Below are 110649 nucleotides of genomic sequence, written 5' to 3' on the forward strand. Positions count from 1 at the left end.
TACCAACCACCCATCAACGTCCCCAGCCCCGACCCAGCCGCCCTCGCGGCTTGACTCGGAACATAGGGACACCCCCCTCGTGCTCGTCGAAAGGCCCCCGTGTCCGCCTCGCCCGCCCTCTCCGCCCTGCCGCCCCGCGCCGGGGCGTCGATCGCCCTGCGCCGCTGGGCTCTGTGCGCGCTGTTCTTCCTGCCGGGCATCGCCGTGGCGTCCTGGGTGACGCGCACCCCCGCGATCCGGGACCTGCTGGAGGCCTCGACAGCGCAGATGGGCCTGGTGCTGTTCGGCATCTCGGTGGGCTCGATGCTCGGGATCCTCTCCTCCGGCCCCGCCGTGCTGCGCTTCGGCGCCCGGCGCGTGGTGCTCGTCGGCTCCTCGCTGCTGATCGCGGCGATGCCGGTGATCGCCCTGGGCGCCGCGGCGGGCCTGCCGGTGGTCGTCGCCGTGGGCCTGGGCATGTTCGGCGCCGGCATGGGCGGCGGCGAGGTCGCCATGAACATCGAGGGCGCGGACGTGGAGGAGCTCTCCGGACGCTCGTTCCTGCCCCTGCTGCACGGCTGCTTCAGCCTGGGCACGGTGGTCGGGGCGGTGCTGGGCATCCTCGCCAACGCCGCCGGCACCTCCGTGGTGCTGCACCTGCTGGCCGTCGGGGTGCTCGGCCTCGTCCTGCTGACCTGGGCGATCCGCCAGCTGCCGGCGGCGACCGGCCTCGCCGTCGCGGCGGACCGGTCCGCCGCCGCGAGCACGCCCCGCACCTCGGTGTGGAGGGACCGGCGCCTGCTGCTGATCGGCGGGATCGTGCTGGCGATGGCCCTGGCCGAGGGCACCGCCAGCGACTGGCTGCCGCTGGTGATGGTCGACGGCCACGGCCTCGACGCGGCGCTGGGCAGCGCGGTCTTCGCCGTGTTCGCCGCCTCCATGACTGCCGGCCGCTTCCTGGGCGGCCCGATCATCGACCGGTTCGGGCGCGCGGTCGTCCTCGGCGCGGGAGCCCTGCTCGCCGCGACCGGGATCGCCCTGGTCTCGCTGGTGGACCACCAGGCGGTCGCCGCCGCCGCGGTCGTGCTGTGGGGGCTCGGCGCGTCCCTCGGCTTCCCGGTGGCGCTGTCCGCGGCCGGGGAGTCCGGACCCGATCCCGCCGCCCGCGTCGCCCTCGCCTCGACTCTCGGCTACCTCGCCTTCCTGGTGGGCCCGCCCACCCTCGGGATGGTCGGCGAGCACGTGGGCCTGCGCACCGCACTGCTGCTGCCGATGCTCGTGCTCGTCGTCGCGGTGGTCCTCTCCCCCGCCGCGGGCCGCCGCCGGGACCGGGAGCTCGAGCCCGCGGCCTGACCTCCCGGCGCGAGACCGGTCACGCCCGCCTTCACCCCGGCGCGGAGCACGGCGCAGGATGGAGAGCGATGTCCCCCGCCGACCCGCCCGCATCCCCTCCCCTGGTCTGGTACGTCAGCTACGGCTCGAACATGAACGCCGCGCGGCTGGACTGCTACCTGCGCGGAGGGCGGCCGCCGGGCGCGAAGGTCACCTATCCCGGGGCGCGGGACGCGACCCCGCCGCGGGCCGATGCGGGCGTCCTGCTGCCGGGCCGCCTGCGCTTCGCGGGCACCTCGCGCGTGTGGGGCGGATCGGTCGCCTTCTACGACCACGCCTCCGCGGGGCCCACCGCCGCCCGGGCCTACCTCGTGACCGCGCAGCAGTTCGTCGACGTCGCCGCGCAGGAGATGCATCGGCCGCCGCAGGAGGACGACCCGCTCGAGGCCGTGGTCCGCGCCGGCGTCCCCGGGGGCCCGTACGCCGCCGGGCCCGGCGCCTACGAGACGCTGCTGAACGTCGGCGAGCGCGAGGGCCGGCCGATGCTCACCTTCACGGCGCCCGACGGGGCGGCCGGTCTCCCGCCCGGGGAGCCCGCCCCGGCGTACCTCGCGATGCTCACCGCGGGCCTCGCGCAGGCGCACGGCTGGGACGCCGACCGCGCGCAGGAGTACCTCCTGGCCCGCACCACGCTCGCGCGCGCCGCCTGACCCGTCCCGCCCTGGGGTCCCGCCCAGGAGGCCGGGGCTCCCGGACGCCGACGGCCGCGGCCCGCCGTCGGCGGGTCCGCGGCCGTCGTGCCTCGGCGTGAGGGTCAGAGACCCGCGCCGTCCTCCTCGGGGAAGGTGTCGGAGGCCCGGGGAAGGCCGTCGTCGTCGGTCACCGGGGTGATGCCGTCGTCCTCGAGGGCGTCCACGTCGCGCAGGTCGCCGGAGAGCTCGGCGACCTCCGCGTCGTCCTGGCCCTCGGCGACCATCTCGTCGCCGTCGCGGTTGCCCTGCTCGGCGGCGGAGGTCAGGTCCTCGCCGAGCTCGTCCGGGAAGTCGGGGGCCTCGTCGGAGCGGTCCTGCGCGCTCTCCTCCTCGCGGCGCTCCAGCTCGAAGGCCGCATCGGCCCCTTCGACCCCGGTGCCCTTCGGGCCCTCCGCGCCGGGCTCCACCTCGCCCTCGCCGCCGTCCTGGCCGTACTCGGCGTAGGCGTCGACGTCGCCGGCGTCCACGGCCTGGGCCGCCTCGTTCTCGAAGCCGTTCTCGCTCATGCGTCCTCCTCGGGTCGGTGGATCGTGGGCCCGAGTCTAGGGAGCGCCCCCGGGGCCGTCCACCGCGGCGACCGTCCGGTCCGGAGGCGTCGCCGCGCCCTCCTGCGGCCGGTCGGCGTGGGCGATGGCCCAGGCCCGCAGCCCCAGGTGGAGGTCGAGGAAGCGGGACGGCTCCCGCCAGTCCGGGCCCAGCACGCGGGCGATCCGCTCCAGCCGCTGGCGCACGGTGTTGGGGTGCACGAACAGCCGGCGTGCGGTGCGGGCGACGTTCCCGCCGGACTCCGCGAACACCCAGGCCGTGCGCGTCAGGTCCCCGCCGCGGCCGGCGTCGTCGGCGATCAGCGGGGCGATGCCGTCCAGCGGCGAGCGCGCCCGCGGATCGGCCCGGACGGCCTCGAGCACCAGCCCGACCGCGCCCAGCTGGTCGCCGTGGGCCGTCCGCCCCCAGGCGCCCAGCGCCGCGAGGGACGCCAGGGCGCGCGCCGCGTCCCGGTGCCCGGCGGCGAGCTGCTCCCGATCGGTGCAGCGCCCGGAGACGCCGACGTTCATCGCGGCCCCGCGCTCGCGGCCGGCGGCGATCACCTCGGCGGCGATCTCCGCGGCCGTATCGCGCCCGTCCCGCAGCGCGCCCCGGCCGGGGACCACCGCGCAGGCATGCCCCTGGTGGGGTGCGACGATGCCGCGCGGCGCCTCCCCCTCCCGGGCGCTCTCCAGGCAGGCGCGCAGCACCTCGAGGGCGGTCGAGGGGTCCCCCGTCCCGTCCTCGACGGCGAGCACCTGCGCGCCCCGCCGCGGCAGCTCCAGCGCCTCGACGGCGCCGCGCAGCCCGCCGGGGACCGCCCCGGCGCCGATCAGCGCATCGAGCAGGGCCCGCTGGTGGCGGTGATGGTCGTCGGTCCGCACCCGCACCATGAGCAGGAGCATCGTGAGGAACACGGCGATCCGCTGGACGCGCGGCAGCAGGGGCACGGGCAGGGCGTCGTGGACCAGGAGCGTCCCCAGGTGCTCGTCGCCGCTGAGCGCGCAGGCCACCGTGATGCCCTGGTCCACGACCGGGTGCCCCGTCGCGCGGGCGGTGCGGATCGCGTGCTCGAGCGGGACCCGCGGCAGGGGCGCGGGGTCCTCGTCGGCGCCGCGGCCGGGGGCGCCCTGGGCGAGCGGCTCCGCATCGGCGTCCAGCACGTCGACGCGACAGCCCACGAGATCGGCGACCGCCCGGGCATAGGCCGCGGGCCCGGCGGCGGGCGCGGTGATCGACTCGAGCAGGCGGGCGTCGATCTCCAGGACGTCCTGGAGGTCCAGGATCCGTTCGAGGTGCGTGTCGCGGTCCTCGTGCAGGCGGGCCAGGGCGGCGCCCACCTCCTCGAGGCGGCGGGCCCCGGCCAGGGCGGCGCTCGTGTGGCGGGCGAGGACGCTCACGGTGTCGACGACTTCCTCCGGATAGCGGCGGGGCGAGCGGTCCGCCACCAGCAGCGCGCCGTGGACCACCCCGTGCAGGGTCATCGGCACGCCGAGGATCGCCCGCACCCCCTCGCCGCGCACGATCTCGTCGATGTCGTGCAGGTGCGTGATGGTCCCGTCCAGCAGGTAGTCCTCGGTGACCACGGTGGCCCGGCCGGTCGCCGCCCGCCCGAGCACCCCGTAGCCCAGCGGCATGCGGATGGTGCGGTACTCCGGCGTGCGCACCCCGTGGCTGTAGCGGATGAAGGTCTCCTCCGCGGTGTTGAGCGCGATGTAGGCCATGTCCGAGCCCGTCAGCTCCCGGGTGCGGCGCACGATCGCCTCGAGCGCCTCGCCGAGGTCGCGGCGGGCCGTGGTGCGCGAGGCGATCTCGGTGACGACGTCGAGCAGCTCGGCGCGGCGGCGGAAGTCCGCGGTCGAGGGCGCCTCGTCCGCCCGCGGGGAGTGTGCAGATCTCCATCGATCCATGCGGACGATGGTATCCGCGCACATGGTGCCGCCGCCCACGGCGCGCATAGCCTCGCCGCAGAGGCGTCGAGGGAGACGCCCCCGAGGAAGGACCGATCATGAGCGATCCCGCGATGAAGCTGCACATCCTCTCGACCGGCATCATGGAGTGCGACCACACCTGGCTGCTCCTCCAGGCCGGGAACACCATCACCGACCGCCACCACAGGGACAAGCCCGCCGCCTGGGGCGAATGCCCCACCCATGCCGTGCTCGTGGAGACCCCGGAGGGCCGCATCCTGTGGGACACCGGGGTCCCGCGCGACTGGGAGACCCGCTGGGCGCCCACCGGGTTCCAGGACTTCTTCCCCGTGCAGGAGGATCCCGCCGGCCCCGGCTACCTCGACACCGCGCTCGCGGACCTCGAGCTGACCACCGACGACATCGACATCCTCGTGCTCTCGCACCTGCACTTCGACCATGCCGCCAACGCGCGGATGTTCGACAACGGCCGCACCCGCATCATCGCCCAGGCCGACGAGATCGAGGGCGTGAAGACCATCGAGGGCGAGTTCCAGGGCGCCCACCTGGTGAGCGACTTCTCCGGGCTGCCGCTCGAGGCGGTGCACGGCGACCAGGAGATCGTCCCGGGGGTCAGCGTCATCTCCACCCCCGGCCACACCTGGGGGACGATGAGCCTGCGCGTGGACCTGCCCGAGTCGGGCACGAAGATCTTCACCTCCGATGCCGTCTATCTCGGGGCGAGCTGGGGGCCGCCGGCGATCGGCGCGGGCATCGTCTGGGACTCCGTGGGCTGGCTCGAGTCCGTCGACAAGCTGCGCCGCATCCAGCAGGAGACCGGCGCGGAGATGATCTTCGGCCACGACGCCGAGCAGCGCCGGGGCCTCACCCTGGCGCCCGACGGCCACTACTCCTGAGCGCCGGACGGAGCCTGCGATGATCCTCTACGACCTGCGCTGCACCCAGGGCCACCGCTTCGAGGCGGGCCTGCCCTCGATGTTCTCCGACAACCCCGACTGCGCCTGCGGGGCGAGCACGACCCGGCTGCCCGCCGCGGTCCGCCGCCTCGGCGAGGCCAGCCCGGGACGCTCCCGCGAGGAGATGCCCACGACCTGGCGCGGCATCGCCCAGGGCCATCCGGACGTGGTCCGCGGCTGGCATCGGGAGATGACCCGCCGCGAGAAGCTCGAGGAGCGCCATCCCGAGCTCGCCGGCGACCGGCGCCCGGTCCTCGCGCACGAGGGCGCCTTCGCCGGGCGGCCCCTGCGCTCGGGCGACGCCCTGGTCCCCGAGGTCGCGAAGGCGGCCTTCGGGACCAAGGAGCCCTCCCCCTCCGCCCCGTCGGCCCCGTCGGCCCCCTCGGCCCCGTCGGCGCGCGGGGGTGCGCGATGAGGATCCGCGGCGCCGTCCTGGAGGAGATGGGCCGGCCCCGCCCCTACACCGCATCGCGGCCCATCACGATCAGCGACCTCGAGCTGGACCCGCCCGGCCCCACCGAGATCCTCGTGCGGATGGAGGCCGCCGGGGTCTGCCACTCGGACCTCTCCGTGGTCGACGGCAACCGGCCCCGCCCGCTGCCGATGCTGCTGGGGCACGAATCCGCCGGCCGGGTCGAGGAGATCGGCGCGGAGGTGGAGGGCATCACGGTGGGCGACCGTGTCGTCATGAGCTTCCTGCCCCGCTGCGGCCGGTGCCGGGAATGCGCGACCGACGGGCGCCTGCCCTGCTCGGCGGGATCGGCCGCCAACAACGCCGGCACCCTGCTGGGCGGCGGCCGGAGGATCACCCGCGACGGCGAGCCGGTCCACCACCACCTGGGCGTCTCCGGCTTCGCGACCCGCGCGGTCGTCGATGCGGCGAGCGCCGTCGTCGTGCCCGAGGCGGTGCCGCCGGACATCGCGGCGGTGCTGGGCTGCGCCGTCCTCACCGGCGGCGGCGCCGTCCTCAACGTCGCGCGCCCCGGCCCGGAGGACTCGATCATGATCGTGGGCCTCGGCGGGGTGGGCATGGCGGCCCTGATCACCGCGGCCTCGCAGGACGTCCGGGAGGTGATCGCCGTGGACACGCTGCCGGCGAAGCTGCAGCGGGCCCGGGAGCTGGGGGCGCATCGGACCTTCACCCCGCAGGAGGTGGCCGAGCAGGGCATCACCGCGGACCGGGTGATCGAGGCGGCCGGGCACCCCCGGGCCTTCGAGACCGCTTTCGCCGCCATCGGGTTCGGGGGCACGATGGTGACCGTGGGCCTTCCGGCCCCGGGCGCGACCGTGACGATCCCGCCGCTGCCGATCACGGCGAAGGCGCAGTCGGTGATCGGCTGCTACCTCGGCTCGGCCGTGCCCCGCCGGGACATCCCTGCGTACGCCCAGCTGTACCTGGAGGGGAAGCTTCCCGTGGACGCGCTGATCAGCCGGAGGATCCGTCTCGAGGACGTGTGCTCGGCGATGGACCAGCTCGCCGACGGCGAGGCGATCCGCCAGGTCATCCTGTTCGACTGAGGAGACGAGACCATGACCGAGATCCCCCGGATCACCGAGGAGGGCGTCGCCGCCCTGCTCGACCGCCTGCCCCGCAGCTCCTTCGTCGAGGGGGCGTTCCTCGGCGGCACGCCCGGCCTGGACGTGGTCGACCCGGCCACCGGCCGGGCGCTGACGCAGGTCGTGGACGCCGATGCGCAGAGCGTGGGCCTGCGCGCCCTGGACGCGGCGGTCGCCGCGCAGGACGCCTGGGCGGCGACCCTGCCCCGGGAGCGCGCGGACATCCTGCGTCGGGCCTTCGAGCTGTGCCACGAGCGGGCCGACGACCTGGCCCTGACCATGACCCTCGAGATGGGCAAACCGCTCGCGGAGGCCTACGGCGAGGTGACCTACGGGGCGGAGTTCCTGCGCTGGTTCTCCGAGGAGGCCGTGCGCCTGCCCGGCCGGTTCCGTCCCGCCCCCGCCGCGCCGCAGGCGATCCTCACGACCACCCGGCCGGTCGGCCCGGTCCTGGCGATCACGCCCTGGAACTTCCCGCTGTCCATGGGCACCCGGAAGATCGGCCCCGCGCTCGCGGCCGGCTGCACCGTGGTGCTCAAGCCCGCCGCGAAGACGCCGCTGACCTCCCTGCTGCTGATGCAGATCCTCGCCGATGCGGGCGTGCCCGCGGGGGTCGTCGGCTGCGTGGTCACCTCGGACTCCCGCACGCTGTCCTCGACCCTGATGGCCGATGACCGCCTGCGGAAGGTGTCCTTCACCGGCTCCACCGGGGTGGGGCGCACCCTGCTCGCCCAGGCGTCCGAGCATGTGCTGCGCACCTCGATGGAGCTCGGCGGCAACGCCCCGTTCCTGGTGCTGCCCTCGGCCGATGTCCCCACCGCGCTGGACGCGGCGATGCCCGCGAAGTTCCGCAACAACGGGGAGGCCTGCACCGCGGCCAACCGCTTCTACGTGCATGCCTCGGTGGCCGAGGAGTTCACCCGCGGCCTCGCCGAGCGCACGCAGGCCCTGGTCGCCGGTCCCGGCATCGAGGAGGGGACGACCCTCGGCCCCCTGATCGACGAGGCGGGGCTGGCGAAGGTCGAGGAGCTCGTGGCCGATGCCGTGGAGCGCGGCGCCCGCGTCCTCACCGGCGGGAAGCGCCTGGACCGGGAGGGCTTCTTCTATGCCCCGACGGTGCTGGCCGATGTCCCGCGCGACGCGCGTGTGAACCGGGAGGAGATCTTCGGGCCGGTCGCCCCGGTGATCGTGATGGACGACGTCGAGGAGATGGTCGCCGCGGCGAACGACACCGAGTTCGGGCTCATGAGCTACGTGGTCGGCGAGGATCTGGGCGAGATCACCCGGGTCGCCGGGCGCATCGAGGCGGGCATGGTCGCGGTGAACCTGGGCGTCGCCTCCGATCCGGCGGCCCCGTTCGGCGGGGTCAAGGAGTCGGGCCTGGGCCGCGAGGGCTCCCACGAGGGTCTGGCCGAGTACCTCGAGACGACGTACGTGCGCCTGCCGCTGTGAGACGGCGGGATCTAGACTGCGCGCCATGACGACGACGCCGCAGCTTCGCCTGACCCAGCCGATCGACGCGGATCCGGCCGCGGTCTGGGCGGTGCTCACCGACATCGGCGCCGCCGCGTCGACGCTCTCCGGCGTCGACTCGGTCGAGGTGCTCACCGAGGGGCCCTACGCGGTGGGGACGACGTGGCGGGAGACCCGGTCCGTGCTCGGCATGCGCGCCACCGAGGAGATGGAGGTGATCGAGGCGGACGAGCCGCGCAGCACCGTGGTCGTGGCCCGCAGCGGCGACGTCCTGTACCGCACGCAGTTCCGTCTCGAGCCCACCGAGCGCGGCACCGACCTGACGATGACCTTCGGTGCGGCGATGCCCGAGCGGCACGGGCTGCGCCGGTACCTGGGCGCCGCGCTGAGCTCGCTCGGTCTGCGCGCCGCGCAGAAGGCGATGGAGAAGGACCTCCAGGACATCGCGATCGCCGCGGCGCGGCGCTGACCGCGCTCCGCAGCGTGCACGTCACCGGGGCGCCCGGTGGGGTGGGTGGCCTCGGCGCAGCCCGACGGGACGTGGAAGGACGCGGACGGTCCTGATGGAACGCCCCACGGAGCGCTCCCCGGCCCTGGACGGCGCGCTGAGCAGCGACGATCCCGCCGCGGCCGAGTAGGCTCGGCGGATGCGATCCCGAAGCGTCGTTCCCGCCGTCGCGGTCCTGATCCTCCTGCTCGCCGGATGCTCCGGGGAACCGGAGCCGCCGATGCCGACGCCGTCGTCGCCCCGCGCGACGGCGAGTGCGACCTCCGCGGCGACGGAGGAGCCCGGCACCCTCGAGGAGCTCGCCGATGCCGTGGAGTCCGAGGGGCTCGTCGACACGGCGACCCTCTCTGTGGTGTCCGGGAGCCCGGGCGCGCTCCAGGTCCACCTCGTGTGGGACGAGGTGCCCAGCCCGGACGAGCAGCTCGCCGCGTACCACGAGGTCGACGTCCGCATCGACGAGATCCTCGACGACCGCCCCGAGACGACACAGATCTTTCTCGGCGCCGCCCCGGATTCCGGCCGGTCCCGCGGGGTCGCGACGTCCTACGATCCGGGCCCGGAGCTGCTCCTCTCCCTCCTCGGGGCGACAGGCGACTCCCCCTGCTCAGCGGCAGAGCTGGACCGACGGGACCTGGGCGACGATCCCTCCGCAGAGGTGACCTTCGACTGCACCGTCCAGGCCGACGATCTGATCGGCCTCGTCTCCTCGTACGACGAGATCACCGCCATCGGAGTCGAGGGCGATGATGTCGAGGTCCGATGGGAGGTGACCGTGGAGGGCTGGACGAGCACCGACGCCCAGCTGCACGTGGACGCGGGCCCGGTCGAAGGCCGTCAGGAACTGCTGGTCGAGCTCGCGACGATGGCGACGGAGGGCGGCGCCGATCAGGTCAGCCTCGTCGATTCCGGCGACGGCCTCTCGGTCCATGGCTACGTCGATGCCTCGGGGTCACCGCTGTGCGAGGCGATGCTCGAGCAGATCACCGCGGCCGGTGTCGGGGACGCGACCGTGGGCATGCAGCTGCGCGGTGCGAAGCCGGACGCCTGGTCCTGCTGGATCTGATCCCGGACGCCGCGGTTCAGCGCCGCCGGGCGATGAGCAGACCGTCCCAGCCCTTCACGCCGACGGTCTGCAGGGCCGTCGCCTCGAGCTCGGGATGCTCCGCGATGTCCTGCACGACCTGCCGCACGCCCTGGACCCGCGGGTCCTCGCTGGCGGCGTCGACCACGGCGCCGTCGCGCACCACGTTGTCGATGACGATCACCGCGCCCGGACCGGTCAGGCGCAGCGCCGCCGCGAGGTAGGCGGGGTTGCCGGGCTTGTCCGCGTCGATGAACACGAGGTCGTAGGGCTCCGCGCCCTCCTCGATCAGGTGCTGCGCCGACTCCGCGGCCGGGCCGATGCGCACCTCGACCCGGTCCGCGACCCCGGCCCGCTCCAGGTTCTCCAGCGCGACGTGGGCGTTCTGCGGCTCCAGCTCGAGGGTGGTCACGCGGCCCTGCGCGCCGACGGCCCGCGCGCACCAGATCGTCGAGTACCCGGCGAGCGTCCCGAACTCGAGCACGCGGCGGGCCCCGGCGATGCCGATGAGCAGGCCCAGCAGCGCGCCCTGGTTGGCGGCGACCTCGGCGTTCGGCATGGTCGTGCGGGCACCGGACTCGCGCGCCGCGACCAGGGCCTCGTCCTCCCCCACCAGCTCGTGGGTGAAATAGGCGTCCACGGCGCGCCAGGCGGGCGCCGAGGCGTACCGGTTCACCGGGGTCGAGGCGGCGGCGGGCTCGTGATCGGGGGTGACGTCCACAGGGGTCATCCTGGCACGGCCCGCCGCCGCGCCGCCGGTCAGTCGGCGGCGACCATGGCGCGGCGCCAGGCGCGGGGCCCGCCCTCGGGCCGCGCCCCGATCTCGTGCACCACGACGGCGGGCCGCTCCTGCTCGGGGCAGGTCGCGGCCCATCGGCCGTCGGGACCGATCACGCCGCTCGGCGCGTGCGCCGCGCTCGCCGTCGAGGCGCTCCAGCCGATGCTCAGCCCGTGCTGGCGCGCCATGGCCAGCGCCGAGATCACCAGCCCGTAGGAGGCATCCGCATCGGCCGGGGCCTGGCAGGAGACCAGCACCGCGTCGGCTCCGGCGTCCTCGTAGCCGAGGAACACGTCGCCGAACAGGACCTCGAGGCCGGAGGCGAGGCCCAGACGGATCCCGTCCACGTCGATCGTGACCTGCGCGTGGCCGCGCTCGTACAGGTGCGCCTCCTTGGTGCGGGACAGGCGCCGCTCGTCGTACTGCGCCTCGATCGCGCCGTCGGGGCCGATGACCAGCAGGCTGCTGCGCGGGCGCGGCGCCTCGGCCGCCCGGGTCTGCACGCCGAGGACGGTGCGCAGGGACAGCTCCCGCGCCCCGCTGCGGATCGCGGCCACGGCGCGGTCGAGCTCGTCCCAGGCCAGACGGGACCAGTCGGCGTCGGTGATCTCCTCGCGGGAGCGGGAGAGCAGCCGCTTGTCGGGGAAGCAGAGCGTCGCCTCGGGCAGCTGGAGCAGGTCCGCGCCCCGGGCGCGGGCCTCCCGCATGAGGGCGAGGACCTCGCGGGCGCCGGCGCGGATCGCGGCGGCATCGGCCGGGTCGGTCCGCAGGGTCGTCTGCGCGACCGCGAGGCGGAGGGAGGGGGCAGGGGTGGTGTCGGTGGTGGGCACGTCGTCTCCTTCGGCGGAGCGGAGGTGCCGGAGGGCAGCCGTGTAGGACTCGCCGGTGCGCGCCATGCGGGCGCGCACGCGCTTCTTGCGTGCTCGATCTGCTGTCATCCGGAACTCCCGCGATGCCCCTGGCCCGCTCCCCAGCAGCCGCGGCCCGAGGCACGGGCGATCGATGACGGCGACCGGAGACAGGGTCCCTCTGCCCCGGGTGCACGTGGTGCCGGCCCGTGCTGGGGACGAGCCATCGGGGTTGGGCGTCGGACACGCCATGGCGAGCATAGCGCCGGGCGCGGGCTCCGCGAGGGATCTCAGCGGAGCTCGACGGTGCGTCCCTCGAGGGCGCTGAGGCGGGCGGCGTCGGTGATCTCCACGGTGTGGATCGCCTCGTCGAGGAGGACGGCCAGGGGCGCGCCCTCGGCGACCGAGGCATGCAGACGGCGGTAGAACTCGGCATAGTCGCCCGCAGCGCTGGGCACGGGAAGCGCGCCGTCCGCCGTGTGCAGGACGCCCCAGCGCTCGGGCTGCTCGCGCCCCCAGTCCGCGGCCGTCGCCGGGTGCTCGCCCCGCAGGATCGCATCGGTCTGCACGTCGCGCATGCGCGAGGTGTACGCCCCCTGCGAGCCCCACAGCACCAGCTCCCGCTCGGCCAGGTGGTTGATCTTGCTCGCCGAGACGGTGGAGTGGACGCCGGAGGCGTGGTGCAGGGCCACGACGAAGCCCGCGTCGACCTGGTGCCCCTCGACCTCGACCAGGTCCAGGTGGGCGTCCACCCGCGCGACCGGGCCGAACAGGTGCGTCATCTGGTCGACGAGATGGGATCCGAGGTCGCGCAGCAGCCCGTGCGCGGGGCCGACCTCGAGGGTCCCCGGCTCGTCGAGGTCGAAGCGGTTCACGGCGCGCCAGGGCGTGCCGATCGCCCCGTCCGCGAGCACCTCCGCGGCGGTGCGCAGATCGGTGTCCCAGCGGCGGTTGTGGAAGACGGTGAGCAGGCGCCCGGCCTGCTCGGCTGCCGCAGCCATCTCCCGGGCCACCTGCGCATCGGGCGCGAAGGGCTTGTCCGCGACCACGTGCACGCCGCGGGCCAGGGCCCGCAGCACCAGCTCGCGGCGGGTCTGCGGCGGGGTGGTGATGACGACGACGTCCACGCCGAGGTCGATCAGGGCGTCGAGGTCGTCGACGGCCGGCACGCCCGCCGCCGCGGCGGCGAGCTCGACGCGACGCTGCGGGGACCGGGTGACGACCCCCGCGATCTCCCAGTCGGGAACGGCCTGGATGTACGGCAGGTGGAACTTCTGGCCGCCGAAGCCGAAGCCGACGAGTCCGATGCGCATGGGGCCCCTCCAGGGACGAGTATTTGTCCGGACATACTAGGGGCGTCGGGGGTCGGACGCCAGAGGCGGCCGCGATCCGGCGCGGAGGGCGCGGCCCGTAGGCTCGTGCCATGGTGCGCATCCTCGTCACCGGCATGTCCGGCACCGGCAAGACGACCCTCCTGGCCGAGCTCGCCCGCCGCGGCCGCCGCGTCGTGGACACGGACTACGGCGGCTACGTGCTGCCCGAGGGCACCTGGGACGAGCCGCGCATCGCCGCGCTGCTGGCCGCGCACGAGGAGATCGTGGTCCAGGGGACCGTCGAGAACCAGGGCCGGTTCCGCGACCGCTTCGACCACATCGTCCTGCTCAGCGCGCCGCTCGAGGTCATCCTGAACCGGGTCGCCGCCCGCAGGAACAACCCCTACGGCAGCACCCCTGCCGACCGCGCGGAGATCCGGAGCCAGCACGCCGAGGTCGAGCCGCTGCTGCGCCGCAGCGCGGACCTCGAGCTCGACGCCCTGCGCCCCACCGCCGAGCTCGCCGACGTCCTCGAGCAGCTCCTGGGATCGGGCCCGCGAACCTCCCGCTGACCGCGCGATTCGCCCCGCACGCGGCCGCGAGGATGCGTACCCTGAGACCACCCGACCGACCCGCCCCATCCGGGAGTGACCATGCCAGCCCCTCGCGACACCAGCGTGATCGTGAGGGCCGCGCGCCTGTACTACGAGCAGGGCCGATCGCAGACGGAGGTCGCGCGGGAGCTGAACCTGTCCCGCTCGAACGTCTCGCGCATCCTCACGCAGGCCCGCGACCGCGGGATCGTCGAGATCACGATCCACGACCCGGAGGGCCCGCCCCAGCGCGACCAGGTGCTCGAGCTCGCCCTGCGCTCCGCGTTCTCCCTGCGCGAGGCGCATGTCGTCGCCGCCTCCCGGGTGGTGGGCATCGAGGTCGTGGCCCGGGAGGGCGCGGCCGTGATCATGGACCGCGCCGCCCAGGTGCGCAGCATCGGCGTGTCCTGGGGGCAGACGGTGCAGGACGTCGTCGCCCACCTCGACGCCCTGCACCTGCGGCCGCCGCCGCGGGTGCTGCCGCTGGTGGGCGGGCACAGCGCGCTGGACCAGCTCGAGTCCGGGGAGTCGGTGCTGCGCGTGCTCGCCTCGCGCCTGGGCGCCCGGCCGGAGACGCTGTACGCCCCGGCGGTGCTCGAGTCCGCGACGACGGTGCGCAGCCTGCGGGCCGAGTCCTCGATCGCCTCGGTGCTGGATGCGGCCGGGAAGGTCGAGCTGGCGATCGTCGGCATCGGCTCGACCGGCTTCCACTCCTCCCCTCATCTGGTGCGGCAGATGAAGCTGTCCGAGAGCGAGCGCATCGCCTTCGAGCAGCAGAACCCCGTCGGCGACGTCTGCGCCCGCTTCGTCGACGCGCACGGCGTGCCGCTGGGCCCGCCCGCGCAGGACCGCGTGCTCGCGGTGACCTTCGAGGAGCTCCAGGCGATCCCCGAGGTGGTGGGCGTGGCCGCCGGCATCGAGAAGGCCCCCGGGGTGATCGGCGTGCTGCGCAGCGGCATCATCGACACGATCGTGCTGGACACCGACCTGGCCCGCGAGGTCCTCGCCCGGGTGTGAGCGCCCGGTCAGCCGGCGAGCCAGGCGCGGGCGCGGGCCTCCAGATCGGCGTCGTCGCGCGCGGCGAGCACCTCGCGGACTGCGGCCTCGTCCTGCAGGCGGGCGATGAGGCTCTGCAGCGCGGCGAGCTGGCTGTGGGCGTCGGCGAGCACCAGCATCACCACCAGCTGCACCTGCACCTCGGCCCCGGAGGAGCCCATCTCCCCGAAGGCGACCGGCGCTTGCAGCGTCGCCACCGCAAGCCCGGGGCGCAGCACGTGCTCGGGGTCGGTGTGCGGGATCGCGGCGGGGACGATGGTGGGCAGGCCCGTCGGGTAGGCGGCCTCGCGGGCGAGGACGGCCTCCTCGAAGGAGCCGGTGACCGCGCCGGAGGCCAGGAGCCGGCCCGCGAGCGCGCGCAGCACGCCCTCGGCATCGGCCGCCGCGCAGCCGGCGATGGCCGCCCCGGGCAGGAGCGCGAGCGGGGACGGCACGGGCTCGGGCGCGCCGTCCCCGGCGGAGGCGCTCATGCCGACGGCTCCTGCGACCCGGCGGCGGCCGCGGCGCGATCCCGGCGGGCCATCGCGACGCGGATCGCGAGGACCGCCCCGAGGGAGAGGAGTGCCGCGACGAGCACGCCCGGCACGCCCAGCCGGGCGGCGGCGAAGAAGACGGCGGTGAGCGGGTTGGCGCCGTCCACGATCGAGGAGATCGTCGTCTGCCCCTCCTCGAGGGCGAAGCCGGAGGCGACGGCGACCTGCGTGAACGTCGGAGCGATCCAGGTGGCGACGAACAGGCCGGCGCCGATGAGGATCCCGCCGCCGATCACGCTGCGCACGATGTTCCCGCGGAAGATCGGCACCATCACCGCGACCACGAAGGGGATCGTCGCGAGGTCCACCAGCGGCAGCACGCGGTTGCCGGCCGGGGCGAGCGCCACCGCGATGAGCAGCGTGACCGGCACCAGGATCAGCGAGGTCGCGATCACCGAGGGCTGGCCGACGGCGACCGCGGAGTCCAGGCCGATGTAGAAGGTGCGGCCCGGGAAGCGCTTCTGGACGAAGGTGCGCGCCGCCTCGGAGATCGGCATCAGCCCCTCCATGAGGATCGCCACCATCCGCGGCAGCAGGAACATCGCCGCCGCGAGGGAGATCGCGAGGGTGAGGATCGCCGTCGAATCGGCCGCCGGATCGTCGAAGCCGTAGCCGAAGATGCCGATCAGCAGGCCCAGCACCAGGCCCATCATGAGCGACTCCCCGAACATGCCGAAGCGCTTCTGGATCGCCGCCGGGGTCGCGTCCAGCCGGTTCAGCCCCGGGATCGCGTCGAACAGGCGGTTCAGCGGGATGGCGAGCAGGCCGTACGGGGCCGAGGTGCCGTGCGGGAAGGAGATCTCCGGCAGCTGGAAGTACTTCTGGACGATCGGCGCGGTGAGGTCGGCGAAGGCCAGGACCAGGGCGAGGTGGACGGCGGCGCTCAGCAGCCCCAGCAGGAAGCTCTCGGTCACCGCCGCCACGAGCGCCCCGATCAGGGCGCTGTGCCAGTAGTTCCACAGGTCGATGTCGAAGGTCCGCGTCAGCCCGGTGACCAGCAGGATCACGTTCACCAGCAGGCCCAGCGGGATGATCATCGCCCCGATCGCGGAGCCGAAGGCGATGGCGGCGGAGGAGGGCCAGCCGACGTCGACCACGTCGAGGCTCACGCCCAGGCCCTCCGCCATGGCAGTCGCGGCCGGGCCGACCTGCCCGCCCAGCAGACCGATCACGAGGTTGATGCCGATGAACCCGATGCCGATGGTCACGCCGGCGCGGAAGGACTTCCCCAGCTTCAGCCCGAGGATCAGCCCGAAGATCGTGATGAGGACCGGCAGCACGACGCTCGGTCCCAGTCCGGTGAGGTAGCCCGAGATCGGGCCGAGGATGCTCTCCATGATGGCGCTCCTTGGGGCGGCGCTCGTCCTCGAGCGCAGGGATGAGGGTCCCGCCGGGCAGGCGCCCGCGGGGGCGGGCCGGGCTCGCCCGGTCGGTCAGGACAGCGCGGAGACGATCTCCGCGAGGGCGGCGTCCTCGCCGATGCCGGTCAGCAGCGGCAGGGCCCGCACCACGGGGACGCCGACGGTGGCGGGCACCTCGGTGGTGGCGACGATGAGGTCGACCTCGGGCGCGGGGCCCATGAGGTCCATGACCTTGCCCTGGGAGACGTCCGCCTCGATGCCCTGGGCGGCGAGGTGGTCTCGGACCTTCGCGGCGACGACGGTCGAGGTCGCGACGCCGGTTCCGCAGATGATGAGGACCTTCTTCATGGCTGCTCCTGGGGGTCGTGCGGGTCGGGCGGGTGTGTACGAGGGTAGTGCCGGGGCGGGGCGTGCACCTCGGGCGTCCGGGGAGGCGGACGGGCCGGGCTCGTGCTCCGCGGCGGAGCGACCGGGCGCCGGGGGCGGGCACGACCGGTCGTCCAGGAGCCGCGAGCCAGGCGATCGCCTGGCTCGCGGCCCTCGGACCGCCGTCCGTGCACGTCCTCGGCGTCGCCCGTCGCTACAGCGCGAGCCGCAGCGGGTCGTCCAGGAGGTCCTGGATGGTCTGCAGGGCGCGGGCGGCATCGGCGCCGTCCGCGACGCGATGGTCGATGCTCAGGCCGAGCTCGCAGGTCATGCGGGCGCCGAGGGTGCCGTCCGCCTCGACGACCGGGGCGACGCCCACGGTGCCGACGCTGAGCGCCGTCGCCTGCGGCGGGGTGATCAGGGCGTTGAACCGGTCCACGCCCAGCCCGCCCAGGTTGGACAGGGTGCCGGTGGCCGGCCCGAACAGCGACGGGTCGACCTTCCCCTCCTTGGCGGAGGCGCCGAGGGCGCGGACCTGCGCGTCCAGCTCCCGCACGCCCAGCTGGTCGGGCTCGCGCAGCACGGGCACCAGCAGCCCGCCGGGGGTGTCGACCGCGAGGACGATGTCCACGGTGGGGTTGCGCCTGACCCCGGTGCCGGCCCACGAGCCGTTCAGCTGCTCGTTCCCGCGCAGGAGCATCGCATAGGCGCGCAGCAGGAGCGTGGTCCAGCTGACGCCCTTCAGCACGCCGGTGCGGGCCCGTGCCGCGACGGACAGGTCCATCCGCCGGAACGCGGTGAACTGCGGGATCAGCGGGGTGGCGGCCATGGCCTGCGCGGTGAGCTGGCGGGTGCGGCGCTCGCGCGCGGTGCCCAGCAGCTCCTCCGGTGCGGCCTCGACCACGGGCGCCGCGGGCGCGGCCCCTGCGGCCGATGCCCCCGAGGCGGGAGCGGGCGTGCCGGCGGCAGGCGCGGCGGCCGCCGGGTCCTGCCGCTGCGCCCCGGAGGCGGTGATCGCCTCCTTGACGTCCTTGACGCGCACCGTCCCGTGCGGGCCGGTCGGGGTGATGGTCCGCAGGTCCAGGCCGTGGTCGCGGGCGAGCTTGCGGGCCAGGGGCACGGACGGCGGCATCGGCCCGTCCGGTGCCGCGGCGGGCGGGGCGCCGTCCGCCGCACCGCCGGCGACCTCCTCGGATCCCGAGGGCCCGGGCGGGGAGTCCGGCGCTGCGCTCGCCCCGGGGTCGGCGGCCGTGTCGATCCCGCCGGAGGCGTCGGCCCCCGCGTCCCCGCCGTCGCCGGAGAACAGGTCCCCGAGCAGGTCGTCCTCCTCGCTGGCGACGATGGCGATGTTCCCGCCGACGGGGACGACGTCCCCCTCGGCGCAGAGCAGGGAGGTGACGGTTCCGGCGGCCGGGGACTCGACCTCCATGTCGACCTTGTCGGTCATGACCACGGCGACGACGTCGCCCTTGGCGATCACGTCGCCCTCGGCGACGTGCCATTCGGTGAGGGTGCCCTCCTCCATGGTCATGGACATCTTGGGCATGGTCAGGGGGATGTCGGCCATGGTCACCACTCCCTCACGAGCGCGGTCGCCTCGCGGACGATGTCCCCGACCTGCGGGACGGCGGCCTTCTCGAGGTCGGGGTTGTACGGGATCGGGACGTCGAGGCCGCACAGGCGCCGCACCGGCGCCTGCAGGTGCCCGAAGGCCTCGGACTCGACGATGCTCGCGGAGATCTCCCCCATGAACCCGCCGAAGCGCACGGACTCCTGCACCAGCAGCGCCCGCCCCGTCTTCACGACGGAGGAGACGATCAGCGGCAGGTCCAGCGGCTTGAGGGTGCGGGGGTCGATGACCTCGGCGCTGATGCCGTCGGCGGCGAGCTGCTCGGCCGCCTCGAGGGCGCGCTGCACCTCGACGCCGGTGGCGACGATGGTCAGGTCGCTGCCCTCTCGCTCGATCCGGCCCACGCCCAGGCGGCCCACCGCGAAGGTCTCGGGCACCTCGAAGGTCTGCTTGTACAGCAGCTTGTGCTCGAGGACGATCACGGGGTTGGGGTCCTCGAGCGCGGCCAGCAGCAGCTCGGCGGCATCGGTCGCGTTCGAGGGCATGACGACCTTCAGCCCGGGGATGCACGTGAACCAGGCCTCGAGGGACTGGGAGTGCTGGGCGGCGGCGCCGGTGCCGGAGCCGCCGGGGGCGCGGATCACCAGCGGCACGGTCGCCTGCCCGCCGACCATGAAGTGGAGCTTCGCGGCCTGGTTGGCGATCTGGTCCATGGCCTGGGCGGTGAAGTCGGAGAACTGGATCTCGACGATGGGCCGCATGCCGGTGACCGCCGCGCCGACGCCCATGCCGACGATCCCGAGCTCGGAGATCGTCGTGTCGCGCACGCGCTCGGCCCCGAAGCGGTCGATGAGGTCGTTCTCCACGCCGAAGGCGCCGCCGTACAGGCCGACGTCCTCGCCCATGAGGAACACCCGCTCATCGGCCGTCATGGCCTGGGCCATGGCCTCGCGGATCGCCTCGGAGTAGGTCATCTCGCGCATGCTCATCGGGTGGCCTCCTGGAGCCGGGTGTCGGTGGCGTCCACGCCGGAGGGCGCGTACACCGCGTCGAGCAGTGCGGCAGGATCGGGCTCCTCGCCCTTGGTGCCGAAGACGACGGACTCGCGGATCGCGTCGCGGGCGGCGGACTGCGCGGCGTCCAGCTGCGCCTGGTCGACGAGGCCGGACTCGAGCAGCCGGTGGGCGAAGGCGGCGATCGGGTCGCGGCCCTTCCACTCGGCGATCTCCTCCTTGCTGCGGTAGCGGTTCTTGTCCGACTTCGAGTGGCCGCGCCAGCGGTAGGTGACGGCCTCGATGAAGCTGGGCCCCTCCCCCGCGCGGGCCCGCTCGATGGCGCGGGCGGTGGCCTCGGCGACCGCGACCACGTCGTTGCCGTCGACGGTCTCGCCGGCGATGCCGTAGCCGGCGGCCTTGGCCGAGAGGTCGACCTTGAAGGCGGACTTCGCGGACATGGACATGCCGTACTGGTTGTTCTCGCACACGAACACCACCGGCAGGTCCCACATGGAGGCCAGCGTCAGGGCCTCGTGCCAGGCGCCCTCGCCCACGGCCCCGTCGCCGTGGAAGCACACGGCGACCTTCCCGTTGCCGGTGAGCTGGTTGGTCAGCCCGGCGCCTGCGGCGATGGGCACGCCGCCGGCGACGATGCCGTTGGCGCCGAGGTTTCCGGTGGCGACATCGGCGATGTGCATCGACCCGCCGCGGCCGCGGCAGTAGCCGTTGTCCTTGGCCAGCAGCTCGGCCATCATCCTCCCGAGGTCCGCGCCGCGGGCGATGCAGTGCCCATGGCCGCGGTGGGTGGAGGTGATCTGGTCGCCCTCGACGAGGTTCAGGCAGGTCCCGGTGGGGATCGCCTCCTCGCCGATGGACAGGTGCATGGTGCCGTGCATCATGCCGCGGCCGTAGAGGTCCTCGACGGCCTCCTCGAACAGGCGGATCCGCCACATGGTGCCGAGGGCCTCGAGCGCGGCCCCGGCGTCCTCCAGGAGCGCGGTGCTCATCGGACCACCCCCGAGCCGATCAGGGCGTCCTGCATGCGGCGCATCGCGACCAGCGGCCGCGACTCGTCCAGCTCGACGTCGGCGTAGGTGAGGGCCTGCCCGGCGGGGACGTCCCGCACCAGGGTGGAGGTCGCGGCGAGCGCGATCGGCAGCAGGTCCGCCTCGCGGGCCTGGGCGGCGTCGTAGGCGGTGCCGTGCAGGTGGTGGCCGCCGATGCCCTCGAGCCGGGTGCCGGCGGCGAGGTCGGACTTCGCCGTCGCGATGACGTCGGCGCTCCAGGTGGTGGAGATGAAGGAGGGCCGGCGGTCCAGCACGGCCTCGCCGATCGACAGGGGCGCCTCGACGGAGGCCAGGTGGTAGGGGCGGTAGATCTGGAAGTAGTCGCCCTCCCCGGGCAGGCGCAGGTAGTGCAGCTCCTCGGTGACGACCTCGTTGTCGCTGCGGGCGATGACGAAGACGCCGGGGGCGACGTCGCCGGTCACGTACTCGACCACGGGCCGCTCGCCCTGGATGATCCCGCCCTCGGAGGCCGGGCGGAGCTTCTTCGCGAGGTCGGCGAGGTCCACGGCCTCGCCGTGCATGCCCGGCTCCTCGATGGCGTAGCCGGTCGCGTTGGCCAGCGCCGCCATCTCGATCTGGGTCTTGGTGCCGTCGGTGAAGGAGCACAGCATCTTGGGGTTCATGCCCTTGCGCCGCGCCTCCTCCTCGACGTCCTCGGGCACGTCCGTGGGCCGCATCGGGTTGTTCTTGCCCTTGCCGGCGACGACCACCTCGAGGCCCAGGTCCTCGGCGTACTCGACGAGCTTGACGCACTCGACGGGCTCGTCGCCGCGGCACACGGTGTAGACGGCGTCGCCGGCGGCGGCCATGCGCGAGAGCAGCAGGCCGACGGTCACATCGGCCTCCACGGTCATGAGGGCGACGTCGGTGCCGGCGAGCACGCAGGACAGCGCCACCTGGGCGGCGACGTCGGGGATGCCGGAGACCTCCACGACGATGTCCAGCGGCAGCTCGGCCAGGCGCAGCCCGTCGTCCAGGACGGCGGCCTGCCCGGCCTCGATGACGCGGGCGGCCTCCTCGATCGAGGCGGCGCGGACCACGTCGGTGCGGCCGGCCGCGGCGAGCGCCTGCTCGGCCCGCTCGACGGCGACGTCGGCCACGGCGGCGACCTCCATGCCGCGGGCGCGATGGACCTGGGCGACCAGGCCCGATCCCATCTGCCCGGCGCCGACGACGCCGACGCGGACGGGGCGGCCGAGGGCGGCCTCGCGCTCGGCCAGACGCTGTGAGTAGCTCATGCTGCGGATCCTTTCGGGGTGGTCGCGGCGGGATGCGACCGGCGGGCGGACCGGGCGGTCTCGCGGTACTGGGTGGTGGCCTGCTGGAGGGCCTCCTCCATCCACCGGCTGGTGGCGCGGGAGGGGGCGGCCTTCAGCGGGCCCTCGAGGAACTCGGCGCGGCGGAACCGCGCCAGGACGGTCGAGCCCTGCATGGTGCGGGCCTCGAGGATGCGCCGGGTGGTGGTGTCCACCGCGAGGATGACGACGCATCCGCGCAGGAATCCCTTGCCGCGCCCGGAGACGACGACCACGCCCGTGCGGTCGTGGGCGAGGGCCACCGCGCGCACGGTGCGGGAGTAGGCGCGGTGCTGGAGGTAGCTGAACGCGAACGACAGGAGGATCGCGGCGATCAGCAGGACGACGAATCCGAGCTGGTCCATGGGGTGCTCCTCGGGTCAGCCGCCGGCGCGGACGGTGATCCGCGCGCCGGTCTGCGGGGCGGGAGCGGGGCCGGTGACGTGCACTGCGCCGGGCAGCAGCTTCTGCTCCCCCGCGTCGACGTACAGCACCAGGTGCCCCAGCTCCCGCATGTTGCCGGAGGCCTGCTCGCCGATCTGCTCCACCCGGTACTCCGCGGGGCCGATGGCGATCACGTCGCCGGGCTCGATGTCGCGGGCGAGCTCGCCGGTATGGGCGTGGACGACGCTGACGTCGGCCAGGGCCGGCGGCACCGGCTCGCCGAACAGGATGATCACCCCGGCCTCGAACATGCCGGGGGCATCGGCGCCGATGCCGGTGACGGTCGAGGTGTACAGCTCGGTGGTCATGAGGGGGCCTTTCAGTTGACGAGGAAGCCGGCGAGGTAGGCGATGACGACGGCGATCGGCGAGGTGATCAGGCGGGAGAAGAGCACGGCGGGAACGCCGATGGCGACCGTCTCCGCCTTCGCCTCCCCGAGGGACAGGCCGACGGGGATGAAGTCGCAGCCCACCTGGCCGTTGATCGCGAACAGGGTCGGCAGCGCGTACTGCACGGGCAGGTTCCCGGCGCCGATCTGCGTGCCCATGAGCACGCCGACGACCTGGGCGATCGCGGCGCCCGGCCCGAGGATCGGGGACAGGATCGGGATGGCGGTGATGACGCCCAGCAGCACCAGGCCGATGGGGTTCTGCACCAGCGGGGTGACGCCCTTGGCGATCGCCTCGGAGATCCCGGTGTAGGTGACGATGCCGATGAGCAGCGACACGTACGCCATGAAGGGGATGATCGTCTGCAGGCACAGCTGGATGGCCTGGCGCCCGGAGGACAGCAGGGTGTTGATGAAGTATCCGATCGCGCCGCCGAACTTCACGACGATCCCGGAGAACCCGCCCATGCCGCCGCCGGCCATGGCGGCGCCGGTCGCCTCGATGCGCTCCTGCTTGGTGGGCAGGGCCGTCGGGGCGCCCGCGGCCGTCGCCCCGGCGGCCGATGCCCCCGCGGCGGGGGCCGCCGCGGCGGCGTCCTCTTCGGCCGGCAGCACGTCCTCGACCCCGACGGCGGAGACGAAGATGTCCTCGGTGATGAACTGCGCGAGCGGACCGGAGGGCTCGCCCGGGTAGACGTCGACGGTGGGGATGCGCTTGCGGGGGTAGACGCCGATGCGGGCGGTGCCGCCGCAGTTGATGACCGCGCACATCACGCGCTCGTCGTCGATGTGGTTGGTGAAGCCGTCGACCGCGGTGGCGCCGGTGAGCTCGGCGATCCTCGCGGCGACGGGGTGGATCCCGCCGCTGGTCACGGACAGGACGATGTCCTTGCCCTCGGTCGGGGTGAGGGTGAGGCCGGGGCCCCAGCCGCCGCGTCCGTGGCGGACGCGCACGCTGCCTGCGCTCATCGGGAGCCTCCCTGGATGCGGCCGTCCTGGTAGTCGGCGTCGAACTGGGCGAAGGTCGCGCGGTGCTGCGGGTCGCGGCGGATCATCACGGCGGTGATCCACTGGGTGACCATGCCGCGGATGAGGATCACGATGATGCCGACGAGGAAGTACAGGACGGCGAGCTTCGTGTAGGCCCCCGGGTTCACCGCGAGGACGCCGGCGCTGACGCCGGTCCACACGAAGATCTCCCCGGCGTTGGCGTGCGGGAAGAAGCTCGTCACCGGGTGCACGAAGGAGACGGCGGAGTCGTAGAAGGCGGGCTTGTACCGCTCGGGCAGGAAGCGCCCGAAGGTGTAGGCCATGGGGTTGGTGAGCATGATGACCGCGAGGATCGGCATCAGCGTGTAGCGGGTCAGGGCGTACTTCCCCGACCACTGCACGGCGCGGGTCACGCGGTCCTCGCCGATCCACGTGGTCACCGCGTACATCGCGGTGAGCAGGACGATCAGCAGCGGGAGGACCCCGGTCACGAGGCCCATGAAGCTGTCTGCGGAGGCTTGGAACAGGCCGATGAAGTGCTCGGCGACCCAGGTGACGGCCTTCATCACCGGGTTGTCCGCGCCGACGGCGGGCGCTGCGGGCTCGGCGAGGATCAGGCCGTCGGCCCTCTCCAGGGCGCCGGTCCCGAGCGGGACGGAGCGAGTCATGGTGAATCTCCTTCGATCCACGGGCGGCGCCGGCGGCGGCGCCTCGGACAGGGCGGTGGTGCGGTGGTGCGCGGGCGGGTCGGGCCCGACGCTGGGCACGAACGGTCGTCACATCTGTGACAACCAGAAGCACACCTGTGTACTCGTGCGGTGACATCGTGCCCTCCGGCACAGCGGGCGCGCAAGCCCCTCCCCGGGGGTAATCCGGGAAACGCACAGGTGTGCACATGCGGACGGGCCCGCCTCCTGCGCTGTGCAGGTGGCGGGCCCGGTCGGGAGGCGAGGAGCGGGTCAGCGCTCCAGGGCGGGATGGCCGGCGCGGCCGCTCGCCGCGGCGAGGGCGTCGCGCACGGCGTGGTAGGCCGGCTTGCGGGTGTAGTCCTCCCACATCACCGTCGCCGCCCCCTGGCCTTCGAAGGTGACCGGCACCCACGAGTAGGTGTCCACGAAGCCCCACAGCGTCAGGGACTCGCAGCCCTCGACGGACAGCGCGGCCTCGGTCACGCGCCGGTAGTACTCGGCCTGCTTCTCGAGCTGCTCCGGGGTGGGCTCCGCGCCGTCGGGCAGGTCCATGCGCACGTCGAGCTCGGTGACGGCGGTCCGCAGCCCCAGGTCTGCGAAGCGCTGGAGGTTGTCGGCCAGGTCGCCGGGGAACCCGTAGCGGGTCGAGAGGTGGCCCTGCGTGGAGAAGCCGTCGACCGGCACGCCGTCGGCCAGCAGCTCCTGGATGAGCGCGTAGTAGGCGTCGGACTTGGGGTTGATGCCGTCGACGTTGTAGTCGTTGAAGAAGAGCTGGGCCTGCGGATCGGCGGCGCGCGCCCAGCGGAAGGCATCGGCCACGATCCCGATGCCCAGCTCGCGGATCCAGATGTTCTGCTCCTCGCGCAGCCGGGCGTCGTCGTCGAAGATCTCGTTGGCGACGTCCCACTGGTGGATGCGCCCCGCGTACCGGCCGACGACGGTCTCGATGTGCTCCTTCAGCAGCGCCCGCAGCTCGTCCGCGGAGAAGCCGCCCTGCTCGAGCCACTCCGGGTTCTGGTTGTGCCACAGCAGGGTGTGCCCGCGCACGACCTGGCCGTGCTCGGCGGCGAAGTCCATGATCGCGTCGGCCTCGTCGAAGCGGAAGGTCTCGCGGTCCGGCCGCAGGAAGTCCCACTTCATCTGGTTCTCCGCCGACAGCGAGGTGAACTCGCGCCCCAGGAGCTCGCGGTAGGTCGCATCGTCCGTGAACGGCGGCGGGTAGTCCTGGCTGTCATGGTGCCCGCCGCCGGCGACCGCGGTGCCGATCCGGATCGCCGACCCCGCCGCGAACGCCAGGGTGTCCTTCTTCGCCAGCCCCGGCGCGGTGCCGCGGCCGGGCGCCGCGTCGCCCCCGCCCGGGGCGGCGGCCGCCGAGCCGGCGACCAGCGTCCCTCCGGCGATCGTTCCGGCGGTGACCGCCGCGGCGGTGAGGATCTCGCGTCGCATCATGTCGTCTCCTTCGACTCGGGGCAGGCCCCTTCGGGCCGATGCGCTGCGCGGCGTCGCCGGGCCGGAACGTCCTCCATGACGTCACCTCTCGCCCGCTCCCGCCGCAAAACTTTTCGGGAACTTTTATGTCCGGGAGGAGCCTAGAGTGACCCGGCCCACGCGTCAAGGCGCGCACGACCGCGCGCCGGCGGACGCCTCGCGACCCGTCGCGCGCTCAGGCGCAGAGAGCCCGAGGTGCAGCCCGGGCGATCGGGGACGGCGGCACCCGCGCCCGCTCCAGGGGGGAGACGGATGATCGTGTCCGCGCCCTGGAGGAATTGCAGGCCCCTGTTCCACGGAAAGCGATGTCCTGGAACAGGGGCCTGCAATTCCTCGAGTCTCGCGGTCGCCCTCCCCGACCGCGGCCTCGCCGCGACCGGCACGCCCGCCGCGCGAACGAGGGCGCGCATCGCGCGCGCCGGCGGGTCGGCGCGGCCCGGGCTCAGAGCTCCGGAGGGATCTCGAAGGGGCCGATGCCCAGGGGGCGGGAGCCGGGGTCGGCCAGGAGCCACGCCGCCACGCCCGCGGGGTGCACCTCGTAGGAGGGCAGGTCGCGGATCGGCAGCCAGGCGGTCCCGACCTGGGCGCCGTCGGGCGCGCTGCCGAGCCCGGGCTCCTCCCCGGCCTCGAGCTCCGCCCAGAACGCGACGTTGACCTGCTGGAACGTGAGGTGCGTGCGGTCCGGCGCCCAGGTGCGCACCTCGTACACCAGCGCCGCCCCGTGGACCCGGACCCGGGCGCCGATCTCCTCGAGGCACTCGCGGCGCAGCGCCTCCTCCTGGGTCTCGCCGAACTCGTGGCCACCCCCGGGCAGGTCGAAGATCTCGCGCTCGCGCCCGTCGGCGCCGCGGACGCGGGACCGGTTCATGAGGATCGCCCCGTCGCGGACGATCATCGCCTTCACCGCCGCCCGCGGCGTCCGCCCGGGGCCGCTGGTCACGGGGTCAGCGCCCCTGGTGGCCGCCGAAGACGGACGGGTCCGGGCCCTGGCGGCCGGCCTCGCCCCGGTGGAGGGCGGTGATCGCCGTGACCTCCTCGGAGGTCAGCTCGACCTCGAGGCTCGCGAGGTTCTGGGCGATGCGCTCGGGGGTGACGGACTTGGGGATGACGACGTTGCCCAGCGCCAGGTTCCAGGCGAGGACGACCTGCGCGGTCGTCGCGCCGTGCGCGGCGGCGATGTCCTCGACCACGGGGTCGGTGAGCTCGCCGCCGCCCTGGCCCAGCGGGGACCAGGACTCGGTGACGATGCCCTTGTCGGCGTGGAGGGCGCGCAGCTCGGGCTGGGCGAAGTACGGGTGCAGCTCGATCTGGTTGAGGACGGGCAGCACGCCGGTCTCCGCCTCGAGCAGCGCGAGGTCCTCGGCGCGGAAGTTCGAGACGCCGATGGAGCGGATGCGGCCCTGCTCCTGCAGCTCGACGAGCGTCCTCCAGGTCTCCACGGCCAGGCCCACGCCCGGCGCGGGCCAGTGGATGAGGTACAGGTCCAGCTCCTCGAGGCCGAGGTCGGCCATGGTCGCGTCGAAGGAGGCGAGGGTGGCCTCGCGGCCCTGGTCCTGGTTGGGGACCTTGCTGGTCACGAAGATCTCGTCGCGCGGGATGTCGGTGGCGGCGAGCGCCGCGCCCACGCCCTTCTCGTTGTTGTAGCCGCGGGCGGTGTCGATGTGGCGGTAGCCGGCCTCGAGCGCGTGACCGACGACCTCGGCCGTCTCCTCCGGGCCGACCTGCCAGACGCCGAAGCCGAGCTGCGGGATGGAACGGCCGTCGTGGAAGGTGATCGCGGGCGTGCTGGGCATGATGCTCCTCGGGGACGGGCCGCGGCCGGGCGCCGCGGCGGCACGGACCCGGTCAGGCTATCGCTTTCCCATCGGCCGATGAAGACCTGCGCGGGCGGCCCGCGACCGGGGGCGGGCGCCCCGGCGTATCGTGGACCGACGTGACGAGCACTCCCCCGCAGACCCCGCCCCTCCCCGTCGGCATCCCGGCCCCCGCCCCGCTGCACGCCCCGCGCTGGGCGCTCCCGGCGGCCGTGGTCGGCGGCGTGATGGGGGCGCTGCAGTCCCGCATCAACGCCGATCTCGCGGCGGAGCTCGAGGACGGCTTCACCGCCGCCGCGATCTCCTTCGGCAGCGGGCTGGTGATCATCCTGCTGCTGCTCGTGGTGATGCCGCGCGTGCGCGAGCTCTCGCGCGGGTTCTGGCGCGACCTGCGCTCGGGCGGCTTCCCCTGGCCGCTCGCGCTGGGCGGCCTGGGCGGGGCGACCTTCGTGCTCGGCCAGGGCCTGAGCGTCGGCCTGATCGGCGTGGCGCTGTTCATCGTCTGCGTCGTCGCCGGCCAGACGGTGACGGGCCTGGTGGTGGACCGGGTGGGGCTGGGCCCCGGCGGGGTGCGGCACCTGACGCCCACCCGCGTGGTCGGCGCGATCATGATGGTCGCCTCGGTGGCCCTGGCGATGTCCGGCGGCATCGCCACCGAGGCCCCGTGGTACCTGCTCGCGCTGCCGATGGTCGCGGGCGTGGCGATGGGCCTGCAGCAGGCTGTCAACGGCCGCGTCTCCCAGCACAGCGGCCACTTCATGGTCGCGACCCTGGGCAACTTCATCGTCGGCACCACCGCGCTGGTGCTCGCCGCAGGAATCCATGCCCTCGTGGTCGGCGCCCCGCAGCCGCTGCCGACGAACCCGCTGCTGTACTGCGGCGGCGCGATCGGCGTCGTCTTCATCGCGATGGCCGCGCACCTGGCCGGGCCGCTGGGCGTGCTGACGCTGGCGATGGCCACGATCTCGGGGCAGATCATCGGCTCCGTGGCGCTGGACGCGCTGGGCGGGCAGGGGCACCTGACCCCGGCGACCATCGGCGGCGCGGTGCTGACGCTGCTCGCGGCGCTGGTGACCGCGGGCCTGCGCCGCCGGAGGCCCGTCGCGGCCTGACGCCGGCTCAGCGGCCGCGCAGGTGGTCCAGGAGGCGGGCGGTGAGCTCGGGATCCTGCGGCAGCTCCTGCGCGTCGAGGTGGGTGATCGGTGCGACCAGGCGGGTGCTCGAGAGCAGCCAGGCGCCGTCGGAGGCGGCGACCTCCGCCGGGGTCATCAACCGCTCCCCCGTGCTCGCGCCCTCGGCGGCCAGCAGCGCGAAGGCGGAGGCCACGGAGGTGCCCTGCAGCACGCCCGCGCTGACCGGGGTGGTGGAGAAGGCCTCGCCATGGCGGACCAGCAGGGTGGAGGTCGGCCCCTCGAGGGCGTAGCCGTCGGTGGAGACGAACAGGACGTCGTCCGCGCCGCGCCGCTTCGCCTCGCGCACCGCCGCCATGTTCCCGGCGTAGCTGAGGGTCTTGGCGCCGGCCAGCAGCCAGGGCGCATCGGCGACGACGGTGCTGGGCAGGCCGCGGCTGAGCGCGGCGACGCGGATGCCGGCGCGCTCGCGGGACCAGTCGACGGATTCGCGGGCGTGGATCCACGCGCTGGGCCGCCCGGAGCCCTCGTTCCCGCGGGTCATCACCACGCGCACGGACAGCTCGGGGACGTCCGCGTGCTCGTGGACGGCGAGCGCGAAGGCCTCCTCGAGGATGTCGAGGTCGGGGGCGGGCAGCTCGAGCATCTCGGCGCTGCGGGCCAGGCGCTGCAGGTGGGGCCCGAGGTTCTGGGGAGCGCCGTCGAACACGCCGACGGTCTCGAAGACGCCGTCGCCGCGGGTGACGCCCAGGTCGATCACGGTCAGCTGCGCCGCGGCCTCCTCGGCGACCGCGTAGGGCATGGCGTGCGTGCCGCCGCCGGCGACTCCGGGGACCAGGACGAGGACGGGCTGGGCGGACATGCGATCGGGCCTCCTGTGCTCCGCGCGCTCCGGGACGGGCTCCCGGTGCTCGCGGGCCCCAGGCTACTCGTGCCCGATGGACTCCGAGACCAGCACCCCCGGGGGCAGCGTCACCGGGGCCGGCAGGGCATGGAAGGTGCCGAGGTCCTCGCCGATCCGCCAGCCCGGCTGGACCGGCACCGGGCAGGTGAAGAACCGCGGCGGCCGGATGGGCCCGAGCGGCGTTCCCGGCACGATCGGCTGCGGACCCCCGACCAGGGGCGGGTCGACCCGCAGGAGGGGCGGCTCGGGGGCGACGAGATGCGGCCCTCCGATGATCGGCGGCAGCTCGACCCGCGGCAGCTCGACCGGTCCGAGCGGGAGGCCCGGCAGGGCCGGGACGTGCCGCGGTCCGCCCGCATCGCGGGGCCCGTCCGGGGAGGAGGCGGCGTCCTGCTCATCGGCCGCGGCCGCGAGGGCGAGGCTGCGCCGGCGCAGCAGGTGGGCCGCGTCGGCGATCGCGGGGCGCACGCGGAAGGACCATTCGGTGCGGAAGGCGTCGGCATCCGGGCCGGTCCAGGTGACGCCCTCGATGAGGGCGCGCAGCCGGGCCTCGAGGTCGTGCAGCATCTCGGCGCGGCGGGCGACGAGCGAGGAGCCGTCGCGCAGGGACTCCGTATCGGCCCCGTAGAACGTGGTCATCCCTGCTGCCTCCTGCGCTGCTCGTCTCCCCTGCCCCTGCAGGTCGAGCGTACGGCGGGGACGCGGGCGGGGCCATGGGGAGGAGTCCCCATGGCGCCGCCCGTCGGAGGAGCCCGGGACTCAGCCGCGCTCGCGCGCCCGCTGCACGAGCAGCCGGTGGAAGCGCGTCTCCCCCGAGACCTCCGGATGGAAGGACAGGCCCAGCAGGCTCCCCTGCGCGACGGCGACGGTGCGGCCGTCCTCGAGGCGGGCCAGCGCTCGGGCGGAGGGGCCGATCTCCTCGACCACGGGCGCGCGGATGAAGGTGGCCCGCACCTCCGGCGGGTCGAGCGAGGGCACCTGCAGCCGCGTTTCGAAGGACTCCGCCTGGCTGCCGAAGGCGTTGCGGCGCACGGTCACGTCGAGCCCCCCGAAGGTCTCCTGGCCGGGGGCGCCGTCGAGGATCCGGTCCGCCAGCAGGATCAGCCCCGCGCAGGTCCCCAGCGCCGGCAGGCCGTCGGCGATCGCGGCGCGCAGCGGGTCCCGCAGCCCGAAGGCGCGGGACAGCCGGTCGATGACGGTGGACTCCCCGCCGGGCAGCACCAGGCCGTCGACCTGCGCGAGCTCCTCGGGGCGGCGCACCAGCCGCGCATCGGCCCCGAGGTCGGTGAGCACGCGCAGATGCTCGCGCACGTCGCCCTGCAGGGCGAGCACGCCGACGCGGACGCTCATCGGCCGCCGCCGATCCGAGGGGCCGAGGGGGCGGGGAGGTGCTCATGCATGCGCGCCAGGGTAGCGCGAGGCCCGGCCTCGGGGCGGCCCGGCGCCATCACGGTTCATCCACGGGCACCACCCCTTGTGTACGAACGTCCTCATCGTGGGTAGACTCCCCCGCGACGGCGCGCGCCGTCCCCCACCGAGGAAGGCAGAGCACCGCCCATGTACTCGCTCCTGCTGGCGATCATCTACATCGCCTTCATCAGCCTGGGACTCCCCGACTCCCTGGTCGGGGCCGGCTGGCCCGTCATGCACCAGGACCTCGGCGTCCCGGTGGCCTTCGCCGGCATCATCACGATGATCATCGCCGGCGGCACGATCGCCTCGAGCCTGGCCTCGGAGCGGGCCACCCGCCGGCTCGGCGCCGGGTGGGTCACGGCGATCAGCGTCGGCATGACGGCGGCCGCGCTCGTGGGCTTCTCCACCTCGAGCGCGTTCTGGATGCTGTGCCTGTGGGCCATCCCCTACGGCCTGGGAGCCGGCGCGGTCGACGCGGCCCTGAACAACTACGTCGCCCTGCACTACGCCGCCCGCCACATGAACTGGCTGCACAGCTTCTGGGGCGTGGGCGCGTCCATCAGCCCGTTCATCATGAGCTACGCCCTGACCTCCGACATGGGCTGGACCGGCGCCTACCTGACCATCGGCGTGGCCCAGGCCGGGCTGACCCTGGTGCTGCTGCTGAGCCTGCCGCTGTGGGGCAGGGCGAGGCCCGCCCCCGAGCCCGATCCGGCCGATGTCGCAGGGGAGGTCGGGCAGTCGCGCGCCCACGTCCCGCTGGCGACCGCTCTGCGGATCCCCGGCGTCCCCCTGGTCCTGACCGCCTTCTTCGCCTACTGCGCCCTCGAGAGCACGGCGATCCTGTGGGCCTCGACGTACCTGGTCAGCGAGCGGGCCGTGGTCCCCGCCACGGCGGCGGCCTTCGCCTCCCTGTTCCTGCTCGGCATCACCGCCGGGCGCTTCCTCACCGGCCTGTTCGCCGATCGGGCCGGGGACCGGCAGCTGATCCGCGGGGGCTTCCTCACCGTCGCCGCCGGGATCGTGCTGATCGCGCTGCCGGTGGGCACCGACATGCTCGCCCTGGCGGGACTGGTGATCGCGGGCCTGGGCTGCGCGCCGATCTATCCGGCGATCATCCACTCCACGCCGGTGAACTTCGGCCGCCGCAGCTCGCAGGCGATCATCGGCATCCAGATGGCCGCCGCCTACACCGGGTCGACCCTCGCGCCGCCGCTGTTCGGCGCGCTCTCCAGCGCGACGGGGATGTGGACGTTCCCGGCCATGCTGGGCGTGCTGGTCGCGCTGGGGCTGCTCATGTCCGAGCGCTTCAACCGGCTCGTGGCGCGCCGGGACCGGGACGGCGCCCGGACCGATGCCCCGCTCGACGGGGCCGAGGCGGCGGACGCCGGATCCCGTCCCGCTCCCCGCTGACCGGCGGCGCCGGGGCCCCGACGCTCGCTCAGGCCTTCCCTGCGGCCGAGGTGTCCACGCAGATCACGCCGCGGTTCCCCTCCTGATCGGCGATGACGGTCAGGCCCGGAGCCTCGCTGTCGTCGACGATGCTCCCGCCGGCGGCGAGCACGGCGGCGATCCGCTGCTCACGGACCTCGGCCGCCACGTAGACCTCGAGGTGGAACCGAGGCTGCGGGGCATCGTCCTCCTCCGCGTCCCCGAACCAGAGATTCGGCACCCGCCCCGTCGGATCGCGGATCTCGTCGCTCGGCGAACCGTGCCCCTGGGACTCGGGGGTCCCGGTGAGCAGGGCCGCCCAGACCGGGGCGATCCGCGCGGAGCGCGCTGTGTCCAGTCCCAGCTCGATCTGGCTGACTGCGGCGGGATCGGCCTGCAGCCCCTGCTCGGCCGCGATCCCGGTGATCCGCGCGGCGAGGTCGAGGTCCTGCTGCGTCACCCATTGGACGACGAGCTCCGAGCCGTCACCGGGGCGGAAGATCGCATCGTCGCTGACCAGGACGAGGTCGACATGCCCCGTCCCCATCGCCGCGCGCGGGTGATGCCCGATCTCGTCGCCCGCGGCGGCGACCGCGACGAGGAACTGCGCACCGACGGCGAAGTCCTCGATCCGATACCGGGCGTGGAGCCCCTGGGCCAGCTTGCGCCAGTCCGCGAGCCCGGCCGCGGCGATCGTCTCCCCCGTGAGCATGTCCATGCCCGGGGACCCTACTCCCGCCGGTGCGCCGCGACAACGGCGCGGAGCTCGCGCGAGGCGACCGCGGTCATCCCTGGTTCAGGAACCACCGATGCCCCGACGGGTCGCGCAGGACCGCGAGGCGACCGTGCGGCGTGTCCTCCGGCGCGCGGTCGACCCGGGCGCCTGCGGCCGCGGCCCGCGCGACCACGGCGTCGACGTCCTCCACGTCCAGGTGCAGGCTGACCGCCGCCCCGCGGTGGGGATCCGGCGGTGCGACGCCGGCCTCCTCGAACGCGTCGGACATCATCAGACGCGCGCCGCCGACGCTCAGCTCGACATGCCCGACGCGGCCGTCGTCCATGACGATCGGGTCGACGCTGACCTGCGCGCCGAGCACATCGCAGTACCAGCGGACGGCGGCCCGGCTGTCGGGCACGCAGATGTAGGGGGTGATCTCAGGCATGGCCGGCTCCTTCGTCGTGGTCCGCCTCCATCATGACGGACCGGCCCCCAGGTCGCCGGTGCCGACGACCTCGGTGCACCGCGGCTCAGCGGCACTGCCACTCTGCAGCGCCCACCAGCGGTCTCGGTCAGCGCAGAGGGTTCAGGAGGAGGTAGCCGTCGACGCGGCACAGGGCATCGCCGGCGGGATCTTCGGGCAGCGCGTGGCCGAGGTTCTGGGCGCGGACCTCGGAGATCCATTGGTCGTGCTGGTACTCGTGGTTGATGATCGCGGTCAGCATGTGGCCGGCGATGACGGTGAGCTGGTCGGGTGCTCCGACGCGGCCGGCGGCGATCGCGCCGACCCTGTCATGGACGCGTTCGGCCACGGTGGTGCGGAACCAGCGCAGCCGGTCGATCGTCGGCAGCGCTCCGCGGAACTGCTCGGGGTTGGCTGAGTCCATGATGCCGTCCAGGTCCGGGTCGGGGCTCGGCTCGGCAGCGGTGAGGTTGCGGATCATGAAGTGTGCGACGTGAGCCTGGTGACCCAGGTGCCAGCCGATGGCGGAGGAGTTCTCGTGGGGCCTCCAGACCACCTCGTCGGGGGTGAGGTCGCTCCAGAGGTCCTCGGTATAGGCGCAGGCGCGGTCGTATTCAGCGAGCAGTTCGGTCAGCGGCTTCAGATGGTCGGTCATGGTTCGGGCCTTTCGATGCGGGTCTGCGGGCGGATGCGGCAGGTCTGCGGCTGCGGATGGCCTCGGCGGCGTGGAGTCCGGCGAGGATGGCCCCCTCGAGGTGGCCGGCGTACGCCGGTGCGGTCTCGGTGGCCGCCCAGTGGATCCGGTCGTGGACCGGGCGCTGGAACGCAGGGTGACCGAACGTGCCGGTGCCGACGTCGGCCGTGCGTCGCGGCTGCGTGAACCGCTCGGCGCTCCAGTCGGCCGTGCGGACCTCTCGCGGGCGGGCGGCATCCGTGCCGAACAGCCTGATGAGCTGATCCTGGAAGACGGATGCGATGCCGTCGTCGTCCTGCACCGGCAGTCCGGCGGCCGGAGCGAATCCGAAGATCGCGGCGGGGGTGCCGTCGGGGCCGCTGTGGTCGTGGAACTCCCGGAAGGGGCCGGCGTGGCTGATGGCGGAGCCGGAGAGTCCTCGGAACCGCCAGAACGGCTCGTCGAAGACGGCGACGGCCTTGACCACGCCGCCCATCCACACCGCGGTCCGCTCGGCGATGCGTCGCAGTCCGGTCGGCAGGTCGGGGGAGAACGTGATGGTCTCCGCGGCCAGCGCCGGAGGCACGGCCAGGACCACGTGCTCGGCCTGGAGCTCGCCCGACCTCGCCCCGACCCGCACGCCGTCCGGACCTGCGACGATCGACTCGACGGGATCCTCCAGGCGGAGGGCTCCGGCGGGGAGGCGCCGGGCCTGTGCGTCCAGGAGGCTCTGCGCGCCGCGGGTGAACCGCGACGCGGGGGCGTCGACGGGGTTGCCGTCCAGCCGCTGCACGGCGCGCGCCTCGTAGAGGGCGTCGCCGACGATGTGCTGGGGGAAGGTGCCGATCCCGAGCCGGTCCGTCATCGTCCGGATGCAGGGTTCGTCGGACCAGAACCAGGTGGCTCCGAGATCGATCGCCCCGCCATCGACGGACAGGGAGCGGGCGCGACCTCCGATGCGGTCTCGGGCCTCCAGGACGGTCACGGCCAGCCCGGCCTCGGCGAGAGCGATCGCGGCGCTGAGCCCGGCAGCTCCCCCGCCGACGATGGCGACGTCGACGCGCGTCGGCTGCACGCCCGCGGTCACGGCGTCGGCCCTTCCGGATGGGGGCGGCGGACGATGAGGAGCGCCGTCAGCGGAAGAAGGGCGCCGATCGCCAGGATCGAGAGGACCGAGAACGAGGTCGCCGCGAGCAGCGGTCCCGCGGCGAAGGCCGCGGTCGCGCCGCAGAGGTTCGACAGCGCATCCACCCCTCCCTGGGACGCCGCACGCGTGGCGACCGGCACGACGGAGCTGAACAGCGCGGACCCGGCCACGTTGATGAACGACCACCCCAGGCCGAGCAGGATCAGGGAGCCGATGATCCATCCGGTGCCGTCCGGCCGCGCCGCTCCGAGGACCAGGGAGGCGAGAAGGATGAGCAGGCCGATGAGGATCGTGGCCCGATGGCCGAGACGGTCGGTGAGCTGGCCCACGACCGGCGAGAAGGCGTACATGCCGACGATGTGGAGGCTGATGGTCAGGCCCACGATCTCGACCGAACCGCCCTGGTGGGTGATGTGGACCGGCGTCATCGTCATGATCGCGACCATGACGATCTGGGCGGAGACGATCGCCAGGACCGCGTAGCGCGCTCCGGGGTTGACCCGCAGCTCGCCGAGCATGCGGGCGATCGCCCCTCGTCCGCGCGGTCCGGCGGTCGGGACGACGACCTGACCGTGCGCCGCCAGCAGCGGGTCCGGCCGGAGCAGCGCGAAGGCCACCGCTCCGGCGATCGCCATGCAGACGGCGGCGACGAGGAACGCGCTGGCATAGAGGTCGAGTCCCACGGCGTCGCTGATGAGCCGTCCCGGCACGGCGAGGTTCGGGCCGAGCACGGATCCGATCGTCCCTACCCAGACGATGAGGGCGAGAGAACGCCCCTGGCGCTGCGGCTCGGCGAGGTCCGTGGCGGCGAACCGGGCCTGGAGGCTGACGGCGAGACCCGCTCCCATGAGGAACAGCCCGATGAAGAGGGGGATGACGAGCCGGCCCTGGGCGGCGACGACGAGCAGGGCGCTGCCTGCCGCGGCGGTCCACCACCCGGATGCGAGCGCGAACCGCCGTCCGCGGCGGGCGGCGAGGGTGCCCAGCGGCACGCCCATGAGCGCGGCGCCGAGCGTGCTGGCGGTCCGGGCGAGGCCCGCCCAGGCCTCGTTCTGGGTGATGTCCCCGGCGACGAGGATTCCGATCGAGGGCGCGACCCCGACTCCGACGGTGCCGATGATCTGCATGAGGACGAGGACGACGAGGGTGCGTCGCTGCAGACGGCTGCGGCCCGGCGAGCGGGTGAGCGGCGCGGCGGTCATGCGCTCGCCTCCTCATCGGGCCCGGTCGCGGCGAGGACGAGGCGGAATCGGGCCTCGCCACGGCGGAGAGCCTCCAGCGCGACCTGGGCCTGGTGCAGCGGGAGCACCTGGGAGACGGGCCGGATGCCGTGCTGCACGGCGAAGGCCATGGCCTGCTCGGTGTCGGCCGGGCTGCCGGTGAGGTGGCCGGTGACGGTGAGGGCGTGCATCACCATCGGTGCTACCGGCAGCTCGAGGGAGCCGGCGTCGACGCCGACCAGGATGAGACGTCCCCGAGGGCGCAGGCCCGTCAGGAGCTCGACGAGGGGCTCGGTGGACGAGGCGGTGCTGATGATCGCGTCGGCCCCGCCGAGGGCGTGCAGCGCCTGGCCGGGCGGCGTCGCGGCGCAGTCGAGGTACTCCTCGGCCCCGAGCTCGCGCGCGAGCTGCTCCCGCTCCGGACCGCGGGCGATCGCGATGACCTCATGGCCGCTCCGCGCGGCGACCTGGAGGGCGAGGTGGCCCAGACCGCCGATGCCGAACACGGCGATCCGTCCCCCGGCGGGGACGCCCGAACCGCGGACGGCGTTGAAGGCGGTGACCCCGGCGCAGCCCATCGGTGCGGCGTCGACGAAGGAGAGACCGTCGGGGATGCGGGCGAGAGCGTCGGCAGGGACGAGGAGCCGACGGGACCAGCCGCCCGGATAGCTGATGCCGGGGATCCGGCGCTCGGGGCAGTGCACGACGTCCCCGCTCCGGCATGCGCGGCAATGGCCGCAGCTGCCGCCGAACCAGCCGACGGCGACCCTGTCGCCGATCCGCCAGCGATCCACGCCCTCGCCGAGCTCGACGACCGTCCCGGCCGCCTCGTGGCCCGGCGTGACCGGGAGGTCGACCCCGTCCGCGGCGGCCGTCCCGAGGTCGGCACGGCACAGGCCGCTCGCGACGACCGCGACGGACACCCAGCCCGGAGGCGGCGGCCGGACCTCGACCTGGTCGGCGACCAGAGGGCCGTCTGGTGCGTGGACCCGGATCGTCGTCGCCGTGCTCGCCACTGCGTTCCTCCTCTGTTCCGACTGCGCTGCTCCGGCAGGGTAGGCGCGGGCAGACGGTCCCCGGTAGGTGACGAACGGGAATCGGGGGATAACATCTGTGTATGGCCGAACGGATGAGCACCGAGAGCATGCGCTACGTCCGAGCGGTGGCGGAGACGGGGTCCTTCAGCGCGGCGGCGAAGGCCTACGGAGTCACGCAGCCGGCGCTGTCCAACGGGATCGCCAAGCTCGAGGCCTCACTGGGCGAGAAGCTGTTCGACCGTTCGCCCCGGGGCGTGACGCCCACCCCGTTCGGGGAGACCATGCTGCCGCGGATCGAACGGGTCCTGGCCGCGCTCGATGACGTGCACGCCGAGGCCGTGCGGTGGAACGCGCCGAGACCCGGGTCGATCCGCGTCGGCGTCTCCCCGCTCATCGACCCCAAGCTCGTCGCCAGCGCGTATCGCGCCGTCTGCGACGAGCCCGGCCAGGACGTCCGACGCCAGCTCGTGCTGCGGGAGGCGAACATGAGCGAGCTGCGCGAGGCTCTCGTCGAGGGCGAGCTCGACATCATCGTCGTGCCGTCCGTGGAGCCGATGCCGCGGTACGAGCACCGGGTGATCGACTCCGAGCCCCTGGTCCTCGTCGAGCCCCACCCCGGGGAGGGCCCGGCTCGTCTGGACGACCTCGCCGGCCGACAGCTGATCCTGCTGCCCGACACCTGCGGACTCACGACGTTCACCCACAGCCTGCTCACGGAGCACGAGCTCGCGGTCACCGCCTACCCGGGCGAGGCGGGCAGCTATCGCGTCCTCGAGGAGTGGTCCCACCTCGGCCTGGGGTCCGCCATGCTGCCCAAGTCGAAGCTCGCGGCTCCCGACGCCCCGCACCGCGAGGTCCTCGACGCCGACGGCCGCGTCGTCGAGATCTTCTACGAGACCGTCTGGGACCCGAGCTCGCCGTTCGCCGACGAGCTGCGCGCCCTCGCCGACCGCCTCGTCCAGCCGAAGGACTGACCCGCGCCGCGCCCCTTGGTCATACACGTCGCCTATGACCGCACTCGCGGAACGCGCAGGCTTACCTCGCCACCGACCTGTTCACCCGGGACGTCGTCGGCGGGCACTCGCCGACGCTGAAGGCCGAGCCCGAGATCCGGATCCACGAGAACTCCTCCTCGGCCTGCTCGATGGCCAAGGCCGGTCTGCATTCGCTCACCCAGCACCTGGGCATGGAGCTCGCTCCGCACGGCATCCGGGTGAACGCGATCGCGCCCGCGGTCGTGCGGACCCCGATCTACGAAGGCTTCATCCCCGAGGACGAGGTCGACAGCGCCATCAGCGACTTCGACTCCTTCCATCCCATCGGCCGCGTCGGCACGCCGGAGGAGGTCGCCGAGATCGTCGCCTTCCTCCTCTCGGACGCCACGGACTGGGTCACCGGCGCGATCTGGGACGCCGACGGCGGAGTCATGGCAGGACGGAGCTGAGCAGTCGGCGCGAAGGGCGCCGGATCGGTCGGCGACCGGGTCCAGGACGGAAACGGGCCGACGCTCCCGTCCTGGCACGGGTCACCAGCCCCGTTCGGCCAGCCGGTGCGGAGCCGGGATGTCGGCGACGTTGATGCCGACCATCGCCTCGCCGAGCCCGCGCGAGGCCTGGGCGATCACCGCCGGGTCGTCGTGGAAGGTGGTGGCCTTGACGATCGCGGCGGCGCGGGCGGCGGGGTCGCCGGAGCGGAAGATCCCGGAGCCGACGAACACGCCGTCGGCGCCCAGCTGCATCATCATGGCGGCATCGGCCGGGGTGGCGACGCCGCCGGCGGTGAACAGCACGACCGGCAGCGAGCCGGCCTCGGCGACCTCGCGCACCAGCTCGTAGGGGGCCTGCAGCTCCTTCGCGGCGACGAACAGCTCGTCGGGGTTCGAGGCGAGGGTGGCCTGGAGGTCCGCGATCTGCGCGCGGATGGTGCGGATGTGCTTGGTCGCCTCGGAGACGTCGCCGGTGCCGGCCTCGCCCTTGGAGCGGATCATGGCCGCGCCCTCGGTGATGCGGCGCAGCGCCTCGCCCAGGTTCGTGGCCCCGCACACGAAGGGGACCTTGAAGGAGCGCTTGTCGATGTGGTGGACGTAGTCCGCCGGGGAGAGCACCTCCGACTCGTCGATGTAGTCCACGCCCAGCTCCTGCAGGACCTGCGCCTCGACGAAGTGGCCGATGCGGGCCTTGGCCATGACAGGGATGGAGACGGCCTCGATGATGCCGTCGATGAGGTCGGGGTCGCTCATGCGGGCCACGCCGCCCTGCGCGCGGATGTCCGCGGGCACCCGCTCGAGGGCCATGACGGCCACGGCGCCGGCGTCCTCGGCGATGCGCGCCTGCTCCGCGGTGACGACGTCCATGATGACGCCGCCCTTGAGCATCTCCGCGAGGCCGCGCCCCACCACGCCCGCTCCGGTGATCTCCTGTGCCATGTGCCCGCTCCCGCCGTCCGACTTTGATCTATGCCAAAACAGATCATGACCCATGTCGAAGCCGGGCGCCAGCGGGCGTCCGTCCCGTGGACGGCGCGGGGCACCCCTAGACTCGACCGGGTGAGCGAGCAGACCAGCACCCCGGCGGCCGCGAGGATCGCCGGCAGCACCGCGGCGGAGATCGCCGACAGCGTGCGCGAGCTCATCGACCGCGGCCACTTCTCCCCCGGCGACCCGCTGCCGCCCGTGCGCGCCCTCGCCGAGCGCCTGGGGGTGAACCGCAACACCGCTGTCGCCGCCTACCGGCGCCTGGCCCGCTCCGGCGCGGTCGTCTCCCAGGGCCGTGCCGGCACGCGGGTGAGCCGCCCCGCCCCGCCCGCGCAGGAGGGCTACGCCGCCGCCGGGGCGCTGCGCGACGTCGGCACCGGCAACCCCTGCCCGGCGCTCATCCCCGACCTCGCCCCCGCCCTGCAGTCCGCGGCCGGGCGCCCCGTGCTCTACGGCGAGGCCGTGATCGACCCCGGCTTCGAGGCCTGGGCCCGCTCCTGGATGGCGCCCGATGTCCCCGTCGAGGCCGATGCCCTGCGCCTGACCCTCACCAGCGGCGCGGTCGACGCGGTCGAGCGCCTGCTCAGCCAGGCCCTCATGCGCGACGACGCGATCGCCCTGGAGGACCCCTGCTTCCTCGCGAGCATCCAGACGGTGCGCCTGGGCGGGTACCGCGCGGTCCCCGTCCCGGTGGACGCCGAGGGCATGACCGTCGAGGGGCTGCGCGCCGCGCTGGACCAGGGGGTCCGCGCGGTGGTGTGCACGCCGCGGGCCCAGAACCCCACGGGCGCCTCCCGCAGCGCGGCCCGCGCCGCGGCGCTGCGCGAGGTCCTGGCCGAGCATCCGTACGTGCTGGTCATCGAGGACGACTACTACTCGATGCTGTCGCGCCACCCGTTCCACACGATCATCGGCCCGGAGCACCGGCGCTGGGCGCTGGTGCGCTCGGTCTCGAAGTTCGCGGGACCGGACCTGTGCCTCGCCGTCGCCGCCACGGACCCCCGCACCGCCGAGCGCCTGGCGCTGCGGCTCGGCTCGGGGACGACGTGGGTCAGCCACCTCCTGCAGCGGATCGGCCACGCGGTGCTGCGCGACCCGGCCGCGCTCGCGCTCATCGAGCGCGCCGGGGCGCACTACGCCGCGCGCAACGCGGACTTCGCGGGCCGCCTGGCTCGCCACGGCATCGTCGTGCCGCCCGGGGACGGGCTCAGCCTGTGGGTCCCCGTGCCGGTCCCCGCGCGCCAGGTCGCCGATCGGCTCATGCGCCGCGGCTGGCTGGCCCGCACCGGGGACGAGTTCCAGCTCGACCCCGAGTCCGGGCCCTCGCACCACCTGCGCCTGACCGTCCACGACCTCCCCGAGGCCGATGCCGAGCAGCTCGCCGCCGACGTCGCCGCCGCGGCCGCGGAGGCCGGCTGAGGTCCCATAGCCTTCTCGAACCAGCTCGGGCAGCAGTATCGCGTGGCGAGATCTTCCGCAAGACCCGGCGTCGCGCTGGAATCGGAACCTCACGGCCAACGGGCCCTAGGGGTCACGTCCACGCACGATCAGTCCCCCGCCGCCCCGTCGACTCAGGACCGCGATTCCTCGAGGCCGAGGATGTCGGCGGCAGCCCACAGCCGCGACGGACCCCAGATTATGTAACAAATAGGCAACTGTGGTTGCACCTGCAGTCACGCACGATAGAGTCACGGCAGGCGGTAGAAGCAGCACCGAAACACGCGGGGATCATGTTTCGCAAGTCCACCATTTCGGAGCGTGCATGCGGCCACGGATTCAGTGAATACGAAGCACCCCCGGACCACGGTTGCCATCGGCCCACCTCGGCGCGAATGGAACATCTGGATCACGGGCAGAGCCGGATTCACCGAGCAGCACGCAGCTTCGAGCACGCGAACCGGTGAGGACATCGTGGCCGCCTGCTGATGCAGGATATGGGCCCGACCGGGCCGCCGATGTCACCGAAAGGATTGAATTGCATACAGTAGTAGCCTCGGGATTTCTCACAGGAGCGAGAATTGCAGGCGAACCCGACCCGGAGGGAATTGACAGCGGGGTCGTCCTCAATTTCGAGTCCTCGTCGATGCTCGGCGGAGAAGTCAAGACTTTGTACCACGTCGACTGGTGGTGCAGCCGGAAAGCAGCTATGGCCTGGACCGAACTCTGGAGGAACTCCGAGGCACTCGACGTCGGACCACTGTGCTTCTTCGGTGGTGTCGCACGAATTCTTACAGGCACTGACGGCGTAACCCGCACCCACGTCTCTGCGCAATTCGTTGCCCTCGACATCGAAGTGGCCCGCTGACCGGCTGGGGATCACGTGGCCCGATCTGCTCTCCTAACCGAGAACCCCGGACTCCGCGGCCTGCCGCATCTGCGTCTGCGCGGAGCGGACGACGGCGAACGCCTCCTTGAGGTGGCCCCGGTCGAAGGCGGTCATCGCCTCGGGCGTGAGCTCGTCGGTGAGGATCAGCCCGCGCTCGCGGCGGGCCTGGCGGTGGCGCAGGCGGATCTCGCACAGGAGGGTCAGGGCGTTGTCGAGGTCACGGGCGGTCGCCGGCGGCAGCAGCCCGGCGCGCTGCGCGGCCTCGAGCCGCCGCGGGGACGCCGGGTCGATGCTCCCCGCGGCGAGGCCGTAGACGCGGGCGATGTCGACCACCGGGTCGATCCCGCCGCGGGCGATGTCGAGCACCTTCTGACCCTCCCCGTCGCGGCTGAGCACGAAGGTGCGGAAGAAGCCCAGCGGCGGTGCGACCTGGACGGCGTTCGCGGCGAGGGCCCGTACCAGGGTCCCGGGGCGGCGCAGCCGGGAGCGCAGCTGCGCGAGGAGCTCCTCGGCGAGGTCCTCGTCCCCGTGCAGGGCCCGCAGGTCCAGGAGGGCGGAGACCTCGCGCAGCTCCTCGCGGTCGGCCTCCTCGATCCACCGCTGCAGGTACTCCCGCCAGGGGCCGATGGGCTGGCGCCACCGCGGGTTCACGGCCAGGGGCCCCTCGCGCTGCTCGACGCCGCAGACCTCGAGCCCGCTGGTCACGCGTCGCGCGAGCTCGGAGAAGTACTGCTCGGCATCGGCCAGGGCGAACTCGTCGCCGGGGTCGAGGTCCTCGAGGACCAGGGCGCTGGCCTGCCCGCTGCCGAGGGACCATTCGCCGCGGGCCTGCGCCCCCACCGCCAGCCAGACGTACCCGCACGGCGGGGTGCCCAGGCGGCGCTCGGCGAGCGCCAGCAGGCGCCGCGTGCAGGCGTCGACGATGCTGGTGAGCACGTGGGTGACCTGCAGCGGCGGCAGCTCGGCCCCCAGCAGGGCGCCCTGCAGCTCCGGCAGGCCGCTCATCATGGTCGACAGCTCGATGATCGACTCGGCCTGGGCGACCCGGCCCGCGAGCGAGATCGCGGCCATGCTGTGGTGGTCGCGGAAGAGGTCCGCCGCCGAGACGATCCCGATCACCCGGCCGCCGTCGGTCACCGGCAGGTGGCGGATGTCGTTCTCGAGCATCACGACCATCGCCTCGTAGCCGGAGCGGTCCGCCGCGATGGTGCAGGGCTGCGGCGTCATCACCTGGCTGACGGGGGTGCGCAGGTCCCGGCCCGCGGCGACCACGCGGGTGCGCAGGTCGTGGTCGGTGACCACGCCGAGCAGCTCGCCGCCGGCGCTCACGCAGGCCAGGGAGGTGTCGTGGGCGTTCATGGCCGTCGCGGCCTCGCGCACCGTGGCTCCGGGCTCGACGTGCACCACCGCCCGGGTGACGAGGTCCCGGGTGCGGGCCGCGGTCGGCACGCCCACCGCGTCGACGACGCCGGTGCGGGTCATCGCGTGCTCGAGCCGCTGCGCGCTGCCGGCGAAGGCCGCCCGCACCTCGGGGACATCGGCCGCGAGCTGGGCGAGGATCGCCGCCGGGAAGCGGTAGAGGACGGTGTCCTCGAGCGCCGTGGCCCGGTAGGCGGTGGGCTCGTGCGCGGTCGCGGACCGCCGGCCGAAGAACTCGCCCTCCCCCAGCCGCGAGCGCAGCGCCCCGTCGCTCTCGCGCAGCTCGACGGCGCCGTGGCGCACCAGGTGGACGTCGGTGTTCCTCGCCCCGGCGGCGAAGATCTCCTCCCCGCGCCGGACCCTGCGGACCTCGCCGGCGGCGGCGATCGCCGCGGAGACCTCCGGCGGCATGCGGTCCAGCGGGGGGCACTGCGCCAGGAAGTCCTGCGAGACGCTCACCGATCACCCTCCTGCCAGGAGTCCTGGCGGATCATCCGCCACAGGCCGCGCAGCTGGGCCTCCATGTCGTGGGTGCGGTCCAGCAGCCACTGCTGCTGGGCGCCGTCGGCCGCCCCGATCAGCAGGCCGGCGGCCTGCTCGAGGTCCAGGTGCGGGCCGAGCTCGCCCCGCACCTGGTGGTCGCGCAGCGCGGAGACGAGGACGCGGCGCATCCACGCCAGGCGCTCGGTGAAGAACGCCTGGGCGGGATGGCCGGGGATCGTCGCCTCGGCGGAGAACTCGACGTAGAGCTGCACCAGCCCGGGCACCTGCGCGTTGTGCGAGATGATGGCGATGAACCCGTCGATGCCGGACTCCGGGGTGACGAACTCCGCCGCGTCCCGCTCGTCGCGGGCGCGGAGGATCTCGACGTAGAGGTCCTCCCGCGAGCCGAAGTAGTGCATGAGCCCGGTCTGGCTGAGCCCCACGGTCTCCGCGATCATCTTGTTCGTCGCATTGCGGCAGCCGGTGCGGGCCACCACCTCGAGGGCGACGTCGAGGATCTCCCGCCGTTTGGCGATGCCTTTCGCATAGGGGCCCCGGCTGCTCATGCCCTCAGGGTACAAGTCCGGCTATCGGACCCCCTTGATGAAGAAGATGACGATCGCGCCGGCCAGCGCCGAGCCGCCCGCGACGAACAGCAGCAGCGTGTAGTTCGGGTACGCGCCGACGTAGATCAGGGCGCCGCCGATGACGGGGGCGAGGGTCTGCGGCAGGGCGTTGGCGATGTTGAACACGCCCAGGTCCTTGCCCGCGTCGTCGGGATTGGGCAGCACGTCCGTGACCAGCGCCAGGTCGACGCCCACGTAGATGCCGTAGGCGAAGCCCAGCAGCACCTCGACCAGGAGGAACTGCGTCTCCGTGCTCACGCCGGCCAGCAGCACGGTGCCCAGGGCGAACAGCATCGTCGAGGACCAGACGAAGATCTTGCGCCGGCCGAGCAGGTCGGAGACCTTCCCGGCGATCCAGGCGGTCGCCACCAGGGCCAGGGTGTAGACCAGGACGCTCTGGGTGATCAGGCGGACGGTCTCGCCCTCGTCCAGCCCGAGCTCCCGCTGCAGGAAGAAGAAGCGGAAGGTGGTGAACATGAAGCTGCCCAGGGTGACCAGGAAGCGGGACCACCAGGCGAGCGCGAAGTCGGGGTAGCGGCGCGGGTCCACCCAAAAGGTCTCCGCCCACTCGCGCAGGGTCATCCGCGGCGGGGAGACGGGCAGCACCCTGTCCGGCAGCAGGAACGCGAAGACCACCATCGCGACGATCGCCAGCAGCGAGGGGCCGATGAACATCACCGGGATGTTGTCGATGAACAGCTCGGCGACGTAGGTGCCGCCGAGGATGCCGACGTTCTGCGCGATGCCCAGCAGCGCCGTGATGCTCCCGCGGCGGAACCGCGGCACCTGGTCGGCGATGGTCGCCACGAACGGCGCGAGCGTCATGTTCGCGCCGATCTGCGCGATGCCCCAGCCGAGGGTCGCCAGCAGCAGGCTCGGGGCGAGGCCCATGACGGCCAGGCCGACGGTCATGATGCTGGTGCCGGCGACGATCCAGGGACGGCGGCGCCCCCACCGGGACCGGGTGTGGTCCGAGAGCCGCCCGAAGACGACGTTCGCGACGACGGCGCAGGCCGCGCCGACGCCGGCGAGCACGGCCAGGGCGCCCTCGGCGCCGTCCTCCGCGATGACGCCGGCCCCGACCAGGGAGTTGATCTTCAACCCGACGCCGACGATCGCCGGGCCCAGCAGTGCGACGAAGAAGACGAACTGGGCGAGGATGAGGCCGATGACGTAGCGCCGCGGCGGCGGCTGCGTCGGCTCCTCGAACCAGTGGTGCTCTCCGCGCAGCCGCATCGCCGCTGTGACGCCGGACGGCGTTCCCGCCGCGGATCCGCTCGTGGTCATGACTGCCTCCATCGGCCCGGGGACGCCGTCGGACCTGCGGGCGTCCCGTGTGACGGCGAGTATGCACCCGAATCCCGGAGCATGCACGCTTTTCGCCGGATCCGCTCCGTGCCCGGGATCTCTTGACCGCGAAAACCTGGAGGGATACGGTTTCTCGATCACCCCGGCATCCGACGACGGCCCCAGGAGCACCCATGAGCGAGCACGTCACCTCCCGCGATCTCACCCTGGAGGAAAAGGCGTCCCTGACCAGCGGCCGCGACTTCTGGTCCCTCGAAGGCCTCGAGCGCCTCGGCGTCCCCTCGATCATGGTGACCGACGGCCCGCACGGGCTGCGCAAGCAGCGCACCGGCGGGGACCACGTCGGCCTCACCGACAGCGTGCCGGCCACCTGCTTCCCGCCCGCCGTGGGCCTGAGCGCCGCCTTCGACCCCGATCTCGCCCGCCGCGTGGGCGAGGCGCTCGGCCTCGAGGCCGCGATCGAGGACGTCGCCGTCCTGCTGGGCCCGGGCATCAACATCAAGCGCTCCCCGCTGTGCGGCCGGAACTTCGAGTACATGTCCGAGGACCCGATCGTCTCCGGAGAGATCGGCGCCGGCCTCGTGCAGGGGATCCAGTCCCGCGGCGTCGGCTCCTCGCTCAAGCACTTCGCGGTCAACAACCAGGAGACCGAGCGCCTGCGGGTCTCCGCCGATGTCGACCCGCGCCCGCTGCGGGAGATCTACCTGCGCGGCTTCCAGCGCGTGGTCCGCGACGCGCAGCCGTGGACGGTCATGTGCTCCTACAACCGCATCAACGGGGTGTACGCCTCCGAGGATCCGTGGCTGCTCACCGACGTCCTGCGCGGCGAGTGGGGCTTCGAGGGCGTGGTCGTCTCCGACTGGGGCGCGGTCGACGACCGCGTCGCGGGGCTGCCCGCGGGCCTGGATCTCGAGATGCCCTCCAGCGGCGGTCGCACCGACGCCCAGCTCGTCGCCGCCGTGCGCGAGGGCCGACTGGAGGAATCGGCCCTCGACCTCGCGGCCGATCGCCTCCTGGAGCTGATCCGCCGGGCCCAGGAGCGCCCCGCGCAGCCGGGTCCCCTGGACGTCGACGCCCATCATGCGCTGGCCCGCGAGGTCGCCGGGCGCGCCATCGTCCTGCTGAAGAACGAGGACGCGCTCCTCCCGCTCGCCCCCGAGGCCCGCCTCGCCGTCATCGGCGAGTTCGCCCGCACCCCGCGCTACCAGGGCGCGGGCTCCTCCCAGATCACCCCCACCCGCCTGGACGTCCCCCTCGAGGAGATCCGTGCGCTGTCCCGCGGCGAGGTCGGCTTCGCCCCCGGGTTCACGACCGACGGCTCCGGCGACGTCGCGGCCCTGCGCGCGGAGGCGGTCGAGCTCGCCGGGAAGGCGGAGGTCGCAGTGGTCTTCCTGGGCCTGCCCGACGCCGCCGAGTCCGAGGGCTACGACCGCGAGCACATCGACCTGCCCGCCGATCAGCTCGCACTGCTGGACGCCGTGCTGGAGGCGAACCCGCGCACCGTCGTGGTGCTCTCGAACGGCAGCGTCGTCGCGCTGCCCTTCGCCGACCGCGTGCCGGCGATCCTCGAGGGCTGGCTGCTGGGGCAGGCCGGCGGCGGCGCCCTGGCCGATGTCCTCCTCGGGGCGGTGAACCCCTCGGGCCGGCTCGCCGAGACCATCCCGCTGCGCCTGGAGGACACCCCCGCCTTCGGGAACTTCCCCGGCGAGCACGGGCACGTCCGCTACGGCGAGGGGCTGCTGGTGGGATACCGCTGGTACGACGCGAAGGACCTCGCGGTGCGCTACCCCTTCGGCCACGGCCTGTCGTACACGAGCTTCGCCTACGGCGAGGCGACCGCCGCCCTCACCGCCGCCGGCGACATCGCCGTGACGGTGCCCGTGACCAACACCGGCGACCAGGCCGGCCGCGAGGTCGTGCAGCTCTACACCGCCCTGCCGGGCTCGTCGGTGCAGCGCCCCCCGCGGGAGCTGAAGGCCTTCGCGAGCGTGGAGCTGGCACCCGGCGAGACCCGCCCGGTGGAGCTCCTGGTGCGCCGCGAGGACCTCGCGCACTGGGACGTCCGCGTCGAGCGCTGGATCGTGGAGGGCGGGACGTACACCCTCGAGATCGGCGCCTCCAGCCGCGACCTGCGCGCCGCCGCGAGCATCGAGGTCGAGGGGGATCCGGTGGACCTCCCGATCACCCTGTCCTCGACCTTCGAGGAGCTGCTCGCCCATCCGGTGGCCGGGCCCGCCCTGCAGGCCGCTCTCGACGCCCGCTACGGCGACGCGGACTCCCACCTGCTCACCATGATCGGCAACTTCCCCGTCGACCGGCTCGACGGCTTCCCGCTGCCGCGCGCGGAGCTCGAGGAGATCGTCGCGGCCGCCCGCTGAGCGCTAGGAGCGCGGCACCAGGCACACCACGAGCCCGCCCTCGCGCCAGAGGAGCTGGTGCTCGAGGGGGTCGCCGTCGATCTCGGCGTCGATGACATCGAGCCCCGTGCCCGCCGGCGCCCCGCGGAGGTCGCCGACGGCGACCGTCCCCTCCGGCAGATCGGCACCGGCGGTCGGGGCGGTCATCGCGCGCAGCGGGGCGTCCTCGGCGGCGCCCGTGCCCAGCAGGGCGTCGAAGAGATGCTCGTCCATCAGGGCGTGGGCCCGCTCGGCGCGCTCGCGCTCGTCCTCGGGGCCGTCCGCGTCCAGCGCCGCGAGGGTCGCCTCGAGCGCATCGGCGTAGCGCTGCAGGTAGCCGGCCAGGTCCGGGGCGGCCAGGCGCAGGGCGAGGTCCTCCCCGATGCCGTAGACCGCGCCGGGGGCGCCGTCCTCGTCCAGGGTGAGCACGACGGCGACGTCCGCTCCCTCGTGCAGGGGGTAGTAGCTGGTCGGTGGGCCGAGCAGGGTGTACGGGCCGACGTCCGCGCGCTCGGCGACCAGCAGGGTCAGGCCCGCCTCCCCGTGCACGGTCAGGCCGCCGATCTCCTCGACGACCTGCTCGAGGGCCGGCGGCGGGTCCCCGGCATCGACCTCGATCTCGCCCTCGGCGGCGAGGCCGGGGATGAGGGTGACGTCCCGCTCGTGGGTGCGGGCGAGGGAGCCCAGGCGCTCGATCACGGGGCGCAGCGGGGCCACCGGCAGCACGCCCGCGGTGTCCGGCCAGGACAGGCGGCGGGGGTCGAGGGCGCTCATGCGGTCACCTCCCGGCGGTGCGCGGCGCGTCCCGGGCGGGTGCGCAGCACGCGCGCGGCCCCCCGGTGCTGCGGGAACGCCGCGAGATAGGCGGCCTCCCAGTCCCGGGCGAAGGCATCGGCCTGCGCATCGGGGACCAGCGCCCAGACGCTGCCGCCGAATCCGGCGCCGAAGGCGCTCGCGGCCACCGCGCCGAGGGAGCGGGCGGTGCGCTGCAGGGCGATCGTCTCGGGGACCTGGTTGCCCAGGTGCTGCTCGGCGGCGGCCTGGGACTCGTCGACCAGGCGTCCCAGCTCCTCGAGGTCGCCGTCCTCGAGGGCGACGGCGGCCGCGGGCACCAGGCGCTCGGACTCGGCGAGGAACTGCTCGAGGCGGCCGGGCAGGTAGTCCTCGCCCGCGACGAGCCCGGCGATCGCGGCGGCCGAGGTGGGGGCGGTGGCGACGGCGGCGGCGAGGGTCGGATCCATCCGGGCGCGGTCCAGGTTCCAGCGGCGCAGGATCTCCGCGGCGGCGAGGGAGATGCGGTTGTAGTCCTCCCGGGCGGCGCCGGTCTTGTGCGCCTCCACCCCGCTGACCGCGATGACGAGGCAGTGGCCCTCCGGGAAGGGCACCTCCCGCTCGCGCTGCACCGGGCAGAAGGAGTACTGGACCAGGCCGCCCTCGGGCACGCAGAGCATGGCGGTGTGGTCCTCGCTGCCGCCGAAGGTGCCCACGCCGCGGTCCCCGGCCAGCTCCCCGAAGCTCTGTCCGTTCTCGAGGGTGCCGAGGTACTCGGCCAGGTGCTCGCGGTCCGGCACGGCGCGCACGAAGCGCGGGTCCTGTGCGATGCCCGAGAGGTCGATGAGCACCAGCGCCAGCCCCACGATCAGGGCCGAGGAGCTGGACATGCCGGCCGCGGGCGGCAGGGTGGAGGTGATCTCGACCTCGGCGCCTCGCAGCATGCCCGGGAAGTTCGCGTCCAGCCGCGCGGCGACGGTGCGGACGTAGCCGCTCCAGTGCCCGTCCTCGGCCGGCGCGGCCGCCGCCGGGGCGTCAAGGTCCAGCTCGACCGCGTCCTCGGCCAGGGAGGAGACCACGCGCAGCACGCGGTCCTCGCGGGCCCGGGCCGTGACCGTGTGGCCGAGGTCCACGGCGGCGAGCAGGGAGCGGCCCCCGGCGTAGTCGGTGTGCTTGCCCAGGAGCTCGACGCGGCCGGGCACGAACCAGGCGCTGGTGGTGAGCACGGGCGAGGCGGAGAGGCTGGTCACAGGGCGACCTCCACGGTCGAGAGAGCGTCCTGCACGGCGGAGACGTCCGCGCGCGAGGACATGTCCAGGACGCCGACGGCGGCCGGGACGACGGTCACGGGCTCGCCGTCCGCCACGAGCAGGCGGACGGCGTCGATGATCTCGAGCTCGCCGCGGGGCGAGGGCTCGACGCGGCCGCAGGCCGCGAAGATGGCGGGGGTGAACAGCCAGGCGTTCATGGAGATCGGCGCGTCCTCGCCGAAGGCGGCGAGGGTCTGCGCATCGGGCTTCTCGACGACGTCGGCCAGCAGGCCGTCCGCTCCCCTGCGCACGAGCGCGAAGGCGCGGATCCGCTCGGCGGGGATGTTCGAGCGCTCCAGCAGGGCGGCGCGGTCGAAGCCCAGCAGGGCGCTGCCCGGGGCGCCGGCGAGCGCCCGCAGCGCCTCGGCGGGGTAGTAGTTGTCCGAGTTCAGGACGATCACCCGGTCCTCGCCGGCGAAGTCGCGGGCGGCGGCGACGGCATCGGCGGTGCCGCGCGGCTCCTCCTGCACGGCGGTGCTCACGCGCACCCGCCCGCCGGAGGCCGCGGCGGCGTACTCGCGCAGCACCTCGTGCTCGGGGCCGATGACCAGGCAGACCTCCTGGATCCCGGCATCGGCCAGGGCGGAGATCACGTAGTCGAGGAAGGGCCGCCCGACGTCCATGAGGGCCTTCACGCCGGAGGCCGCGACGGCGGCCTGGGCGGAGCTGAGCTCTGCCGCGGCATCGTCGCGGCGCATGCGGGTGCCGAGCCCTCGGGCGAGGATGACGGCCTTGGTCGGGGCGGGGGGCGGAGTGCTCACCCGAGGATTGTACGGAGGTGCCTGCCCGGCGCGTGGGCCGCACTGCGCGCGTCCGGGGTCGGCGTGCCATCCTGGCCCTTCCTCGTCGCCTCTGTTCGGAGGTCCCCATGGGACGTGAGATCGGCTCCACCAGCTACACCCGCGCCCAGCGCACCGCGTACCGCCTCGAGCTGCGCCGCAACCTCGATCTGTTCGAGTCCTATCTGGACACCGCCGTGTTCGTGGTGGACGGCACGATCGGCATGGAGCTGGAGATGAACCTCGTCGACGAGGCGCTCCAGCCGGCGCTCACCTCGGTGGAGGTGCTCGACGAGCTCGCGGACGAGGACTACGTCCACGAGATCGGGCGCTACAACGTCGAGGTCAACCTCCCGGTGACCCATCCCGGCGGCGGCGGCCTGCAGCGCCTCGAGGAGGACGTCGAGGACCGGATGCGCCGGGCCGATGCCGCCGCCCGCGCCCACGGCAGCCGGATCGTGCCGATCGGGCATCTGCCCACCATCTCCGAGGAGCTGCTCTCCGGCGAGTCGTGGCGCTCCCCCGGCGCGCGCTACGACGCCCTGGACAAGATCGTCCTCGAGGCGCGCGGCGAGGAGATCCATCTCCGCATCGAGGGCGAGGGCCGCGGCCTGGACGCCCTGTTCGACTCGATCTCCCCCGAATCCGCCTGCACCTCGATGCAGCTGCACCTGCAGGTCGCCCCGGAGAAGTTCGCGGCGGCCTGGAACGCCGCGCAGGCGATCGCCGGACCTCAGGTCGCCCTCGGGGCGAACGCCCCCTTCCTGCTGGGGAAGCGGCTGTGGCACGAGACCCGCATCCCGGCGTTCGTGCAGTCCCTGGACACCCGCCCGCCGGAGTACGCCGAGCAGGGCGTGCGCCCGCGCGTGTGGTTCGGCGAGCGCTGGATCACCTCGATGTTCGACCTCTTCGAGGAGAACGTGCGCATGTTCCCGGCGCTGATCCCGGAGACGCGGACGATGGCCGAGGAGCCGCTGCTGACCGAGGGGGCCGCCCCGCGCCTGCACGAGCTGATGCTGCACAACGGCACCGTCTGGCGCTGGAACCGGCCCATCTACGATCCCGGCACCGACACCCCGCACCTGCGGCTGGAGAACCGCCTGCTGCCGGCGGGGCCGACGTCCCTGGACATGGCGGCGAACGCGGCGTTCTTCTACGGGCTGGTCCACTCCCTGCTGGGCGAGCGGCGGCCGCTGTGGTCGCGGATGAGCTTCGAGCAGGCCTCCGACGCCTTCCTGGCATGCTCCCGGTGGGGCCTGGAGGCGCGGATCCGCTGGCCGCGGATCGGCCGGGTGCGGGTCGCGGACCTGCTGGTGGACCACCTGATCCCCCAGGCCATGGACGGCCTGAAGGATCTCGGGGCCGATCCGGCGGTCGCCGCCCGCTACGGCGAGGTGCTGCTGGGCCGCGCCCGCACGGGACGCAACGGCGCCCGCTGGCAGATCGACACCGTGGGCTCCCTCGAGCTGCACGGCGCGAGCCGCCCCGAGGCTCTCGCGGAGATGACCCGGCTGTACATCGAGGGGGTCTGGTCCGGCTCCCCCGTGCACGAGTGGCCGATGCCGGCGCGGCGCCGCTGAGTCAGCCCGCCTGGGCGATCGCCAGCGGCAGCACCGGCCCGGAGCCGGCGCGGCGCAGCAGCCGCGCCGCCACGGTCATCGTCCAGCGGGAGTCGATCACGTCGTCGACCAGGAGGATCGGGGCGCCGTCCAGCCGGGCGAGGGCCTCGGCCAGCTCCGGCCCGACCTCGAACCGGTCCCACAGCGCGGCGACCCGGAAGGCGCTGTTGCCCCCGGCGCGGGGCCGGCCCTCCGTCTCCCGCAGCGACAGCTGCGGCAGCAGCTCCATGCGGCCGATGCCGGCGATCCCCGCCGCGAGGGAGGACACCAGGCGCGGCCGCGAGACCGAGGCGATCGGCACCACGGCCGCGGGCCGCTGCTCCCAGTCCCAGTCCGCGAGGACTCTCACGACGCCCTCGCCGACGTCCCGCGGCACCTCGGTGTCGAGCGGCACGCCCTCGGCGTCGGCGGCGAGCAGCTCGCGCAGCCGCCCCGCCCAGCCGAGGTCGGACATGCGGGCCAGGACCCGGCCCTCCTCGGCGCGCTCTGCGGCGGGGATCTTCCCCGAGACGGGGCCGCCCGAGGGTCCGCGCACCTGGAGGCGGTCCAGACCGCTGGGCCACTGCAGGCGGGGGGCCACGTCCACCCCGATCCGGTCCAGCACGGTGCCGACCCGGGCGCGCTGGGCCTCGGTGACGGCGCCGGGCGCCGGGAACCAGGCCCCGGCGCACACGTCGCAGCGGCCGCAGGGGGTCGCGGCCCGGTCGTCGAGCTGCCGGGCGAGGAAGACCATCCGGCAGGTGCTCGCGGACTCGTAGGCGAGCATCTGGTCCTGCTCGTGGCGGCGGGCCTGGGCGATGCGGGCGTAGCGCTCGGCGTCGTACTCCCAGGGGCGCCCCGTCGCGCGCCAGCCTCCCGGGGCGGGCTCGACGGCGCCGTCGACGGCGAGGACCTTCATGAGCAGCTCGAGGGTGGTGCGGCGCAGGTCCACGCGCGCCTCGAGGGCGGCGGTGGACAGCGGGCGGTCCGAGGCGGCGAGCGCGGCCAGCACGGCCTCGGCACGCTCCTGCTGGGGCATGGAGGCGGTCGCGAAGTACTCCCAGATGCGCGGGTCCTCGGCCCCGGGCAGGAGGAGGACGTCGGCCCGGTCGGTGCCGCGGCCCGCACGGCCCACCTGCTGGTAGTAGGCGATCGGCGAGGAGGGCGCGCCGAGGTGGACGACGAAGGAGAGGTCGGGCTTGTCGAAGCCCATGCCCAGCGCGCTGGTGGCGGCGAGGGCCTTGACCCGGTTGTCCTTGAGATCCGCCTCCAGGGCGACGCGGGCGTCCGGGTCGGTGCGGCCGGTGTAGGCCTTCACCGCGCGGCCCGGGGCGTCCAGCAGGGCGGCGACGTCCTCCGCGGCGGAGACGGTGAGGGTGTAGATGATGCCGCTGCCGGGCAGCTCGTCCAGCACGGCGGCGAGATAGGCGAGGCGGTCGCGGTCCTGCGGCAGGGACAGCACGCCCAGGCGCAGGGAGTCGCGGGTGAGCGGGCCGCGCACCGTGAGCACGTCGGCGTGCGAGCCGTCGCGGCGCCGGCCGATCTGCTCGACGACGTCCTGGACCACGCGCTCGTTGGCGGTCGCCGTGGTCGCGAGCACCGGCACGGAGTCCTCGAGCTCGGCCACCAGGTCGCGGATGCGCCGGTAGTCCGGGCGGAAGTCGTGGCCCCAGTCGGAGATGCAGTGGGCCTCGTCGATCACCAGCAGGCCCAGGCGCTCGATCAGCCGCGGCAGCTGCTGCTCCCGGAAGCGGGGGTTGACCAGGCGCTCCGGGGAGACGAGGAGCACGTCGACGGCATCGGCCGCGAGGTCCTCCTCGATCTGCTGCCACTGCGTGGGGTTCGCCGAGGAGATCGCGACCGCCCGCACTCCCGCGCGCTGCGCCGCGGCGACCTGGTCGCGCATCAGGGCGATCAGCGGGGAGACGATCAGCGCCGGACCGCGCCCGCGGCGGCGCTGCAGCAGGGCGGAGAGGAAGTAGACGGCGGACTTCCCCCAGCCGGTGCGCTGGACGACGAGGGCGCGGCGGCGGTCCGCCACCAGGGCGGAAATCGCCTCGAACTGGCCGTCGTGGAAGCGGGCGTCCTCCCGGCCGGTGAGGTCGCGCAGGGCGGCGAGGGCCTCCTCGTGCAGGGCGTCGGGTGTGCTCATGCCCCGAGTCTGGCAGAGGCCGCCGACGCTCAGCGCAGCAGGGCCCTCCGCCGGGGAGAACCCGGGGCTGGGGAGGAGGAGCGCAGCGCGTCCAGCGTCAGGATGGCGCACAGGACGAGGAACGCCAGCAGCGCGGCGCCGCTGACCCCGTAGAGGAGGTCGGTCAGCACCGTGTGGAACTCCGCGCCGGAGGATCCGTAGGTGTCGGCCAGCGCCATGCCGGGGCCGAAGGAGGCCATCGCCAGGGCCGGGGCGCCCAGCACCAGCAGCCCCAGGTGCGTGAGGGCGACCGACAGCCAGGTCATGCGCCGATGCACGAAGGTCACGCTCATCACGGCGACCGCCGCCAGGCCGCCGACGGTCAGCATCACGATCGCCGGGAGGGTCATCATCGGCGCCTCCCCGGCGGCCGCGAGGTCGCCGTGGATCTGCGCCAGGGAGCGGCCGGGGACGCCCTCGAGCGGGCCGAGCACGAAGATCTCCAGCAGGGAGGTCACCGCATAGGCGAGGATCACCAGCGTCCCCGCGATCGCCGTGATGCGGGCGGCCCGCTGCTGCTCGTCCCGATGACCCTGCGCTGCGCTCATGTCCCGCACTCTTCCGCTCCCGGCCGATGCCGACAAGGGACTTTCGTCCCCCTGCACACCATCGCCACAGGTCGCACCCATCTCCCGTCCAGAATCCGTCTCACCAGCCGAGCACCGCGTCTCACCGGCGTACCCTCGGCGCATGTCCACAGCATCTCCCTCCCCCGAGGACCGCAGCGCGCGGGTGGCCGTGACGGTCTTCCCCCTGCTGGTCCTGGCCGGCGCCGGCCTCGGCTTCGCCCTGCCCGGTCCCGCCGTCTCCGTGCTGCCCTACGTCAACACCCTGCTCGCGGTGATCATGTTCGGCATGGGCCTGACCCTGACCCTCCCGGACTTCGCCCTCGTGGCCCGCCGGCCGCTGCCCGTCCTGCTGGGCGTCATCGCCCAGTACGTGATCATGCCGCTGGTGGGCCTGGGCGTGAGCGTCCTGCTGCAGCTGCCGCCGGAGCTGGCCGCCGGCGTGATCCTCGTCGGCTGCGCCCCCGGCGGCACGGCCTCCAACGTCATCGCCTACCTCGCGAAGGCGGACACCGCGCTCTCGGTCACCATGACCTCGATCTCCACGCTCCTCGCGCCGCTGCTGACCCCGGTGCTGACGCTGTGGCTGGCCGGCCAGTACATGCCGGTCGACGGGGCGGCGATGGCGCTGTCGATCGTGAAGATCGTGCTGGTGCCGGTGATCCTGGGCCTCGTGGTGCGCCTGCTGCTGGGGCGCTTCGTCGACCGGATCCTGCCGGCGCTGCCGTGGATCTCCGTGGCCGCGATCGCCGTGGTCGTCTTCGCGGTGGTGGGCAACAGCGCCGCGCTGATCGCCTCGGCGGGGCTGCTGGTCCTGCTGGCCGTGATCCTGCACAACGGGCTCGGGTTCCTGCTGGGCTACGGGATCGCCCGGGCCCTGAAGCAGCCGATCCGCTCCGCGCGCACCGTCTCCATCGAGGTGGGCATGCAGAACTCCGGGCTCGCGGCGGGGCTGGCCGCCCAGTACTTCTCCCCCGCGGCGGCGCTGCCCGGCGCGGTGTTCTCCATCTGGCACAACCTCTCCGGGGCGCTGCTGGCCGCGATCTACCGCCGCACCGACGCGGGCCGGGCTCCCAGCGCGCTGGCAGACTCCGCCCAGTGAAAATCCCGCCGGATGGGGTTATCTGGTCTCAACGCGTTCCCGAGAGGAACCCGGCCGACTGAGGAGGACGCCGGGAACCGCTGACCGGGACGCGGGGGAAAGGGATGGCCCCGGCTCGTGGGGACGAGCCGGGGCACTTTTCTGTCCGCTCCCTCAGCCGGCGAGGGCCGCCTCCGCGGGCGGGGCGCCGCGCCGGATCACCAGCGCGCTGCCCACCGCGACCAGGACGATCACCCCCGCGAGGGTCACCAGGGCGATGACGGGATCCTCCCGCAGCAGCTGCGGGATCGCGCGGCCCGGCGCGAGCGTCGCGAAGGCGAAGGCGATCGCGGTGCCGAGGTAGGACCCCACCATGAACCCGCGGTGCGTGGGCACGACGCCGCGCCGGATCGCGACGATCGCGATCACGAGGCACACGAGGGTCCAGATCGCCAGCCCGTGCAGCCACGAGAAGCCGTCGGGGGCGATGAGGAAGCTCGTGGTGCAGGTCAGCACCATGGCCGTCGCCCATGCGGTGCCCAGCACGCGGTGCGCGCGGTCGCGGCGACGGCGCAGGATCTGCAGCGGACCCAGCACGATGACGAACAGCGCGCAGGTCGCGTGCACGGCGATGACCGGGATGAAGGCGTCCATGGCCTTTAAGATAGTCGCGCTATCCATGACGCGCCATGAGGATAGTGCGCGGTCCTCGCACTATCCCGGAGAGGACACGATGCTGCTCCAGGAGCTCTCGCGCACCAGCGGCGTCAGCGTCGCGAGCATCAAGTACTACCGCCGGGAGGGGCTGCTCCCTCCCGGGGAGCGCCTGACCGCGACCCGCTTCGACTACGGGCCGCGCCATCGCGACCGCCTGGACCTGATCCAGGTGCTGCGCGAGGCCGCCGGCAGCTCCATCGCCGAGATCCGCGCCCTGTGCGCGGTGCTGGACGACCCCGACCGCCCGATCATCGCCGCGCTCGAGATCGCCCAGGCGCTCGCCCTGCGGGTCCCCGCGCAGTCCCTGCGCGACGAGGTCCCGCAGGACGAGGACCCGCGCATCGCCCCGCTGCTGGCCGAGCTCGGCTGGCCCGACGTCCCGACCGTCCCGCGGACGGCGCTCGATGCGCTGCTGCGCGAGATGCGGTCGATGGAGATCCCCGTCTCCCCCGAGTCCCTGCTGCGCTATGCCCGGCCGATGGCCCGCATCGCGGCGGAGGACCTCGAGGACATCCGCCGCCCGGGCGGCGCACCGCAGGAGGAGGCTCCCTCCCCCGACGTCATCGTGATGCGCGCCGTCGTCGGCTCCCTCGCCTTCGCCCGGCTGCTGGTGGTGCTGCGCGCCCTCGGGCACGCCTCCCTCACCCTCAGCGACGCAGGTCTATCCCGAACACACGACGGATCTGCGCCACCGCGTGACGGGTGAAGCGCACATCGGAGGGCGTGCTGGCCATGGGCACGAACAGCCCCGGATGATCCGGATGGCTGACCCGGCCGTGGGTCGAGCCGGAGGCGATCACGAAGCCCGCCTCCTCCATCCGCGCCAGCAGCTCCCGGCGGGTGGTGGGATGGCGGGTCCCCAGGCCTCGCCGCGCGGAGGGCCCGGAGGTCGGCAGCGCCGTCTCCGGGGTGCGCTCGAACTCCTCCGGCCGCACCGACAGTGCGTACCGGGTGGCGAACACGCCGATCACCGCATTGTCCAGACGGCGCACCTGCACCGTCAGCCCATCGCGCTGGAAGTGGTCGCTGACCCCGCCGTCGGCGGTCCAGGCGTCCTGCGGATCGGCGACCGCGTGGACGATCTCCTCGTGGGTGACATTCTCGGCGCCGACCACCCGCAGGATCTCCTCGCGCACCCTCAGCGGCCGATCGGCGTAGCCGGGCTGCGGCGGCGCCGCCGGGCGGGGCAGCTCGACGGTCCGGGCCCGACGCTTCGGCGCCGGTGCCGGTGCCGGCACGGGCTCCTGCTCCGGCTCCGGCTCCGGCGGCGGGCTCGTGCGGCCCGTCGCGCTCCAGTCCACCGGCCGCACCGCCCGGGCAGGGTCCGTCCGCCCGCGCAGAACGCGCGGGGTGGGGCGGGGCGGGGGCGTCGGGGCGGGCACCCGTCCATGGTGCCGCATCGGCCGCCCCCTCCGGTACGGTGACCCCGTGCACAGCAAGACCGCCCTGGCAGGAACCGCCCTGGCCCTGATCCTCCTCGCCGCCTGCAGCGGCCCGCAGCAGGACCCCGTCCCGACCGCCGCCGAGGCCCCTCCCGCGGTCTCGGACGCCGGGGGCGCATCGGACGCCGGCGGTGCATCTGCATCGGACAGCGGCGGCGCGACCCCCGAATCCGCCGCGCACCGCTACGCGGTCACCCCGCCCGCACAGCCCGTCGAGCTCACGGACGACTGCACGGGAGAGGGCATGCATCGCACGGCTCTGGGCGAGAGCGCAGACCCGGCCCTGCCCGAGCGCTCGGGGACGGGCCTGGACGTCGTCCTGTCGGGCGTGGATGCGCAGGGGCGGGCCGAGCTGACCGCCGCCGTCGACGGCGGGGACCCTGCGCCGATCGAGCCCGCCGCGGTCGGCGACACGATCATGATCGAGGACTGGACGATCTCGGTCACCAGCATCTGCGCGGACGAGGTCGAGTTCGACCTGGTGAACTGACAGCGGGATCCGCCGGCCCGGCTGTCACAGGCGGGCGGGCTGTCTCGTCGGAGGGGGCGAGGGCCGCACCGGGCGGCCCCTTCGCAGGAAGGTCCCTCATGTCCCGCATCGACATGGCCACCGTCGCCCCGGACGGGTTCCGCGCCGTCCTGGGCCTGGAGAAGCACTGCCGCCAGGCGCTCCCCCAGGAGCTGTACGAGATCGTGAAGCTGCGCGCCTCGATCGTCAACGGCTGCTCGTACTGCACCGACATGCACTCCCGCGACGCCATCGCCGCCGGCATCCCGGTGGCGAAGCTGTTCGGCGTCGCCGCCTGGCACGAGTCCCCGCACTTCGACGCGGCGCAGCGGGCGGCGCTGCGCCTGACCGATTCCGTGACCCGGCTCGGCGAGGACGGCGTCCCCGACGAGGTCTGGGACGAGGCGGCCGCGCACTACGATGCGTCCATGCTCGGCGAGCTGGTGCTCGCCATCGCCACCATCAACGTGTGGAACCGCTTCGCGATCTCCACCCGCAAGGAGCCGGAGGCCTGAGACGGTGCACGAGCCGGGAGCCGAGGACTGGCCGGAGATCTGGGCGCGGGAGCAGCGCGGGCTGCTGGCCCTCGCCTACCGGATCCTCGGCTCCTGGGCCGATGCCGAGGACGCCGTCGCGGAGGCCGCCGCCCGGGTCGCCTCCCTCTCCGCGCCGCAGCGCGCCGCGGTGCGCTCCTGGCCCGCCTACTTCACCCAGGTGGTGACCCGCCGGGCGATCGACGTGCTGCGCTCCGCCGCCCACCGCCGCGAGACCTACCCCGGGCCGTGGCTGCCGGAGCCGATCGCCGCGGAGGACCTGCCCGAGGACGCCGCCGCCCGCCGCGACATCGCCTCGATCGGGATGCTGCACCTCATGGAGCAGCTGCGCCCCGAGGACCGCGCCGCCTACGTGCTGCGCCACGCGCTGGACCTGCCGTATCCGCAGATCGCGGAGGTCCTCGGCACCAGTCCCGCGAACGCCCGGCAGATGGTCTCCCGCGCCGGCCGACGGCTGGACGTGGGCCGGCCCCCACGCACGGACCGCGCCCGGGTGGGCGTTGCCCTGACGGCGCTGGTCGACGCGGTCGCGCACGGCGACGTCGAGCGGACGATCTCCCTGCTCAGCGATGACGTCACGCTGTGGGCCGATGGGGGCGGCGTCGTCCAGGCGGCCCGGAACCCGCTGTTCGGGCCCGAGCGCGTGGCGCGGTTCCTGGTGGGCATCGCGGAGGCGAGCCGGGCGGAGGGCCGGGAGATGACGGCGGAGCCGGCGGTGGTCAACGGCGAGAGCGCCGTGATCGTGACCCTGCGCGGGCGCCGCAAGCTGCTGCACGTCGAGGTGGGCGACGGCGGGATCCGCGCGGTGCGGATGATCGCGAACCCGGAGAAGCTGGGGCGGATCCTGCGCCCCGAGCACAGGGCACCGACAATCGACGCGAACGATCCACAATAATCACGACCAGGGCCCGCCGGTCCTCCCCACGACGCACATATCCACATTTTCCGGCCGATGCCCGGAAAGCCTTCCCTCGGGCATGCCGGACGCGTAGAATAGGGGGCATGGGATACGCCGGAGCAGGACCAGGAAACGGGGACGGAGAAACCATCTCCCCGTCATTTCCTGCCGCCGGCATCGACCCCGGGAATATCGCGGTGATCATCCAGGACGACGACCCGCCGTCCCCCGCGGACTACGACCGGATGGACGAGCAGCTCCTGCGCGAGAGCACCTGGACCCCGGACGGCTGGATCGCCCCGGGCGAGGAGGCCGCCCTCGAGGAGGCCGCCCTCGAGCAGGTCGCCCGCATCGACCGGGCCGTCACCGACCTCCTCCACCTCCCCCGCGGCCTGGCCCTCCTCGCCGACCTCGCCGAGGACCTCCGCTCCGCCCTCACCGCCCCCGGCACCACCACTGCCCCGCCCCCGGCCACGGGGCCGGCGCCGGTCGCGCCCGCCCTCGCCGACACCGCACCGGACAGCCCCGAGGAGTCCCTGGCCCTGGTCGCCGCCCTCGCCCGGACCCGCACCCGCCTCCGCGCCCGCGAGGACGAGATCCTCGTCGAGACCAGCGGGCGGATCCGGGAGGACAACGCCGCCCTCGGCAAGCAGGGCCGCCACCTCGAGGACGGGATCATCCCCTCCATCGCCTTCGCCCAGCGCACCAGCACCCACAAGACCTCCCGCACCCTGGCCCGGGCCCGCCGCATCGCCGAATCCATGCCCCACCTCCGCCGCGCCCAGCAGACCGCACGGCTGAGCGAGGAGGTCGTCTCCGCGATCGCCGGGGCGCTGCACGCCGAGACCCCCGCCCGCTGCCGCGACATCGACGAGGCCCTCCACACCCGCTACCAGGACCTCGACGGCCTGGGAACCCGCGCGATCACCGCCCTCGTCCGCGACCTCCTCCAGCAGCGCTCCCCCCGCGAGGAATCCGTGGCCCGCGCGAAGAACGCCGCCGCCCGCCGCCACGTCACCACCCGCGCGACCGCCGACGGGATGGGCGTCCTCCACGCCCACCTGCCCGCCCTGGCCATCGCCCAGATCGAGGCGACGATCCAGGCCACCGCCGAGACCGCCCGCGCCCACGGCAGCCAGCTCGGCATCAGCGCCCTGCGCGCCGACGCCCTCCTCGAAGCCGTCAACCGCCTCCACGACCAGACCGTCCACCAGGACACAGTCCCCTCGCAGGGCGAGACCTTCCCCGAGACCGACACCCCGCTGCCCCTCGCCGAGCTCACGCACACCACCGGCCCGGCCGCCGGCCCGATCGACATCGACGCGATCCGCAACATCGACCGGGCCGTCACCGACGCGGGCGCGTTCGGCCTGCTCGGCACCGCCCGCGGCCCGGACCTCACCGAGCCCCCGACGCTGCAGCGCCCCGCCCGCCGAGCCCACGGTCCCACCCTCCGCGTGAACGTCATCATCACCGACCGGGCCCTGCTGGGACGCGACGACGACACCGAACCCGCCCAGCTCTCCGGATACGGGACCGTGCCCGCCCACGCGATCCGCGCCCACCTGAGCGGCCAGCCCTACGACAACGGCCCCGAGAACAGCCGCATGACCACCCGGCAGCGCGAGGCCGCCGCCGCGCATGCCGTCGCCTGCGCCGAACTGCGCCGTATCTGGGAACACCCCGCCAGCACCGAGATCATGGCCATCGAGAAGACATCCCGCGCATTCCGCGCCACCCTCCGCGATCTGATCATCACCCGCGACCACATCAGCCGCGAACCCTATTCCAACGCCACCACCCGCGAGATCGACCATATCGACCGCCACAGCGACGGCGGAAGAACAGCCCTCGACAACGGACAAGGCCTCGACACCCGCGCCAACCACGCCAAAGAAGAAGGCCGCTGGACCACCATCCGCCACGGCGACCCCACCACCCCCACCGGCACCACCGTGGAATGGACCAACCCCTACCAGGTCCGGGCCCCCTCGCCCACCCCGCCGACCCACCGCAGGCCCTGACGGCGGTTCAGCGCGCGGTCGCGGCCGTCCCCTCGACGCTCAGCCCCAGCTCCGCATGACGGCCCCGGTAGATCGCGGTGCGCAGCTCGATGGCATAGGCATCGGCCGCGGCCATCCCCAGCTCCCGGGCCACCGCGATCTCCGCCTCGACGTCGTACGGCACCCGCACGAAGGACAGGGAGAACGGCGCAGGGTCCGCCCCGCCCAGCTCGCCCTCGAGGATCGCGTAGGCGGCGGTCGGCTCGTCCAGCGGATTGCCGACGCTCCCGGCGTTGAACAGCGTGAGCCCGTCCTCGACCTCGACATACGTGTCGTGGATGTCGCCGTAGCCGACCACGCTCGGCACCGGGCCGTCCCCCGTGAACGGCGTCGCCCGGAACATGTCCCGGAACTGCTCGGGGCTGTGGTGGTAGTGCACGCGGGTGAACTCGTCCGTCGAGGAGGCATGGAACAGACGCACCCGTCGCCCGCTGATCAGCAGGTCGTGGTGCCCGGGCAGCGCCCCCAGCCAGGCACGGTCCTGCGCGGTGAGCTCGTCGTGCCACCAGCGGACATCCTCCGGCAGCTGATCCCGGGGCCCGTCGAGGAAGGCATCCCAGTTGCCGCGCACCGTCACCTGGCAGCGCTGCCGCGTCAGGGCCACGGCCTCGGAGCCGCGCGGCCCCTTGCCCGCCACGTCGCCGAGGTTCAGCACCGTGGAGATGCCCCGGCGCGCGATGTCCTCCAGCACCGCGCGATAGGCGGTGAGGTTGCCGTGGACATCGGACAGGACGGCGACAGAATCCAGCTGCGGGCTCATGACCGGCACTCTACGGTGGGTCCATGACGAGCTTCGTGTCCCACACGACCATCGACTGCCGCAGCGCCTACGAGCTCTCCGAGTTCTGGCGGGGCGTGCTCGGCTACGAAGACATCCCCGAGGACCCGAACCTCCCCGGGCACGAGGAGTGCATGATCCGCGACCCGCAGACGCACCACCAGCTGCTCTTCATCGAGGTGCCCGAGCCCAAGACCATCAAGAACCGCCTCCACCTGGACCTGCGCCCCCGCACGGGCACCCGGGATCAGGAGCTGGCCCGGCTGCTCGAGCTCGGCGCCACCGAGGTCGCGGACCTGCGCGGGAAGCACGGGCCCGGCACCGGCTGGGTCGTGCTGGCCGATCCCGAGGGCAACGAGTTCTGCATCCTCCGCTCGGAGGCCGAGGCGGCCGGGCAGGCCTGAGCACCGCGGGATACCGTGGTCCGATGCTCCGCGCACGCCGACTCGATGCCCGATCCCCGCATGACGAGGACGCGCTCCAGCAGCTGCTCGACTCCTCCCCCGGGTACAGCATCCGCGTGACCGGCGCCGCGCCGACCCCTCGGGCCGCCCACGAGATCCTCACGGCGCGACCGCCCGAGCTCGAGGCCGGCCGCAAGGTCGGGATCGGCCTGGAGGACGGGGCCGACGGCACGCTCCTCGCCGTCGCGGACGTCCTGCACGGCTGGCCGCGCCCGGACGTCGCGCACATCGGCCTGCTCATCGTCCGCGACGAGGCACGGGGCCGCGGCATCGGCCGGCGCATGCACGAGGAGATCCTCGAGCTGGCCCGGAGCTGGGGCGACGTGCGCACCCTGCGGATCGGCATCGTCGCCGCGAACGCTGCCGCGGCCGGACCCTTCTGGGAGCGCCTCGGATACGCGCCCACCGGGGAGACCGCCGCCTACGCCTCGGGCCCGGTCGTGAGCACCACCGCGATCCACCAGCGGCCCCTGGACCGATGAGCGCCCATCGCTTCGACCTCGCCCGGATCGGCGAGGGGCTGCCCGTCGCCGGGGCCGTGCCGGAGCTGACCGACGCCGCAGCGGAGGGGGCCGTCGTCGTCCTCGCCCCGCCCGGCACCGGCAAGACCACCGTGGTGCCGCCGCTGGTCGCGAACCTCGTGGCCGGTCGCACCCTGGTCACCCAGCCCCGCCGCGTCGCCGTGCGCGCGGCGGCGCGCCGCGTCGCCTCCCTGGACGGCAGCGAGCTGGGCGGTCCCGTCGGGTTCACCGTCCGCGGGCAGCGCGCGGTGGGCCGGGAGACCCGCCTGGAGATGCTCACCCCGGGAGTGCTGCTGCGGCGGCTGCTGGCCGATGCCACGCTCGACGGCGTCGACGCGGTGGTCCTCGACGAGATCCACGAGCGCTCCCTGGACTCCGACCTGCTGCTGGGCATGCTCGCCGAGGTCCGCCAGCTGCGCGAGGACCTGCTGGTCGTGGCGATGTCCGCGACGCTCGACGCGGACGCCGTGGCCGGCCTGCTGCAGGCCCGCACGGTCGCCGTCCCCTCCGTGCTGCATCCGCTGGAGGTGGAGCATCGCCCCGGTCCGGCCCGGCTGGACGCCCGCGGGGTGACCCGCGGCTTCCTCGACCACCTGGCCGATGTCACCGCCGAGGCCCATGCGCGCCATGGGGCCGATGCCCTGGTGTTCGTGCCCGGCGCCCGCGAGGTCGACGAGCTGGCCCGCCGGCTGCGCGCACGGACCCCCGGCACGGAGGTCCTCCCCCTGCACGGGCGCCTGCCCGCGGCCCAGCAGGACCGGGCCACCGCGGGCCGCGGCCCCGGCGACGGGCCCCGCATCGTCGTGACCACCGCCCTGGCCGAGAGCTCCCTGACGGTCCCCGGCGTGCGCCTGGTCGTCGACGCCGGCCTGTCCCGGGAGGTGCGCCGCGACCGCGGCCGGGACATGGCGGGCCTGGTGACGGTGAGCGCCTCCCGGGAGAGCATCGTCCAGCGGGCCGGCCGCGCCGCCCGCCAGGGCCCCGGCACGGCGGTGCGCGCCTTCTCCCCGACGGACGAGGCGCGCATGCCCGCCCGCTCCCTGCCGGAGATCGCCACCGCCGACCTCACCGATGCCGCGCTGCTGCTGTCCGCCTGGGGCACCCCGGGCGGCCGGGGCCTCGCCCTCTGGGACGCTCCGCCGCCGGAGGCGATCGCGCAGGCCATGACCGCCCTCCGAGAGATGGCGCTGACCGGCGACGATGACCGGCCGACGGCCCTGGGCCGGCGCGTGGCGACGATGCCGGTGGGCGTGCGGGAGGCGCGGGCCCTGCTCGAGGGCGCCCGCGCGCTCGGCGATCCGCGCGCGGCCGCGGAGGTCGTCGCCGCCGTGAGCGACGACCATCGGGCCGAGGGCGCGGACCTGGAGGGGCTCCTGCGCGACCTGCGCGCCGGCCGCGCCCCCGGCACGCAGCGGTGGCGGCGCGAGACGGACCGCCTGACCCGCATCGCCGGGGAGCGCAGCACCGCCGATGCCGCCGGCGGCGGCGCGGGGACCGTGCTCGCCCTGGCCCGCCCCGAGCGCCTCGCGCGCCGCGTCGCCGAGGGATCGCGCAGCTACCTGCTGGCCTCCGGAACCCGCGCCGCCCTGCCCGAGGGCAGCACGCTGATCGGCCGCCCCTGGATCGCCGTGTGGGAGGTGCAGCGGGCCGAGGGCCGCGCGGCCGACGGCACCGGCGCGGTGATCCGCCTGGCCGCGCCGGTCACCGCGGAGGAGGCCGAGCACCTCGCCGGCGGGCTCCTGCAGCGGCGCCGGAGCGTCCGCATCGACGCGCAGGGGCGGGTGGTCGCGCGGGAGGAGAGCAGCCTCGGCGCCATCGTGCTCGCCTCCACGCCGGTGCCGGCGACGGCCGCCGATCGGGCCCCGGCGATCGCCGCGAAGCTCCGCGAGGACGGACTGGACGTGCTGACCTGGTCCGATGCCGCCCGCTCGCTGCGGGCCCGGCTCGCGCTGCTGCACCGCGAGCTCGGCGACCCGTGGCCCGCCGTCGACGAGGCGACGCTGCTCGCGCGCCTGGACGACTGGCTGGGCCCGGACCTCGCCGCCCGCCCCCGGCTCGAGGCGGTCGACGTCACCACGGCCCTGCGGCGCCTGCTGCCCTGGCCGGAGGCGGCCCGCCTGGACGCCCTGGTCCCCGAGCGCCTCGCCCTGCCCGGAGGGCGCTCGGCCCGCATCGACTACGCCGACGGACGCCCCGTCGTCGCCGTGAAGCTGCAGGACCTGATGGGAGCACACGTGGCCCCGCGGGTGGTCGACGGCCGCGTGCCGGTGCTGTTCCACCTGCTCTCCCCCGCTCGGCGCCCCCTGGCGGTGACCGACGACCTCGCCTCCTTCTGGGCCGGCCCGTACCAGCAGGTCCGCAAGGAGATGCGGGGGCGCTACCCCAAGCACGCCTGGCCCGAGGACCCGCACGCGCCCCGATAGGATCCCGGGGTGCTGCGACTGCTCCGGATGATCGGCCTCGGGTTCCTCCTCGCCGCGGGGGTGACCGCCCTCGTCGGCCCGCCCGGAGCGGGATGGTGGGGCGTGCCCATCGGCCTCATCCTCGTGATCCTCACCAGCGTCCTCCTGTCGATCGCCCGGACGACGGGCGGCCTCGCGGCGGCACCGCCGGAGCTCGTCCAGGCGGCCCTGGCCGCCGGGCGCACCGGCACCGCACGCATCGACGCCCTGCGGCAGACGGGCACCCGGATCAACGACCAGCCGGTGTGCGTGCTCGAGCTGACCGTCCAGCCGCGCCACGGCGCGGCCTTCCGCACCCGGCTGCAGGACATCGTCCCGCTCACCGACATGCCCGCCCACCAGCCCGGGATCCGGCGTCCGGTGGCGCTGCTGCTCGAGGGCGAGCCGGACCTGCAGTTCGTCGACGGCCAGGTGCCCCCGGCGGCGGTCCAGGACGTCCCGCCCGCCTCCGAGGCGATCCCCCTGCGCCTGCCGCAGCCCGGCCCCCTGCGGGCCGACGGCACCCGCATGAGGCCCCTGATCAGCACCTCCCGGCGCGGCCGGCCGCTGCGTGCGCTCGCCTTCACGCTGGTCATGCTCCTCACCGCCGGGCTCCTGCTGCTCCCGCAGCGCGCCGCCGTCGAGCAGACCCTCGCCGCCCTGCCGGAGGGCCGTCTCCACCTGGATCTGCGCAGCCCCGACGGGATCGACGCGGCGCTGCGCGCCGTGCAGGAGGGCGCCGGGCACGACCGCGTGATGGACGTGGTGATCATGGAGGACCTGATCGTCGTCGACGCGCCGGTCGCGGCCGGAGAGGTGAACACGGACGAGTGGACCTACCGCCGCGGGCACCTCGAGCGCACCGGCCCCACCCTCATCCAGCCCGACGTCGCGCAGGAGCAGTTCGCGGCGGGCGACGTCGCCTGGGAGACGCTGTGGCCCGCCGCCCGACAGGCGGCCGCCGAGCAGGGGCTCGAGGATCCCGGCGACGTCAGCTTCTCCGTCTCCCGCGACCTCGCCGAGGACGGCGAGTGGACCGGCCCGGTGCTCGTGCGCTTCTCCGTGGGCGACGAGTACACCGAGACCTTCTACGTCATGGAGGCCGACGGCACCGGCCTGCGCGCCGCCTAGGAGCCGGCGATCACCATCGGCACGATCATCGTGGCGACCAGCGCCGCCTGCATCGCGTCGTAGGAGCGCCGCACCGCGTCCAGGGTGGGGACGCCCTGGCTGATCTCGTCGATCCGGTCGCGCAGCTGGCGCCGGGTCACGCCCGGCAGATGGTCCCGCAGCAGACGATGCGCCACGTCCAGCGCCCGCAGCACGCCGAGCACCGCCGCGTCCCCCGCCGTCGGCTCCACCTCGCCGCCCACCGCGGCCGCCAGGTGCGCGCGCAGCGCCTCCTCCTGGTGCCCGTCGACCGGCACGACGCGCACGCCGAACAGGCCGCGGCGCTCCTCGAGCACCCCCTCGGCCACGAGCTGCTCCGCCAGCAGGTCCGTCGGGTCCAGCCGCCGATGGCCCACGAGCGCGCTCAGCCGCTTCCCCTCCAGCTCGCCGAGCCCGGCCAGCACATGGTCCAGCGCAGGGTCCCCGACCGGCGAGGCATCGACCACGCGCACGCGCGGGTCCTTCCCGTCCTCGAGCTCGACCCGGCGCAGCAGGACGAGGTCCGTGACCGCGCCCGCGGCCAGGGGCTCGCGCCGCCCCACCGAGAGCTCCGATCTGCCGGCATCGGAGGTCAGCAGCAGGAACAGGGCCCGGGCGATGGTGGTCATGGCACCATCGTCCCCATCGGCGCCGCGCCGCCGCGACCGACGATGGTCGAATCCGGCCCGGGACGATCCTCCGTGCCGGTCACGGCGGCTCAGTCCCGGACGACGGCCCACGCGGCGTCCGCCACGAGCTCGACCCCGACCGGGGTCCCGACCTCGAGGGGCTCCTCCCGGGGCCCGAGCGTGCGCCGGACGACGAGGGTCCCCGCGGCGGTCTCGACGTCGTAGTCCATGTGATCCCCGCCGAAGCTCCCGCCGAGGATCCTGCCCGAGGAGGGATCGAGCTCGTCCGCCGGCGCATCGGGCCCGGCGACGACCCGGAGCGCCCGGGCGTGCGCGAGCACGAGCGCCTCCTCCCGGCCGTCGGCGAGGCGCGGATCCGCCGGGACCCACAGCTCCCGTCCGAGAGGGCGCACGAGAATCCTCCCCGGGGCGGTGCCCAGCACGGGGCAGGGCAGCAGGTTGGGCACGCCGATGCGCTGGGCGACCCAGGCGTCGCGGGGTCGCCGGTAGACCTCTCGCGGTGCCCCGATCTGCACGAACCGCCCCTCGCGCAGCACCGCGAGGCGGTCCGCCACGGCGAGCGCCTCCGCCCAGTCATGGGTGACGTACAGGGTCGCCGTGCCCATCCTGCGGTGGGTGCGGAGAATCTCGCGGCGCAGCGACACCCGGGCCGCCGGGTCGACGTGGGCCAGCGGCTCGTCCACGAGCAGCACCTCGGGACGGCTGACCAGGGCCCGGGCGAGGGCCACGCGCTGGCGCTGCCCGGCCGAGAGCTCCTGCGGGCGCCGCCGGGCGAGATGATGCAGGTCCAGGGCGGTCAGCGCCGTCTCCAGCTGATCCCGGGCCAGGGTCCCGCGGGCGGCCGGGAGCGCCAGGGCGACGTTCTCGGCGACGTCGAGCTGGGCGAACAGCGCCGGCACCTCGAACATCATCGTGACCCCGCGGCGGTGCACGGGCACAGCGGTCATGTCCCGCCCGTGCAGGAGCACCCGACCCTGCGGCAGCGGATCGAGCCCGGCGATCTCCCGCAGCAGCGTGGTCTTCCCGGCGCCGGAGGGGCCGATCACGGCGAGCAGCTCCCCGGGGGCGACCCGCAGGTCGCCGCAGGGGGCGCCGAGGATCTCGAGGGCGGGGGTCACCGGAGCCTCCCGGCCGCGGCGGCGCCCCCGGCCAGGGCGGCGATCGTGATCGCGACCAGCAGCGTGAGGACGAAGACGGGCGCGAGCGCGGCACGGTCCAGCAGGTCCAGCGCGAGGGCGGGGACCATCGGCGCATCGGGCGCGGCGACCAGGGCGACCGGGGTCACCGAGACCATCATGCGCACGAGGATCGCGGCGCCGACGACGGCGACCAGGGGCGCCGCCTGGGGCAGGACCAGCCGCAGCAGCCGGCGGCGCCGGCCCACCCCGAGCACCTCGGCCGTCTCGGCCTCGCCGCGCGGGATCTGGGCACGCCCGGCCCGGGCGGCGACGTGCACCAGAGGAGCGGTCGAGGCGGCGAGGACCAGCACGATCGCGATCGAGCCGGAGCCGAGCGAGGCCCCGCCCACCAGCGGGGGCAGGGTCCCCACCGGGGTCGGCGTGCCCAGGCGGTAGGCGAGGGAGACGGCGAGGCCGAGGGTCGTGCCCGGGAGCACGAGCAGCATCAGCTGCAGCCCGTCCAGCAGCGCGGCCCGCCGCGGTGCGCCGCGGGCGGCGAGCCCCGCCGTCACGAGACCGGCCGGGACGGCGACCAGCAGGGCCAGCAGGGCGTGCTGCAGGGTCGATCCGAGCGCTGCGACGGCGCCGTGGCCCAGCAGCTCCCCGGGAGCGAGGGACGAGCGCACCGCCGCGGCCGTCAGGAGCGCCGCGATCACCGCGAGGACGAGGACGGTGACCGCCCGGGCCGTGCGCAGGATCGGCGAGGGCGGGAGCGCCAGCGCCGGGCCCGCCCCGTGACCGCGCCACGGCTCGGCGAGCGGGCTGCCCGTGCGCGCCAGCAGGAGCAGCAGGGGCAGCACCGGCAGGGCGAGCAGGACGGCGACCAGGGCCGCGGTGCCCTCGTCGCCCCAGGCCATCACCTCGAGATAGGCCGTGTGGGCGAGGGTGGGGACGCGGCCGCGCAGGACGGCGGGGACGGAGGGATCCGCGAGCGCGGTCACGAGCATCACCACGGCGACCGCCGCGACGGGCCGCAGCAGCGGCGGCAGCAGCACCAGGCGCAGCACCCGTCCCGTGCCGCCGCCGTGGACCAGCACCGCGTCGACCAGTCGCGGGTCCACGCCGCGCCAGGCGAGGCGCGCCGCGGCATACGGATACGGCAGCAGCGTGGTCGTGAGCGCCAGCAGCATCCCGGGCGCGCCCGGCAGCGGCGGCAGCAGATCATGCAGCAGCCCGCTGCGCCCGCCGACGGCGAGGACCGCGGCCGCCGCCGTGTACGGCGGGATCAGCAGCAGCGACAGCAGTGCCGCATCCAGCAGCCGCCTCGTCCGCGGCGGCAGGCAGCGGGCCGTGAGCGCGCTGCCCAGCCCGCCGAGCAGGGCAAGCAGCGTGGCGCCGCCGGAGAGGGCCAGGGAGATCGCGGCGGTCCGGCCCAGGCCCGGCGGGAGCCCGGCGTGCAGCGCGACCAGCGCCTCGGCGAGGATGCGCAGCAGCGGCCAGCCCACGGCGAGCACGGCGGAGGCGAGCAGGGCGAGGGCGAGGGCGCCGCGGGCCGCCCTCACGCCGGGACCTCGGCCGCGAACCAGTTCAGCAGGGCGTCGCGGCGGCCGGCCCGCTCCTCCAGCGGGGAGGTCAGCACGGGGACGCCCAGCTGCCCGCGCACCTCGTCGAAGGACCCGGGCAGGCCCGGCTGCGTGGGGACCTGGTGGATGCCGGAGGCCGCCCCGGAGCGCTGCCCCTCCTCGGAGACCGCGCGGTCGACATAGCGGCGCGCCGCCGCGGGATGCGGGGCATCGGCGAGCACGGCCACCGCGCCGACCTCGTAGCCGGTCCCGTCCCGCGGGAGGATCGTGGTGACCGGCGCGCCGGCGGCGGCGGCCGCATCGCAGTAGGGCGCGAAGCTGATCCCGACCGCCGCCTCCCCCTCGGCGACGACCTGGACGGGTGCCGTGCCGGACCGGGTGAACTGCGGGATCTGCGGGTACAGCTGCGCGAGGTACCCCAGCCCCTCCTCCTCGCCGAGGCGGTCCCGCTGCACGAGCATCGTCGTGTACGCGGTCCCGGAGGTGCGGGGAGAGGAGGCGCTGACCCACCCGGCGAGCGCCGGGTCCAGCAGGTCGTCCCAGCTGCGGGGCACCTCGGCGCCGACCTCGTCGAGGCGACCGGCGTCCACGCACAGGCCCAGGAAGGACACGTACACGCCGGTCCATCGGCCCCGGGGGTCGCGCACCTGCGCGGGGATCCCCTCGGTCCGCGGGGGCAGGTAGGGGGCGAGCAGCCCTTCCTGCGCCGCGGCGACGTACATCTCGGAGCCGCCGCCGTGCCAGACGTCGTACTCGGGCAGCCCCTCGCCGCGGCGGATCCTCTCGAGGGCCTCCGAGGTGGGCAGACGGTCCATGGTCACGGCGATGCCGGTCTCCTGCGCGAAGTCCTCCGCCCAGGCGCTGCAGATGGCGGCGTCGTTCGAGCACAGCACGGTCACGGACGCCGATGCCGCGGGGGCCGCACAGCCCGCGGTCGCGAGCAGCACGGCCCCCAGCGCCGCGAGGGCGGCGCATCGGCGGAGGATCCTCATGACCCTGCACGATAGCGGCGCGTCAGGAGTGCGCCCGCCGCATGAGCTTCTTCTCCTCGCGGCCGATGACCGCCATGATCGCGACGACGCCGAGGGCGCAGGCGGTCAGCACCGCGAAGGCGACGTCCCAGCCGAGGTAGCGGACCATGAGGCCGACGCCGGAGGATGCGAGGGTCGCGCCCAGCAGGTAGCCGAACAGTCCCGTGAACCCCGCCGCGGTCCCGGCGACCTCGCGCGGGGAGAGGTCGATCGCCTGCAGGCCGATGAGCATGACCGGCCCGTAGATGAGACCGCCGATCACGGCGACCAGCACGATCGAGACCCAGATCGGGGCGCTCAGCGGCAGCAGCCAGTAGGCCATCAGCGCCACGGCGACCAGCGCCATGAACAGCATCCCGGTGCCGGAGCGGTAGCCGCGGAAGATCCGGTCGGAGATCCAGCCGCAGGCGAGGGTGCCGAGGATGCCGGCGAGCTCGAAGGTGACGAAGCCGGTGATCCCGTCGCCGATCTCGGCGCCGCGGACGTCGGCGAGGTACACCGTGACCCAGTTCAGCACGCCGTAGCGCAGGGCGTAGACGAAGACGTTGGCGACCGCGAGCAGCACGATCACGCGGTTGGTCAGGACGTGCGTGCGCACGAAGCGCCACATGGACGGCTTCTCGTCGCCGTCCGCCTGGATCGACACCTTCGCCGGATCGTCGCGGTACTCCTCGATGGGCGGCAGGCCCTCGGACTCGGGGGTGTCGCGCATCAGCCAGAAGGCGACGGCGGCCACGCCCAGGGCGATCACGGACGGGAACCAGAACGCGGCGCGCCAGTCGTCCGCCGTCCAGCTCAGGGCCGCCGCGGCGGCGACGCCGAGGCCGGCGGCGCCGACGTTGTGGGCGGTGTTCCACAGGGAGGTCTTCCAGCCGCGCTCGTTCGTGGAGAACCAGTGCACCAGGGTGCGACCGGACGCCGGCCAGCCCATCCCCTGGAACCAGCCGTTGACGAACATGACCGTCGCGAAGACGGCGATCGAGCCGGAGACCCACGGGACGGTCGCGACGAACAGGTTCACCAGCGCGCTGAGGGCCAGGCCCAGCGGCAGGAAGTAGCGGGCGTTGGAGCGGTCCGAGACCGTGGCCATGAAGAACTTGGAGAGCCCGTAGGCGAACAGGACGGCGTTGGCGATCAGGCCGATGCCGAGCTCGTCGATGCCCGTGTCCTCCATGAGCAGGGGCGCGACCAGGGAGACGTTGTTGCGGATCAGGTAGAACCCGGCGTAGCCGATGAAGATCCCCATGAACACGCCGAAGCGGCGGCGGGGGTAGACCCGGCGGACCTCCTCGTCGCTGAGGCGGGGGGCAGGGGGCGGGGCGGCGAGGAACCCGCGGCGCGTCGTCGCAGCCGGCTTCGTCGGGGCGGACATCGTTCTCCTTCATCGTCGGGGAGGGACGATGCCACCCTGTCAACGGCCCGGTGACCGCGGGGTGTCGGACGGTGACGTTCGGTGACGATGCTCGGCGGACAGGACCCGCAGCCGGTACCCCTGGCCGCGGACCGCCTCGATGAGGTCCTCGGGCGCGCCCTGGGAGCGCATCTGCTGGCGCAGCCGGTACACCATCGACTTGACCATGTCGCGCCCGCCCTCGGCGCTCGCGGTCCCCCACACGTCGCGCAGCAGGGAGCGCAGCGGCACGGGCCGCCCGGCCTCCTGGGCGAGTCGGGCCAGCAGCCGCAGCTCGGTCTCCGGCAGCTGGATCGGGGCCCCGTCCCAGCTGGCGCTCCCCGCGTCCCGGTCCACGCGCAGCGCCCCGCAGCGCAGCGCCCCGCGGCCGCCGGGGACGGCGGCGGTGCGCCGCAGCACGGCCGTGACGCGCAGGGCCAGCTCCCGGGGGCTGAAGGGCTTGGTGAGGTAGTCGTCGGCCCCGGCGCTGAGCCCGGCCACGCGGTCGTCGACCTCGCCGAGCGCCGTCAGCAGGATGACCGGCAGCTCGGAGGCGTCGCGCAGGCTGCGGCACAGCTCGATGCCGCTCTCCCCCGGCATCATCACGTCGAGCACCACGAGGTCGACGTCGCCGCCGGCGAGCACCGCGCGCGCCGCGGCGGCGTCCCGGGCGATCACGGTCCGCAGGCCCTGCGTCTCCAGGGCGAAGGAGATGATCGCGGTCATCTGCTCCTCGTCGTCGACGACGAGGATGCGCGGGCTCGGCTCCGCCATCTCAGCCCTCCTCCCCGCCCGGCGCGGGCCAGGGCAGCACCACCATGATGCGGGTCCCGCGGCGGCTCAGGGTGTCCACGACGATGCGGCCCCCGTGGGCGTCGACGATCCGCGTGATGACGTCCATGCCGATCCCGGTCCCCTCGGGGTGGCCGCTGCCGCCGGGGGCGAACAGGGCGTCGCGGGCCTGCTCGTCCATGCCGGCGCCGTCGTCGGCGACCTCGATGACCGCTCCCTCGACGGTCTCGTCCACGCGCACGGACACGCGCGCCTCCGGGCCGGCATGGCGGATCGCGTTGCCCAAGAGGTTCCACAGGACCTGCCGGATCATCCCCGCATCGACCTCGAGGACGAGCGGCCCGCCGCGGCTGTCGAGCTCCACCGGGCGGCGGCGGATGCGTCGCAGCTCGAGCACGGTCTCGCGCGCGAGGGCACGCACGTCGACCGCCGTGCAGTCCAGGGCCGGGGTGCCGGCGTCCCACCGGGCCTCGAGCAGGAACCCCTCCGCCATCCCGATCACGAGCGTCGTGTTGTCCACGATCGTCGCGACGAAGGAGCGCTGGCGGCGGTTGAGCGGTCCGGGGCTCTCCTCGGCGAGCAGCTCGCCGGCGCCGCGGACGAGGGCCAGCGGGGTGCGGATCTCATGGGAGAGCATCCGCACGACGGCGCGGTCGGCCGCGACGGCCGGAGGCGGCGCGGCCGCCGCCGGACGGCGCGCACGGCCCAGCAGCAGCCCTGCCGCCGCCCCGATGAGGAGTCCCAGCAGCCCAGCCCCGAGCACCGCGTCCATGCCCCGGACCCTACCGTCCCGGCGCCCGTAGACTTCCCCGGTGCGCTGCCACCACTTCGACGCGGGCACCTGCCGCTCCTGCACCCTGCTGGGCATGCCGCGGGCGCGTCAGGTGGCGACCTCGCGCGAGCGCATCGAGGCGCTGCTGGCGCCGTTCCTCGCCCCGGGGACGGTGTGGGACGCGCCGATCCTCAGCGCCGACGCCGGCTTCCGGGCGAAGGCGAAGATGGTCGTCACCGGCACCGCGCAGGACCCGGTCCTCGGCATCGCCACCGGCGTCGACCTGGTGGACTGCCCGCTGTACCCGCCGAGCGTCGAGGAGCTCCTCGAGCAGGTCCGGCGGCTGATCCGCCGGGCCCAGGTCCCGCCGTACGACGTGGCCCGCCGGCGCGGGGAGCTCAAGCACGTGCTGGTGACCGTCTCCCCGGACGGCGAGCTGATGCTGCGCCTGGTGCTGCGCAGCCCCGGCCCGCTCGGACGGATCCGCGAGCACCTGCCGGCCCTGCTCGCGGCCGCCCCGCGGCTGCGGGTGGTCAGCGCGAACATCCACCCCGAGCACAAGGCCGTCCTGGAGGGCGCCGAGGAGGTGCACCTGGCCGGGGACGACGCCCTGGCGATGCCCACCGGCGACGTCACCCTGCGGGTGCGCCCGCAGTCCTTCCTGCAGACCAACACCGAGGTCGCCGGCGCCCTGTACCGCCAGGTCGCGGACTGGGTCGACGAGATCGCCCCGGCGACGCTGTGGGACCTGTACTGCGGGATCGGCGGCTTCGCCCTCCACTGCGCCCGGTCGAGCGAGGTCACCGGGGTGGAGCTGTCGGCCCAGGCCATCGAGGCGGCCCGCGAGGCGGCCGCGGCCGCCGGCCTCGCTGCGACCTTCCATGCGGCCGATGCGACCGCCTGGGCGATCTCCGAGGCGCGGCGCATCGGGCCGCCCGATGCGGTGATCGTGAACCCTCCGCGCCGCGGCATCGGCCCCGACCTCGCCGGGTTCCTCGAGACCTCCGGCGTGCGCGACGTGATCTACTCCAGCTGCAACCCCGCCACCCTGGCCCGCGACCTCGCCGCCATGCCCGCGCTGCGCATCGTCGCCGGGCGCCTGGTGGACATGTTCCCGCACACGGAGCACGAGGAGGTCGTGGTCCGTCTGCGCCGGATACAGTGAACGGATGAGCCCGCTGCGCGTGGCCGTCCTGTCCCTGGGCGGCACCATCTTCATGTCCCAGGACCCGGCCGGATCCGGCGCCGCGCCGGGCACCGACGGGCACGCCGCCGTCACCGGCATCGTCGTCGACGGGGTGGCGGTCGACCACCACGAGGTCGCGAACATCGGCTCCCCGTCGATCCGGCCCGCCCACCTGCGCGAGGCCCTGGATCTCGCCCGGGCGGCGGTCGACGCCGGTGCCACGGGCGTCGTCCTCAGCCACGGCACGGACACCCTGGAGGAGTCGGCCTTCCTGCTGGAGCGCTACTGGGACCGCCCCCAGCCCCTGGTGCTCACCGGGGCGATGCGGGCCGCGAACGCCCCGGGGGCCGACGGCCCCGCCAACCTGCGCGACGCCGTGCGGGCGGCCGTCGCCCCCGCCGCCCGGGCGCTGGGCGTGCTGGTGGTCATGGATGCCCAGGCCCATGGCGCCGACCGCGTCTCCAAGCTGTCCTCCCGCTCCATCGGCGCCTTCGGCTCGGAGCCGTCCGGGCCGCTGGCCGTGGTCGCCGAACGGGACCTCCACCTGCTGCATCGGCCGCTGGGCCGGGCCGCCCTCATCGGCGGGGACCTGCCGCGGGAGCTGCCGGCCGTGCCCGTGCTGGCGCTGGGCATCGGGGACGACGCCGCGCTGCTGGACGCCGTCCCCGCCGGCGCGCTCGCGGGCCTCGTGCTGGTGGGCTCGGGCATGGGCCATGTGCCCGCCTCGGCCATGGACCGGGTGCGGGCGCTGGTCGCCGCCGGCACCGCCGTGGTGGTCGCGACGCGGACCCCGCGCGGCGGCACCTCGGACCGCCACTACTCCTACCCCGGCAGCGAGGTGGACCTCCTCGCCGCGGGCGCGACCATGGCCGGTCTGCTGCCGGCGCACAAGGCGCGGCTGCTGCTGCAGGCGCTGCTGGCCGACGGCGCCGGGGCCGCGCGGATCCGTGCGGCCTTCGCCGACTTCGCCGTGTGAACACCCCGACAGCCACGGCGCCGCGAGCAGTGACACACTGGGAGCATCGGCCTTCGACCCAAGGAGCACCTATGAGCGTCCCCCTCGATCCCGCACCGTCCCTGCAGCAGTACGCGCATCCGGAGAAGCTCGTCACCACCGCCTGGCTGGCCGAGAACCTGGGCACCGAGGGCCTCGTGGTCGTCGAGTCCGACGAGGACGTGCTGCTGTACGAGACGGGCCACATCCCCGGCGCCGTGAAGATCGACTGGCACCTCGACCTCAACGACCCCGTCACCCGCGACTACGTCGACGGGGAGGGCTTCGCCGCGCTCATGGGCCGCAGCGGCATCTCCCGGGACACGACCATCGTCGTCTACGGCGACAAGTCGAACTGGTGGGCCGCCTACGCCCTGTGGGTGTTCGAGCTGTTCGGCCACCCCGACGTGCGCCTGCTCGACGGCGGCCGCGCTGCCTGGCAGGCCGAGGGCCGGCCGATGACGAAGGACGCCCCGGAGCCCGCCGCCGCCGACTACCCGGTGGTCCCCCGCGAGGACGCCCCGATCCGCGCCTACCGCGAGCAGGTCCTCGACTTCCTCGGCGGGCAGCTGGTCGACGTGCGCTCCCCGCAGGAGTACACCGGCGAGCGCACCCACATGCCCGACTACCCGCAGGAGGGCACCGTGCGCGGCGGGCACATCCCCACCGCGCATTCCGTGCCGTGGGCCCGCGCCGCCGCCGAGGACGGCCGCTTCAAGGGCCGCGAGGAGCTCGAGGCGATCTACCTCGCCGAGCAGGGCTTCGACGCCTCCGCCCCGGTGATCGCCTACTGCCGCATCGGCGAGCGCTCGAGCCACACCTGGTTCGTGCTGCGCTACCTGCTGGGGTTCGAGGACGTGCGCAACTACGACGGCTCCTGGACCGAGTGGGGCAACGCCGTGCGCCTGCCGATCGCCGTCGGCGAGGAGCCCGGCGAGGCCCCGGCCCGATGAGCGCTCCCGCCCCGCTGCCCGCGGCCTTCGCGGAGATCGTCGACGACTTCCAGGCGCTCGGCGGCCGCGACCGGCTGCAGCTGCTGCTGGAGTTCTCCGAGGGACTGCCGGCGCTGCCCGAGCGGTACGCCGAGCACCCCGAGCTGCTCGAGCCCGTGCCGGAGTGCCAGTCGCCGATCTTCCTGGTCACCGAGGTGGAGGGCACCGGCCGGGAGGCCACCGCCCACCTGTTCTTCTCCGCCCCGCCGGAGGCGCCGACCACCCGGGGCTTCGCCGGGATCCTCGCCGAGGGCCTCGAGGGCCTCACCGTGGGCGAGGTGCTCGACGTCCCCGCCGACGTCACCGAGCAGCTGGGCCTCGCCGAGGTCGTCAGCCCCCTGCGCCTGCGGGGCATGGCCGGCATGCTGGGCCGCATCAAGCGCCAGCTCGCCGAGCGCGCCGGGGCCTGAGCCCGCCGTCCGACCTCCCCCTCCCCCGGCGGCGAGTGCCGCCTCACGAGCCAGATCGGCCCGGATCCGGTTCGTGAGGCGGCACTCGCCGCGGGGCGGGCGGGAGGTCGCGGCGGGGCACCCCTTGCGTCCCGCGAGTTAGCGATATATCGTGATGCTACGCGATATGAAAGGATACGATCATGCATACCCATCATGACCACCACGAGCGCCCCGACCGCGGGCGCCGGCATCACGACGAGGACTGGGGCAGGGAGCTCCCGGGCGAGGGGCCGCGCGTCGGCCGCGGGCCCCGCGGAGGCCGCGGCGGCCGGGGCTTCGGGCCGGGCTTCGGGCCGGACTTCGGCCCCGGACCGGACGGCGAGCGCGGCCCGCGCCGCGGCGGCGGCCGCGGGCGCGGCGGCGGTCCGCATCGCGCGCCCCGCGGGGACGTGCGCACCGCGGTGCTGCTGCTCCTGCAGGAGGAGCCGATGCACGGCTACCAGCTCATGCAGACCATCGCCGAGCGCACCGGAGGGCGCTGGAGCCCCAGCCCCGGCGCCATCTACCCGACCCTCAGCCTGCTGGAGGACGAGGGCCTGGTCGCCACCGAGAAGGAGGGCGGGCGCAAGCTCGCGAGCCTGACCGACGCGGGCCGCCGCCACGTCGAGGAGAGCTCCTCCTCGTGGTCGAACCCGTTCCCGGGGCAGGACCCGCACTCCGACGAGGAGCGCGTCGATCTGCGCTCGCTGATGTTCGAGCTGCGCGGCGCGGTCCGCGAGGTGGGCCGGGCCGGCAGCGAGGCGCAGATCGCCGAGGCCGCCGAGATCCTCGAGAGCGCGCGGGCCCGGATGTACCGGATCCTCGCGGGCGAGACCCCGCCCGCGACCGGGTCCTGATCAGGCCGGGACCGCCACGACCGCGGCGACCACGAGGGCGCAGACGGCGACCAGCAGGGCGTCGCCGCGCCCCAGGGGCACCGGCCGCCAGACGGTGCGGGGCCCGTCGGTCAGGCCCCGGGACTCCAGGGCGAAGGCCAGCCGCTCCCCGGAGCGCAGCGAGCCGACCAGCAGCGCGAAGGCGCAGCGGCCCAGCTGGCGCGGGGACAGCCTCTCCCGCCCCGACCGCACGAGATGCGCCCGGGTGATGGTCCGCCAGCGCCCCGGCAGCTGCTCGAGCATGCGGTGCCCGGCCATCAGCGCATAGGCGATGCGAGGGCTCAGCCGCGCATGCTGGACCAGGGAGACCATGAGGGCGCGCGGCTCCGCGGCCCGCGCGAGGATCAGCGAGGCGGTGCCGATGGCCAGGGCCCGCAGGCCCAGCGCCACGCCGATGATCAGCCCCTCCGGGGCGGGGCGCGTGAGCGCGTTGACCACCACGATCCCGGCCGCGAACAGCACGAACGGGATCTGGGCGAGCGCCAGGCGTCCCGGAGGGAAGCGGGCGCCGGCGAGGGCGGCCAGCAGCAGCAGCGCGTACAGGACGCCCAGCCGCGGCACGTCGTGCAGGAACAGGGTGACCACGCTGGTGGCCAGCACCAGCCCCAGCAGCACCGTCGGGTTGCGGCGCGCGAGGTAGGCGGGCCTCATCGCAGCACCCCGTCCTCCAGGCGGAGCACCCGGTCCGCCCAGCGATGCGCCGTCCGAGCGTCGTGGCTGGTCAGGAGGACGGCGGCCCCGTCGTCGGCGGCGTCGCGCAGCAGCCGCATGGTCCGCACGGCGGCCGCACGGTCCAGGCCGTACCCGGGCTCGTCGGCCAGCAGGACCTCCCGGCCGTGCAGCAGCATGGCCCCGATCGAGAGCAGCCGCTTCTGCCCGCCGGAGAGCCGGTAGGGGCTGGCCTCGGCGTGCTCGGCCAGTCCGATCCGCGCGAGCATCGCCTCGACGCGATCGGCCGCGCCGACGGGCAGGCCCTCGGCGAGCTCGGCCCGCACGGTGGCGGCGACGAACTGGTCCTCCGGGTTCTGGAGGACGAGGCCGGGCCGCGGGGAGCGGGAGGCGAGGGACTCCAGGAGCGTGGACTTGCCGGCGCCGTTCGCCCCCATGATCGCGACCATCTCCCCGCCGTGGAGGTCCAGCTCCAGGCCGCGCAGCACCGGCCGGCCGCCGCGGGACACATGGAGGTCGCGCACCGTCATCCGCGCGGGCCCCAGGGGCACCTCCCGGGGGAGCCAGCAGCCCTGCGCGGCCAGGCGCGGGCCGTGCCGGGCGAGCACCGCGGCGGTGGGGCCGTCCTCCAGCACGCGGCCCCGCTCGTCCAGGGCGATGGTGCGCGGCGGGAGGCCGGCCAGGCCGCGCTCCCCCGCCCAGTCGTCGAGCCGGTGCTCCACGAGGATCACGGCGACCTCGGCCGGGAGGCCCTGGACGGCGCGGCGCACCGCCGCGACCCCGGCGGCGTCGAGCATGGCGGTCGGCTCGTCGAGCAGGAGCACCGCGGGGCGAGCCGCGAGGGCGGCGGCGAGGGCCACGCGCTGCAGCTCCCCGCCGGAGAGCTCGGCGGTCTCCCGCTCCTGCAGGTGCGCGGCGCCGACCTGCGCGAGCACCTCCGCGACGCGGGGGCCGATGTCCGCGGGCCGCCACCGGCGGTTCTCCAGCGGCAGGGCGACCTCGTCGGCGACCCGCGAGAGGCACACGCCGGCGACCGGGTCCTGCCCCACGAAGCCGACGCGGTCCGAGGTCGCGGCCACGCCCGCGCGGATCGGGTCGATGCCGTCGATGGACAGGGCGCCCTCGACGCGGCCGTGCACGTGCTGCGGGACGGCGCCGGCCAGCGCCCGCAGCAGGGTGGACTTCCCCGCGCCGCTGGGGCCGAGCACGAGCACGTGCTCGCCGGGGCCGATGCTGCCGCTCCAGGGGCCGACGCCCCCGCCGCCGGGCAGGACGATCTCGAGCTCCTCGGCGCGGATCATCGGCGCACGAGCTCGTCCGCGGCGACGGCGGGGCGCAGGTTCGCCAGCACGCCGGTGCGCTCGAGGGCGCGGACGATGCCCCGCGCCAGCAGGCCGCCCAGCAGGGCGCCGCTGAGCAGCTGGAGGGTCAGGCGCAGCGGGAGGATGTCCTGGCCCAGCCAGCCGAAGCGGACGGCGGACCAGAAGAACACGAGGCCCGCCCCGCACAGGCCGGAGGCGAGGAAGACGGCCGCGCCGTAGCGGCGGTAGCGGGTCAGGGCGAAGGGGATCTCCGAGCCGATGCCCTGGATGAGGCCGGTGATCAGCAGCAGGGGCCCGGCGGGGCTGCCGAGGAAGACGACCTCCACGGCGGCGGCGAGCAGCTCCGCGATCACGCCCACGAAGGGCTTGCGGAGGATCGCGAGGGCGATCGGCGCGACCAGCAGCCAGCAGCCGATGAGCAGGTTGCCGGTGAGGTCGCCGAGCGGGCCCATGAGGATCGACAGCGCCGTCCAGGCCTGCACGAAGACCCAGTACAGGAATCCGAAGACGACGCCGAGCACGACGATGACGACGATGTCGCGCAGGGTGAGGCGCGCGGTGGGGCGATGAGCTGCCATGTCAGGGGTTCTTCCCGGGCGATGGCACGGGCGCGGACGGCGGTCGTCCGGCGAAGCTCCCTGCGCCGGCATGATCCGGATCAGGTTCTACGGTCGGAGTTGGAGAACTCCCTCTCAGCCCAGCTCACTGGACTCCCGTGCTCGGCGCGAGTATAGCCGCGCTCAGCTCTCGTCGACGATCTCGGGCTTCTCGTCGGAATCGACGGGGACGTGGTCGTGCCGGCAGATCGCGGCGTTGCCGGGGGCGTGGTGCATGATCGCGTGGGCGGTCGAGCCGAAGCGGCGGCGGCCCTCGCCGTGGTGGCCGACGACGATGATGCGGGCGCTCTCCGCGGCCGCGAGCAGCCCCCGCGGCACGGTGCGGTCCTCGAGGACCTCGCCGGTGACCTCCACCCCGGAGTCCGCGCCGAGCTCCTCGCGCGCCTGGGCGAGCGCGGTCTCGACGATGGCGCGGGCGGCGTCCTCGCTCACGGCGGCGTGGCCGTCGACCACGCGCTGGACGTGGACGATGCGCAGCGGCGCCCTGCGGATCCGCGCCAGGCGCACCCCGGAGGAGACGGCGCCGAGGCCGGCGTCGGATCCGTCGACGCCCACCAGGACGGGGCCGTCGGGCTCCTCCTCGGAGCGCACCACGAGCACGGGGCAGCCGGAGTGGGTGACCAGGCCCAGGCTGACCGAGCCCAGCAGCATGCCGAAGAAGCCGCCGAGCCCGCGGTGGCCGACCACCAGCAGGCGGGCGGTGCGGGAGGCCTCGCCGAGCACGACCCGGGCGTGGCCGGTCACCAGCGAGGTGCCGACCTCGACGCCGGGCGCGGTCTCGCGGGCGAGGTCCGCGGCGTCGGAGAGCAGCCCGAGGGCCTGGTTGCGCAGCCCGCTGCCGGCGACGCCGTCGACGGGGTCGACGTTCTTGCCCAGCAGCGGCCAGATCCAGGCGTGGACGATCCGCAGCTCCCGCCCGGCGTCCCGCGCCAGACGGGCCGCGTAGCGCACGGCGATCCTCGAGGCCTCGGAGTCGTCATGCCCGACGACGATCTTCCCGGTGAAGTCCATGACCCCAACCTACTCCGCGAGCATGACCTGCGTCACCTCGACCCCTTGACAACCTACAACCCTTCGGTTGTAAGTTGGGGGCGTGCACGAGACCGAGGAGGACCGGGCGGACGCCTGGTTCCACGCCCTGTCGGACCGCACGCGCCGGGACATCCTGCGGCGCGTGCTGGCCGGCGAGTCCTCCGTCTCAGCACTCGCCCGGAAGTACGACATGAGCCTCACGGCCGTGCAGAAGCACGTCGCGGTGCTCGAGAGGGCCGGCCTCATCACCCGGCGTCGGGCGGGCCGGGAGTCCCTGGCCCGCGGCGACGTCGAGGCGGTGCGATCGGTCCAGACGCTGCTCACCGAGCTCGAGGCCGTCTGGCGCGGGCGCATCGCCCGCATCGACCAGCTCCTCGAGAGCTCAGCCCAGGAGGATTGACCCATGCCCGTCACCGACGTGACCCACGACCTCGACGCCCTCACCCTCACCCTGACCGCGCGGTTCGCCGCGCCGATCGACCAGGTCTGGGACGTGTACGCCGACCCGCGCAAGCTCGAGAAGGTCTGGGGTCCCGAGACCTACCCCGCGACCGTCGTCGACCACGAGCTCGCCCCCGGCGGCCGCGTCACCTACTTCATGACCGGCCCCGAGGGCGACAAGCACTACGGCTACTGGGAGGTGGACGCGGTCGACGCCCCGCGGTCCTTCACCTTCCGCGACGGCTTCGCCGACGAGACCTTCGCGAAGAACCCCGAGCTGCCCGAGTCGACCAACGAGTTCGTCTTCTCGGAGGTCGACGGCGGCACCGAGGCGGTCTACACCTCGACCTACGCCTCCCGCGAGGGGCTCGAGCAGGTGCTCGCCATGGGCGTGGTCGAGGGCGCGACCAGCGCGATCAACCAGATCGACGCGCTCCTCGCCGGTGGTGCCACGTCCACAGACTGATCGAGACGACCACGAAGACCAGCGAGGCGACGGCCGTGCTGGTCAGGTTCACCATCACGAGCGGAGCGATCGCCCCGGCCAGCAGCGCGTTCAGCACGAGCGAGAAGAACGTCGACAGCGAGGCGGCCGCTCCCCTCTCGTGGGGGAACAGGTCCAGGATCTCCAGCTGGATCGGGGAGAACATGAGCGCCACCGTGAAGGCGATGAGCATCGGCCCGATCACCGCGACCAGCAGCCCCGCCCCGAGCTCGCCGTCGTAGGCGGGGGCGATCAGGGTCAGGACCACGTTGACCAGACAGGTGACCACGGTGGCCGCGAGGGCGAGGGTGATCAGCCGGGTCCGGGGGACGATCTCCGCGACCCGGCCGGTCACCCAGGCGCCGGCCATCATGCCGATGATCAGCGGCACGAACAGCACCCAGAAGTCCTGCTCGCCCAGCCCCAGCAGGCCGGTGACGAAGATCGAGGCGCCGGCGATGTACAGGAACTGCGCCGCGAAGGCGAAGGCCGAGGCGATCGCCAGGCGCAGCATCGTGCCCGAGCTGCCCACCCGCAGCAGCGAGGCGAGGATCGCCCGCACCTTCAGCGGCGTCCTCTCCCCCGGCGGCAGGGTCTCCGGCAGCAGCGCCGTGAGGACGATGACCGCGATCGCGTACAGCGCGATCGCCCAGAACACGAGGCGCCAGCTGCCCAGCAGCAGCACCCAGCCGCCGAGGATCGGCGCGAGCGCCGGGGCGACGGAGAAGATCATCATGATGCTCGCCATGAGGCGCTGCGCCTGCGGCCCGGAGAACAGGTCCCGGACCACGACGCGGCTGACGATGGTCGCCGCGCCCGCGCTCGCGCCCTGCACCAGGCGCAGCGCGATGAGCACCTCGAGGCTGGGGGCGAAGGCGGAGGCGATCATCGCCAGGGTGTAGATCGCCAGGCCCCCGAGCATCACCCGCTTGCGCCCCAGCGCGTCCGAGAGCGGGCCGTGGAAGATGCTCATCACCGCGAAGGAGGCGAGGTAGGCGCTGACCAGCTGCTGGAGGGCCACCTCGTCGCGGCCGAACTCGGCGCCGATCCTCCCGAAGGCCGGGAAGATGGTGTCGATGGTGAACGGCCCGATCATCGCCAGCAGCGCGAGGGTCGCGGTGAGGCGGGCCCCGGCCTTCGCACGGGTGGGGGGCGGGGCGGCGGCGGCAGAGGTCACCGCACGATCCTACGCGTGCGGATGCGTGACGTACCGGCGCAGGTCCTCGGCGGTCTGGCGGAGGTGCGCGGCCATCGCCTCCCGCGCCGCGGCACCGTCCCCGCTCGCGAGCGCCGCGCGGACCCGGCGGTGCTCGACGATCGCGTGGGCCTGGATCTGCGGCACGGCGCTGGTCTCGGCGCGCGCCGCGGCGAGCACCGCGGACAGCGGCTCCATGAGCACGGGCACGAAGGGGTTGCCGCTGGCGGCGAGGACCACGGCGTGGAAGGCGAGGTCGGCGCGCACGAAGGCCTCCACATCGGCCGCGGCCGATGCCTCCTCCATGGCCGTCACCTGGGCGTCCAGCGCGGCGAGGTCCTCGGGGCCGATGCGCTCGGCGGCCAGCTGCGCGGCCCCGCACTCGAGGATCCCCCGCATCTCCAGCAGGTCGCGCGAGATCTGGGCGGGATCGCCCTGGGTGCTGAGGGCCTGGATCACCGCGGGCAGGGAGGTCCAGCTGCGGGTGGGGTTGACGTAGGTGCCGCGGCCGCGCTCGATGCGCACCAGCCCCTGGGCGTGGAGCACCTTGATGGCCTCGCGCACCGTCACGCGGCTGACCTCGTACTGGGAGACGAGCTCGTGCTCGCCGGGCAGGGGGGCGTGCTCGGGGAACTCCCCCGCGACGATGCGCTCGCGCAGCGAGTCCAGGACGTCGTCCACCAGCAGCCGTCGTGCCATCGTGCGCCTCCTCTTGCCAGCGGCGATTCTCGCATGCCACACTCGTTCCTGCCAGATGTCAGACATGTGACAGGTTCGAATCCCCGTGACGAAGGAGTCCGCCATGGCCGCGGCGCAGCGCATCCTCGTCGTCCTCGACGACGACCCCACCGGCACCCAGTCCGTCCACGACCTGCCGGTCCTCACCCGCTGGGAGGTGGCGGACCTCCGGTGGGCCTTCGACCAGGCGCCCGCGGCGGTGTACGTGCTGACCAACTCCCGCAGCCTCGAGCCGGCCGATGCCGCGCGCCGGAACGAGGAGGTCGCCCGCGCGGCGCTCGAGGCCGCCGCGCAGCGGGGCGTGGACATCGGCTTCGTCTCCCGCTCCGACTCGACCCTGCGCGGCCACTTCCCCCTCGAGACCGACGTGCTCGACCGCGTCCAGCGGGAGGTCACCGGCGCCGGGGCCGATGCGGTCGTGCTGGTCCCCGCCTTCCCCGAGGCCGGGCGCGTGACCATCGACGGCACCCACCACCTGCGCGCGGCCGATGGCACGCTGACCCCCGCCGGGGAGTCCGAGTTCGCGCGCGATGCCAGCTTCGGGTACACCGCCAGCCACCTCCCCGGCTGGGTCGAGGAGAAGTCCGCCGGGCGGATCCGGGCCGCGGACGTGCGCGTGCTGGACCTCGCCCTGCTGCGCGGCGGGCCGGAGGGCGTGGCCGCGGCCCTGCGCGAGCCCGGCACCGCGCCCCGCTGCGTGGTGGCCGACGCCGAGCACGAGGACGACCTGCGCGCCCTCGCCGCCGGGCTCGAGCTCGCCGAGGCGCAGGGGCTGCGGGTGATCCACCGCGTCGGCCCGCCGTTCGTGCGCGCCCGCATCGGCCAGGAGCCGCGCAGCCCGCTCACCGCGGACGAGGTCTACGCGGGACAGGATCCCGCCGAGCGCACCCCGGGCGGGCTCATCGTGGTGGGCTCGCACGTGGGCCTGACCACGCGGCAGCTGGAGCGGCTCCACGCCGGCCACGGCGCCGCCCGCACCGTCGAGCTCGACGTGCCGACCCTGCTGGAGGAGGACTCCCGCGCGCAGCACCTGCGCGACCGCGTCGCCGAGATCGTCGCCGCGCTCGCGCACGGGGACGTCGTCGTCCACACCTCCCGCACCCTCGTGCGCACCGAGGACGCCGACGGCTCCCTGCGGATCGCCCGCGCCGTGAGCTCCGCCGTGGTCGAGACGGTGCAGCGGGTGCTCGCGGCCGCGCCGCCGCGGTTCGTCATCGCCAAGGGCGGGATCACCTCCTCCGACGTCGCCGCGCACGGCCTGGAGATCCGCCGCGCCGTGGTGCGCGGGCCGATGCTGCCGGGGATCGTCTCCCTGTGGCAGGCCGTCGACGGCCCCGCCCGCGGCATCCCCTACGTCGTCTTCGCCGGGAACGTCGGCGACGACGACTCCCTGCTGCAGGTCACCCGCACCCTCTCCGCCACCGCCTCCGAAGGAGCCTCCGCATGAGCACCACCGCCGCCCGCACCGTCGCCGTCCTCGGCCTGGGAGCCATGGGCCTGCCCATGGCGACCCGGCTGGCCACGGGGGATCTCGCCGTGCGCGGCTTCGACATCTCCGCCGAGCGCGGCGAGCTCGCCGCCCGCGCCGGGGTCGCCGTGGCCGCGAGCGCCCGCGAGGCCGTCACCGGCGCGGATGCCGTGCTCCTCGCGGTGCGCGACGGCGCCCAGCTCGACGCCGTCCTGTTCGGCGAGGACGGCATCGCCGCGCACCTGCGCCGCGGCGCCGTGGTGCTGCTGACCAGCACCGTCGGCGCCGAGCCGGTGGTCGCGACCGCCGCCCGCCTGGCCGGGGCCGGGATCGGCCTGGTCGACGCGCCGCTGTCCGGCGGTCCCGTGCGCGCCGGGGAGGGGGACCTCCTGATCGTCGTCGGCGCCGCCGCGGCGGACCTCGAGGTCGCCCGGCCCGTGCTCGAGCGCCTCGCCTCCACCCTCACGGTCGTCGGCGAGCGCCCCGGGGACGGCCAGGCGCTGAAGACCGTCAACCAGCTGCTGTGCGGGGTGCACATCGCGGCCGCCGCCGAGGCGCTGGCCCTGGCCGACGCCCTGGGCCTGGACCGGGCCGGCACCCTCGAGGCCCTGCAGTCCGGGGCGGCCGCCTCGTTCATGCTCGGCAACCGCGGCCCGCGCATGCTCGAGGCGTACGAGGAGGGCGGCGCCGAGGTCCTCTCGCGGCTGGACATCTTCGTCAAGGACCTCGGCATCGTCGCCGACGCCGCCCGCCGCGAGGCCGTGCCCACGCCCGTCGCCGCCGCCGCGCAGCAGCTGTTCCTGCTGGGCGCCGCGCAGGGCAAGGGCGCGCAGGACGACTCCGCCGTGATCACGGCGCTCGCGCCGCAGCTGCGCGGATAGGCTGGACGGAACCGCTCCGAGGAGGACACCCGTGCCCGATGCCGCCCCGACCAGCCCCGCCGCTCTCGAGCTGCTCCAGGACGAGGCCGTGCGCTTCACCCAGGAGCTGATCCGGATCGACACCACCACCTACGGCGGGGACGACCCGGCCACCTGGGGGCCCGGCGAGCGGGCGGCGGCGGAGTACGTCGCCGAGAGGCTGCGCGAGGTGGGGCTGGAGCCGCAGCTCGTCGAGGCGTTCCCGACCCGCACGAACGTGCACGTGCGCATCCCCGGGGCGGACCGCGCGCGGGGCGGCCTGGTGCTGCACGGGCACCTGGACGTCGTGCCCGCGCGCGCCGAGGACTGGTCGGTGGATCCCTTCGGCGGGGAGATCATCGACGGGATGATCCACGGCCGCGGCGCCGTGGACATGAAGGACATGCTGGGCATGATGCTCGCCGTGGTCCGCCACATGATGCGCGAGGGCATCACCCCGCCGCGCGACCTGGTGGTCGTCTTCTTCGCCGACGAGGAGAACGCCTCCCAGCACGGCTCGCAGTGGGTCGTCGAGCACCACCCGGAGATCTTCGCCGGCTGCACCGAGGCCATCAGCGAGGTGGGCGGCTACTCGATCACCCTCCCGCAGCGCGAGGGCGGGCAGGACGTGCGCGCCTATCTCGTCCAGACGGCGGAGAAGGGCCTGGCCTGGGGCCGGCTGCGCGCCACCGGGCGGGCCAGCCACGGCTCGGTGCCGACCTCGCAGAACGCGATCGTGCGCCTGGCGGAGGCGATCGCCCGGATCGACGCGCACCCCTTCGCCCACGAGTACATCGCCAGCGTGCGCGAGCTGTTCGACGGGGTCACCGAGATCACCGGCCAGGGCTGGGACGAGGAGGATCCCGAGGCCTTCCTGCCGCTGCTGGGCGGTGCCCGCCAGTTCGTGGCCGGCACCCTGCAGGACACCATGAACGTGACGATGCTGGAGGCGGGCTACAAGGTCAACGTGGTCCCGCAGACGGCGGAGGCCGGCATCGACTGCCGCTTCCTGCCCGGGCACGAGGAGCAGCTGATGTCGCTGCTGACGGAGCTGGCCGGGGAGCACGTCGAGGTGATCATCGACTACCGCTCGATCTCCGTGGAGTCCCCCTCCACCGGGCCGCTGGTCGAGGCGATGACCGCAGCGATCCAGGCGGAGGACCCGGGCGCCCGCGTGCTGCCGTACTGCCTCAGCGGCGGCACGGACAACAAGGCGCTGAGCACCCTGGGGATCCGCGGCTACGGCTTCGTGCCCCTGCAGCTGCCGGCCGATCTGGACTTCGCCCCGCTGTTCCACGGCGTCGACGAGAGGGTGCCGGTCGACGCGGTCCGCTTCGGGGCCCGGGTGCTGCTGGGGATGATCACCCGCTGCTGAGCCGGCAGGTCAGGCCTCGGCGGCGGCGCGCTCGAGCAGATGCTCGACGAGGCTGCGGGCCCGCGCGCGGACCGTCTCGCGCGGGAGCGGCTCCTCGGCGATGAGCCAGGCGGACAGGGTCACGAAGATCCCGCCGCCCAGGAAGACGGCGCGGTCGCGCACGGTGCAGCCCGGAGGATCCACCGGGGAGGCCTCGAGCACCACCTCGAAGCGGTCGGCGAGGGCGCGGACGATCACGCCGTCGACGGCGGCGGAGACCTTCCAGCGGCTCACGACGCGCACCAGGTCGCCGTGGTCGACGAGGGCGTCCAGCACCCGCAGGATGCTGCGGCGCGCCCGGTCGGGGGCGGGGAGGTCGGCGGCGGCATCGGCCGCGTCCTCCTCGGCGAGGGAGTCCAGGACGGGGACGATGAGCATCTTCGCCACGTCCTCGAGATCCGAGAAATGGGTGTAGAAGGCCGCACGCGAGATCCCGGCCTCCTTGGCGAGGGAGAACACGGTGATGTCGTCCCGACCCTCGGCCGCCAGACGCACCATGGCGTCCATCACGGCCTGGCGGGTGCGCGCCGGTCGGGGGTCTGCGGCCCGGGTCTTCTCTGGCTTCGGGTCGGAGGAGGAGGGGGACGGCATGACCTCATGGTAGCCGTTGGTATACCGATCATGCGAACAGGTGCCGCCGCCCGGTCGGATCGCCCTGCCACGGTGACCTGCACGGATGGTCAGGTACGGCGGCTGCAGCGGAGCATCCAGGCGCCGGAGGCCAGGGCCAGGAGGGCCAGGGCGCCGAGCGCGGCGGTCTCCGCGCCGGTCAGGGCGAGCGGCCCGGCGGGGGTCGGGGCGGCCGTCCCCGCGCCCGAGGGGACGGCGCCCGCTCCCGCGGCCGCATCGCCCGGGAGCGCCTGCTCCCCCGCGGCCGTCGCCGCCTCCGCATCGGCCGACGGGGAGGCCGACGGCCCGCCCGTGCCCTCCGCCGGGGCCACCGGGGCGGCGGCGCGCTCGGGGACGAGGAGATCGGGCGCGGCGGACGCCGGCGCCGCGCCGGTCGCGGCGGACGCGGAGGCCCCGCCGCCGGCCGGCGGCGCGGCGGGATCCTCGAGCGCGCAGTCGTTCGGGGCGCCGGGCGTCGCGCTCGCCTGCGCCCGGAAGGCGCCGGCGCACAGGCCGAGGCTCGGCGCGACATGGTCGATCCAGGACACCTCGCCCAGCCGGGACCCGTCGGGCGCGAGCAGCCGCACGGCGTCCTGCGCCCCGAGGTCGAAGCCGAGGTCGTCGCCGGCGATCAGGAGCAGGCCGCCGGCGGCCACGACGGTCCCGTCCGGGATCTCGTGGGCGCGGGAGCCGTCGGCGGCGGTCACGACGTACCCGCCCAGGTCGACGGGCGCCTCCCCGAGGTTCTTCAGCTCCACGAAGTCCTCGCCCTGGGAGCGGGCCTCGTGGAGGACCACGGGGGCGGCGCAGCGGTTGGCCTCGCCCTTGCTGGGGGCATCGCTCACCACGAGGTCGCCCGTGCCGTCGGGGCACCGCTGGAGGGACGGGCGGGCGTGCGCGCCGTCGGCCCAGCCGACCCGGTCGGCGAGGGTGCCCTCGGGGGTGTGCAGGCGCACGCCGCCGCCCGCGCCGAGGTCCATCCCCAGCTCCGGGCCGGCGAGCACCAGGTGCTCGCCGGGGGCGATCACGGTCCCGGCCGGGAGCACCGTGACGGCCGGGGAGTCCTCGTCCCGCAGCGACCAGTCGGTGAGGTCCACCGGCTCGGGGCCGATGTTCGTCAGCTCCACCCAGTCCCCGGGGTCGCCGCCGGCGGAGACGACCTCGTCGATGACGATCCAGTCCGCGCGCGCCGGCGGCTGCGTGGGGGCCGGGGGCTGCGCCTCCACGGGGACGGGCGCGGCGTTCTCGGCACCGGGGGTCGGCTCCGAGGAGACGCGCAGTGCGCCGTCGACCACGATGTAGGTGGTCTCCGCCGGGGTGTCCCAGGAGACGGCGTCGACCTCGGTGACGCCGTCGGGGAGGAACAGCCGCGCGCTGTCCGCGGAGCCCAGGCCGAAGTCGAAGCCGCCGTCCCCCTCGACGTCCTCCCCCGCGAGCAGGACGTGCGCGCCGGGGGCGATCACCGTGCCCGCCGGGACGGTCCAGTCGCGATCGTCCTGGTCGTCGCGCAGGTACCAGCCCGAGACGTCGACCGGGTCGGTGCCGCGGTTGGTGATCTCGACCCAGTCGTGCCCGTCGCCGTCGGACTCCACCTCGCTGATGCGCACGTCCTGGCCCGGATCCGCCGTCGCCGGGGCGAGGCCGAGCGGGAGCACGAGCAGCGCCGCGAGGAGCAGCAGGTGGGAGGGGCGGGGCACAGGAGGCTCCTGGGAGGAGTCGGGGCGGGGAGGGACGTCTGGGCACATCTGATCACCTCCCGGGCCGCGGCGCACCTCCTGCCCACGAGATGGCGCCCCTCAGCCCGCGCTCTCGCCGGGCAGGGCGGCCACCAGGTCGTACAGGGCCCGATGGGCGCTGCGGCGGGCCGCGTGGGCCGCGGCGGCGTCCTCCTGCGGGGCCGTGGCGCCGGCGCCGGGCCGGGCGCCCAGCGGCAGGATCCGGTGCGGGAGGTCCAGGGCGTCGGCCGCGGCGATCGCCGCGCCGACGAGCGCCGCCTCTCCGTCCTCGGCCGTCCGCACGGTGCGACCGGTGACATCGGCGAGGATCCTCCGCCAGGGGGCGGACCGGGCTCCGCCGCCGACGACGACGAGCTCCTGCGTGCCGGCGTCCAGGCCGTGCGCGAGGGCGTGAGCGACCCCTTCGAGGACGGCGGCGTACAGGTCGATCCCGCGGGTGGTGGCATCGGCCCCGACGATCGCGGCGCGCAGGGCCTGGTCGCGCACCGGGAACCGCTCCCCGTGGATCGAGGGCAGGGCGAGCAGGCCCGAGGGCCCGCGACCGCGCTCCTGCGCGCGGCGCTCGAGCAGGGCATCGGCCCGGGCGGGGCCGGCCCCGTCGAGCAGGGCTTCCCGGCCCCAGGCGGCGGCGGAGCCCGCGGCCAGCAGCGCCGCGATCCGCAGCTCGGGCGCCGCGGCGTCCGGCCCGGGCAGGGCGAGGCGGTGCGCGGCGTCGCCGGGGGCGTCGGCCGGCTCCGCGGGAGCGACCCGGGCCAGCCAGCCGCTGGACCCGAGATAGGCGTAGGCGCTGCCGGGGTCGAGGCCGACGGTGCCGAGCGTGGTCGCGGCCGCGTCGCCGGGCGCCGTGACCACCGGGATGCCGGCGGGCAGGCCGAGCACGGCCGCGGCCCGCGGCCCGGTGCGCCCGACGAGCTCCCCGACCCGGGTGCTCCGGCGCGGCAGCAGGGACATCGGCAGCCCGGCGGCGGCGCACGCCTGCGCGTCCCAGTCGCGCCGGTCGAGGTCCAGCAGGCCGGCCGCGGAGGCGGTCGTGTCATCGACGTGGCGGCCCAGGCCCAGCGCCTGGACCAGGTGCCCGGCCGGGCCCAGCACGATGCCGGCGGCGCGCCGGGCGAGACCGGGATCCTCCTCGAGGCGGCGCATCCACTGCGCCGGGATCGCCGTGGCGTCCTGCCGGGTGCCGGTGCGCTGCTCCCACCGCGGGTGGAGGCTGCGCAGCCTCTCGGCCTGCGCCGCGGAGCGCGTGTCGCTGTACAGCAGGGCGGGGCCGATGGCCTCCCCCTGCGCGTCCAGGACCACGAGGTCCTGCATCTGGCCGGTGACGGCGAGCGCGGCGGGGCGCACCGGACCGGCGACCGCGAGCACCTCCTGGATGCTCTCGCGCGCCGCCCGCAGCCAGTCCCGGGGATCCTGCTCGGCGGCCCCGGGGGCGGGGACGGCGGTGGGATACCCGGCCGATGCCCGCGCCGGCCGGCCCCCGCCTCCGCGCACGACCGCTCCGCGCAGGTCCAGCAGGGCGGCCTTCGCCCCCGACGTGCCGAGATCGAGGGCGAGGATCGCGGGATCGGCCACGGCGCGCCCGATCAGACGGCGGAGACGTAGAAGGAGGGCTCCTCGAAGTCGTCCAGGGAGAAGATCTCGAAGCTCCCGGTCCCGACCGCGTCGGCGGGGATCTCGAAGGCCACGTCCCAGACGGTGCTCTGGCCGTCGGTCAGGGTGGCCACGTCGAGGATCGAGTTCTCCGTGACGGCGGGTGCCATGACGTACGACTGGCCGTCCGCGGCGGTGAAGGAGATGCTGGAGTCCCAGGCCGGGTCGGTCTCCCCCGAGCCGTGGTAGGTGTAGTCCACCGTGACCAGGATGTACTGGTTGCCGGCCTCCGCCGGTGTGAGGCTCGGGCTCACCTCCTGCAGCGCTGCGGTCGCGTCCCAGGTGACCTCGCCGAGCGTGACCTCCAGGGTTCCGCCGTCGACGGCGACGGGGAGGGTGGTGCCCATCGGCAGCGGATCCTCGGAGGTGCCGTGCTCGACCGCGCCCTCGCTGGTCCCGACCGCGATGGGCTCCGGATCCTCGTCGGTGCTGCCGAGGCCGCTCAGCGCGATGACGATCACCAGGATGATCACGAGGAGGACGGCGAGCACGCCGCATCCGCCGCAGCCGATCAGCGCCCACATCTTCCCCTTCCCGCCGCCCTGGGAGGCCTGCGGGGCGGGGCCGCCGGGCGGCAGCGGGGCGGCGGTGTACTGCGGGGCCGGGGCGGCGCCGCCGTATCCCGGCGCGGGGGCCTCGTAGGAGGCCTGCGACCAGTCCTGCGGGTCGTAGCCGGAGTTCGCGGAGGAGCTCCCGGAGGGCTGCCCCCAGGGGTCGCTGCCGGGGTTCTGCGGGGGCTGGGTCATCGCGTGTCGCGACGCGCCTTCCGGCGGTCGCGCCTCCTCTCGGGGAGTTCTCGTCCGGGCGGTCCGGAACCCGGCCATCGTAGGGGCAGCGAAGGAGCCCGGCCCATGGGGACAACTCCCCATCGACCGGGCTCCGCAGGACCGGGGATCACATGGTCCAGTACACGTACCAGAGGCCGTCGCCCGCACGGATCATCTGGAAGTCGCTGCCGTACACGTCCAGCGTGATGATGCCGTCGTCGCCGACGGTGGAGGTGATGTCGTCCTCCGTGATGATCGTGGCCAGCAGCTTGATGCTCTCCACGTCCTCCGAGGAGGCGCTCGAGGTCATGCCGTCCGCGCACGCGCTCTGCTCGCCGCTGCTGAACGGCTCCTTGCTGGTCGGGTTGACCATGTAGGAGCAGGCCGTGGTGTAGTCCTCGTCGCCGAGGGCCGTGAGGAACTCGATGAACCGCGTCTTCGCCGCGGACTCGTCCTCGGCGGTGACGTCGCCGGTCGCCGCCGTGGTCTCCGCCGCGGTCGTCTCGGGCTCGGTCGTCTCGGGCTCGGTGGTCTCCGGCTCCGTCGTCTCCGGCTCCGTGGTCTCGGGCTCGGTCGTCTCCGGCTCGGTGGTGACGGTGGTCGGCGTGGGCGTCGGGTCGTCCCCGCCGTCGCGCAGCGCGAAGACGGCGACCAGGATGATCACGACGATCAGGGCGAGGACGCCGCAGCCGACGCAGCCGATGATCGCCCACATCTTCCCCTTGCCGCCCCCGCCGGAGCCGGGGCCGGTGGCCGGGGAGGCGGGCGGGTACGAGCCCGCCGCGCCGGAGGGTGTGCCGTAGGCCGGAGGCGGTCCGGGCGGCTGCTGGCCCCAGGGCTCGCCGCCGGGGTTCTGAGGTGGCTGGGTCATGGTCGCCGCGACGCCCCCCACCGGGCGTCGCGCCTCCTCTCACGGGAAGGGGATGGATCCGGTCTGTCCGGACTGACCCCATCCTACGGGGACCTGCGCGGTTCAGGCGGGCTGGAACCGGGATCCGTGGAACGGGCCGCCGCCGGCCCGCTGCGAGGCCCCGCACTGGTCCAGGTGCACGGTGATGCCGCCGCGGTGCCGTGGGAAGCCGGCGCCCAGGATCAGCGCCAGGTCGATCTGGGACACGTCCTGGACCACGCCCTCCTCGAGCATCCGGCGGATCTCCTCGGCCAGGCCGTCGCGCACGCGGTCCAGCAGGTCCTGGCCGCCGGCCCCGTCGCCCGAGCCGGCGGAGGCCCCGGCGAAGACCTCGGCGACCACGGGCCGCACCGCCGGATGCGGGCTCGCGGGGTCGCGCTCGGTGAAGGGCTCGCCGCGCTCGACCATCGCCGACAGGCCCGGCGAGGCGTGGAACCGCTCCCCCAGCTCCTCCGCGAGGACCCGGCCCACGTGATCGGCGACGGCATGGCCGACGAGGTCCAGCAGGGCCAGCGGACGCATGGGCATGCCCATCGGGTCCAGCGAGGCGTCCACCTGCTGCGGATCGGCTCCGGCGTCGAGGCTCGCGAAGACCTCGCCGAGCACCCGGAACAGGAGCCGGTTGACGATGAAGCCGGGGGCGTCGGCGCTGCGCACCGCGAACTTGCGCAGGCGGCGCACCACCTCGAGGCCCGTCGCCAGGGCGGCCTCGTCGGTGGCGGCGGTGTGGATGACCTCCACCAGCGGCATCTTCGCGACGGGGTTGAAGAAGTGCAGGCCGACGACCCGCTCCGGGTGCTCGAGGTGCTCGGCCATGGCGGCGAGGGACAGCGAGGAGGTGTTGGAGGCGAGGATCGCGGTGGGCGCCAGCTGCGCCTCGAGCTCCGCGAGGACCTGCTGCTTGATGCGCATCACCTCGGGGACCGCCTCGAGGACCAGGTCGCAGCCGGCGAGGTCCTCGACCGCGTCGGTCGCGGAGAGCAGCGGCGCGGCCGCCCCGGCGCCGGCCTTCTCGAGGATCCCGCGGGCGTGCTCGAGGCCCTTCTGCGCGATGTCCGCGTCGAGGTCGCGCAGGATCACGGGCACCTGCAGGCCCGCGGCGAGCTGCGCCGCGATCTGCGAGGCCATCAGGCCCGCGCCGGCCACGCCGACCGAGCGCAGCTCGCGGGCTCCCTCGACGGGGGTGCGCGAGGGCTTCCCGCGGCGCAGGAGCTCGGCCGCGTAGAGCGATCCGGCGGCCCCGCCGGAGCCGATCAGCTCGACCAGCGCCGCGGCCTCGCGGGCCAGGGCGTCCTCGAGCGAGGACCCGGGCAGCCGGGCGAGGAGGTCGGCGGCGCGCTGGACGGCCGGGGCGCCCTGCGCGGCGAGGCGATCGGCCCAGCCGCGGCGGGTCTCGGCGTGGCCGTGCGGCGCCGCGAGCGCCGCCTCGAGGGCGGCGGCCGCCTCGGATCCGGCGGCGGGCAGCGGCGAGGGCCGGGCGATGGACTCCTCGCCGCCGGGCAGCAGCCCCCGCTCCCGCAGGATCGCGGCGAAGGCGTCCAGGGCGGCGGGGAGGTCCTCGGCCAGCGCGTCGACGAGGCCCGCCTCGAGGGCGGCCTCGGCGCTCAGCTGCCGGTCGCGGGCAGGGTCCTCGAGGATCATCCGCGCCGCCGTCTCGGCGCCGACCACGGACTGCAGGAGGGTCGTGCCGCCCCAGCCGGGGAGGATCCCGAGGCTCGTCTCGGGCAGGCCGATGCCGCGGACGCCGGGCGCGGCGGTGCGGACATCGGCCATCAGCGCGACCTCGAGCCCGCCGCCGAGGGCGACGCCGCCGAGGTGGGCGAGGATCGGCACGGCGCTGGTGCGCACCCGCAGCTGGAGGGCGTGGACGGCCGCGGTCATCGGGCCCACGGCCTCGGTCGCGGTGGCGTCGACGAACATGGCGAGGTCCGCGCCGGCGAGGAACACGCGCCCCTGGCCGGTCATCGCGATGGCGCCGATCTCCCCGGCCTCGGCCCGGTCCAGCGCGGCGCCGACGGCCGCGACGACCGCGTCCACCGAGTGCGGTCCGAGCGTCGCCGGGCGCGTGCTGCCCTCTGCGGGCGCGAAGCGGAGGACGGCGACCGCTCCCAGCGCGGGATGGTCGACGTCCTCGACGAGGACCCGGGTGACGTGCTCGGTGTATGCGGACATCTTCGGCCTTTCCACAGCGGGGCGCCCGGTCCGGAGCGCCGCCGGGCACTGCCTGATACCGGGAGTTTCAGATACATGGTGCCGCACGGGCGCGCGGGTGTCCACCGAGGGCATCTCGCGATTTAAGCAACCCTTGCCGTTCCTAATTGCCGTCCCTACCGTGGATGACGTCCGGAACGTCCGGATCACCCCCACCGAGGAGTCGCGGTGCCACCACGTCCGGAGCGCTACCTGCTGATCGGCGACGAGGGAGACGTCCCCGTCCTGGGCGCGATGCTCGAGGAGTTCCCCGAGCGCGCCGCCGGGAACGTCGTGCTCGAGCTGCCCCCGGGGCAGAACCTGCAGCTGCCGCTGCCGCCCGGCATGCGGCTGACGATCCTTCCGCGCGAGCAGGTGGGACGCGGGGTGCGGGCCGTCGCCGCCCTGGACGCCTGGGTCGACGAATGGCTCCTGGGCGAGCACGAGCCCAGCCACATGCACGCCGTGTGGATCGGCATGCCCGGCGACCCGCTCATGGAGCGGCGCTGCGAGGAGCTGCTCATCACGCGGCCCGGATTCCACCTGCACCGGCCCTACGACCCGGAGTGCGCCGGCGGGGTCAGCGAGCACCCCGGCACGACGGCGCCCTGATCAGGGCAGGTCGACGACCTGCACCTCGACCCCGCTGCGGCGGAACAGCTCGAGCTGGCGCGGATCGGCCCCGTCGTCCGTCACCAGCGTCCAGGGCAGCGGCAGCCGCGCCCAGGAATGGAAGGGCCGATGCCCCAGCTTGGTGGAGTCCGCCAGGACCGTGACCTCGGCGGACTGCGCGGCCATGAGCTCCTTCAGGCGCGTCTGCTCGGGACCGGCCTCGCACAGCCCGTGCTCCGCCGTGACCCCGTCGGAGCTGAGGTACGCCCGGTCGAAGGTCATGCGCGACAGCGCCGCCTCGGTGATCGGGCCGATGAAGGACTGGCTCGAGCGGCGCACCGTCCCGCCGGGGCTCACCAGCTCGATGCCCTCGACGTCCTCGAGGCGGTGCAGGGCGTTCAGGCCGAGCGCGGTGACGTGCAGGGCCGCATCGGGCCCGGCGCCGGCGAGCTCCCGGGCGAGCTCGCCGACGGTCGAGCCGCCGTCCAGCAGCACGTGCTCCCCCGGCCGGATCTGCCGCCGCGCCCAGGCTCCCAGGGCCCGCTTGGCCGGGTGGGCCTCGCTCTCGCGCTCGCGCAGGGTGCTCTCCCCGGCGGCGAGGGGGATCGCCCCGCCGTAGGTCCGGGCGAGCGCCCCCTCCTCCGCGAGGCGCGAGAGGTCGCGGCGGATGGTCGAGGGCGTCACCTCGAAGCGGCGCGAGAGCTCCTCGACGGAGGCTGGCCCCGAGGACGCGGCCAGGCGCGCGATCTCCTCCCGGCGGGCCCGGGCGGAGATGGGGGTGGTGCGGCGGGCCATCGGAGCTCCTGGGACGGACGGATGCAGGTCAGCGCGTGGCCATCGCGGCGGCCTGGCGCATGGCCTCGACCATACTGCGCGGATCGGCCAGGTTCCTGCCGGCGATGTCGAAGGCGGTGCCGTGGTCCACGGACGTGCGGATCACCGGCAGGCCGACGGTGATGTTCACGCCCGCCTCGATGCCGAGGGCCTTGATCGGGCCGTGGCCCTGGTCGTGGTACATCGCGACGACGAGGTCGTAGTCCCCGCGGGTGGCCAGGTAGAACAGGGTGTCCGCGGGGAGCGGGCCGGTGGCGTCGATGCCGTCGGCGCGGGCGGCCTCGACCCCGGGGGCGATCTTCTCGGCCTCCTCGCCGTAGCCGAACAGGCCGCCCTCGCCGGCGTGGGGGTTGATGGCGCACACGCCGATGCGGGGCGCGGGGACGCCGGCGCGCACCAGCGCCTCGTGCCCCCGGCGGATGGTCCGCTCCACCAGGCCGGGCTCGATCCGGGCGACGGCGTCCAGGAGGCCGACATGCGTGGTCACGTGGATGACGCGGAGGTTCGGGGTCGCGAGCATCATCGAGACCTCCTCGGCGCCGGTGAGGGCGGCGAGCAGCTCGGTGTGGCCGGGGTAGACGTGGCCCGCCGCGTGTAGGGCCTCCTTGTTCAGCGGGGCGGTGCAGATCGCCTGCACCTGGCCGGCCAGGGCCAGGCGGGCCGCCCGCTCGATGAAGCGGTAGGACCCCTCCCCCGCGACCGCGGAGAGCTCGCCGAAGGGGAGGTCCTCGGGGATGAGGTCGAGGTCGATCACCGACAGGACCCCCGTCCCCCCGACCGCCTGGGCGGGCTCCGCGACGGCGCGCACCTCGACGTCCTCGCGGCCGATGCTCTGCGCGGCGCGGCGCAGGCGGCGCGCATCCCCGATCACGACCGGGGTGCACAGGGCGAGGATCTCGGGGTCGGTGCAGGCGGAGACGATGACCTCCGGGCCGACGCCGGCGGCGTCGCCCATGGTGACGGCGATGACGGGAGCGCTCATGGCGGGGTTCCTTCCAGGGACGGGGATGCGGTCGGGGTCGGGGCGCAGCGCCGCGACGGCGTCGCGGATCCCGCGCAGGCTGTCGCGGTCGCCGAAGCTCCCCGGGCGGGTGGCGACGAGCAGTCCGTCCTCGGCCAGGGCGAGGACGGCGCCGTGGTGGACCTGCGCGATCGGGTGCAGCCGGTCGATGCCGCGGCGGGCGAGCACGGCGCGGGCGGTCTGGCCGCCGGTGAGCACCAGGTGGTGCCCGGCGGCGGCCGCGGCGGCCGCCGCCGTGAAGGCCTCGCCGAGGGCGCCGGCGCGGGCGGGGTCCGGCGGGGCGTCCAGGAGGATCGCCCGGTCGGCGGGCTCGTGCGGGAGGTGGGCCCCGGGATGCCAGGCGTGGACCTCGCAGCCGGCCTCGGCCAGCGCCGCGACCTGCGCGCGGGCGGCCTCGGCGGCGCTGCCCACGATCACGGCCAGGGGGCCGGGCGCGACCGCCGGCAGCGGGTCGCCCGGGGCCCCGGACGGGAGGGCCGCGCCGCGTCCCACCGCGGCGGCCATCCCGCCCGCGCCGGCGATCACGGCGCCGGCGGAGAGGGCGGCGGCGGCCAGCACGTCGCAGTCCGCGTCGGTCTCGGCGTCGGCCACCACCACCCGGTCGCGGCGCAGCCGTGCGGCCAGCTGCGACGCGGCGTCCGGGCCGCGGAGCGCGGCGAGGCCGATGCTCCCGGGCCGCCGCCCCTCCCGCGCGAGGAGGTCGACGAGGCTGCGGGGCGGGGCGCCCGGTTCGAGCGCCCACAGGCCCGTCTCCTCGAGCGGCGTCCCGTCGACGCGGACCTGTGCGTCGACGACGGTGCGGCCCAGGGACGGCACCGCGGGGCACAGCAGCACGGGGGCGTGCTCGGCGGCCGCGGCGACGAGGGAGGCGACCGGTCCGCGCAGGATCGAGTCGATCTTGAGGACGAGGGCGCCCTGTCCGCGGCCCGCGCCGAGCGCGGTGCCCAGGGCGCCGCGCAGCGCATCGGCCGCGGCCGCGGGCTGCCGGTGGCGGAGGTCGAGGTCGACGGCCAGCAGGGCCGGGAGCCGGGCCTCCTCCCGGGCGAGGGCATCGGCCCCGAGCAGCAGCAGTCCCGACGATCGCGGGGAGGCGACGGCCGGCAGGGAGCCGGCGGCGGCGAAGGCCTCCTGGGCGCCGGAGAGGTCGTCCGCGAGGATCGTGATCATTCCCGCCCCTCCCGGTGTGCGTGGTTCGCGCATAGTCTATCGAGGATGCGCATTTCGCGCATCGTGGTGTCGGGCACGCGGCTCATGACCAGAGCTTCGCATCGGGATGCGCCTGATCCGGCGTGCCGTCGATCCACGCCTCCTCGAAGGAGACGTGCTTGATGGCCCTGCGGGAGTCGCAGGCGTAGAGCACATGGATGCGCCCCGCGGCGTCCAGGACCGCGTGCGGGTACTCGTGGCGGCGGTTGCTGCGGCGGTTGCCGGGCCCGGTGAACCCGTCGCCCGGCTCGATGATGCGTCGCACGGGGAAGGTCTCCCCCTCATCGGCCGAGACCGCGATGCTCATCCGCGTGCGCTCGTAGGGCCAGTGGACGACGCCGTCGCCGCGCGGGTCCTGCTCCTCGTTGGAGACGACGGCGAGGCGGCCCGAGGGCAGCGGCAGGGCGCTGATCCCGGCGTTGTTGTTGGGCAGCTCGGTGGGGACGGGGGCGCTCCAGCTCTCCCCGGCGTCCTGCGAGCGGGAGATCCACACGTGGTCGGCGAAGCGGGAGCGGAACAGGAGCACCAGACGACCGGGCGCGACCTCGACGAGGTTGGGGTGGACGCGGCCGGCGCCGTCCGGCACCGCGACCTCGCGCCAGCTCGCGCCGTCGTCGTCGGAGAGCTGGAGGACGGGCTGGTCCGAGCCGTTGCGGGTGTCGTCGTCGAAGCACAGCCACTGGGTGTGCACCAGGCGCCCCGAGGCCAGGCGCTGGATCGGCTGGCGGGCGAAGGTCCCGGGCCGGTCGAAGAGGACGTCGGGCCCGCTCCAGGTGCGGCCGCCGTCGCGCGAGCGCAGGCGCCGGATCTCGGAGGTGAACTGGAGGTTGAAGGTCTCGGGGATGCCGGACTGCCGCGAGGCCTGGGAGGTGTGCAGCAGCCACAGCTCGCCGTCGGGACGCAGGGACAGGCCCGGGTTCTGGTCCGAGCGCAGCGGGTCGTGGGTGACGGCCTCCCCCGCGCTCCAGCGGGCCGCGGCCGGGTCGTAGCGGGCCACCAGGATGTCGACGTCGCCGTTGCCCTCGTCGCTGCCGCCGAACCAGGCGGCGACCATGGCCCCGTCCGGGAGGACGGCGAGGCTCGGCGCATGGTTCGAGCGGCGCGGCGTGGGGATCAGCGCGACCTGGTGGCCGCGGTGCTCGTCGCGATGGACGCGGCCGTCGGCGGGGAGCGCGGGCAGGAGCGGGAGCTCGGGGGTCATCTCGGGATCCTCTCGGACGGGTGGGATCAGCCGCCGAAGGCGGTGGCGAACATGGTCGGGATGTTCATCGCGATCTGCACGCCCACGACGATCGCGATCACGCCGAGCACCGCCAGCAGGATCGTGACCAGGGGCGAGTTCACCGCGTAGTCGTGCATGTGCTTCCTCCGGCCGGTCAGCAGCAGGATGCAGACCACGATGATCGGCAGGCTCAGCACGGTCGAGACCGCGGTCCCGACGATGTTCAGGGCGATGAGGTTGGGGGCGCCGGGCAGGGAGGCCACCAGCGGCAGCACCATGAACACGGCCACCTGCAGGAGGCGGAAGAGCGGGTTGGTCTCGTCCTTGCCCAGGAAGCGGCGCCAGCCCGGCACGGCGTGGTTCAGGCCGTTGACGGCCAGCTGCGCGAAGCCGCGGGACTGCGGCGGGAAGCTCGTCATCGCCGCGAGGAAGATGCACATCCACAGCAGCACCGGCCCGGCCGGCCCGACGGCCACGTGCAGCATCTCGGAGAGATCGTGCTCGTCGCTGATGGAGAACCCCGGGTGCTCGCGCGAGAACTCCGCGGCGACGGTCCAGAACAGCAGGTTGATCAGCAGCAGCGGGGCCATGCCGGCGATGAGGTCCAGCTGCTGGAGGCGGCGGTAGCGGGGACCGACCCAGCCCTTGTCGCGCATGAACCCGGAGTAGAGCAGGTTGGGCATGTTCCCGGCGATGGTGCCGATGGTCGCCGAGGCGATGACGATAGGGGCGAAGGCGCTGGTGGCCTGCTCCTGCGGGATCTCGAAGGCGAGCCCTCGCACGAATCCGGCGACGTCGACGTGGCCGATCCCGATCAGGGCGTACGCGAACGCCCCGATCATCAGCACGGAGGCGATGCGGGCGATGTACTCCAGGACCACGAACTGGCGGCGCAGCAGCACCATGCCCAGCGTCGCGACCACCACGGCCAGGGCGCAGCCGAACACGCCCCAGGCCCCGCCCCAGCCGCCGGTGAGCTGGTTCAGGCCGATGGCGGCGGCCTTGACGAAGGTGGCCTGGGTGATGAAGCCCGCGATCAGCACGACCACCGCCATCACCCCGGGCAGCACCGGGGTGATCCGGGCGAAGCCGTCGAGGATCTGCGTGTCCCCGTGGCGGTTCATCAGGGTGTACTTCGCGATCGAGGAGATGATGAAGGTGCGGGCGACCAGCGAGAGCACGAGGGTCCACAGCAGCGCGTAGCCGTAGGAGGCTCCGGAGACCGAGGAGCTCACCAGGTCGCCGGTGCCCAGGAAGGTCATGGCGAGCACGAGACCCGGGCCGATGGACGTCACCCAGCCCATGCCGTGGGGCAGCGGGACCTGGTCGGGCCGCCGCTGCGGCGGGGCGGGATGGGGGGCGGTGGACGCGGCCATGGGCACTCCTCGGGACGGGTCGTCATCGACACGATCGCTGCAGGCGATCCCTCGGCGGGATTGCGCGGTGCGAGTAGGATTGTGGCCCTAATGCGCGATTCGCGCAACCCCCGGGGATGAGGAGAGCCATGGAGATCGTCCTGATCGGCGTGATCGTCGCGGTCGCGACCTGCGTGCAGGGGTCGGTCGGCTTCGGCCTGGGCATGCTCGCCGCACCCCTGATCGCGCTCATCGCCCCGGAGCTGATCCCCGGCACGGTGCTGCTGCTGGCCACCACCCTCTCCCTGAGCACCCTGCTGCGCGAGCGCTCCCACGTGGACTGGGGCGCGGTGGGCTGGGCGAGCATCGGCCGCATCCCCGGCTCGCTGCTGGGCGCCGGGGCCGTCGCCCTGCTGCCGGACGCCGGGCTCACCGTGGTGCTGGCCGGCACGGTGCTGCTGGGCGTCGCGCTGAGCCTCGCCGGCTGGCGGCCCCACCGCACCCGCGCCACGACCCTGCTGGCAGGGGGCGCCTCCGGCGCCCTGGGCACCGCCACCAGCATCGGCGGACCGCCGATGGCGCTGATCCTGCGCGGCGAGGAGCCCGGCATGGTCCGGGCGACGCTCAGCGGGACCTTCGTGGTGGGCTGCGCGCTGTCGCTGGCCAGCCTCGGCGCCCTCGGACAGCTGCATCTCGAGCAGCTGCGGGCCGCGATCGTGCTGCTGCCCTTCGTCGCCGCGGGCCTGCTGGCCTCGGGTCCGATCGCCCGCCGGATCGACAGCGCACGCCTGTACTCCGGGGCCGTCCTCGTCTCGGTGGTCGGCGCCCTGGCCGCGGCGGCCGGCGGGGCGTCGGCGCTGCTGGGCTGATCGCGGCCCCGATCCGGGATTGCGCGCTCCGCGCTTTCGGTGCAGACTATTGCGCGCACCACGCAGATCCGTGGACCGCCTGACGATCCGAGAGGTCGCTGATGACCCAGACCCCCTCTGCCCCGCCCGCGCCCACCGCCGCGGAGGTCGCCGACCCGTACGCCCTGCGCCCCGAGCTGGCCCGCGCCGCACCGCGGACCCTCGTCCAGCGCCTGCGCTTCCTGGGACCGGGCATGCTCATGTCCGCCGCCGTGGTCGGCTCCGGGGAGCTCATCACCACCACGACCATGGGCGCGAGCGTCGGCTTCGCCCTGCTGTGGCTGATCATCCTGTCCACCGGGGCGAAGGTCTTCATCCAGGCCGAGCTCGCCAAGCACACCATCCTCTCCGGCCGCCCCGCCCTGCAGGCCTTCGCCGACGTCCCGCCGCGGATCGGCCGCGCGAGCTGGATCAACGTGCTGTGGATCGGGATGGACCTGGCCAAGATGCTCCAGCGCGGCGGGATCATCGGCGGCGCCGTCTCCGCCCTGTCGCTGCTGTGGCCGATCCTCGGCGAGCCGCTGTCCACGCCCTCGCTGGTGCTGTGGACCGTGATCGCGCTGGCCGTGGTGATCGGCGTGAACGTCGCCGACCGGTACCTGCTGCTCGAGCGGACCGCCTTCGCGCTCGTGGTCACCTTCACCGTGTTCACCGTGATCCTCGCGCTGTCGCTGCCGGCCACCGCCTTCGGCTACGACCTGGCCGACATCGCCGGCGGGTTCACGCTGGGGATCCCCGCCGGCGCCGCCGGCATCGCCATCGCCGTCTTCGGCCTGACCGGCGTCGGCGCCGACGAGATGACCACCTACACCTACTGGACCATGGAGAAGGGCTACGCCCGCTGGACCGGCCCCGAGGACGGCACCCCCGAGCGCGCCGCCCGCGCCCGCGGCTGGATCCGCGTCATGCAGCTGGACCTCCTGGTCGCCTGGATCGTCACCACCGCCTGCACGCTGTCCTTCTACATCATGGGGGCGGCCGTGCTGCACCCCCAGGACCTGCACCCTGAGGGCACCGAGGTGATCCGCACCCTGTCGCGGATGTACGTCGACACCCTCGGACCCTGGGCGGAGATCCTCTTCCTCATCGGCGCCGTGACCGTGCTCGGCTCGACCTTCCTCGCCTCGACCGCCTCGGTGCCGCGGCTGTGGGCGAACAACCTCGCCGTCCTCGGGGCGTTCGACTGGACGGACGTGGCGCTGCGCCGCAGGCTCATCCGCATCTTCACGGTCGTCATGCCGTGCATCTGGGCGGCCACCTTCCTGGGCCTCAAGGCCCCGCTGATCATGGTGATGATCGGCGGCTTCGGCGGGGCGCTGTTCCTGTTCGCCGTGGTCATCGCCGTCTGGTTCCTGCGCCGCCGCACCGGGGACGCGACCTTCCGCTCGCGGCGCTCGACCGTCCTGCTGTGCATCTCCACGCTCGCCGTGCTGTTCGTCGGCGCGGTCGCGCTGCTCGAGGAGCTCGGCATCGCGGCCTGACCGCCCGTCCCCACCCGAAGGAGCCCCATGTCCGAGGTCGTCGTCCTCTCCCCCAGCTTCGGCCGCTGGTCCCCCGAGCCCGCGCAGGTGCTGGCGGATGCCGGTCTGCGGGTGCGCCGCGCCGCCCTCGGCGCGCCGATGACCCCGCAGCAGGTCATCGGCCAGCTGCCCGGGGCCGCGGCCCTGATCGTCGGCCTCGATGCGGTCGACGCCTCCGTGATCGAGGAGGCGGCGCGCCGCGGAGAGCTGCGCGTGATCGCCAAGCACGGCGTGGGGGTGGACAACATCGACGTCGCCGCGGCGGCCCGCGCCGGCATCCCCGTGGTCCACGTGCCCGCCCTGAACAGCGGCGCCGTCGCCGATCTGGTGCTGGGCCTGATGCTGGCCCTGCTGCGCCGCATCCCGGAGGCGCAGCAGGGCCTGCGCGAGGGCGGCTGGCCGGTCCTGGCCGGCCCCGAGCTGAGCGAGCTCGCCGTGGGCATCGCCGGCTTCGGGCGCATCGGCCGAGGGGTCGCGCGACGCCTGGAGGGCTTCGACGCCTCCGTGGCGGCCTTCGACCCGTTCCTGCCGCCGGACGCCTTCGGGTCCGTGCGGCGCACCGGCACCCTCGAGGAGCTGCTGGAGACCAGCGACCTGGTGACGCTGCACCTGCCCGGGGGCCAGGACGGGCCGCTGCTGGACGAGGCCGCGATCGCCCGCATGCGCCCCGGCGCCTGGCTGGTCAACGCCGCCCGCGGCGAGCTCGTCGACGAGCACGCCGTCGCCCGGGCCCTGCGCTCCGGGCATCTCGCCGGATACGCGGCCGATGCCTTCACGGCCGAGCCGCCCACCGGCTCCCCGCTGCTGGAGGCCCCGAACACCCTGCTCACCCCGCACATGGGGGCCTACACCCGGGCGACGAACGCGCGCATGGGCGTCAGCGCCGCCCGCAGCATCATCGCGGCGCTCACCGGAGCGCCGCTGGACCACGAGGTCCGCCCCGCCGAGGAAGGACGCCGATGAGCACCCCCACCACCACGATCCCCGGGATCCCGCAGCCCGTCTCCCGCGCCGTGCTGGGCACCATGACCTTCGGCGACACCGTCGACCGGGCGACCGCCGAGCGCATGATCCACGCCGCCCTGGACGCCGGGGTGACCCTGGTGGACACCGCCAACGGCTACGCGGGCGGGCAGACCGAGACGATGCTGGGCACCCTGCTCCCGCCGGGGGACGGCGTGGCCCTCGCGACGAAGGCCGGCATCCCGCACCCCGACGCCGGGGAGCACTCGCCGCTGTCCGCGGAGGGCATGCGCCGCAGCCTCGAGGGCAGCCTGCGGCGCCTGCGCCGCGAGCGCGTGGAGCTGTTCCATCTTCACCAGCCCGACCGCTCCGTCCCGCTCGCCGAGACCCTCGAGCAGATCGCGACCTTCCTCGAGCAGGGACGCATCCTCGCCTGGGGCGTCTCGAACTTCTCCGCCTGGCAGATCGCCGACCTCGAGGCCGCGGCCGACCGCGCCGGCCTGCCCCGCCCGGTCGTCGCCCAGCAGCTGTACAACCTCCTCGCCCGCCGCATCGAGACCGAGTACGCCGAGTTCGCGCAGGTCCACGGCCTGCACACGATGGTCTACAACCCGCTGGGCGGCGGCCTGCTCACCGGGCGGCACCGCTTCGAGGAGTCCGGCGGCTCCGGCCGCTTCGGCGATTCCCGCCTGTCCGGCATGTACCGCGACCGATACTGGAACCCGCAGCTCTTCTCCGCGATCGACGAGCTCTCCCGGATCGCGGCCGAGGCGGGGATGGCGCTGACCGAGCTGTCGCTGCGCTGGCTCGTCTCCCAGGAGGTGACGAGCTCGGTCCTGCTGGGCGGCTCGAAGGTCGAGCACCTGGCCGCCAACCTCGCCCACCTGGACCGCGGTCCGCTCCCGGCCGACGTCCTCGAGCGCACCCGCGCCGTCGGCGAGCAGCTGCACGGCCCCATGCCCGCCTACCACCGCTGATCCCGCGACCCGCCCGACCCGAGGAGTCCCCCATGCCCCATCCCGCCGCCGACGTCATCCGCCGCGCCCAGGCCGGCGAGACCCTGATCGGCTACTGGTCGGTCCTGGACAGCCCCGTCTCCACCGAGCGCGTGGCCATGACCGGCTACGACTACGTCGCCATCGACGGCCAGCACGGCCTGCTGGGCTACTCCGGCATCCTGCAGGGGCTGATGGCCATCGACGCCGCCCACGGCCCGGCCGGGCTGGTGCGCGTGGAGGCCAACGACGACGCCGTCATCGGCCAGGCCCTCGACGCCGGGGCCCGCGGCGTGATCGTCCCGCTGGTGAGCACGGCCGATGACGCGCGCCGCGCCGTGCGGGCAGCCCGCTACCCCGGCGCCGGGATCCGGTCCTACGGGCCGATGCGCTCGGGGCTGCGCGTGGGCCCGGTCCCCGGCGACTCCGATGCGGCGATCCTTCTGCTGGTGATGATCGAGACGCCCGAGGGCCTCGAGAACGTCGAGGAGATCTGCGCGGTCGACGGGGTGGACGGCGTGTACATCGGCCCCTCCGACCTCATGCTCGCCGTGGGCGGCGCGTTCCCGGGCGACCCGGACCGGGCCGCCGAGCACACCGCCGCGATCGCGCGCGTGCTCGCGGCGGCGCAGGCCGCCGGGGTCATCCCGGGCATCCACACGCCCGACGGCGCGACCGCCCGGGCTCGCCGCGAGCAGGGCTTCCGGTTCATCACCATCGCCTCGGACCTCACCCACCTGGAGCAGGCGGCGCGCAGCCACCTCGAGCAGGCCCGCGGCTGAGGCCCCGCCTCAGGACCCCTCGACCACGAGGCTCGCCTCCCCGAGCGGCGGCGACCCGAATTCGTCGACGGGGCTCATGACGGCCTGCCCGGGCCGGGGATCTGCTGCCATCCCTCGGGCAGCGGGTGGGGGCCGATGTCCCCGGGCGGGATCCAGGGCTCCCAGCCGCTCCCTGCGGCGCCCTCTCCGCGCGAGAGCAGGCCGTGCAGCCGGGCCCCCGTCCCGCGCACCGCGGCCGCCTGCTCGGGGGTGAGGGCGCCGGTCCCGACGAACCAGTCGAGCTCGTCCTCGTCCTTCATCGCGACCCGCCAGTCCTCGGTGCCCGGGACGCCCTCGGCGACGACGTCGAGCGCCCAGTCGCGGGTGTCGTACCCGAGGGCGGTGCGGCGCCACGGGGTCTCGAGGTTGCCGTACCAGCGACGGGTCCAGTCCGTGCCGTCGTGCCAGCGCCAGACCGACCAGCGCTCGCCGCGCCGATGGACGCGCACGACGGTCTCCCCCTCCCAGGCGGCCACGTCGTACCGGCCGTCCCAGTCGGTCGCGGAGACCAGGCGCCCCTGCGGCCCGATCCCGGC

Annotated in this window: 108 protein-coding genes and 1 riboswitch (1 of these 109 only partly in view); of the genes, 44 read left to right on the forward strand and 64 right to left on the reverse strand. The window is 74.4% G+C overall.

The window, feature by feature from the left end:
- Positions 1-99 precede the first annotated feature (99 nt).
- Complete coding sequence (locus ABD234_RS12885; RefSeq protein ID WP_344356867.1) at positions 100-1332, forward strand: MFS transporter; 1233 nt, start codon at positions 100-102, stop codon at positions 1330-1332.
- A 68-nt stretch (positions 1333-1400) separates the two neighbouring features.
- Positions 1401-2021 carry a histone deacetylase gene (locus tag ABD234_RS12890; RefSeq protein ID WP_344356869.1) on the forward strand — a complete coding sequence of 207 codons (621 nt, stop codon included), beginning with the start codon at positions 1401-1403 and terminating at the stop codon, positions 2019-2021.
- A gap of 104 nt (positions 2022-2125) precedes the next feature.
- Here ABD234_RS12890 and ABD234_RS12895 read toward each other — a convergent pair whose 3' ends face one another.
- Both ABD234_RS12895 and ABD234_RS12900 read right to left on the reverse strand, forming a co-directional pair.
- A complete protein-coding gene (locus ABD234_RS12895; protein ID WP_038374618.1) occupies positions 2126-2569 on the reverse strand; it encodes a hypothetical protein in 444 nt (147 codons plus the stop codon).
- A gap of 36 nt (positions 2570-2605) precedes the next feature.
- Positions 2606-4498: a helix-turn-helix domain-containing protein gene (locus ABD234_RS12900; protein ID WP_344356873.1), complete on the reverse strand. Its 1893-nt coding sequence runs from the start codon at positions 4496-4498 to the stop codon at positions 2606-2608.
- A gap of 98 nt (positions 4499-4596) precedes the next feature.
- Here ABD234_RS12900 and ABD234_RS12905 point away from each other — a divergent pair, with 98 nt between their 5' ends.
- From ABD234_RS12905 to ABD234_RS12930, 6 genes are all read left to right on the forward strand, one after another.
- A complete protein-coding gene (locus ABD234_RS12905; protein ID WP_344356876.1) occupies positions 4597-5415 on the forward strand; it encodes an N-acyl homoserine lactonase family protein in 819 nt (272 codons plus the stop codon).
- Between the two features lie 19 nt (positions 5416-5434).
- The gene (locus ABD234_RS12910; protein ID WP_344356879.1) at positions 5435-5890 is read left to right on the forward strand and encodes a zinc ribbon domain-containing protein; all 456 of its coding nucleotides are present in this window, start codon (positions 5435-5437) and stop codon (positions 5888-5890) included.
- Positions 5887-6993 (forward strand): alcohol dehydrogenase catalytic domain-containing protein, encoded by a 1107-nt coding sequence (locus ABD234_RS12915; protein ID WP_344356882.1) that lies wholly within the window; start codon positions 5887-5889, stop codon positions 6991-6993. The genes ABD234_RS12910 and ABD234_RS12915 overlap by 4 nt, the downstream gene beginning before the upstream one ends.
- Positions 6994-7005: 12 nt before the next feature.
- The gene (locus ABD234_RS12920; protein ID WP_344356885.1) at positions 7006-8484 is read left to right on the forward strand and encodes an NAD-dependent succinate-semialdehyde dehydrogenase; all 1479 of its coding nucleotides are present in this window, start codon (positions 7006-7008) and stop codon (positions 8482-8484) included.
- Between the two features lie 25 nt (positions 8485-8509).
- A complete protein-coding gene (locus ABD234_RS12925; protein WP_344356887.1) occupies positions 8510-8974 on the forward strand; it encodes an SRPBCC family protein in 465 nt (154 codons plus the stop codon).
- 178 nt (positions 8975-9152) lie between these two features.
- A complete protein-coding gene (locus ABD234_RS12930; RefSeq protein WP_344356890.1) occupies positions 9153-10076 on the forward strand; it encodes a hypothetical protein in 924 nt (307 codons plus the stop codon).
- A gap of 16 nt (positions 10077-10092) precedes the next feature.
- Here the strand turns inward: ABD234_RS12930 and ABD234_RS12935 are convergent, their stop codons facing one another.
- The 3 genes from ABD234_RS12935 to ABD234_RS12945 form a co-directional block, all read right to left on the reverse strand.
- Positions 10093-10815 (reverse strand): O-methyltransferase, encoded by a 723-nt coding sequence (locus ABD234_RS12935; RefSeq protein ID WP_425546793.1) that lies wholly within the window; start codon positions 10813-10815, stop codon positions 10093-10095.
- A gap of 38 nt (positions 10816-10853) precedes the next feature.
- On the reverse strand, positions 10854-11702 hold the full coding sequence (locus ABD234_RS12940) for a carbon-nitrogen hydrolase family protein (RefSeq protein WP_344356893.1): 849 nt from the start codon (positions 11700-11702) through the stop codon (positions 10854-10856).
- A 308-nt stretch (positions 11703-12010) separates the two neighbouring features.
- Complete coding sequence (locus tag ABD234_RS12945) at positions 12011-13033, reverse strand: Gfo/Idh/MocA family protein (protein WP_344356895.1); 1023 nt, start codon at positions 13031-13033, stop codon at positions 12011-12013.
- Between the two features lie 110 nt (positions 13034-13143).
- On the opposite strand from ABD234_RS12945, the gene ABD234_RS12950 reads away from it, so the two are divergent.
- Complete coding sequence (locus tag ABD234_RS12950; RefSeq protein WP_344356898.1) at positions 13144-13605, forward strand: AAA family ATPase; 462 nt, start codon at positions 13144-13146, stop codon at positions 13603-13605.
- An 81-nt stretch (positions 13606-13686) separates the two neighbouring features.
- Entirely contained in the window at positions 13687-14643 is a 957-nt protein-coding gene (locus tag ABD234_RS12955) for a sugar-binding transcriptional regulator (RefSeq protein ID WP_038373343.1), read from the forward strand.
- 8 nt (positions 14644-14651) lie between these two features.
- Here ABD234_RS12955 and ABD234_RS12960 read toward each other — a convergent pair whose 3' ends face one another.
- The 14 genes from ABD234_RS12960 to ABD234_RS13025 all read right to left on the reverse strand — a co-directional run bounded on the left by ABD234_RS12960 (position 14652) and on the right by ABD234_RS13025 (position 27661).
- Positions 14652-15152 carry a PTS sugar transporter subunit IIA gene (locus tag ABD234_RS12960; protein ID WP_344356902.1) on the reverse strand — a complete coding sequence of 167 codons (501 nt, stop codon included), beginning with the start codon at positions 15150-15152 and terminating at the stop codon, positions 14652-14654.
- Complete coding sequence (locus tag ABD234_RS12965; RefSeq protein ID WP_344356905.1) at positions 15149-16552, reverse strand: PTS galactitol transporter subunit IIC; 1404 nt, start codon at positions 16550-16552, stop codon at positions 15149-15151. The genes ABD234_RS12960 and ABD234_RS12965 overlap by 4 nt, the downstream gene beginning before the upstream one ends.
- A 96-nt stretch (positions 16553-16648) precedes the next feature.
- Entirely contained in the window at positions 16649-16924 is a 276-nt protein-coding gene (locus ABD234_RS12970) for a PTS sugar transporter subunit IIB (RefSeq protein ID WP_344356908.1), read from the reverse strand.
- Positions 16925-17156: 232 nt separating this feature from the next.
- Complete coding sequence (locus ABD234_RS12975; RefSeq protein WP_344356911.1) at positions 17157-18509, reverse strand: dihydrolipoamide acetyltransferase family protein; 1353 nt, start codon at positions 18507-18509, stop codon at positions 17157-17159.
- A 2-nt stretch (positions 18510-18511) separates the two neighbouring features.
- Complete coding sequence (locus ABD234_RS12980) at positions 18512-19501, reverse strand: alpha-ketoacid dehydrogenase subunit beta (RefSeq protein WP_344356914.1); 990 nt, start codon at positions 19499-19501, stop codon at positions 18512-18514.
- A complete protein-coding gene (locus tag ABD234_RS12985) occupies positions 19498-20514 on the reverse strand; it encodes a thiamine pyrophosphate-dependent dehydrogenase E1 component subunit alpha (RefSeq protein ID WP_344356917.1) in 1017 nt (338 codons plus the stop codon). The genes ABD234_RS12980 and ABD234_RS12985 overlap by 4 nt, the downstream gene beginning before the upstream one ends.
- Entirely contained in the window at positions 20511-21812 is a 1302-nt protein-coding gene (locus ABD234_RS12990; RefSeq protein WP_344356920.1) for an NAD(P)H-dependent oxidoreductase, read from the reverse strand. Before ABD234_RS12990 ends, ABD234_RS12985 begins: the two co-directional genes overlap by 4 nt.
- A complete protein-coding gene (locus ABD234_RS12995) occupies positions 21809-22234 on the reverse strand; it encodes a transcriptional regulator GutM (protein WP_051486962.1) in 426 nt (141 codons plus the stop codon). Before ABD234_RS12995 ends, ABD234_RS12990 begins: the two co-directional genes overlap by 4 nt.
- A 15-nt stretch (positions 22235-22249) precedes the next feature.
- Entirely contained in the window at positions 22250-22621 is a 372-nt protein-coding gene (locus tag ABD234_RS13000) for a PTS glucitol/sorbitol transporter subunit IIA (RefSeq protein WP_038373350.1), read from the reverse strand.
- A gap of 11 nt (positions 22622-22632) precedes the next feature.
- Entirely contained in the window at positions 22633-23670 is a 1038-nt protein-coding gene (srlE, locus tag ABD234_RS13005; RefSeq protein WP_344356925.1) for a PTS glucitol/sorbitol transporter subunit IIB, read from the reverse strand.
- On the reverse strand, positions 23667-24359 hold the full coding sequence (gene srlA, locus ABD234_RS13010; RefSeq protein WP_344356928.1) for a PTS glucitol/sorbitol transporter subunit IIC: 693 nt from the start codon (positions 24357-24359) through the stop codon (positions 23667-23669). Before srlA ends, srlE begins: the two co-directional genes overlap by 4 nt.
- Before the next feature lie 291 nt (positions 24360-24650).
- Positions 24651-25829 carry an endo-1,4-beta-xylanase gene (locus ABD234_RS13015; protein ID WP_344356931.1) on the reverse strand — a complete coding sequence of 393 codons (1179 nt, stop codon included), beginning with the start codon at positions 25827-25829 and terminating at the stop codon, positions 24651-24653.
- A gap of 481 nt (positions 25830-26310) precedes the next feature.
- Positions 26311-26808 (reverse strand): NUDIX domain-containing protein, encoded by a 498-nt coding sequence (locus ABD234_RS13020; protein ID WP_232226428.1) that lies wholly within the window; start codon positions 26806-26808, stop codon positions 26311-26313.
- 4 nt (positions 26809-26812) lie between these two features.
- Positions 26813-27661, reverse strand: coding sequence for an aldo/keto reductase (locus tag ABD234_RS13025; protein ID WP_038373353.1), 849 nt, complete (start codon positions 27659-27661; stop codon positions 26813-26815).
- Positions 27662-27801: 140 nt separating this feature from the next.
- Here ABD234_RS13025 and ABD234_RS13030 point away from each other — a divergent pair, with 140 nt between their 5' ends.
- On the forward strand, positions 27802-28794 hold the full coding sequence (locus tag ABD234_RS13030; RefSeq protein ID WP_344356934.1) for a DMT family transporter: 993 nt from the start codon (positions 27802-27804) through the stop codon (positions 28792-28794).
- 7 nt (positions 28795-28801) lie between these two features.
- On the opposite strand, the gene ABD234_RS13035 is transcribed toward ABD234_RS13030, so the two are convergent.
- From ABD234_RS13035 to pdxT, 3 genes are all read right to left on the reverse strand, one after another.
- On the reverse strand, positions 28802-29674 hold the full coding sequence (locus ABD234_RS13035; protein ID WP_038373355.1) for an aminotransferase class IV: 873 nt from the start codon (positions 29672-29674) through the stop codon (positions 28802-28804).
- A 63-nt stretch (positions 29675-29737) separates the two neighbouring features.
- Positions 29738-30355, reverse strand: a complete 618-nt coding sequence (locus tag ABD234_RS13040; protein WP_038373356.1) for a WXG100 family type VII secretion target — start codon at positions 30353-30355, stop codon at positions 29738-29740.
- 120 nt (positions 30356-30475) lie between these two features.
- Positions 30476-31066 carry a pyridoxal 5'-phosphate synthase glutaminase subunit PdxT gene (gene pdxT / locus ABD234_RS13045; RefSeq protein ID WP_344356937.1) on the reverse strand — a complete coding sequence of 197 codons (591 nt, stop codon included), beginning with the start codon at positions 31064-31066 and terminating at the stop codon, positions 30476-30478.
- A 207-nt stretch (positions 31067-31273) separates the two neighbouring features.
- On the opposite strand from pdxT, the gene ABD234_RS13050 reads away from it, so the two are divergent.
- Entirely contained in the window at positions 31274-32542 is a 1269-nt protein-coding gene (locus ABD234_RS13050) for an MFS transporter (RefSeq protein ID WP_344356940.1), read from the forward strand.
- A gap of 28 nt (positions 32543-32570) precedes the next feature.
- On the opposite strand, the gene ABD234_RS13055 is transcribed toward ABD234_RS13050, so the two are convergent.
- The 6 genes from ABD234_RS13055 to ABD234_RS13080 form a co-directional block, all read right to left on the reverse strand.
- The gene (locus ABD234_RS13055) at positions 32571-33278 is read right to left on the reverse strand and encodes a VOC family protein (protein WP_344356942.1); all 708 of its coding nucleotides are present in this window, start codon (positions 33276-33278) and stop codon (positions 32571-32573) included.
- A 67-nt stretch (positions 33279-33345) separates the two neighbouring features.
- On the reverse strand, positions 33346-33723 hold the full coding sequence (locus tag ABD234_RS13060; RefSeq protein WP_344356945.1) for a VOC family protein: 378 nt from the start codon (positions 33721-33723) through the stop codon (positions 33346-33348).
- 127 nt (positions 33724-33850) lie between these two features.
- Complete coding sequence (locus ABD234_RS13065) at positions 33851-34396, reverse strand: DinB family protein (RefSeq protein ID WP_344356948.1); 546 nt, start codon at positions 34394-34396, stop codon at positions 33851-33853.
- Positions 34356-35501 carry a flavin monoamine oxidase family protein gene (locus ABD234_RS13070; RefSeq protein WP_344356951.1) on the reverse strand — a complete coding sequence of 382 codons (1146 nt, stop codon included), beginning with the start codon at positions 35499-35501 and terminating at the stop codon, positions 34356-34358. Before ABD234_RS13070 ends, ABD234_RS13065 begins: the two co-directional genes overlap by 41 nt.
- Positions 35498-36763, reverse strand: a complete 1266-nt coding sequence (locus ABD234_RS13075) for an MFS transporter (protein ID WP_344356954.1) — start codon at positions 36761-36763, stop codon at positions 35498-35500. The genes ABD234_RS13070 and ABD234_RS13075 overlap by 4 nt, the downstream gene beginning before the upstream one ends.
- Complete coding sequence (locus ABD234_RS13080) at positions 36760-37797, reverse strand: alcohol dehydrogenase catalytic domain-containing protein (RefSeq protein ID WP_344356957.1); 1038 nt, start codon at positions 37795-37797, stop codon at positions 36760-36762. Before ABD234_RS13080 ends, ABD234_RS13075 begins: the two co-directional genes overlap by 4 nt.
- Before the next feature lie 113 nt (positions 37798-37910).
- On the opposite strand from ABD234_RS13080, the gene ABD234_RS13085 reads away from it, so the two are divergent.
- Together ABD234_RS13085 and ABD234_RS13090 are read left to right on the forward strand one after the other, a co-directional pair.
- Positions 37911-38792, forward strand: coding sequence for a LysR family transcriptional regulator (locus ABD234_RS13085; RefSeq protein ID WP_344356959.1), 882 nt, complete (start codon positions 37911-37913; stop codon positions 38790-38792).
- A 140-nt stretch (positions 38793-38932) separates the two neighbouring features.
- Complete coding sequence (locus tag ABD234_RS13090) at positions 38933-39262, forward strand: SDR family NAD(P)-dependent oxidoreductase (RefSeq protein ID WP_344357364.1); 330 nt, start codon at positions 38933-38935, stop codon at positions 39260-39262.
- 81 nt (positions 39263-39343) lie between these two features.
- Here ABD234_RS13090 and pdxS read toward each other — a convergent pair whose 3' ends face one another.
- On the reverse strand, positions 39344-40243 hold the full coding sequence (pdxS, locus tag ABD234_RS13095; RefSeq protein ID WP_344356962.1) for a pyridoxal 5'-phosphate synthase lyase subunit PdxS: 900 nt from the start codon (positions 40241-40243) through the stop codon (positions 39344-39346).
- 120 nt (positions 40244-40363) lie between these two features.
- Here pdxS and ABD234_RS13100 point away from each other — a divergent pair, with 120 nt between their 5' ends.
- Positions 40364-41710: an aminotransferase class I/II-fold pyridoxal phosphate-dependent enzyme gene (locus ABD234_RS13100; RefSeq protein WP_344356965.1), complete on the forward strand. Its 1347-nt coding sequence runs from the start codon at positions 40364-40366 to the stop codon at positions 41708-41710.
- Positions 41711-42191: 481 nt separating this feature from the next.
- Positions 42192-42596, forward strand: a complete 405-nt coding sequence (locus ABD234_RS13105; protein ID WP_344356967.1) for a hypothetical protein — start codon at positions 42192-42194, stop codon at positions 42594-42596.
- 33 nt (positions 42597-42629) lie between these two features.
- Here the strand turns inward: ABD234_RS13105 and ABD234_RS13110 are convergent, their stop codons facing one another.
- Genes ABD234_RS13110 through ABD234_RS13120 form a run of 3 tightly spaced genes read right to left on the reverse strand, consistent with a single transcriptional unit; the run spans position 42630 to position 46432 of the window.
- A complete protein-coding gene (locus ABD234_RS13110) occupies positions 42630-44495 on the reverse strand; it encodes a putative nucleotidyltransferase substrate binding domain-containing protein (protein WP_344356970.1) in 1866 nt (621 codons plus the stop codon).
- On the reverse strand, positions 44492-45085 hold the full coding sequence (locus ABD234_RS13115) for a TetR/AcrR family transcriptional regulator (protein ID WP_344356973.1): 594 nt from the start codon (positions 45083-45085) through the stop codon (positions 44492-44494). Before ABD234_RS13115 ends, ABD234_RS13110 begins: the two co-directional genes overlap by 4 nt.
- A 21-nt stretch (positions 45086-45106) precedes the next feature.
- A complete protein-coding gene (locus ABD234_RS13120) occupies positions 45107-46432 on the reverse strand; it encodes an MFS transporter (RefSeq protein ID WP_344356976.1) in 1326 nt (441 codons plus the stop codon).
- Positions 46433-46626: 194 nt separating this feature from the next.
- Between ABD234_RS13120 and ABD234_RS13125 the strand changes: the two genes are divergently transcribed.
- Positions 46627-48831, forward strand: coding sequence for a glycoside hydrolase family 3 C-terminal domain-containing protein (locus ABD234_RS13125; RefSeq protein WP_344356980.1), 2205 nt, complete (start codon positions 46627-46629; stop codon positions 48829-48831).
- A gap of 3 nt (positions 48832-48834) precedes the next feature.
- On the opposite strand, the gene ABD234_RS13130 is transcribed toward ABD234_RS13125, so the two are convergent.
- Genes ABD234_RS13130 through ABD234_RS13140 form a run of 3 tightly spaced genes read right to left on the reverse strand, consistent with a single transcriptional unit; the run spans position 48835 to position 51691 of the window.
- Entirely contained in the window at positions 48835-49623 is a 789-nt protein-coding gene (locus ABD234_RS13130; protein WP_344356982.1) for a hypothetical protein, read from the reverse strand.
- Positions 49620-50870: a galactokinase family protein gene (locus tag ABD234_RS13135; protein WP_344356985.1), complete on the reverse strand. Its 1251-nt coding sequence runs from the start codon at positions 50868-50870 to the stop codon at positions 49620-49622. Before ABD234_RS13135 ends, ABD234_RS13130 begins: the two co-directional genes overlap by 4 nt.
- Positions 50867-51691 (reverse strand): nucleotidyltransferase family protein, encoded by an 825-nt coding sequence (locus tag ABD234_RS13140; protein WP_344356987.1) that lies wholly within the window; start codon positions 51689-51691, stop codon positions 50867-50869. The genes ABD234_RS13135 and ABD234_RS13140 overlap by 4 nt, the downstream gene beginning before the upstream one ends.
- A gap of 107 nt (positions 51692-51798) precedes the next feature.
- Between ABD234_RS13140 and ABD234_RS13145 the strand changes: the two genes are divergently transcribed.
- Entirely contained in the window at positions 51799-53289 is a 1491-nt protein-coding gene (locus tag ABD234_RS13145) for a glutamate-cysteine ligase family protein (RefSeq protein ID WP_038373368.1), read from the forward strand.
- A 1-nt stretch (position 53290) separates the two neighbouring features.
- On the opposite strand, the gene ABD234_RS13150 is transcribed toward ABD234_RS13145, so the two are convergent.
- Together ABD234_RS13150 and ABD234_RS13155 are read right to left on the reverse strand one after the other, a co-directional pair.
- Positions 53291-55459, reverse strand: coding sequence for a RecQ family ATP-dependent DNA helicase (locus tag ABD234_RS13150; protein ID WP_344356990.1), 2169 nt, complete (start codon positions 55457-55459; stop codon positions 53291-53293).
- Between the two features lie 29 nt (positions 55460-55488).
- Positions 55489-56046: a hypothetical protein gene (locus ABD234_RS13155; RefSeq protein WP_344356993.1), complete on the reverse strand. Its 558-nt coding sequence runs from the start codon at positions 56044-56046 to the stop codon at positions 55489-55491.
- 142 nt (positions 56047-56188) lie between these two features.
- Between ABD234_RS13155 and ABD234_RS13160 the strand changes: the two genes are divergently transcribed.
- The gene (locus tag ABD234_RS13160; RefSeq protein WP_344356996.1) at positions 56189-57166 is read left to right on the forward strand and encodes a bile acid:sodium symporter family protein; all 978 of its coding nucleotides are present in this window, start codon (positions 56189-56191) and stop codon (positions 57164-57166) included.
- A 153-nt stretch (positions 57167-57319) separates the two neighbouring features.
- Here ABD234_RS13160 and ABD234_RS13165 read toward each other — a convergent pair whose 3' ends face one another.
- Positions 57320-57799, reverse strand: coding sequence for a DUF2306 domain-containing protein (locus ABD234_RS13165; protein WP_344356999.1), 480 nt, complete (start codon positions 57797-57799; stop codon positions 57320-57322).
- Between the two features lie 25 nt (positions 57800-57824).
- Between ABD234_RS13165 and ABD234_RS13170 the strand changes: the two genes are divergently transcribed.
- A complete protein-coding gene (locus tag ABD234_RS13170; protein WP_344357002.1) occupies positions 57825-58568 on the forward strand; it encodes a MerR family transcriptional regulator in 744 nt (247 codons plus the stop codon).
- Here ABD234_RS13170 and ABD234_RS13175 read toward each other — a convergent pair.
- Positions 58510-59244, reverse strand: coding sequence for a hypothetical protein (locus tag ABD234_RS13175; RefSeq protein ID WP_344357006.1), 735 nt, complete (start codon positions 59242-59244; stop codon positions 58510-58512). The two genes, ABD234_RS13170 and ABD234_RS13175, sit on opposite strands and share 59 nt — an antisense overlap.
- A gap of 46 nt (positions 59245-59290) precedes the next feature.
- On the opposite strand from ABD234_RS13175, the gene ABD234_RS13180 reads away from it, so the two are divergent.
- From ABD234_RS13180 to ABD234_RS13195, 4 genes are all read left to right on the forward strand, one after another.
- Positions 59291-59794 carry a hypothetical protein gene (locus tag ABD234_RS13180; RefSeq protein WP_344357009.1) on the forward strand — a complete coding sequence of 168 codons (504 nt, stop codon included), beginning with the start codon at positions 59291-59293 and terminating at the stop codon, positions 59792-59794.
- Positions 59795-59892: 98 nt separating this feature from the next.
- Positions 59893-60327, forward strand: a complete 435-nt coding sequence (locus ABD234_RS13185; RefSeq protein ID WP_038373377.1) for a carboxymuconolactone decarboxylase family protein — start codon at positions 59893-59895, stop codon at positions 60325-60327.
- Positions 60328-60331: 4 nt separating this feature from the next.
- The gene (locus tag ABD234_RS13190; RefSeq protein ID WP_344357013.1) at positions 60332-61261 is read left to right on the forward strand and encodes a sigma-70 family RNA polymerase sigma factor; all 930 of its coding nucleotides are present in this window, start codon (positions 60332-60334) and stop codon (positions 61259-61261) included.
- A gap of 107 nt (positions 61262-61368) precedes the next feature.
- Positions 61369-63288, forward strand: coding sequence for an HNH endonuclease signature motif containing protein (locus ABD234_RS13195; protein ID WP_344357016.1), 1920 nt, complete (start codon positions 61369-61371; stop codon positions 63286-63288).
- A gap of 7 nt (positions 63289-63295) precedes the next feature.
- On the opposite strand, the gene ABD234_RS13200 is transcribed toward ABD234_RS13195, so the two are convergent.
- Complete coding sequence (locus ABD234_RS13200) at positions 63296-64087, reverse strand: metallophosphoesterase family protein (protein WP_344357017.1); 792 nt, start codon at positions 64085-64087, stop codon at positions 63296-63298.
- A 23-nt stretch (positions 64088-64110) separates the two neighbouring features.
- Here ABD234_RS13200 and ABD234_RS13205 point away from each other — a divergent pair, with 23 nt between their 5' ends.
- From ABD234_RS13205 to ABD234_RS13220, 4 genes are read left to right on the forward strand one after another with little or no spacing between them, the layout of a single operon-like run.
- Positions 64111-64509: a VOC family protein gene (locus ABD234_RS13205; protein ID WP_038373380.1), complete on the forward strand. Its 399-nt coding sequence runs from the start codon at positions 64111-64113 to the stop codon at positions 64507-64509.
- Between the two features lie 23 nt (positions 64510-64532).
- A complete protein-coding gene (locus tag ABD234_RS13210) occupies positions 64533-65051 on the forward strand; it encodes a GNAT family N-acetyltransferase (protein WP_038373381.1) in 519 nt (172 codons plus the stop codon).
- A complete protein-coding gene (gene hrpB, locus ABD234_RS13215) occupies positions 65048-67513 on the forward strand; it encodes an ATP-dependent helicase HrpB (protein WP_344357021.1) in 2466 nt (821 codons plus the stop codon). The genes ABD234_RS13210 and hrpB overlap by 4 nt, the downstream gene beginning before the upstream one ends.
- Before the next feature lie 9 nt (positions 67514-67522).
- Positions 67523-68662, forward strand: a complete 1140-nt coding sequence (locus ABD234_RS13220; protein WP_344357023.1) for a hypothetical protein — start codon at positions 67523-67525, stop codon at positions 68660-68662.
- Here ABD234_RS13220 and ABD234_RS13225 read toward each other — a convergent pair.
- The 7 genes from ABD234_RS13225 to ABD234_RS13255 form a co-directional block, all read right to left on the reverse strand.
- Complete coding sequence (locus tag ABD234_RS13225) at positions 68659-69309, reverse strand: GOLPH3/VPS74 family protein (RefSeq protein ID WP_344357025.1); 651 nt, start codon at positions 69307-69309, stop codon at positions 68659-68661. The genes ABD234_RS13220 and ABD234_RS13225 overlap by 4 nt on opposite strands.
- An 89-nt stretch (positions 69310-69398) precedes the next feature.
- Complete coding sequence (locus ABD234_RS13230; RefSeq protein ID WP_344357028.1) at positions 69399-70448, reverse strand: ABC transporter ATP-binding protein; 1050 nt, start codon at positions 70446-70448, stop codon at positions 69399-69401.
- Positions 70445-72010, reverse strand: a complete 1566-nt coding sequence (locus ABD234_RS13235; protein WP_344357031.1) for an ABC transporter permease subunit — start codon at positions 72008-72010, stop codon at positions 70445-70447. The genes ABD234_RS13230 and ABD234_RS13235 overlap by 4 nt, the downstream gene beginning before the upstream one ends.
- Positions 72007-73023 carry an ABC transporter substrate-binding protein gene (locus tag ABD234_RS13240; protein ID WP_344357034.1) on the reverse strand — a complete coding sequence of 339 codons (1017 nt, stop codon included), beginning with the start codon at positions 73021-73023 and terminating at the stop codon, positions 72007-72009. The genes ABD234_RS13235 and ABD234_RS13240 overlap by 4 nt, the downstream gene beginning before the upstream one ends.
- Positions 73024-73045: 22 nt before the next feature.
- Complete coding sequence (locus ABD234_RS13245; protein ID WP_038373390.1) at positions 73046-74434, reverse strand: MFS transporter; 1389 nt, start codon at positions 74432-74434, stop codon at positions 73046-73048.
- A 39-nt stretch (positions 74435-74473) separates the two neighbouring features.
- A complete protein-coding gene (locus tag ABD234_RS13250) occupies positions 74474-75226 on the reverse strand; it encodes a response regulator transcription factor (RefSeq protein ID WP_084148561.1) in 753 nt (250 codons plus the stop codon).
- 1 nt (position 75227) lies between these two features.
- A complete protein-coding gene (locus tag ABD234_RS13255; RefSeq protein WP_344357042.1) occupies positions 75228-76016 on the reverse strand; it encodes a sensor histidine kinase in 789 nt (262 codons plus the stop codon).
- 40 nt (positions 76017-76056) lie between these two features.
- Here ABD234_RS13255 and rlmC point away from each other — a divergent pair, with 40 nt between their 5' ends.
- The 5 genes from rlmC to ABD234_RS13280 all read left to right on the forward strand — a co-directional run bounded on the left by rlmC (position 76057) and on the right by ABD234_RS13280 (position 80476).
- On the forward strand, positions 76057-77181 hold the full coding sequence (gene rlmC, locus ABD234_RS13260; RefSeq protein WP_344357045.1) for a 23S rRNA (uracil(747)-C(5))-methyltransferase RlmC: 1125 nt from the start codon (positions 76057-76059) through the stop codon (positions 77179-77181).
- 4 nt (positions 77182-77185) lie between these two features.
- Positions 77186-78178 (forward strand): asparaginase, encoded by a 993-nt coding sequence (locus ABD234_RS13265; RefSeq protein ID WP_344357047.1) that lies wholly within the window; start codon positions 77186-77188, stop codon positions 78176-78178.
- Positions 78179-78249: 71 nt separating this feature from the next.
- Positions 78250-79149, forward strand: a complete 900-nt coding sequence (locus ABD234_RS13270) for a sulfurtransferase (RefSeq protein ID WP_344357050.1) — start codon at positions 78250-78252, stop codon at positions 79147-79149.
- Positions 79146-79598, forward strand: a complete 453-nt coding sequence (locus ABD234_RS13275) for a SufE family protein (protein WP_038373398.1) — start codon at positions 79146-79148, stop codon at positions 79596-79598. The genes ABD234_RS13270 and ABD234_RS13275 overlap by 4 nt, the downstream gene beginning before the upstream one ends.
- Positions 79599-79780: 182 nt before the next feature.
- Entirely contained in the window at positions 79781-80476 is a 696-nt protein-coding gene (locus tag ABD234_RS13280; RefSeq protein WP_344357054.1) for a PadR family transcriptional regulator, read from the forward strand.
- Here ABD234_RS13280 and ABD234_RS13285 read toward each other — a convergent pair whose 3' ends face one another.
- The 4 genes from ABD234_RS13285 to ABD234_RS13300 all read right to left on the reverse strand — a co-directional run bounded on the left by ABD234_RS13285 (position 80477) and on the right by ABD234_RS13300 (position 84134).
- Complete coding sequence (locus tag ABD234_RS13285) at positions 80477-81166, reverse strand: energy-coupling factor transporter transmembrane component T family protein (RefSeq protein WP_344357057.1); 690 nt, start codon at positions 81164-81166, stop codon at positions 80477-80479.
- A complete protein-coding gene (locus tag ABD234_RS13290; protein WP_344357060.1) occupies positions 81163-82485 on the reverse strand; it encodes an ABC transporter ATP-binding protein in 1323 nt (440 codons plus the stop codon). The genes ABD234_RS13285 and ABD234_RS13290 overlap by 4 nt, the downstream gene beginning before the upstream one ends.
- Complete coding sequence (locus tag ABD234_RS13295; protein WP_344357063.1) at positions 82482-83084, reverse strand: ECF transporter S component; 603 nt, start codon at positions 83082-83084, stop codon at positions 82482-82484. The genes ABD234_RS13290 and ABD234_RS13295 overlap by 4 nt, the downstream gene beginning before the upstream one ends.
- Before the next feature lie 40 nt (positions 83085-83124).
- Positions 83125-83233, reverse strand: a riboswitch (TPP riboswitch).
- A 13-nt stretch (positions 83234-83246) separates the two neighbouring features.
- The gene (locus ABD234_RS13300) at positions 83247-84134 is read right to left on the reverse strand and encodes a universal stress protein (protein WP_051486968.1); all 888 of its coding nucleotides are present in this window, start codon (positions 84132-84134) and stop codon (positions 83247-83249) included.
- 82 nt (positions 84135-84216) lie between these two features.
- Here ABD234_RS13300 and ABD234_RS13305 point away from each other — a divergent pair, with 82 nt between their 5' ends.
- Together ABD234_RS13305 and ABD234_RS13310 are read left to right on the forward strand one after the other, a co-directional pair.
- Positions 84217-84555 (forward strand): ArsR/SmtB family transcription factor, encoded by a 339-nt coding sequence (locus ABD234_RS13305; RefSeq protein WP_038373402.1) that lies wholly within the window; start codon positions 84217-84219, stop codon positions 84553-84555.
- 3 nt (positions 84556-84558) lie between these two features.
- Positions 84559-85062, forward strand: a complete 504-nt coding sequence (locus ABD234_RS13310; RefSeq protein ID WP_344357069.1) for an SRPBCC family protein — start codon at positions 84559-84561, stop codon at positions 85060-85062.
- Here the strand turns inward: ABD234_RS13310 and ABD234_RS13315 are convergent.
- On the reverse strand, positions 85013-86257 hold the full coding sequence (locus tag ABD234_RS13315; protein WP_038373405.1) for a multidrug effflux MFS transporter: 1245 nt from the start codon (positions 86255-86257) through the stop codon (positions 85013-85015). The genes ABD234_RS13310 and ABD234_RS13315 overlap by 50 nt on opposite strands.
- Before the next feature lie 9 nt (positions 86258-86266).
- Positions 86267-86974: a FadR/GntR family transcriptional regulator gene (locus tag ABD234_RS13320; RefSeq protein WP_344357074.1), complete on the reverse strand. Its 708-nt coding sequence runs from the start codon at positions 86972-86974 to the stop codon at positions 86267-86269.
- Between the two features lie 103 nt (positions 86975-87077).
- Here ABD234_RS13320 and ABD234_RS13325 point away from each other — a divergent pair, with 103 nt between their 5' ends.
- The 3 genes from ABD234_RS13325 to ABD234_RS13335 are packed head-to-tail and all read left to right on the forward strand — an operon-like array spanning position 87078 to position 90755.
- Complete coding sequence (locus ABD234_RS13325) at positions 87078-88460, forward strand: four-carbon acid sugar kinase family protein (protein ID WP_084148563.1); 1383 nt, start codon at positions 87078-87080, stop codon at positions 88458-88460.
- Complete coding sequence (locus tag ABD234_RS13330) at positions 88457-89362, forward strand: NAD(P)-dependent oxidoreductase (protein WP_038373407.1); 906 nt, start codon at positions 88457-88459, stop codon at positions 89360-89362. The genes ABD234_RS13325 and ABD234_RS13330 overlap by 4 nt, the downstream gene beginning before the upstream one ends.
- Before the next feature lie 31 nt (positions 89363-89393).
- Entirely contained in the window at positions 89394-90755 is a 1362-nt protein-coding gene (locus ABD234_RS13335) for a M20/M25/M40 family metallo-hydrolase (RefSeq protein ID WP_038373408.1), read from the forward strand.
- Positions 90756-90764: 9 nt separating this feature from the next.
- Here the strand turns inward: ABD234_RS13335 and ABD234_RS13340 are convergent, their stop codons facing one another.
- From ABD234_RS13340 to ABD234_RS13365, 6 genes are all read right to left on the reverse strand, one after another.
- On the reverse strand, positions 90765-91385 hold the full coding sequence (locus tag ABD234_RS13340) for a TetR/AcrR family transcriptional regulator (RefSeq protein WP_038373409.1): 621 nt from the start codon (positions 91383-91385) through the stop codon (positions 90765-90767).
- An 89-nt stretch (positions 91386-91474) separates the two neighbouring features.
- Positions 91475-93100: a lamin tail domain-containing protein gene (locus ABD234_RS13345; protein WP_344357081.1), complete on the reverse strand. Its 1626-nt coding sequence runs from the start codon at positions 93098-93100 to the stop codon at positions 91475-91477.
- A 99-nt stretch (positions 93101-93199) separates the two neighbouring features.
- The gene (locus tag ABD234_RS13350; RefSeq protein WP_344357084.1) at positions 93200-94711 is read right to left on the reverse strand and encodes an FGGY family carbohydrate kinase; all 1512 of its coding nucleotides are present in this window, start codon (positions 94709-94711) and stop codon (positions 93200-93202) included.
- An 11-nt stretch (positions 94712-94722) separates the two neighbouring features.
- Positions 94723-95535: a DUF4352 domain-containing protein gene (locus ABD234_RS13355; protein ID WP_344357086.1), complete on the reverse strand. Its 813-nt coding sequence runs from the start codon at positions 95533-95535 to the stop codon at positions 94723-94725.
- Between the two features lie 148 nt (positions 95536-95683).
- Positions 95684-96427, reverse strand: coding sequence for a hypothetical protein (locus tag ABD234_RS13360; protein ID WP_344357089.1), 744 nt, complete (start codon positions 96425-96427; stop codon positions 95684-95686).
- A 102-nt stretch (positions 96428-96529) separates the two neighbouring features.
- Positions 96530-98638, reverse strand: coding sequence for a 3-hydroxyacyl-CoA dehydrogenase NAD-binding domain-containing protein (locus ABD234_RS13365; RefSeq protein ID WP_344357092.1), 2109 nt, complete (start codon positions 98636-98638; stop codon positions 96530-96532).
- Positions 98639-98845: 207 nt separating this feature from the next.
- Here ABD234_RS13365 and ABD234_RS13370 point away from each other — a divergent pair, with 207 nt between their 5' ends.
- Complete coding sequence (locus ABD234_RS13370) at positions 98846-99268, forward strand: SIP domain-containing protein (RefSeq protein ID WP_344357095.1); 423 nt, start codon at positions 98846-98848, stop codon at positions 99266-99268.
- Here ABD234_RS13370 and ABD234_RS13375 read toward each other — a convergent pair whose 3' ends face one another.
- From ABD234_RS13375 to ABD234_RS13390, 4 genes are all read right to left on the reverse strand, one after another.
- A complete protein-coding gene (locus ABD234_RS13375) occupies positions 99269-100063 on the reverse strand; it encodes a DeoR/GlpR family DNA-binding transcription regulator (protein WP_344357098.1) in 795 nt (264 codons plus the stop codon).
- A 28-nt stretch (positions 100064-100091) separates the two neighbouring features.
- Complete coding sequence (pdxA, locus tag ABD234_RS13380; protein ID WP_344357101.1) at positions 100092-102290, reverse strand: 4-hydroxythreonine-4-phosphate dehydrogenase PdxA; 2199 nt, start codon at positions 102288-102290, stop codon at positions 100092-100094.
- Between the two features lie 82 nt (positions 102291-102372).
- Positions 102373-103530, reverse strand: a complete 1158-nt coding sequence (locus tag ABD234_RS13385) for a sialidase family protein (RefSeq protein WP_038373419.1) — start codon at positions 103528-103530, stop codon at positions 102373-102375.
- 26 nt (positions 103531-103556) lie between these two features.
- The gene (locus ABD234_RS13390) at positions 103557-104927 is read right to left on the reverse strand and encodes an Nramp family divalent metal transporter (protein WP_038373420.1); all 1371 of its coding nucleotides are present in this window, start codon (positions 104925-104927) and stop codon (positions 103557-103559) included.
- A gap of 128 nt (positions 104928-105055) precedes the next feature.
- Between ABD234_RS13390 and ABD234_RS13395 the strand changes: the two genes are divergently transcribed.
- The 5 genes from ABD234_RS13395 to ABD234_RS13415 all read left to right on the forward strand — a co-directional run bounded on the left by ABD234_RS13395 (position 105056) and on the right by ABD234_RS13415 (position 110074).
- Complete coding sequence (locus ABD234_RS13395) at positions 105056-105775, forward strand: sulfite exporter TauE/SafE family protein (protein WP_038373422.1); 720 nt, start codon at positions 105056-105058, stop codon at positions 105773-105775.
- Positions 105776-105876: 101 nt separating this feature from the next.
- Entirely contained in the window at positions 105877-107295 is a 1419-nt protein-coding gene (locus tag ABD234_RS13400) for an Nramp family divalent metal transporter (RefSeq protein ID WP_344357107.1), read from the forward strand.
- 27 nt (positions 107296-107322) lie between these two features.
- On the forward strand, positions 107323-108297 hold the full coding sequence (locus ABD234_RS13405) for a phosphoglycerate dehydrogenase (RefSeq protein ID WP_038373423.1): 975 nt from the start codon (positions 107323-107325) through the stop codon (positions 108295-108297).
- Positions 108294-109274 (forward strand): aldo/keto reductase, encoded by a 981-nt coding sequence (locus ABD234_RS13410; RefSeq protein ID WP_038373424.1) that lies wholly within the window; start codon positions 108294-108296, stop codon positions 109272-109274. The genes ABD234_RS13405 and ABD234_RS13410 overlap by 4 nt, the downstream gene beginning before the upstream one ends.
- Positions 109275-109306: 32 nt before the next feature.
- On the forward strand, positions 109307-110074 hold the full coding sequence (locus tag ABD234_RS13415) for an HpcH/HpaI aldolase family protein (RefSeq protein WP_038373425.1): 768 nt from the start codon (positions 109307-109309) through the stop codon (positions 110072-110074).
- A 74-nt stretch (positions 110075-110148) separates the two neighbouring features.
- On the opposite strand, the gene ABD234_RS13420 is transcribed toward ABD234_RS13415, so the two are convergent.
- Positions 110149-110649: the 3' portion of a ribonuclease FAU-1 family protein gene (locus ABD234_RS13420; protein WP_344357115.1), read on the reverse strand. Its footprint extends 234 nt past the window's final position; 501 of the gene's 735 nt are visible here — the last part of the coding sequence; the start codon falls outside the window, past its right edge; the stop codon is at positions 110149-110151.

The organism is Brachybacterium phenoliresistens, from assembly GCF_039530785.1.
Taxonomy (GTDB): Bacteria; Actinomycetota; Actinomycetes; order Actinomycetales; family Dermabacteraceae; genus Brachybacterium; species Brachybacterium phenoliresistens.

Coding starts and splice junctions, on each gene's coding strand:
- ABD234_RS12890 (WP_344356869.1), top strand. CDS start 1,401: ATGTCCCCCGCCGACCCGCCCGCATCCCCTCCCCTGGTCTGGTACGTC.
- ABD234_RS12895 (WP_038374618.1), bottom strand. CDS start 2,569: ATGAGCGAGAACGGCTTCGAGAACGAGGCGGCCCAGGCCGTGGACGCC.
- ABD234_RS12900 (WP_344356873.1), bottom strand. CDS start 4,498: ATGGATCGATGGAGATCTGCACACTCCCCGCGGGCGGACGAGGCGCCC.
- ABD234_RS12905 (WP_344356876.1), top strand. CDS start 4,597: ATGAGCGATCCCGCGATGAAGCTGCACATCCTCTCGACCGGCATCATG.
- ABD234_RS12910 (WP_344356879.1), top strand. CDS start 5,435: ATGATCCTCTACGACCTGCGCTGCACCCAGGGCCACCGCTTCGAGGCG.
- ABD234_RS12915 (WP_344356882.1), top strand. CDS start 5,887: ATGAGGATCCGCGGCGCCGTCCTGGAGGAGATGGGCCGGCCCCGCCCC.
- ABD234_RS12920 (WP_344356885.1), top strand. CDS start 7,006: ATGACCGAGATCCCCCGGATCACCGAGGAGGGCGTCGCCGCCCTGCTC.
- ABD234_RS12925 (WP_344356887.1), top strand. CDS start 8,510: ATGACGACGACGCCGCAGCTTCGCCTGACCCAGCCGATCGACGCGGAT.
- ABD234_RS12930 (WP_344356890.1), top strand. CDS start 9,153: ATGCGATCCCGAAGCGTCGTTCCCGCCGTCGCGGTCCTGATCCTCCTG.
- ABD234_RS12945 (WP_344356895.1), bottom strand. CDS start 13,033: ATGCGCATCGGACTCGTCGGCTTCGGCTTCGGCGGCCAGAAGTTCCAC.
- ABD234_RS12950 (WP_344356898.1), top strand. CDS start 13,144: ATGGTGCGCATCCTCGTCACCGGCATGTCCGGCACCGGCAAGACGACC.
- ABD234_RS12955 (WP_038373343.1), top strand. CDS start 13,687: ATGCCAGCCCCTCGCGACACCAGCGTGATCGTGAGGGCCGCGCGCCTG.
- ABD234_RS12960 (WP_344356902.1), bottom strand. CDS start 15,152: ATGAGCGCCTCCGCCGGGGACGGCGCGCCCGAGCCCGTGCCGTCCCCG.
- ABD234_RS12965 (WP_344356905.1), bottom strand. CDS start 16,552: ATGGAGAGCATCCTCGGCCCGATCTCGGGCTACCTCACCGGACTGGGA.
- ABD234_RS12970 (WP_344356908.1), bottom strand. CDS start 16,924: ATGAAGAAGGTCCTCATCATCTGCGGAACCGGCGTCGCGACCTCGACC.
- ABD234_RS12975 (WP_344356911.1), bottom strand. CDS start 18,509: ATGGCCGACATCCCCCTGACCATGCCCAAGATGTCCATGACCATGGAG.
- ABD234_RS12980 (WP_344356914.1), bottom strand. CDS start 19,501: ATGAGCATGCGCGAGATGACCTACTCCGAGGCGATCCGCGAGGCCATG.
- ABD234_RS12985 (WP_344356917.1), bottom strand. CDS start 20,514: ATGAGCACCGCGCTCCTGGAGGACGCCGGGGCCGCGCTCGAGGCCCTC.
- ABD234_RS12990 (WP_344356920.1), bottom strand. CDS start 21,812: ATGAGCTACTCACAGCGTCTGGCCGAGCGCGAGGCCGCCCTCGGCCGC.
- ABD234_RS12995 (WP_051486962.1), bottom strand. CDS start 22,234: ATGGACCAGCTCGGATTCGTCGTCCTGCTGATCGCCGCGATCCTCCTG.
- ABD234_RS13000 (WP_038373350.1), bottom strand. CDS start 22,621: ATGACCACCGAGCTGTACACCTCGACCGTCACCGGCATCGGCGCCGAT.
- srlE (WP_344356925.1), bottom strand. CDS start 23,670: ATGAGCGCAGGCAGCGTGCGCGTCCGCCACGGACGCGGCGGCTGGGGC.
- srlA (WP_344356928.1), bottom strand. CDS start 24,359: ATGACTCGCTCCGTCCCGCTCGGGACCGGCGCCCTGGAGAGGGCCGAC.
- ABD234_RS13015 (WP_344356931.1), bottom strand. CDS start 25,829: ATGATGCGACGCGAGATCCTCACCGCCGCGGCGGTCACCGCCGGAACG.
- ABD234_RS13025 (WP_038373353.1), bottom strand. CDS start 27,661: ATGCCCAGCACGCCCGCGATCACCTTCCACGACGGCCGTTCCATCCCG.
- ABD234_RS13035 (WP_038373355.1), bottom strand. CDS start 29,674: ATGTCCGCCCAGCCCGTCCTCGTCCTGGTCCCCGGAGTCGCCGGCGGC.
- ABD234_RS13040 (WP_038373356.1), bottom strand. CDS start 30,355: ATGACCACGTTCTACGGGGCCGATACGGAGTCCCTGCGCGACGGCTCC.
- pdxT (WP_344356937.1), bottom strand. CDS start 31,066: ATGAGCGTCCGCGTCGGCGTGCTCGCCCTGCAGGGCGACGTGCGCGAG.
- ABD234_RS13050 (WP_344356940.1), top strand. CDS start 31,274: ATGTACTCGCTCCTGCTGGCGATCATCTACATCGCCTTCATCAGCCTG.
- ABD234_RS13055 (WP_344356942.1), bottom strand. CDS start 33,278: ATGGACATGCTCACGGGGGAGACGATCGCCGCGGCCGGGCTCGCGGAC.
- ABD234_RS13060 (WP_344356945.1), bottom strand. CDS start 33,723: ATGCCTGAGATCACCCCCTACATCTGCGTGCCCGACAGCCGGGCCGCC.
- ABD234_RS13065 (WP_344356948.1), bottom strand. CDS start 34,396: ATGACCGACCATCTGAAGCCGCTGACCGAACTGCTCGCTGAATACGAC.
- ABD234_RS13075 (WP_344356954.1), bottom strand. CDS start 36,763: ATGACCGCCGCGCCGCTCACCCGCTCGCCGGGCCGCAGCCGTCTGCAG.
- ABD234_RS13085 (WP_344356959.1), top strand. CDS start 37,911: ATGAGCACCGAGAGCATGCGCTACGTCCGAGCGGTGGCGGAGACGGGG.
- pdxS (WP_344356962.1), bottom strand. CDS start 40,243: ATGGCACAGGAGATCACCGGAGCGGGCGTGGTGGGGCGCGGCCTCGCG.
- ABD234_RS13115 (WP_344356973.1), bottom strand. CDS start 45,085: ATGAGCAGCCGGGGCCCCTATGCGAAAGGCATCGCCAAACGGCGGGAG.
- ABD234_RS13120 (WP_344356976.1), bottom strand. CDS start 46,432: ATGACCACGAGCGGATCCGCGGCGGGAACGCCGTCCGGCGTCACAGCG.
- ABD234_RS13125 (WP_344356980.1), top strand. CDS start 46,627: ATGAGCGAGCACGTCACCTCCCGCGATCTCACCCTGGAGGAAAAGGCG.
- ABD234_RS13130 (WP_344356982.1), bottom strand. CDS start 49,623: ATGAGCGCCCTCGACCCCCGCCGCCTGTCCTGGCCGGACACCGCGGGC.
- ABD234_RS13145 (WP_038373368.1), top strand. CDS start 51,799: ATGGGACGTGAGATCGGCTCCACCAGCTACACCCGCGCCCAGCGCACC.
- ABD234_RS13150 (WP_344356990.1), bottom strand. CDS start 55,459: ATGAGCACACCCGACGCCCTGCACGAGGAGGCCCTCGCCGCCCTGCGC.
- ABD234_RS13155 (WP_344356993.1), bottom strand. CDS start 56,046: ATGAGCGCAGCGCAGGGTCATCGGGACGAGCAGCAGCGGGCCGCCCGC.
- ABD234_RS13160 (WP_344356996.1), top strand. CDS start 56,189: ATGTCCACAGCATCTCCCTCCCCCGAGGACCGCAGCGCGCGGGTGGCC.
- ABD234_RS13165 (WP_344356999.1), bottom strand. CDS start 57,799: ATGGACGCCTTCATCCCGGTCATCGCCGTGCACGCGACCTGCGCGCTG.
- ABD234_RS13170 (WP_344357002.1), top strand. CDS start 57,825: ATGACGCGCCATGAGGATAGTGCGCGGTCCTCGCACTATCCCGGAGAG.
- ABD234_RS13185 (WP_038373377.1), top strand. CDS start 59,893: ATGTCCCGCATCGACATGGCCACCGTCGCCCCGGACGGGTTCCGCGCC.
- ABD234_RS13195 (WP_344357016.1), top strand. CDS start 61,369: ATGGGATACGCCGGAGCAGGACCAGGAAACGGGGACGGAGAAACCATC.
- ABD234_RS13200 (WP_344357017.1), bottom strand. CDS start 64,087: ATGAGCCCGCAGCTGGATTCTGTCGCCGTCCTGTCCGATGTCCACGGC.
- ABD234_RS13205 (WP_038373380.1), top strand. CDS start 64,111: ATGACGAGCTTCGTGTCCCACACGACCATCGACTGCCGCAGCGCCTAC.
- ABD234_RS13210 (WP_038373381.1), top strand. CDS start 64,533: ATGCTCCGCGCACGCCGACTCGATGCCCGATCCCCGCATGACGAGGAC.
- hrpB (WP_344357021.1), top strand. CDS start 65,048: ATGAGCGCCCATCGCTTCGACCTCGCCCGGATCGGCGAGGGGCTGCCC.
- ABD234_RS13225 (WP_344357025.1), bottom strand. CDS start 69,309: ATGACCACCATCGCCCGGGCCCTGTTCCTGCTGCTGACCTCCGATGCC.
- ABD234_RS13240 (WP_344357034.1), bottom strand. CDS start 73,023: ATGAGGATCCTCCGCCGATGCGCCGCCCTCGCGGCGCTGGGGGCCGTG.
- ABD234_RS13245 (WP_038373390.1), bottom strand. CDS start 74,434: ATGTCCGCCCCGACGAAGCCGGCTGCGACGACGCGCCGCGGGTTCCTC.
- ABD234_RS13250 (WP_084148561.1), bottom strand. CDS start 75,226: ATGGCGGAGCCGAGCCCGCGCATCCTCGTCGTCGACGACGAGGAGCAG.
- ABD234_RS13255 (WP_344357042.1), bottom strand. CDS start 76,016: ATGGACGCGGTGCTCGGGGCTGGGCTGCTGGGACTCCTCATCGGGGCG.
- ABD234_RS13265 (WP_344357047.1), top strand. CDS start 77,186: ATGAGCCCGCTGCGCGTGGCCGTCCTGTCCCTGGGCGGCACCATCTTC.
- ABD234_RS13270 (WP_344357050.1), top strand. CDS start 78,250: ATGAGCGTCCCCCTCGATCCCGCACCGTCCCTGCAGCAGTACGCGCAT.
- ABD234_RS13275 (WP_038373398.1), top strand. CDS start 79,146: ATGAGCGCTCCCGCCCCGCTGCCCGCGGCCTTCGCGGAGATCGTCGAC.
- ABD234_RS13280 (WP_344357054.1), top strand. CDS start 79,781: ATGCATACCCATCATGACCACCACGAGCGCCCCGACCGCGGGCGCCGG.
- ABD234_RS13285 (WP_344357057.1), bottom strand. CDS start 81,166: ATGAGGCCCGCCTACCTCGCGCGCCGCAACCCGACGGTGCTGCTGGGG.
- ABD234_RS13290 (WP_344357060.1), bottom strand. CDS start 82,485: ATGATCCGCGCCGAGGAGCTCGAGATCGTCCTGCCCGGCGGCGGGGGC.
- ABD234_RS13295 (WP_344357063.1), bottom strand. CDS start 83,084: ATGGCAGCTCATCGCCCCACCGCGCGCCTCACCCTGCGCGACATCGTC.
- ABD234_RS13300 (WP_051486968.1), bottom strand. CDS start 84,134: ATGGACTTCACCGGGAAGATCGTCGTCGGGCATGACGACTCCGAGGCC.
- ABD234_RS13310 (WP_344357069.1), top strand. CDS start 84,559: ATGCCCGTCACCGACGTGACCCACGACCTCGACGCCCTCACCCTCACC.
- ABD234_RS13320 (WP_344357074.1), bottom strand. CDS start 86,974: ATGGCACGACGGCTGCTGGTGGACGACGTCCTGGACTCGCTGCGCGAG.
- ABD234_RS13325 (WP_084148563.1), top strand. CDS start 87,078: ATGGCCGCGGCGCAGCGCATCCTCGTCGTCCTCGACGACGACCCCACC.
- ABD234_RS13330 (WP_038373407.1), top strand. CDS start 88,457: ATGAGCACCACCGCCGCCCGCACCGTCGCCGTCCTCGGCCTGGGAGCC.
- ABD234_RS13340 (WP_038373409.1), bottom strand. CDS start 91,385: ATGCCGTCCCCCTCCTCCTCCGACCCGAAGCCAGAGAAGACCCGGGCC.
- ABD234_RS13355 (WP_344357086.1), bottom strand. CDS start 95,535: ATGACCCAGCCCCCGCAGAACCCCGGCAGCGACCCCTGGGGGCAGCCC.
- ABD234_RS13360 (WP_344357089.1), bottom strand. CDS start 96,427: ATGACCCAGCCACCTCAGAACCCCGGCGGCGAGCCCTGGGGCCAGCAG.
- ABD234_RS13365 (WP_344357092.1), bottom strand. CDS start 98,638: ATGTCCGCATACACCGAGCACGTCACCCGGGTCCTCGTCGAGGACGTC.
- ABD234_RS13375 (WP_344357098.1), bottom strand. CDS start 100,063: ATGGCCCGCCGCACCACCCCCATCTCCGCCCGGGCCCGCCGGGAGGAG.
- pdxA (WP_344357101.1), bottom strand. CDS start 102,290: ATGATCACGATCCTCGCGGACGACCTCTCCGGCGCCCAGGAGGCCTTC.
- ABD234_RS13385 (WP_038373419.1), bottom strand. CDS start 103,530: ATGACCCCCGAGCTCCCGCTCCTGCCCGCGCTCCCCGCCGACGGCCGC.
- ABD234_RS13390 (WP_038373420.1), bottom strand. CDS start 104,927: ATGGCCGCGTCCACCGCCCCCCATCCCGCCCCGCCGCAGCGGCGGCCC.
- ABD234_RS13395 (WP_038373422.1), top strand. CDS start 105,056: ATGGAGATCGTCCTGATCGGCGTGATCGTCGCGGTCGCGACCTGCGTG.
- ABD234_RS13400 (WP_344357107.1), top strand. CDS start 105,877: ATGACCCAGACCCCCTCTGCCCCGCCCGCGCCCACCGCCGCGGAGGTC.
- ABD234_RS13405 (WP_038373423.1), top strand. CDS start 107,323: ATGTCCGAGGTCGTCGTCCTCTCCCCCAGCTTCGGCCGCTGGTCCCCC.
- ABD234_RS13410 (WP_038373424.1), top strand. CDS start 108,294: ATGAGCACCCCCACCACCACGATCCCCGGGATCCCGCAGCCCGTCTCC.
- ABD234_RS13415 (WP_038373425.1), top strand. CDS start 109,307: ATGCCCCATCCCGCCGCCGACGTCATCCGCCGCGCCCAGGCCGGCGAG.